The sequence below is a fragment of the Pseudomonas sp. 43mfcvi1.1 genome (assembly GCF_900115935.1).
GTDB lineage: Bacteria > Pseudomonadota > Gammaproteobacteria > Pseudomonadales > Pseudomonadaceae > Aquipseudomonas > Aquipseudomonas bijieensis.
This window is the reverse complement of record NZ_UETT01000018.1, coordinates 1-113,448: the sequence shown is the minus strand read 5'-3', so window position 1 is coordinate 113,448 and position 113,448 is coordinate 1. Positions and strand designations below refer to the sequence as shown.

The 113,448-nt window shown below is 62.6% G+C and carries 102 protein-coding genes and 3 pseudogenes (1 of these 105 only partly in view); 53 read left to right on the top strand and 52 right to left on the bottom strand.

Annotated features, from left to right (window positions below; all coding sequences use genetic code 11):
- The 15 genes from DTP52_RS27490 to DTP52_RS27420 all read right to left on the bottom strand — a co-directional run.
- Positions 1-742: the 5' portion of a dihydrodipicolinate synthase family protein gene (locus DTP52_RS27490; RefSeq protein WP_109756185.1), read on the bottom strand. Its footprint begins 176 nt before the window's first position; the window shows 742 of its 918 coding nt (coding positions 1-742); its start codon is at positions 740-742; the stop codon falls past the left edge of the window.
- Positions 743-938: 196 nt separating this feature from the next.
- Positions 939-1,967 (bottom strand): proline racemase family protein, encoded by a 1,029-nt coding sequence (locus tag DTP52_RS27485; protein ID WP_109756184.1) that lies wholly within the window; start codon positions 1,965-1,967, stop codon positions 939-941.
- 119 nt (positions 1,968-2,086) lie between these two features.
- Positions 2,087-2,809 carry an amino acid ABC transporter ATP-binding protein gene (locus tag DTP52_RS27480; protein ID WP_109756183.1) on the bottom strand — a complete coding sequence of 241 codons (723 nt, stop codon included), beginning with the start codon at positions 2,807-2,809 and terminating at the stop codon, positions 2,087-2,089.
- Positions 2,802-3,452, bottom strand: a complete 651-nt coding sequence (locus DTP52_RS27475) for an amino acid ABC transporter permease (RefSeq protein WP_109756182.1) — start codon at positions 3,450-3,452, stop codon at positions 2,802-2,804. The genes DTP52_RS27480 and DTP52_RS27475 overlap by 8 nt, the downstream gene beginning before the upstream one ends.
- A gap of 12 nt (positions 3,453-3,464) precedes the next feature.
- Positions 3,465-4,133: an amino acid ABC transporter permease gene (locus DTP52_RS27470; protein WP_109756181.1), complete on the bottom strand. Its 669-nt coding sequence runs from the start codon at positions 4,131-4,133 to the stop codon at positions 3,465-3,467.
- A complete protein-coding gene (locus DTP52_RS27465; RefSeq protein WP_109756180.1) occupies positions 4,126-5,904 on the bottom strand; it encodes an aconitase X in 1,779 nt (592 codons plus the stop codon). Before DTP52_RS27465 ends, DTP52_RS27470 begins: the two co-directional genes overlap by 8 nt.
- A gap of 10 nt (positions 5,905-5,914) precedes the next feature.
- Positions 5,915-6,733 (bottom strand): transporter substrate-binding domain-containing protein, encoded by an 819-nt coding sequence (locus DTP52_RS27460; protein ID WP_109756179.1) that lies wholly within the window; start codon positions 6,731-6,733, stop codon positions 5,915-5,917.
- 233 nt (positions 6,734-6,966) lie between these two features.
- Positions 6,967-7,716, bottom strand: coding sequence for an AraC family transcriptional regulator (locus DTP52_RS27455; protein ID WP_109756178.1), 750 nt, complete (start codon positions 7,714-7,716; stop codon positions 6,967-6,969).
- Between the two features lie 187 nt (positions 7,717-7,903).
- A complete protein-coding gene (locus DTP52_RS27450; protein WP_109756177.1) occupies positions 7,904-9,160 on the bottom strand; it encodes an FAD/NAD(P)-binding oxidoreductase in 1,257 nt (418 codons plus the stop codon).
- Positions 9,157-9,393, bottom strand: a complete 237-nt coding sequence (locus DTP52_RS27445; protein ID WP_109756176.1) for a 2Fe-2S iron-sulfur cluster-binding protein — start codon at positions 9,391-9,393, stop codon at positions 9,157-9,159. Before DTP52_RS27445 ends, DTP52_RS27450 begins: the two co-directional genes overlap by 4 nt.
- Entirely contained in the window at positions 9,386-10,501 is a 1,116-nt protein-coding gene (locus DTP52_RS27440; protein WP_109756175.1) for an FAD-binding oxidoreductase, read from the bottom strand. Before DTP52_RS27440 ends, DTP52_RS27445 begins: the two co-directional genes overlap by 8 nt.
- Positions 10,498-11,430 (bottom strand): 4-hydroxyproline epimerase, encoded by a 933-nt coding sequence (locus tag DTP52_RS27435; RefSeq protein WP_109756174.1) that lies wholly within the window; start codon positions 11,428-11,430, stop codon positions 10,498-10,500. Before DTP52_RS27435 ends, DTP52_RS27440 begins: the two co-directional genes overlap by 4 nt.
- Positions 11,431-11,556: 126 nt before the next feature.
- On the bottom strand, positions 11,557-12,477 hold the full coding sequence (locus tag DTP52_RS27430; RefSeq protein ID WP_109756173.1) for a hypothetical protein: 921 nt from the start codon (positions 12,475-12,477) through the stop codon (positions 11,557-11,559).
- Between the two features lie 133 nt (positions 12,478-12,610).
- Positions 12,611-13,282, bottom strand: coding sequence for a GntR family transcriptional regulator (locus DTP52_RS27425; protein ID WP_109756172.1), 672 nt, complete (start codon positions 13,280-13,282; stop codon positions 12,611-12,613).
- 238 nt (positions 13,283-13,520) lie between these two features.
- Positions 13,521-14,687 (bottom strand): MFS transporter, encoded by a 1,167-nt coding sequence (locus DTP52_RS27420; RefSeq protein WP_109756171.1) that lies wholly within the window; start codon positions 14,685-14,687, stop codon positions 13,521-13,523.
- A 137-nt stretch (positions 14,688-14,824) separates the two neighbouring features.
- On the opposite strand from DTP52_RS27420, the gene DTP52_RS27415 reads away from it, so the two are divergent.
- On the top strand, positions 14,825-16,216 hold the full coding sequence (locus tag DTP52_RS27415) for a PLP-dependent aminotransferase family protein (protein ID WP_109756170.1): 1,392 nt from the start codon (positions 14,825-14,827) through the stop codon (positions 16,214-16,216).
- A 258-nt stretch (positions 16,217-16,474) separates the two neighbouring features.
- Positions 16,475-18,622 (top strand): TonB-dependent siderophore receptor, encoded by a 2,148-nt coding sequence (locus DTP52_RS27410; RefSeq protein ID WP_109756169.1) that lies wholly within the window; start codon positions 16,475-16,477, stop codon positions 18,620-18,622.
- A 51-nt stretch (positions 18,623-18,673) separates the two neighbouring features.
- Here the strand turns inward: DTP52_RS27410 and DTP52_RS27405 are convergent, their stop codons facing one another.
- Both DTP52_RS27405 and DTP52_RS27400 read right to left on the bottom strand, forming a co-directional pair.
- Positions 18,674-19,408, bottom strand: coding sequence for an SDR family NAD(P)-dependent oxidoreductase (locus tag DTP52_RS27405; RefSeq protein WP_109756168.1), 735 nt, complete (start codon positions 19,406-19,408; stop codon positions 18,674-18,676).
- Positions 19,409-19,712: 304 nt separating this feature from the next.
- On the bottom strand, positions 19,713-19,919 hold the full coding sequence (locus DTP52_RS27400) for a 4-oxalocrotonate tautomerase family protein (RefSeq protein WP_025213530.1): 207 nt from the start codon (positions 19,917-19,919) through the stop codon (positions 19,713-19,715).
- A gap of 128 nt (positions 19,920-20,047) precedes the next feature.
- Between DTP52_RS27400 and DTP52_RS27395 the strand changes: the two genes are divergently transcribed.
- Positions 20,048-20,971: a LysR family transcriptional regulator gene (locus DTP52_RS27395; protein WP_109756167.1), complete on the top strand. Its 924-nt coding sequence runs from the start codon at positions 20,048-20,050 to the stop codon at positions 20,969-20,971.
- Positions 20,972-21,148: 177 nt separating this feature from the next.
- Here DTP52_RS27395 and DTP52_RS27390 read toward each other — a convergent pair whose 3' ends face one another.
- Both DTP52_RS27390 and DTP52_RS27385 read right to left on the bottom strand, forming a co-directional pair.
- On the bottom strand, positions 21,149-21,583 hold the full coding sequence (locus DTP52_RS27390) for a nuclear transport factor 2 family protein (protein ID WP_109756166.1): 435 nt from the start codon (positions 21,581-21,583) through the stop codon (positions 21,149-21,151).
- Positions 21,584-21,779: 196 nt separating this feature from the next.
- Positions 21,780-22,676 carry a LysR substrate-binding domain-containing protein gene (locus DTP52_RS27385; protein WP_109756165.1) on the bottom strand — a complete coding sequence of 299 codons (897 nt, stop codon included), beginning with the start codon at positions 22,674-22,676 and terminating at the stop codon, positions 21,780-21,782.
- 108 nt (positions 22,677-22,784) lie between these two features.
- On the opposite strand from DTP52_RS27385, the gene DTP52_RS27380 reads away from it, so the two are divergent.
- The 3 genes from DTP52_RS27380 (at position 22,785) to DTP52_RS27370 (ending at position 27,067) form a co-directional block, all read left to right on the top strand.
- Entirely contained in the window at positions 22,785-24,188 is a 1,404-nt protein-coding gene (locus tag DTP52_RS27380; RefSeq protein WP_109756164.1) for an MFS transporter, read from the top strand.
- Positions 24,185-25,459: a glucarate dehydratase family protein gene (locus tag DTP52_RS27375; RefSeq protein WP_109756163.1), complete on the top strand. Its 1,275-nt coding sequence runs from the start codon at positions 24,185-24,187 to the stop codon at positions 25,457-25,459. Before DTP52_RS27380 ends, DTP52_RS27375 begins: the two co-directional genes overlap by 4 nt.
- A 423-nt stretch (positions 25,460-25,882) precedes the next feature.
- Positions 25,883-27,067 carry a porin gene (locus tag DTP52_RS27370; protein ID WP_109756162.1) on the top strand — a complete coding sequence of 395 codons (1,185 nt, stop codon included), beginning with the start codon at positions 25,883-25,885 and terminating at the stop codon, positions 27,065-27,067.
- 145 nt (positions 27,068-27,212) lie between these two features.
- Here the strand turns inward: DTP52_RS27370 and DTP52_RS27365 are convergent, their stop codons facing one another.
- The 11 genes from DTP52_RS27365 to DTP52_RS27315 form a co-directional block, all read right to left on the bottom strand.
- Entirely contained in the window at positions 27,213-28,709 is a 1,497-nt protein-coding gene (locus DTP52_RS27365) for a nitrite reductase (RefSeq protein ID WP_109756161.1), read from the bottom strand.
- The gene (gene cobA / locus DTP52_RS27360) at positions 28,706-29,548 is read right to left on the bottom strand and encodes a uroporphyrinogen-III C-methyltransferase (RefSeq protein ID WP_109756160.1); all 843 of its coding nucleotides are present in this window, start codon (positions 29,546-29,548) and stop codon (positions 28,706-28,708) included. The genes DTP52_RS27365 and cobA overlap by 4 nt, the downstream gene beginning before the upstream one ends.
- Before the next feature lie 39 nt (positions 29,549-29,587).
- Positions 29,588-30,766, bottom strand: a complete 1,179-nt coding sequence (gene nirJ / locus DTP52_RS27355; RefSeq protein WP_109756159.1) for a heme d1 biosynthesis radical SAM protein NirJ — start codon at positions 30,764-30,766, stop codon at positions 29,588-29,590.
- A gap of 73 nt (positions 30,767-30,839) precedes the next feature.
- On the bottom strand, positions 30,840-31,409 hold the full coding sequence (locus DTP52_RS27350) for an Lrp/AsnC family transcriptional regulator (RefSeq protein ID WP_109756158.1): 570 nt from the start codon (positions 31,407-31,409) through the stop codon (positions 30,840-30,842).
- Positions 31,384-31,827, bottom strand: a complete 444-nt coding sequence (locus tag DTP52_RS27345) for an Lrp/AsnC family transcriptional regulator (protein ID WP_109756157.1) — start codon at positions 31,825-31,827, stop codon at positions 31,384-31,386. Before DTP52_RS27345 ends, DTP52_RS27350 begins: the two co-directional genes overlap by 26 nt.
- Positions 31,820-32,332, bottom strand: coding sequence for an Lrp/AsnC family transcriptional regulator (locus DTP52_RS27340; protein WP_109756156.1), 513 nt, complete (start codon positions 32,330-32,332; stop codon positions 31,820-31,822). The genes DTP52_RS27345 and DTP52_RS27340 overlap by 8 nt, the downstream gene beginning before the upstream one ends.
- Positions 32,329-32,787, bottom strand: coding sequence for an Lrp/AsnC family transcriptional regulator (locus tag DTP52_RS27335; protein ID WP_109756155.1), 459 nt, complete (start codon positions 32,785-32,787; stop codon positions 32,329-32,331). The genes DTP52_RS27340 and DTP52_RS27335 overlap by 4 nt, the downstream gene beginning before the upstream one ends.
- 2 nt (positions 32,788-32,789) lie before the next feature.
- Positions 32,790-33,968: a cytochrome D1 domain-containing protein gene (locus DTP52_RS27330; protein ID WP_109756154.1), complete on the bottom strand. Its 1,179-nt coding sequence runs from the start codon at positions 33,966-33,968 to the stop codon at positions 32,790-32,792.
- On the bottom strand, positions 33,965-34,267 hold the full coding sequence (locus DTP52_RS27325; protein WP_232200265.1) for a cytochrome c: 303 nt from the start codon (positions 34,265-34,267) through the stop codon (positions 33,965-33,967). The genes DTP52_RS27330 and DTP52_RS27325 overlap by 4 nt, the downstream gene beginning before the upstream one ends.
- A gap of 229 nt (positions 34,268-34,496) precedes the next feature.
- Positions 34,497-34,805 carry a c-type cytochrome gene (locus DTP52_RS27320; RefSeq protein ID WP_109756152.1) on the bottom strand — a complete coding sequence of 103 codons (309 nt, stop codon included), beginning with the start codon at positions 34,803-34,805 and terminating at the stop codon, positions 34,497-34,499.
- A 24-nt stretch (positions 34,806-34,829) separates the two neighbouring features.
- Positions 34,830-36,509 (bottom strand): cytochrome D1 domain-containing protein, encoded by a 1,680-nt coding sequence (locus tag DTP52_RS27315; protein WP_109756151.1) that lies wholly within the window; start codon positions 36,507-36,509, stop codon positions 34,830-34,832.
- A 267-nt stretch (positions 36,510-36,776) separates the two neighbouring features.
- On the opposite strand from DTP52_RS27315, the gene DTP52_RS27310 reads away from it, so the two are divergent.
- From DTP52_RS27310 to DTP52_RS27280, 6 genes are all read left to right on the top strand, one after another.
- Positions 36,777-37,511, top strand: a complete 735-nt coding sequence (locus DTP52_RS27310) for a CbbQ/NirQ/NorQ/GpvN family protein (protein ID WP_371925653.1) — start codon at positions 36,777-36,779, stop codon at positions 37,509-37,511.
- A complete protein-coding gene (locus tag DTP52_RS27305; RefSeq protein WP_109756149.1) occupies positions 37,495-38,079 on the top strand; it encodes a cytochrome c oxidase subunit 3 family protein in 585 nt (194 codons plus the stop codon). The genes DTP52_RS27310 and DTP52_RS27305 overlap by 17 nt, the downstream gene beginning before the upstream one ends.
- Before the next feature lie 12 nt (positions 38,080-38,091).
- Positions 38,092-38,337, top strand: a complete 246-nt coding sequence (locus DTP52_RS27300; RefSeq protein WP_109756148.1) for a cytochrome C oxidase subunit IV family protein — start codon at positions 38,092-38,094, stop codon at positions 38,335-38,337.
- Between the two features lie 278 nt (positions 38,338-38,615).
- A complete protein-coding gene (locus tag DTP52_RS27290) occupies positions 38,616-39,056 on the top strand; it encodes a cytochrome c (RefSeq protein ID WP_109756147.1) in 441 nt (146 codons plus the stop codon).
- 3 nt (positions 39,057-39,059) lie between these two features.
- The gene (locus DTP52_RS27285; protein WP_109756146.1) at positions 39,060-40,487 is read left to right on the top strand and encodes a cbb3-type cytochrome c oxidase subunit I; all 1,428 of its coding nucleotides are present in this window, start codon (positions 39,060-39,062) and stop codon (positions 40,485-40,487) included.
- A gap of 177 nt (positions 40,488-40,664) precedes the next feature.
- Positions 40,665-42,503 carry a nitric oxide reductase activation protein NorD gene (locus tag DTP52_RS27280; protein WP_109756145.1) on the top strand — a complete coding sequence of 613 codons (1,839 nt, stop codon included), beginning with the start codon at positions 40,665-40,667 and terminating at the stop codon, positions 42,501-42,503.
- A 4-nt stretch (positions 42,504-42,507) separates the two neighbouring features.
- Here the strand turns inward: DTP52_RS27280 and DTP52_RS27275 are convergent, their stop codons facing one another.
- Positions 42,508-42,708: a protein DnrP gene (locus DTP52_RS27275; protein WP_109756144.1), complete on the bottom strand. Its 201-nt coding sequence runs from the start codon at positions 42,706-42,708 to the stop codon at positions 42,508-42,510.
- The gene (locus DTP52_RS27270; RefSeq protein ID WP_109756143.1) at positions 42,705-43,388 is read right to left on the bottom strand and encodes a Crp/Fnr family transcriptional regulator; all 684 of its coding nucleotides are present in this window, start codon (positions 43,386-43,388) and stop codon (positions 42,705-42,707) included. Before DTP52_RS27270 ends, DTP52_RS27275 begins: the two co-directional genes overlap by 4 nt.
- A gap of 664 nt (positions 43,389-44,052) precedes the next feature.
- Here DTP52_RS27270 and DTP52_RS27265 point away from each other — a divergent pair.
- Both DTP52_RS27265 and DTP52_RS27260 read left to right on the top strand, forming a co-directional pair.
- A complete protein-coding gene (locus DTP52_RS27265) occupies positions 44,053-45,243 on the top strand; it encodes an NnrS family protein (RefSeq protein WP_109756142.1) in 1,191 nt (396 codons plus the stop codon).
- Between the two features lie 16 nt (positions 45,244-45,259).
- Positions 45,260-45,697, top strand: a complete 438-nt coding sequence (locus tag DTP52_RS27260; protein WP_370873809.1) for a hypothetical protein — start codon at positions 45,260-45,262, stop codon at positions 45,695-45,697.
- A 169-nt stretch (positions 45,698-45,866) separates the two neighbouring features.
- Here DTP52_RS27260 and ytfE read toward each other — a convergent pair whose 3' ends face one another.
- Positions 45,867-46,541 (bottom strand): iron-sulfur cluster repair protein YtfE, encoded by a 675-nt coding sequence (ytfE, locus tag DTP52_RS27255; protein ID WP_109756140.1) that lies wholly within the window; start codon positions 46,539-46,541, stop codon positions 45,867-45,869.
- 160 nt (positions 46,542-46,701) lie between these two features.
- Between ytfE and norR the strand changes: the two genes are divergently transcribed.
- From norR to DTP52_RS27220, 7 genes are all read left to right on the top strand, one after another.
- Positions 46,702-48,234: a nitric oxide reductase transcriptional regulator NorR gene (gene norR / locus DTP52_RS27250; RefSeq protein WP_109756139.1), complete on the top strand. Its 1,533-nt coding sequence runs from the start codon at positions 46,702-46,704 to the stop codon at positions 48,232-48,234.
- Between the two features lie 206 nt (positions 48,235-48,440).
- Entirely contained in the window at positions 48,441-49,088 is a 648-nt protein-coding gene (pdxH, locus tag DTP52_RS27245) for a pyridoxamine 5'-phosphate oxidase (protein ID WP_109756138.1), read from the top strand.
- A gap of 88 nt (positions 49,089-49,176) precedes the next feature.
- Positions 49,177-49,731 (top strand): molybdenum cofactor biosynthesis protein B, encoded by a 555-nt coding sequence (moaB, locus tag DTP52_RS27240; protein ID WP_109756137.1) that lies wholly within the window; start codon positions 49,177-49,179, stop codon positions 49,729-49,731.
- A complete protein-coding gene (glp, locus tag DTP52_RS27235; RefSeq protein WP_109756136.1) occupies positions 49,728-50,975 on the top strand; it encodes a gephyrin-like molybdotransferase Glp in 1,248 nt (415 codons plus the stop codon). The genes moaB and glp overlap by 4 nt, the downstream gene beginning before the upstream one ends.
- Before the next feature lie 81 nt (positions 50,976-51,056).
- On the top strand, positions 51,057-52,052 hold the full coding sequence (locus DTP52_RS27230; RefSeq protein WP_109756135.1) for a peptidase U32 family protein: 996 nt from the start codon (positions 51,057-51,059) through the stop codon (positions 52,050-52,052).
- Positions 52,053-52,063: 11 nt separating this feature from the next.
- Positions 52,064-52,954 (top strand): U32 family peptidase, encoded by an 891-nt coding sequence (locus DTP52_RS27225; protein WP_109756134.1) that lies wholly within the window; start codon positions 52,064-52,066, stop codon positions 52,952-52,954.
- On the top strand, positions 52,948-53,418 hold the full coding sequence (locus DTP52_RS27220; RefSeq protein ID WP_109756133.1) for an SCP2 domain-containing protein: 471 nt from the start codon (positions 52,948-52,950) through the stop codon (positions 53,416-53,418). Before DTP52_RS27225 ends, DTP52_RS27220 begins: the two co-directional genes overlap by 7 nt.
- 152 nt (positions 53,419-53,570) lie before the next feature.
- Here the strand turns inward: DTP52_RS27220 and DTP52_RS27215 are convergent, their stop codons facing one another.
- The 3 genes from DTP52_RS27215 to DTP52_RS27200 form a co-directional block, all read right to left on the bottom strand.
- Positions 53,571-54,248 (bottom strand): Crp/Fnr family transcriptional regulator, encoded by a 678-nt coding sequence (locus DTP52_RS27215; RefSeq protein WP_109756132.1) that lies wholly within the window; start codon positions 54,246-54,248, stop codon positions 53,571-53,573.
- Positions 54,249-54,511: 263 nt separating this feature from the next.
- On the bottom strand, positions 54,512-55,159 hold the full coding sequence (gene narL / locus DTP52_RS27205) for a two-component system response regulator NarL (RefSeq protein WP_109756131.1): 648 nt from the start codon (positions 55,157-55,159) through the stop codon (positions 54,512-54,514).
- Positions 55,156-56,955, bottom strand: a complete 1,800-nt coding sequence (locus DTP52_RS27200; RefSeq protein WP_109756130.1) for a HAMP domain-containing protein — start codon at positions 56,953-56,955, stop codon at positions 55,156-55,158. The genes narL and DTP52_RS27200 overlap by 4 nt, the downstream gene beginning before the upstream one ends.
- Positions 56,956-57,264: 309 nt before the next feature.
- Between DTP52_RS27200 and DTP52_RS27195 the strand changes: the two genes are divergently transcribed.
- From DTP52_RS27195 to DTP52_RS27135, 12 genes are all read left to right on the top strand, one after another.
- Positions 57,265-58,566 (top strand): nitrate/nitrite transporter, encoded by a 1,302-nt coding sequence (locus DTP52_RS27195; protein WP_371925652.1) that lies wholly within the window; start codon positions 57,265-57,267, stop codon positions 58,564-58,566.
- A complete protein-coding gene (locus tag DTP52_RS27190) occupies positions 58,544-59,941 on the top strand; it encodes a NarK family nitrate/nitrite MFS transporter (protein WP_109756128.1) in 1,398 nt (465 codons plus the stop codon). Before DTP52_RS27195 ends, DTP52_RS27190 begins: the two co-directional genes overlap by 23 nt.
- A 64-nt stretch (positions 59,942-60,005) precedes the next feature.
- Positions 60,006-63,779 (top strand): nitrate reductase subunit alpha, encoded by a 3,774-nt coding sequence (locus DTP52_RS27185; protein WP_109756127.1) that lies wholly within the window; start codon positions 60,006-60,008, stop codon positions 63,777-63,779.
- Between the two features lies 1 nt (position 63,780).
- A complete protein-coding gene (narH, locus tag DTP52_RS27180; protein WP_030137649.1) occupies positions 63,781-65,319 on the top strand; it encodes a nitrate reductase subunit beta in 1,539 nt (512 codons plus the stop codon).
- Between the two features lie 2 nt (positions 65,320-65,321).
- Positions 65,322-66,077 carry a nitrate reductase molybdenum cofactor assembly chaperone gene (gene narJ, locus DTP52_RS27175; protein ID WP_109756126.1) on the top strand — a complete coding sequence of 252 codons (756 nt, stop codon included), beginning with the start codon at positions 65,322-65,324 and terminating at the stop codon, positions 66,075-66,077.
- Positions 66,070-66,750, top strand: a complete 681-nt coding sequence (gene narI / locus DTP52_RS27170) for a respiratory nitrate reductase subunit gamma (protein ID WP_109756125.1) — start codon at positions 66,070-66,072, stop codon at positions 66,748-66,750. The genes narJ and narI overlap by 8 nt, the downstream gene beginning before the upstream one ends.
- Positions 66,751-66,760: 10 nt before the next feature.
- On the top strand, positions 66,761-67,729 hold the full coding sequence (locus tag DTP52_RS27165) for a peptidylprolyl isomerase (RefSeq protein WP_109756124.1): 969 nt from the start codon (positions 66,761-66,763) through the stop codon (positions 67,727-67,729).
- A 25-nt stretch (positions 67,730-67,754) separates the two neighbouring features.
- The gene (gene moaA, locus DTP52_RS27160; protein WP_109756123.1) at positions 67,755-68,747 is read left to right on the top strand and encodes a GTP 3',8-cyclase MoaA; all 993 of its coding nucleotides are present in this window, start codon (positions 67,755-67,757) and stop codon (positions 68,745-68,747) included.
- Between the two features lie 271 nt (positions 68,748-69,018).
- Positions 69,019-71,034, top strand: coding sequence for a ribonucleoside triphosphate reductase (locus DTP52_RS27150; RefSeq protein WP_109756122.1), 2,016 nt, complete (start codon positions 69,019-69,021; stop codon positions 71,032-71,034).
- Positions 71,035-71,065: 31 nt separating this feature from the next.
- Entirely contained in the window at positions 71,066-71,227 is a 162-nt protein-coding gene (gene nrdD / locus DTP52_RS27145) for an anaerobic ribonucleoside-triphosphate reductase (protein WP_109756121.1), read from the top strand.
- Positions 71,224-71,919: an anaerobic ribonucleoside-triphosphate reductase activating protein gene (locus tag DTP52_RS27140; protein ID WP_232199924.1), complete on the top strand. Its 696-nt coding sequence runs from the start codon at positions 71,224-71,226 to the stop codon at positions 71,917-71,919. Before nrdD ends, DTP52_RS27140 begins: the two co-directional genes overlap by 4 nt.
- A 112-nt stretch (positions 71,920-72,031) precedes the next feature.
- Positions 72,032-73,651, top strand: a complete 1,620-nt coding sequence (locus DTP52_RS27135) for a methyl-accepting chemotaxis protein (protein ID WP_109756119.1) — start codon at positions 72,032-72,034, stop codon at positions 73,649-73,651.
- Positions 73,652-73,816: 165 nt separating this feature from the next.
- Here DTP52_RS27135 and DTP52_RS27130 read toward each other — a convergent pair whose 3' ends face one another.
- The 4 genes from DTP52_RS27130 to DTP52_RS27115 are packed head-to-tail and all read right to left on the bottom strand — an operon-like array spanning position 73,817 to position 76,944.
- Positions 73,817-75,184 (bottom strand): 4Fe-4S binding protein, encoded by a 1,368-nt coding sequence (locus DTP52_RS27130; protein ID WP_109756118.1) that lies wholly within the window; start codon positions 75,182-75,184, stop codon positions 73,817-73,819.
- Positions 75,172-76,026: an FTR1 family protein gene (locus DTP52_RS27125; protein WP_109756117.1), complete on the bottom strand. Its 855-nt coding sequence runs from the start codon at positions 76,024-76,026 to the stop codon at positions 75,172-75,174. Before DTP52_RS27125 ends, DTP52_RS27130 begins: the two co-directional genes overlap by 13 nt.
- Before the next feature lie 22 nt (positions 76,027-76,048).
- The gene (locus DTP52_RS27120) at positions 76,049-76,411 is read right to left on the bottom strand and encodes a cupredoxin domain-containing protein (protein ID WP_109756116.1); all 363 of its coding nucleotides are present in this window, start codon (positions 76,409-76,411) and stop codon (positions 76,049-76,051) included.
- Positions 76,412-76,413: 2 nt separating this feature from the next.
- On the bottom strand, positions 76,414-76,944 hold the full coding sequence (locus DTP52_RS27115; RefSeq protein WP_109756115.1) for an iron transporter: 531 nt from the start codon (positions 76,942-76,944) through the stop codon (positions 76,414-76,416).
- A 203-nt stretch (positions 76,945-77,147) separates the two neighbouring features.
- On the opposite strand from DTP52_RS27115, the gene DTP52_RS27110 reads away from it, so the two are divergent.
- On the top strand, positions 77,148-77,375 hold the full coding sequence (locus tag DTP52_RS27110; RefSeq protein WP_028237016.1) for a DUF3079 domain-containing protein: 228 nt from the start codon (positions 77,148-77,150) through the stop codon (positions 77,373-77,375).
- 143 nt (positions 77,376-77,518) lie between these two features.
- On the opposite strand, the gene DTP52_RS27105 is transcribed toward DTP52_RS27110, so the two are convergent.
- The 3 genes from DTP52_RS27105 to DTP52_RS27090 form a co-directional block, all read right to left on the bottom strand.
- A complete protein-coding gene (locus tag DTP52_RS27105; RefSeq protein ID WP_109756114.1) occupies positions 77,519-79,258 on the bottom strand; it encodes a dipeptidase in 1,740 nt (579 codons plus the stop codon).
- A 354-nt stretch (positions 79,259-79,612) separates the two neighbouring features.
- Entirely contained in the window at positions 79,613-81,613 is a 2,001-nt protein-coding gene (locus tag DTP52_RS27095) for a U32 family peptidase (protein WP_109756112.1), read from the bottom strand.
- A gap of 118 nt (positions 81,614-81,731) precedes the next feature.
- Positions 81,732-83,300: a sensor domain-containing diguanylate cyclase gene (locus DTP52_RS27090; RefSeq protein ID WP_109756111.1), complete on the bottom strand. Its 1,569-nt coding sequence runs from the start codon at positions 83,298-83,300 to the stop codon at positions 81,732-81,734.
- 127 nt (positions 83,301-83,427) lie between these two features.
- On the opposite strand from DTP52_RS27090, the gene DTP52_RS27085 reads away from it, so the two are divergent.
- Positions 83,428-83,886, top strand: coding sequence for a metallophosphoesterase family protein (locus tag DTP52_RS27085; RefSeq protein WP_109756110.1), 459 nt, complete (start codon positions 83,428-83,430; stop codon positions 83,884-83,886).
- Positions 83,887-83,892: 6 nt separating this feature from the next.
- Here the strand turns inward: DTP52_RS27085 and DTP52_RS27080 are convergent, their stop codons facing one another.
- From DTP52_RS27080 to DTP52_RS27070, 3 genes are all read right to left on the bottom strand, one after another.
- Positions 83,893-84,795: a sugar phosphate isomerase/epimerase family protein gene (locus DTP52_RS27080; protein ID WP_109756109.1), complete on the bottom strand. Its 903-nt coding sequence runs from the start codon at positions 84,793-84,795 to the stop codon at positions 83,893-83,895.
- A 177-nt stretch (positions 84,796-84,972) separates the two neighbouring features.
- Positions 84,973-86,142, bottom strand: coding sequence for a Gfo/Idh/MocA family protein (locus DTP52_RS27075; protein ID WP_109756108.1), 1,170 nt, complete (start codon positions 86,140-86,142; stop codon positions 84,973-84,975).
- A gap of 20 nt (positions 86,143-86,162) precedes the next feature.
- Positions 86,163-87,086, bottom strand: a complete 924-nt coding sequence (locus DTP52_RS27070) for a TIM barrel protein (protein WP_109756107.1) — start codon at positions 87,084-87,086, stop codon at positions 86,163-86,165.
- 127 nt (positions 87,087-87,213) lie between these two features.
- On the opposite strand from DTP52_RS27070, the gene DTP52_RS27065 reads away from it, so the two are divergent.
- On the top strand, positions 87,214-88,269 hold the full coding sequence (locus tag DTP52_RS27065) for a LacI family DNA-binding transcriptional regulator (RefSeq protein ID WP_109756106.1): 1,056 nt from the start codon (positions 87,214-87,216) through the stop codon (positions 88,267-88,269).
- 237 nt (positions 88,270-88,506) lie between these two features.
- On the opposite strand, the gene DTP52_RS27060 is transcribed toward DTP52_RS27065, so the two are convergent.
- Together DTP52_RS27060 and DTP52_RS27055 are read right to left on the bottom strand one after the other, a co-directional pair.
- Positions 88,507-89,583 carry an alkene reductase gene (locus DTP52_RS27060; protein WP_109756105.1) on the bottom strand — a complete coding sequence of 359 codons (1,077 nt, stop codon included), beginning with the start codon at positions 89,581-89,583 and terminating at the stop codon, positions 88,507-88,509.
- Between the two features lie 50 nt (positions 89,584-89,633).
- The gene (locus DTP52_RS27055; RefSeq protein ID WP_109756104.1) at positions 89,634-90,473 is read right to left on the bottom strand and encodes a pirin family protein; all 840 of its coding nucleotides are present in this window, start codon (positions 90,471-90,473) and stop codon (positions 89,634-89,636) included.
- A gap of 120 nt (positions 90,474-90,593) precedes the next feature.
- On the opposite strand from DTP52_RS27055, the gene DTP52_RS27050 reads away from it, so the two are divergent.
- The 6 genes from DTP52_RS27050 to DTP52_RS27025 all read left to right on the top strand — a co-directional run bounded on the left by DTP52_RS27050 (position 90,594) and on the right by DTP52_RS27025 (position 96,600).
- Positions 90,594-91,508, top strand: coding sequence for a LysR family transcriptional regulator (locus DTP52_RS27050; protein ID WP_109756103.1), 915 nt, complete (start codon positions 90,594-90,596; stop codon positions 91,506-91,508).
- A gap of 289 nt (positions 91,509-91,797) precedes the next feature.
- Positions 91,798-93,123 carry an NAD(P)/FAD-dependent oxidoreductase gene (locus DTP52_RS27045; protein ID WP_109756102.1) on the top strand — a complete coding sequence of 442 codons (1,326 nt, stop codon included), beginning with the start codon at positions 91,798-91,800 and terminating at the stop codon, positions 93,121-93,123.
- A complete protein-coding gene (locus DTP52_RS27040) occupies positions 93,123-93,533 on the top strand; it encodes a RidA family protein (protein ID WP_003201555.1) in 411 nt (136 codons plus the stop codon). The genes DTP52_RS27045 and DTP52_RS27040 overlap by 1 nt, the downstream gene beginning before the upstream one ends.
- A gap of 11 nt (positions 93,534-93,544) precedes the next feature.
- Positions 93,545-94,219: a DUF1028 domain-containing protein gene (locus tag DTP52_RS27035; RefSeq protein WP_109756101.1), complete on the top strand. Its 675-nt coding sequence runs from the start codon at positions 93,545-93,547 to the stop codon at positions 94,217-94,219.
- Positions 94,212-95,381, top strand: coding sequence for an acetylornithine deacetylase (gene argE / locus DTP52_RS27030; protein WP_109756100.1), 1,170 nt, complete (start codon positions 94,212-94,214; stop codon positions 95,379-95,381). Before DTP52_RS27035 ends, argE begins: the two co-directional genes overlap by 8 nt.
- Positions 95,382-95,619: 238 nt before the next feature.
- Complete coding sequence (locus DTP52_RS27025) at positions 95,620-96,600, top strand: ABC transporter substrate-binding protein (protein WP_232200263.1); 981 nt, start codon at positions 95,620-95,622, stop codon at positions 96,598-96,600.
- A gap of 210 nt (positions 96,601-96,810) precedes the next feature.
- On the opposite strand, the gene DTP52_RS27020 is transcribed toward DTP52_RS27025, so the two are convergent.
- Positions 96,811-97,722, bottom strand: coding sequence for a LysR substrate-binding domain-containing protein (locus DTP52_RS27020; RefSeq protein ID WP_003201562.1), 912 nt, complete (start codon positions 97,720-97,722; stop codon positions 96,811-96,813).
- A 447-nt stretch (positions 97,723-98,169) separates the two neighbouring features.
- Here DTP52_RS27020 and DTP52_RS27015 point away from each other — a divergent pair, with 447 nt between their 5' ends.
- Positions 98,170-98,787 (top strand): hypothetical protein, encoded by a 618-nt coding sequence (locus DTP52_RS27015; protein WP_109756098.1) that lies wholly within the window; start codon positions 98,170-98,172, stop codon positions 98,785-98,787.
- Positions 98,788-98,988: 201 nt separating this feature from the next.
- Here DTP52_RS27015 and DTP52_RS27010 read toward each other — a convergent pair.
- A pseudogene (locus tag DTP52_RS27010) lies at positions 98,989-99,342 on the bottom strand (AraC family transcriptional regulator); the annotation flags it as partial.
- A 250-nt stretch (positions 99,343-99,592) separates the two neighbouring features.
- Between DTP52_RS27010 and DTP52_RS27005 the strand changes: the two are divergent.
- The 5 genes from DTP52_RS27005 (at position 99,593) to DTP52_RS26985 (ending at position 105,450) form a co-directional block, all read left to right on the top strand.
- Positions 99,593-100,600, top strand: a complete 1,008-nt coding sequence (locus DTP52_RS27005; protein ID WP_109756097.1) for an ABC transporter substrate-binding protein — start codon at positions 99,593-99,595, stop codon at positions 100,598-100,600.
- Positions 100,601-100,711: 111 nt separating this feature from the next.
- Complete coding sequence (locus DTP52_RS27000) at positions 100,712-101,704, top strand: helix-turn-helix domain-containing protein (protein WP_109756096.1); 993 nt, start codon at positions 100,712-100,714, stop codon at positions 101,702-101,704.
- 69 nt (positions 101,705-101,773) lie between these two features.
- Positions 101,774-102,706 (top strand): transporter, encoded by a 933-nt coding sequence (locus DTP52_RS26995; RefSeq protein ID WP_109756095.1) that lies wholly within the window; start codon positions 101,774-101,776, stop codon positions 102,704-102,706.
- A gap of 12 nt (positions 102,707-102,718) precedes the next feature.
- Positions 102,719-103,975: an MFS transporter gene (locus DTP52_RS26990; RefSeq protein WP_109756094.1), complete on the top strand. Its 1,257-nt coding sequence runs from the start codon at positions 102,719-102,721 to the stop codon at positions 103,973-103,975.
- A 17-nt stretch (positions 103,976-103,992) separates the two neighbouring features.
- On the top strand, positions 103,993-105,450 hold the full coding sequence (locus DTP52_RS26985; protein ID WP_109756093.1) for an amidase: 1,458 nt from the start codon (positions 103,993-103,995) through the stop codon (positions 105,448-105,450).
- A 147-nt stretch (positions 105,451-105,597) separates the two neighbouring features.
- Here the strand turns inward: DTP52_RS26985 and DTP52_RS26980 are convergent, their stop codons facing one another.
- Positions 105,598-107,085 (bottom strand): aldehyde dehydrogenase family protein, encoded by a 1,488-nt coding sequence (locus DTP52_RS26980; protein WP_109756092.1) that lies wholly within the window; start codon positions 107,083-107,085, stop codon positions 105,598-105,600.
- A gap of 208 nt (positions 107,086-107,293) precedes the next feature.
- On the opposite strand from DTP52_RS26980, the pseudogene DTP52_RS31510 reads away from it, so the two are divergent.
- Together DTP52_RS31510 and DTP52_RS31770 are read left to right on the top strand one after the other, a co-directional pair.
- Positions 107,294-108,004 (top strand): annotated as a pseudogene (locus tag DTP52_RS31510) (PAS domain-containing protein); the annotation flags it as partial.
- A pseudogene (locus DTP52_RS31770) lies at positions 107,993-108,262 on the top strand (methyl-accepting chemotaxis protein); the annotation flags it as partial. The pseudogenes DTP52_RS31510 and DTP52_RS31770, both read left to right, overlap by 12 nt.
- Positions 108,263-108,304: 42 nt before the next feature.
- On the opposite strand, the gene DTP52_RS26970 reads toward DTP52_RS31770, so the two are convergent.
- Positions 108,305-109,633, bottom strand: a complete 1,329-nt coding sequence (locus tag DTP52_RS26970) for an alginate export family protein (protein WP_109756219.1) — start codon at positions 109,631-109,633, stop codon at positions 108,305-108,307.
- Positions 109,634-109,926: 293 nt separating this feature from the next.
- On the opposite strand from DTP52_RS26970, the gene DTP52_RS26965 reads away from it, so the two are divergent.
- From DTP52_RS26965 to feaR, 3 genes are all read left to right on the top strand, one after another.
- A complete protein-coding gene (locus DTP52_RS26965) occupies positions 109,927-111,426 on the top strand; it encodes an APC family permease (protein ID WP_109756090.1) in 1,500 nt (499 codons plus the stop codon).
- Positions 111,371-111,991 (top strand): DUF3156 family protein, encoded by a 621-nt coding sequence (locus tag DTP52_RS26960; protein WP_162893824.1) that lies wholly within the window; start codon positions 111,371-111,373, stop codon positions 111,989-111,991. The genes DTP52_RS26965 and DTP52_RS26960 overlap by 56 nt, the downstream gene beginning before the upstream one ends.
- Positions 111,992-112,113: 122 nt before the next feature.
- Complete coding sequence (gene feaR / locus DTP52_RS26955; RefSeq protein WP_109756089.1) at positions 112,114-113,076, top strand: transcriptional regulator FeaR; 963 nt, start codon at positions 112,114-112,116, stop codon at positions 113,074-113,076.
- The last annotated feature ends 372 nt before the right edge of the window (positions 113,077-113,448 follow it).

Below are 113,448 nucleotides of genomic sequence, written 5' to 3'. Positions count from 1 at the left end.
CCAGGTGCAGGATCGGCATCAGCCATTCGTAGATCGGCATCGCTTCGGCAAAGCGCCCGGCGCGGGCCAGGCGGAAAATGGTCTCGCCTTCTTTCGGAAATACGTTGGACATGCCCGAGACCCAACCTTCGGCGCCCACGGCAAGGCTTTCCAGGACCACGTCGTCGAGACCTGCAAACAACACAAAACGGTCGCCGACTTCATTGCGTACGTCGATGAAGCGCCGGGTGTCGCCGGAGGAGTCCTTGAAACACACGACGTTGTCGCAATCAGCCAGGGAGATCAGGATGTCCGGGGTCACGTCGTTCTTATAGATCGGCGGGTTGTTGTAGACCATCAACGGCACGTCGGCATGCCGAGCGACGTAGCGGAAATGCTCGGCGGTCTCGAACGGCTTGGAGCCGTAGACCAGCGCCGGCATCAGCATCACTCCGTCGACCCCCACCTTGCGCACCGCGTTTGCGACCTTGGCCGCCTGCACGCTGGTGAACTCGGCCACGCCGCAGATCACCGGTACGCGGCCACGGGAGGCGTCCACCGCGACTTCGGTCACGGCGATCTTTTCCTCGGCGCTCAGGGAAGTGTTTTCCCCCACCGACCCGCAGACCACCAGGCCGGAAACGCCATCACGAATGACGTTGGAAATCACTTGGTGGGTTTTTTCCAGGTTGATGGAAAAATCATCGTTGAATTGGGTGGTGACGGCAGGGAAGACGCCGCTCCAGTTGATGCGTTTGCTCATGGTTGTCTCCGGTTGTTAATAGTGTTTTCTAGAGCCTGTAAACAAGTTCACTGCAACCCTGTGGCGAGGGGATTTATCCCCGCTGGGCTGCGAAGCAGCCCCCTGAGTCCCGATGGAACACCGAGTTGTCAGGTTTTAGGGCCGCTCCGCGCCCCAGCGGGGATAAATCCCCTCGCCACAGGGTTGTGTGTGAAAGTCATGCGCCAGGCCAGGTATCCGAAAGCCGATAGCCCTGCGGCCACGGATCGGCCGGGTCGAGCAACAGCTGATGGGTGCCGGTGATCCACGCGCGCCCGGCGATGCACGGATAAATCGCCGGGCGTCCGGCCACGTCGGTCAGCGAATCGATGCGGCAGTGGAATTCGGAGCCGATGATCGAGCGGCCGATAAAGCGTTCGCCGACTTGCATCAAACCTTTGGCGTGCAGTACCGCCATGCGCGCCGAGCAGCCGGTGCCGGTGGGGGAGCGGTCGATCTTGCCCGGCTGAATCACCACGGCATTGGCGCCAGTGGCGATGCCGTTTTCCTGGACGATGGGCGCGGCGATCTGGCAGAACGAGATGTGCGACCAGTCGGGGTTCAACGGATGGACAAAGCCCAGTTGTTCATTGGCGGCCCGGGTGATTTTCAAGCCCACGGCCACCAGCTCGGCGGCCTCGTCCGGGCGGATGGCGAAGCCCAGGCGCTGGGCGTCGACAATCACAAAACTGTCGCCGCCGTACGCCGTGTCCACCTGCAACGAGCCCAGGCCCTCGACTTCGATCCAGGCATCGAGGCGGTCGGCGAAGGAGGGCACATTCTTGATCTCGACCCGTTGCACCTTGCCGTCGCGGCAGTCGGCCACCGCTTCGATCAGGCCGCCCGGCGCTTCCAGCACCAAGCGGGTCTGGGGTTCGGTCATGGGCAGGATGCCGCTCTCCAGCAGCACGGTGGCGACGCACAACGAGTTGGAGCCGGACATCGGCGGGGTGTCGGCCGGCTCCATGATGATCCAGGCCATTTGCGCCCGTGGGTCCTTGGCCGGCACCAGCAGGTTGACGTGGCGGAATACGCCGCCACGGGGCTCGTTGAGGACGAAGTTGCGCAGGGTCTGGTCCTGGGCGATCCAGCGTGACTGCTCCCACACCGTGGCGCCGGGCGGTGGGGCAACGCCGCCGACGATCACGTCACCGACTTCGCCTTCGGCGTGGCAGCTCACTACATGGATGATTTTCGATGAGCGCATGAGTCAAATCCTTGTGTTGTCTGTTCGGGCCTCATCGCGGGCAAGCCTTGCTCCCACAGGGTTCTGTGGCGTACACAAAAACAGTGTGGGAGCGAGCCTGCTCGCGATGAGGCCATTCGCTATTTCACCGATTTAAGGAAAGCCGCCGTCTCCGGCTGCATCGGATTGCCAATCACCTGGTCCGGCGGCCCGATCTCATGGACCCGGCCGTTGCAGAAGAACGCCACGCGGTCGGACACGTCCCGGGCGAAGCGGATCTCGTGGGTCACCAGCACCATGGTCATGCCGTCTTCGGCGAGCATGCGCATGGTGTCCAGCACTTCGCCCACCAGCTGCGGATCCAGGGCCGAGGTGGCTTCGTCGAACAGCATGTAGTCCGGCGACATCGCCAGGGCCCGGGCGATGGCCATGCGTTGTTGCTGGCCGCCGGAAAGCTTGCCGGGGAAGGCCTTGAGCTTGTCCCCCAGGCCCACATGCTCAAGCTGCTTCACCGCCAGCGCCTCGGCGTCCTGTCGGCTCTTGCCCAGCACCTTGCGCGGCGCCAGCATCACGTTTTCCAGCACGGTCAGGTGGGGGAAGGCGTTCCATTGCTGGAACACGATGCCGATCTTCTGCCGCAGGCGATTGAGGTCGGTGGCGCGGTCATGGACCTCGATGCCGTCCACGCGGATGCTGCCTTTCTGGATCGGCTCCAGGCCGTTGATGCACATCAGCAGGGTCGACTTGCCCGAGCCGGAACCGCCGATGATCGACACCACTTCACCTTTGTCCACCGTCAGGCTCACACCCTTGACCACTTCCAGGTCACCGAAGGACTTGTGCACGTTTTCGATCTCAATCATTTTCCTGCCACCTTCTTTCCAGACGTGCGCCGAGGCGGGCGACCACCAGGCTCATGACGTAGTAAATGAGGCCCGCGATGCACAGCACCAGCAGGGGTTCCTGAATGCGCGTGACGATGGTTTGCGAAGCACGCAGCAATTCGACGATGCCGATCCACATCACCAGCGCGGTGTCTTTCATCACGCCCAGTACCAGGTTCAGCCAGCCGGGAAAGGCCACCCGCGTGGCAATCGGCAGGACGATGAAACGCAGGTCCTGCACATAGCTCAGGCCCAGTGACCGACTGGCCCGGCGGGTGCTCAACGGCACCGCCAGCACCCCACCGCGGACGATTTCGGTGAAGTACGCGGCGGCGTAGACCCCGAGGACGATGCAGCCCACCGCGAAGGCGCTGAGGTTCAGGCCGGCGATGCTCTTGAGGGAGTTGAACAGCACAAACTGGATCAGCAGCGGCACGCTGCGAAACGCGTCCAACACCCAGGCCAACGGCAGGCTGGCTCGCGGCAACAGGGCCCGCAACAGGCCGAACAGTAATCCGGCCAGGGTGCCCAGCAGGATCGACCAGGCGGTCAGTTGCAACGTGACCCAGGCCCCGTCCAGCAAGAACAACAGGTCGTTAACGGTGAGGCTTGTAGAGAACATGACCAACCCTCCTCAGTAACGAAACAGCCGCCAGGACAACAGCCGGGCCAGCCCGACGATCAGCTTGGCGATCAGGTAATACAGCACCGCCGCGAGGGCAAAGTATTCGAAGGTGCGGAAGGTCTTGACGTTGTATTCCTGGGTGACGCCAGTGAGGTCGTTGTTCAGGCCGACGACTACGCCCAGGGACGTCATCAGCACCGCCCAGACCATCTGGTTGGTCAACGGATAGAAGACGATGCGCAACAGTTGCGGGACGATGATCATCCGGTAGGCCTGGAAAGCGCTCATCCCCAGAGAGCGGGCGGCGCGCATTTGCGTACTCGGCACGGCCTTGAGGCCGCCACGGAAGTTTTCCGCCAGGTAACCGGCGTTGTTGAAGGTGATCCCGGCCAGCAGGGCCAGCCAGGAACTGACGTGCAGCCCGAGGGAGCCGAGGCCGAAGTAGAGGATGTAGATCTGGAACAGCGAGGGCGTGTTGCGAGCGATGGACACCCAGCCATTGCCCACGCCTCGCAGCAAGCGATTCGGGGCCTGGCGCATCACCGTCAGCACCAGGGCGATCAGCACGCCGAAGATCATCGACAGCGCAGCGGTCTCGAAGGTCACCCAGGCTCCGGCGAGCATGTCGGGTAGGGCGCGCAAGGCCGGACGCCATTGGAAGCTGTAGTCATCAAACATGGGTCGGGCTCCCCCTGCGGGCAGTGGGTTGCAGCCACATCGGCGGCTGGCCGGAGGTTGCGGCGGTGCAGGCGGCCTCGACGCATTCGGCAAGGGCGGCAAAGTGCACGCCGCGACCGACCAGGCCGGGTGCGTAGTGAGCGTATTTGCCGGAGTTGGTCATCAGCGTGGTGGCTTGGGGCGGGATCACCGGTTCGCCCAACATGCACCAGCAGGTGTCGGTCACCAGCACCGCGCCGAAGGCCTCGATGGCCGCCAGGTATCCGGCCTTGCGCGCCTGTTCCAATACCGTTCGCCCGCAGGTGATTGCCAGCACTACATACGGATGCTTGATCCGGCCCGCGCACAAGGTCGCGAGGGTGGCGAATTCGCTGAGGGAGAAATGCGGATTGCCCAGGGACACCACGTCCACCCAGTTGTCCCGGGCGCTGTTGAGCTCGCGCCAACTGGCGAGCAGGCCAGCGACATTGACGCTTTCCTGCGGCAAGGTGGCGTCGTTCTCCATGACATTGGCAAGGTCGAGGGCTTCCGGCGTCACCCCGGCGATGTGGAACAACGGCGCGGCGCTGGTGGTGGCGAATGCGGCGCCGAAGGCCTTGAGGTCGTCCAGGCTCGGGGCGGCATGTTCCAGGCCGCGTATCAGCGGGATGCGCCGGCCCGCCAAAGCGCCGATGTGATAACCCAGCAGCGGATAGAAACTGTCATCGACGTTGCCCAGCGCCGGCACGTCGATGATCAGCCCGGCCTTGCGCCGGTCGTCGAGATGACAGCCAGTCAACGGCGCCCGTCCGCACAGGGCAATGCAGATGTCGAGGAAGTCCGGGTACTTCTGCGTGCGCGCTCCCAGCACGCTGTTGGCATAGACCACCGCGTTGGATTCGGCCCAGACGATTTGTTCGCCGGCCTTGGGCGCGGTGTCCAGCAGGTAGGGCGCGCAGGTGAAACTCAGTTGCGCGCCCATCGCCATGTAGGCATCGCCCAGGGCACTGGCCGGCTCGCCCAGGGCCGGATCGACACCCAGTTCGCGCCAGCGACGCTGGTCCACGGAGATGGAATTGAGGGTGGTGGGCACGCGGACTTTCGCGCCCCACCGCACCAGTTGTTCGGCAAAGCGCAGGCTCGCCGGGCCGGTGTAGATGCAGCCGTCGATGTGGGCCTGGGTCACGTTTAGCAGTTGCGTGGCGCCCTGGATCTCGGCCATGCGCAACACAATCTGCATCGCCACTTGGGCCGCCTTGCCGTGAGTGCCGTCGAGCAACGCTTGGTCCTGTTCGGTCAGGTCCAGGGTCGAGGGAGTGGGCGGCTGCCGGCAGGCGTCCGAACCCTGCCAGCCGTCGTTGGGGCGGCGGCCAGACAGCGTCAGGACGTCGCCCTCGAGGCGGACAAAGCCCTGGCCGCGCAACCTGTTGAAAGCCTCGTGCCCCACGCACAATACCGGCAACGAGCGTTGGAAAATCACCTGGGCCACCAGCACGCCCAGGGTCAGGATTTCATCGGCTTCGGCCAGCACCAGGGCCGCAGGTGCATGGCCGTTGCTGATCAGTTCCATCAAGACGCTGCTGCCGGTGCATGAGCCGCGTCCGCTGGGAATCGCCAATACGCGCCCGGTCAGGCGTTCACCGCTCAACGGGTGATGCCGATCGATGACCTCGCCACTGGCCGGATCGACTCCGCCCCAGAAACTCAGGCCGACTTCGGCGAACAGCAGGGCGCCCTCGGCGGCGCCCCCCACCAGGCTGCGGCCTTTCACACGGACAGGCGTGCTTGGCATGCGCCGATCCTCAGTAGTAGACCTGGGGAACGGTCAGGTTGGCCGGCGGGATGTCGGTGCCGACCCATTTGACGAACAACTCCTTGTACCGCCCAGTGCGCACTTGCTGATTGACGAACAGGTTGAGGTAGTTGAGCAGGCCGTACTCGTTGCGCTTGGCGCCCAGGGACACGTAGTCGATGACATAGGGCGCATCGCCGGCGATCTTCAGGCCCTTGTACTTGCCCGACTTGATGGTCGCGGCGGCCACGGTGTTGGTCACCACGGTCGCGTCAATGTGCCCTTGGGCGACCGCCAGCAGGGTGTCGTTCTGCGACTGATAGGCGCGGAAACTGCCGCTGCCCCAGCTCTTCTGGTCCTTCTCCAGGGCGATGGCTTCGTAGGTACTGCTGGTGTTGCCCAGGTTCTTGCCCTTGAGGTCGGCGTAGCTGTTGATGCCGGTGTTGTCGCGGGTCAGCACGACCATTTGGAAAGCGAAGTAGGGCACGGTCAGGCCGACGGTCTTGGCCCGTTCCAAGGTGTCAGATGTGGAGGCGACGATCACATCGGCGCGGCCAGACAGCAGCGCGGGGATTCGGTCGGAGAACGGGGTTTCCACCACTTCGGCGTCCACACCGAGGACTTTCGCCAGATCGTGGCAATAGTCCACGTCGAATCCCGCCGGCTTATTGCTTTCATCGCGAAAGCCCATGGGTGGGAAGTCCAGGGTCACGGCGCAACGCAGCTTGCCCGAGCCGATGATGTCGTCGAGTTTGTCGGCGTGGGCGGGGGCAATGAGAAGCGGGGTGAGGACAACGCTGAGGGCTACGGCCAATGCAGGGTTTTTCATAAATGCCTCGCTGTCGAATAAATGCGGTGAGATATCGTATTGAGGATTTCGTATACGATATTAGATAAGCAATCGGCATGCCTGTTTGCGGTCGAGTCGCGGTAATGCCACTGGAAGGCTGATCTAGAGGCTTTCAGGCCGCGCGGTACCACGTCGGGCAGGGGGCCGCGCTGGGGCTGTGTGTTACAGATGGGAGCAGCCATGGGGGGCGACGCCCCATCGGGGAACAGGCGTCAGTGCTGACTCTCGCGATACTGGCTGGGCGACAGGCTGGTCAGGGCACGGAACTGGCGGCTGAAGGCGCTGTGGTCGGTGTAGCCGCAGCGCAGGGCGATTTCGGTGATCGGCAGGTCTTTGTCGAGTAACAGCCGCGAGGCTTCTTCCAGGCGTGCCTTGTGAATCATCTGCCGCGGTGTGAGTTGGAAGATGCGTTTGCAGTGCCGCTCCAGTTGCGCCACCGACAATTGGGCAATGGCGGTCAGTTCGGCCAGGCTGATGGGGCGGGCGAAGTGGCTTTTGATATGAGCATCCACCGCCGCCAGTTTCTGGAAGGCTGGGTGGCTCGACTGGGGCAATTGCAGGTCACGGGAAATGCCGGCCAGGCCGACGACCTGGCCGTTTGGGTCATGCAGGGCGAGCTTGTGGGTCAGGCACCACACGGGTTGGTTGCCGTAATACAGATGCAGTTCGAGCTGGTCGGCCAACTCCCGGCCGCTGGCCAACACCCGGCGATCCTGTTCGGTGTACAGCGGGCCGAAGCGTTCGGGGAACACCTGTTCGGCGGTGAGGCCGAGCAAGTCCGCGCTGTGCTTGAAACCGCAGCGCCGGGCCAGGGTCTGGTTGACGAAGGCGTAGCGGGCTTGTTTGTCCTTGATGAAAAACACCACGTCCGCGAGGGTGTCCAGCAGCGGGGCGATGGGTTGCAGGCTGCGCAGCAGGGTGTCCAGGTCACAGGGCGCGAGGGAAGTGAGCGAGGGATACATGGCCGGCGTCGTCTTTTTTGTGGAAGCGATGGCGCAGTGTCAATCGAAAATGCGCTGCCTGTCACGCCGCTATCGCGAGCAGGCTCGCTCCCACATGGGGTCCTGCGGTGCCGCAAAGTTGAAGTTCACCTCAAATCCCTGTGGGAGTTTGTGGTGAGTACAGGTCTGAGTGGGATGTGTGTCGGGTTCAGGTGGGTGGGGTTTTTTCCAGGGCCAGCAAGGTCTCGATACGCGCCGGGCTGAAGGGCGGGCGGGGTGTGGGCGGTGTCCAGCCGAACAGGTGTTCCAAGGCGGCGCCGCACACTCGGCCCTGGCACGCGCCCATGCCGCAGCGGCTGGCCAGTTTCGCTTCGCGCCAGTTTTCATGGTCGACCAGTTCGCCATAGGGCACGTCTTCGCAGCGGCAAACCAAGGTGTCAGCCGTGGCCAGGGTCTTGAGCTGTGGATCGAGGGTGAAGGCTTTGTTCAATGCCTGGGCGAAACCCTGCCAGCGTGTGCGTTGGGGCCACAGACGCTGGGCCGCCGCAGTATTGCCGACGGCGGCGTGGCCGGCGATGGCACCTTCCACCAACGCCAGTTCGCTGCCGCCAAAACCGGTGCATTCTCCGGCGGCGTAATGTTCGACGCGGGTGGTGGCTTGCCAGGCGTCAACGGCCAGGGCCTGGTGTTCAACCGCGCAGCCCAGGGCCTGGCCGAACTGGGTGTTGGGAATCAGCCCGAAGCCACAGGCCAGCCGATCGCAAGCCAGTTCGATCGTCTTGCCTTGTTGCAGCAGGCGCACGCCCTCGAGTCGCTCCCGCCCGAGTGCTTCCACCACATAAGTACCGGTGCGGTAGTGTCGGTCGAACAAACCGAACGACTGGAAAAACTTGCCCGGCCAGCGGGGCAATTGTGCAGCGAAACCGGCGACGGCGGTGCGACTGGCTTGCTCGGCGATGCGCACCAGCTGCGCACCTTGATGTTTCGCCGTGGCGGCGCTGGCCAGTAGCAAGGGGCCGCTGCCAGCGATCACCAGCCGTTCGCCGCGCACCGGCAGGCCACCCTTGATCAGTGCCTGCAAGCCGCCAGCTCCGGTCACTCCGGGCAACGTCCAGCCGGGGAAGGGCAGCAGCAATTCCCTGGCGCCAGTGCAGAGGATCAAGCGCTCGTAAGTGATCTGCCAGCCGCGCTCGGCATCCTCCACCAACAGGGTTTTGTCTCCTGCACAGGCGATTACCCGCGCGCCAGCGTGACAGCGGACGTTAGTGCAGGCATGCAACCGGTCTCGCAGACGGCGTGCCTGGGTCGGCAGGTTGGCCTGGGGACCGTCGCGCCAGATCTGCCCGCCCGGTAGCGGATTGTCGTCCAGCAGCACAATGCGCGCGCCGCTGTTTGCCGCGGCGAGGGCGGCGGCCATGCCGGCGGGGCCGGCACCGATGATCAGCAGGTCGGTGGTTTCGTTCATGGTCGGGTCTGCACGTGCATGCCGTCGTGGCAAAGGGTTTGGCAGGCCAGGCGTCGACGGCCGTCGATCAGCACCCGGCATTCCTGGCAGATGCCCATGCCGCACAAAGGCACCCGGCGCTGGCCGCTGACCGAGGTACGACTACAGCCGTCCGCCCCCAAGGCCAATGCCGCCGCGACGCTGGTGCCATCAGCGACTGACAGGGGGCGACCGTCCAGGAATAAGTCAGGCATGGGCCGGTTCTCCGAGAAAGCGCTGTGGCAGGTAAGCTTGAGGGGCAAGCGGCGAGGTTTCGTTGAACAGTTGGGCGACCAGCAAATCGGCCGTTGCGGGCGCCGTCGTGACGCCCAGGCCTTCGTGGCCCACCGCCAGCCACAGGCCCGGGCGCTGCGGATGCTGGCCCACCAGGGGCAAGCCGTCGGGGCTGGCCGCGCGAAAGCCGGTCCAGGCGCGAATGCCGTTGAGCTGCGCCAGCCCCGGCAGGTATTCGACGGCGCGCTTGAGCATCTTCGCCAGCATCCAACCTTCCACCTGCGGGTCGACGGTGCCGAACTGCCGCGAGGCGCCGATGAACAATTGCCCGGTCGGACGCGGCTGGATATTGCACGCCACCGACGGCCCGCTGGCGTTGTGGGCACTGGTGACATAGCCCAGTTCCACCAACGTGTGGGTGACGGTGGCGGGGTAGCGATCAGTGATCAGCAGGTGACCTTTTTTCGCTTCGATAGGCAGCTCCGGGCACAGCTCGGTGGCCTGGATGCCATTGGCCAGGACCACCGCGTCGGCGCTCAGCCAGCGACCATCGTCAAGGCGCACGCGCTGGCCGTCGACTTCGCTGACGCGGGCGCGCTGCTGGCGAATGTTGGGCGCGTCGAGCATCCAGCGCGCGGCAGCCGGGGCGTAGAGAATGCCGTCACCCTTGATCAGCAGCCCGCCTTCCAAACCTTCGCGCAATTGGGGTTCACGCTGATGCAGGGCGGCGCGGCCAATCAGTTCGCAGGCTTCGCCATGGGCCAGCAGGTTCAGGTATTTACTGTGGGCCACCGCCATTTCCTCGGCATTGGCCGCCAGCCACAGGGTGCCGTTGTTGCGCCAGGCGCAGGCCTCGGGCAGGGCCGGGGCCAGTTCGCGCCAGCGTTGCAGGGAATATTGACTGAGGGCCAGTTCCGCCGGGTTGTCATCCAGCACCAGCAGGTGGCCCATGCCGGCCGCCGTCGCGCCGTGCCAACCAGCGTCGAGCACCAGGACTTTCAAGCCGCGTTGGGCCAATGTTCGAGCGCAGGCAGCGCCGATGATGCCGGCACCGATGATGATCACGTCGGCGACCTGGCCCTCGCTCACGGACGAATGCCCCAGGCGAACGGGTCATCCGCTTCGATGACCAGCGTGGTCTCGGCACTGATGTAGGCACGGCCGCGAATGGTCGGCACGATGCGTTCGCCCGAGCGTTCATAGGAACCCTCGAACTCGCTGCCAATGACACTGGCCTGGCGCCAGATCTGGCCGGGTTGCAGTTTTCCATCGGCGGCCAGGCACGCCAGTTTGGCGCTGGTGCCGGTGCCGCACGGGGAGCGGTCATAGGCCTTGCCCGGGCAGAGCACGAAGTTGCGGCTGTCGGCTTGCGGGTCGTCGGCGAACAGTTCGATGTGGTCGATCAGGCCGCCGTCCTCTCCGCGAAAACCCTGCTGCTCCAAGGCTTGCTGCACGGCGTAGGTATAGGCGGTCAACACGTCGAGATTATCGCCGGCCACGCGCTGGCCATGCTCGGCGATCAGGAAAAACCAGTTGCCACCCCAGGCCACATCGCCCACCACCGGGCCGATGCCGGGCACCTCCAGGGCCAGTGCCTTGCGGTAACGGTAGGCCGGCACGTTGCGCACGCTGACCGAACGGTCCTCATGCAAGGTTGCTTGCACCGTGCCCACCGGGGTTTCGATGCTGTGCACACCGGGGCCGATCCTGCCCAGATGGGCCAGTGACGCCACCAGGCCGATGGTGCCGTGGCCGCACATGCCCAGATAGCTGCTGTTGTTGAAGAAGATCACTCCGGCACAGGCGCTCGGGTCCACCGGCTCGCAGAGCAGCGCCCCCACCAGCACATCACTGCCTCGCGGTTCCAGCACGCAGGCGGTGCGCCAGGCATCGTGCTGCTCGGCCAGACGCTGCCTGCGCTCGGCCATGCTGCCCTGGCCCAGGTCAGGAAAACCGTCGGTGACCAGTCGGGTCGGTTCGCCGCCGGTATGGGAATCGATCACGGTGATGCGTTTCATGGGGGGCCACGTCCGTTCAGATGAGTGAACGCAAGCGTGGCCCGCGCCGGGGGGCGACGGCTTGATGGATTTATCTGCCGCTGATGACGAAATCGGCACAGTACGGCAGCAGCCAGGTGAGCCTGATCAGGCGTTCCTGTCTTGCCATCGCCATTCAATATGCTCGGTATTGATCCCCAAGGCCTCGAACTTCTCGGCCACATACCGCAGGCAGGCGCCGCCGTCGGGCCTGTAATGCCCGGAAGCATCGTTGACCATGGCGATCACATGGTCCATACGATGTTCGGTGACCTTGAGCTCCCCGGCACACATGACCGGCCTGCCACTGCCAAGCTGGCTATGCCTGACGTAGTTGGCCCGGTCGCTATGCTCCCAGCGCTTATAGATAATGGCGTGTTCGGGTGTATAGACCCATGTGTAACTATTGGACTGGTCGTTGGGGGCGAGCAATTCACTGGTGTGTGTCTTCAGTTGATTGCCGATCAACTGACCGTCCCACATTCCGATCAACTGACCCACGCCGTCTATTTTCGATGGGTCATAACAGCGCCAATGCATCAGGTCGCCGATAAAGGGCATCCACCTGATCGGATAGGTCTGGGCGCTGAGATCGATGGATCTATGGTCGGAATTCTTCCAGTCGGAGAAGTGAACATGACCTGACCATACGAATTGCAAGTGCGCGGATGAGTTTCTGAGCCATGTGTCGATCCGTTTGAATGAGGTATTGGCATAGATGTCATTGGCTTTGATCAGCACCGATTCCAGCGCCCAGTCATCAGAAGCGATCGGGTGTGCGACGGGCACCTGGTAGAGGGCCAGTCCGTCAATTTCCCCGAGCGATATACGTGCTCGACCGAACATCCGGGCAATGTCGATATCCACGTGGATGACTTGCCCCACTCTGGGGGCTTCACAGAACAATTGCATCTGGCCCAGGGGGCCCATCGAGATATAGATGCTGTCGTCCGTGCCCGCCCAGTTTTGATTCTTTATGGAAGCTGTAACAGAAAGGCTGTCGATGAAGGTGTCGAATGGAGGTGTCATGGTTGAAAGCAAGTGTCTGTTTCAGATAACGAAGGCACCTGATTCTAGGGCGGCGTCGGACAGTCGCTGCGGTACATATGTATAGGTCCTCAAGAATACCGGGTCGATCATCGACTCGGTATTTCGGGCGGGCTCAATGGTTGGAAGGCAGGAACTCGAACAGCGTCTTGCAGACCCCGGCGATGTGTTCGTCCAACAGCTTCACCGCCCGTTCGACATCACCGGCACGGCAGGCGTCGAGGATTTCCCGGTGCTCGTGGTCGGCGCGCTCCTTGCCGGCGGAGAGGCTCATTTGCATGCGCAGATAGCGCTCCAACTTGTCGTGGACCGAACGGATCAAGCTCACCAGGAAGGGCCGTTGGGCCGGTTCGTAGAGACAGGCATGCAGCTGCCAGTTCAGTTCGGCCCAACGACCCACGTCGTCTTCACCGATGAATTCACGGCAGATGCTCTCGGCCCGGGCGAAGGTCTCTTCGGTCATATTGGGAATCGCCAGGCGCAACGCCTTGTCCTCCAGCAGCATCCGCACCTCGAACATCTGCGCCAGCTCCGCCTCGGAAATGCGCGTCACCATCGCTCCGCGATTACGCTGGAACATCACCAGGCCCTCGGCCTCCAGACGCTTGAGGGCTTCGCGTACGGGGATCTTGCTGACGTTGAACTGGCGGGCGATGTCGTCCTGGCGAATCGGCTCGTCCTCGGCAAAGTGCCCAGCCACGATGGCATCGCGCAGGTGGCGGGTAATGATTTCCGAAGTGGAGGGGGTGTTGCCCAGGTCGGGCAGGTTGAATTTGGATAAAGTCACGGCGGAGAGTCGTTCGGCTTGGATGGGGATATGGTATACGACTTTGCCGGGGTGGTCCTTGAAGCAGGCGATGAAGCAGCCAAGGGTACGAAACTGTGGCGAGGGGATTTATCCCCGCTGGGCTGCGCAGCAGCCCTAAAACCTGACATTGCGGTGTGTCAGGCAGATAGGAACCGCTCATCTTGGGGCTGCTGCGCAGCCCAACGGGGATAAATCCCCTCGCCACAAGGTTTTGTGTTCAGCAGTGGGACAGGCGAGTCACATAAGCTTCTGTCCGGACGATACGCCATCCAGTGACAGACGCCCCAGCCAGCAGCGCCAGGCCGAACACGATCAACGCCACGTCAGCGCCAAAAGCGTCAGCCAGCAGCCCGGTCACCACCACCGGGATGCTGAACCCGACATAGGCGAACAGGAAGAATCCGGCGCTGACCCGGGCCTTTTCCACGCCGGCCATGGCGGTGACGGCTGACAGCCCGCCCAGGTACAGGAAGCCATAGCACGCACTGCTGGCACCCAGCGCACCAAGCAATACGGCGGCCAAGGAACCGACACTTGCACCCCAGGCCAGCAACGCGTAGCTCAACGGCAGGATCAACAATCCCAAGCCCGTAGCCCTGGCCGGTTGCATGCGCCGAACCCAGGGCTGGAACAGCAAGCCGCAACTGATGACCGTGAAGGTCGACAAGCCAGACCAACGCTGCAAATCGTGAGTCGCCAGCACCGAGGGCAATATGGCGATGACCAGGCCCGAGGTCGCCCAGGCCAACAGCATGGAAAAGCTGTAGGGCAGGCTGCCGGCGGGAAACAACGGCAGGCGCAGCAGCGGTGCGTCTTTGATTTTCCGCGCCGGGTCCGGTAGCCGCCAGACCACGCCGATCGCCATGGCCGCCAACATCAGTTGCAACCAGAAGCTGCCGGGCGTGGCGCTGTGATGGACGAACAGGAAAAGACTGGTCAACGCCGCGCCCAGGCCAAACCCCAGGGAAGTGCTGGCGGTGACCCGGTTGGCCGGCGAGCGGGGGTCGCCGGTTGCCATGAGCTCGGCCATATAGGCGGTCGATGTGGCCGAAGCCAGCCCTGTGCCGATTCCCATCATCAGGCGTGCCACGCCCAGGGCCTCCAGGCTTGGCCAGAGCAGTGTCACCAGCGTCGCCAGCATCGACAATCCGAGCGCGACCAGGATCAACGGCTTGCGCCCCACCCGGTCGGCGAGCCCGCCGAATGCCAGCAAGACGGGCAGGACGCCCAGCACATAACCGGAAAACGCCACCGCCGTGGCGCCGGCCCCATAGCCGGACAACTGCGCATAGGTGGTGTACAGCGGCGCCTGCAAGTTGACCGCGAGGGTGATCAGGCAAAGGCCGAAAGCCAGTCCCCAGGAGTGTCGATGCTGTGGGTTCAAGGGTATTCCTTAAAGGGTGTGCATGAGGTCCCGGGGACTATCACTGCCGGGCACACCGCAAACAAGGAACAGACGCCGGCCATTTGTGTTTAACTGTTTTCTGAAAAATCGAGAACACTTAGTCAAGAGTGCCCGCCGTGGATCTGAAGATTGATCGCAACGTTGCCGAGCCCGTGATCCGGCAGCTCGTGACGCACCTCATGGGCTGGATCAATGCCCATGGCATTCGTCCTGGCACACGGATGCCGTCCATTCGCCAACTGGCCCGGGAAAATGGCCTGAGCCTGTCGAGCGTGATCAAGGCCTATGATCAACTGGTCGCCAGCGGGGTGCTGGAGTCCCGGCATGGCGCGGGTTTTTTTGTCGCGCAGCGGTTGGCCCGGCCGGTAGCGCCGGCACCTGAAGCGGATAACGCACCGTGGCGGTTGTTCGACAATGAATCGACGCAGCTCAAGCTGGGGTGTGGCTGGCTGCCCGACGCCTGGCGCGACGACACCGACCTGGGCCAGGCGATCCGCCAGGTGGTGCGCAGCGACAACCACGCGTTGTTCAACTACAGCACCCCGTTAGGCTCGCCGCATCTGCGCCTGCACATTCAAAAGCGCCTGGGTCTGATCGACATTCACGTCGACCCGGCGCAGATCATCACCACCCAAGGCGCCAGCCAAGGCCTCGACCTGCTGGTGCGAACCCTGCTCAAGCCCGGTGACCTGGTGCTGGTGGAAAGCCCCGGCTACTACAACCTGTTCAATCTGCTGAAGCTGCATGGGGTCAAGACCCTGGCGGTGCCAAGAACCGCGCAAGGCCCGGACATCGTTCGCCTGGAACAGCTTCTCGGCGAGCATAAGCCCTCGTACTTCTTCATCAACAGCATGTACCAGAACCCCACCGGAACCAGCCTGGCGCCGAGCGTGGCCTATCGTTTGCTGCAACTGGCAACGGCCCATGACTTTCGCCTCATCGAGGACGACATTTACGCCGATTTCCAGAATGGCCCGACGTCACGCCTGGCCTCCCTGGATGCCCTGGACCGGGTGATCTACCTGGCGAGCTTTTCCAAGACGCTGTCCAGTTCGCTGCGCATCGGCTACGTGGTCGCCCATCCCGACATCATCCAGCGCCTGGCCGAAGTCAAGATGATTACCGGCATCGGTTGTTCGTTGCTGGCGGAAAACGTGGTGGCGACGTTGCTCGCCAACGGCGCCTATCGCAAGTTGATCCAGCGCTTGCGCCAGCGCCTGAACAAGCAGATGGCAAGTACGCTGCGCCAACTGGACCCGGCCCACTGGGAGGTATTTGCCGAGCCGATGGGGGGCATGTTCGTCTGGGCCAGGCCGCGGGGCCTGGCGGCACAACGGGTGCAGCAGATCGCCCGGGAATTGCAAATCCAATTGTCCCAGGGCTCGACGTTCCTGCCTCAGGGTGAGGACTGCGACTGGTTGCGGTTGAATGTGGCTTATACCCAGGATCATCGTGCGCAGGTGTTCTTCCAGCGGGTGGAGCAGGAGTCGATTGCGGCGGGCCAATAGGGTATGGGGGGATTGTTCTGGCGCTATCGCGAGCAAGCTTTGCTCCCACAGGGGCGAGCAGGGGCAATCACAAGACTTGTACCGCTGTAGATCCCTGTGGGAGCAAAGCTTGCTCGCGATGGCGGACTGGTCAGTCACAAAAAATACCAGTGTTAATGGGAATAGATATCAAACGACAATGAGTTACTGTATCTTTCGCGACACATTTTTGTCAGCCTCCCGATGTGGGTGGCTTGTTTCCATTAGGATTGTGCATCGATGCGTCGGATTCTCGTTTCACTGTGTGTGCTCCAGGCTTATTCCGTTTCCACCTGGGCTGAAGAGCCAACCCCTGCCAACCCCGCGACCCTCGAGCTGCAAGCCACGGACATCGTCGGCGCTGCAGACTATGAGTCAGCACAGGGCCCGGTGAAGGGCTATCACGCCACCCGCTCAGCCAGTGCCACCCGTACCGACACGGCGATCCATGAAACCCCGCAATCCATTTCCGTCGTGTCCCGCGATGTGGTCGAAGACCTCAGTGCCACGCGCCTGCAAGACGCCCTCGATTACGCCGGCGGGGTAGGCCGGGCCAACAACTTCGGTGGCCAGGGCCTGACCACCTTCACCGTACGCGGTTTCACTACCGGGGAGTTCTACCGTAACGGCTTCCCGATCAACCGTGGCTACCCGAACATGCCGGACGCCAATACCATCGAGCGGTTGGAGGTCCTGCGCGGCCCAGCCACCATGCTCTATGGCCGTGGCGACCCGGGTGGTACCTTCAACGTGGTGTCCAAACAACCGTTGGCCGAGCGCAAGGTGACCCTGGGCAGCCAGGTCAGCGACCAGGGGATGCGTCGCGGTACGCTCGATGCGTCCGGTCCATTGGACGAAGAAGGGCGCCTGGCTTATCGCCTGAACGTGATCGGCGAGGGCGGTGATACGTTCCGTGATCACGTCGAGACCGAGCGCTACGGTGTTGCGCCAGTGGTGACCTGGCAGGTCAACGACACCACGCGCCTGACCTTCGAAGGCGATTTCATGCGTAACAATGCGCCGTTGGACCGTGGCTTGACTCATTACGCCGGCCAGCGCGGCACCGCGTCGCGCGATACGTTCTTCGGCGAAAAAGACGCCGGCAAGCTGCACAACGACAACAACATGTTGCAGGTGCGTTTCGAGCACATGCTCAACGACGACTGGACCCTGGCCGGCGGTACCCAATGGCTCGACGGCACCTTGCAGGGTAATGCCGTGGAAGGCAACGGCATTGCCGCCGATGGGCGTACCCTGGGTCGCAACTTCAACTACCGCAAGCTGGAATGGACCGACCGCGACACCCAACTCAACCTCACCGGGCATTTCTCCACCGGCGGGTTCGAGCACACGCTGTTGACGGGCATCGAGTATGAAGACTACGACTACCAGTCCATCATCCAGCGCTCCGCCGCGGGCACCGGTGCCTACCCGATCGATATCTTCGACCCGGTGTATGGCCAGCCGCGTCCGGCACTGACGCGTACGCCCACCGATGACCAGGAAAATCTCAAGACGTTTGGCGTATTCGTGCAGGATCAGGTGGCACTGACTGAGCGGTTGAAATTGTTGGCCGGGGCGCGGTTTGAGCGATTCGAGCATGAGTACGAATCCTTCGTCCCTCAGGCTCGGCCCGGTAGCCGTAACTGGGACAAGACTGAAAATGCTGTCACCCCACGCCTGGGGGTGATCTACGATCTGACCGATACCGTTGCGCTCTACGCCAACACCGCGCGCTCGTTCAAACCCAACACCGGAGCCAGTCGCCAGGGGCAGGGTGAGGGGTTTAAGCCGGAAGAGGGCAAGTCCTACGAAATGGGCGTCAAGTGGGAAGCGCTGGATCGTCAGTTGAGCGTTGATGCGGCGATCTACCAGATTGAAAAGCGCAACGTACTCACGCCCGATCCGCTGGATTCCACCTTCAACGTGGCTGCCGGGGAAGTGCGCAGCCGTGGTTTCGATTTGAATGTGGCGGGCAATTTAACGCCAGAATGGCGCGTGATCGGTGGCTACGCGTATGTAGATGCCGAAGTGACCAAGGACATCAATATCCCAACCGGCACCCGCTTGCTCAACGTGCCCAAGAACTCCTTCAGCCTGTTGAACGTCTACGAGTTCCAGGACGGTGGCCTCAAGGGGCTCGGCCTGGGCCTGGGCGCCAAGTACGTCGATGAGCGGGCCGGCAATACGGCGGCCAGCACCTTTACCATGGACAGCTACACCGTCGTCGACCTGCTCGGCTACTACAAGGTCAACGAGCGGATCCGCCTCAACCTGGACCTGAAGAACCTGTTCGACGCCGACTACGAAGAGGGTGCATTCGGTGGCGTCTATGCCTACCCAGGCGCACCGCGGACCGTGCAGGCCGGCATTTCCTACACGCTCTGAATCCAGTGCGTCATGAAAACCCCGAAGGTCCTGCCTCCGGGGTTTTTCTTTTTACCACTTGCCGCTGCTCATGCCGCCGTCCACCGGCAGTATCGCGCCGGTCGTGAAATCAGCGCCCGCCAGGTACAACACGGCTTCGGCAATCTCCTCGATGGTGCCTACGCGACCGGCCGGGGCCAGGTTGTCGAGGAAGTCGCGGTGCGCCGGGTCGTGCATGGGCGTGTCGATGATGCCGGGGGCGACCGCGTTGACCTTGATGTTGTGGGGCGACAGTTCCAGGGCCAGGGCGCGGGTCATCTGGTTGACGCCGCCCTTGATCAACACCGGCAGGGCTGCCGGTACCTGGATGTTCGGTTGCAAGGCCACGGCAGCCGAAATGTTGATGATGAAGCCTTGCCGGCGCCCGATCATGTGTGCGGCAGCGGCCTGGCTGGCATAGACGAGCCCCTTGAGGTTGGTGTCCAGCAGCGCGTCCAGGTCCTGGGGGCTGTATTCGACGAAGGGTTTTGGCAGGAAGAACCCGGCGTTGTTCACCAGCCCGTCAACGGCACCAAACGCCTCGACGGCTTGGGCGATGAGGGCGGCTGAAGTGGCCGGGTCAGCGATGTCGCCGGCCACGCCGATGAAACCGGCCGGGTGACCGAGCTGGGCAGCGGCAGCGTCCAGGCCGGACGGGGAGCGGGCATTGCCCACCACGTTATACCCCTGGGCCAGGAACGCCTTGACCAAACCCAGGCCGATCCCGCTGGAAGCGCCGGTGATGATGACGGTTTTGTTGAGGCTCATGATTGACTCCTGATCACATTGAGTTGAACCGGTGCGCCTGTATGGCGGTGGTTGAGCTCAGGGTATTGATGCCTCAGAGTTTGATAAATAAGGCTTCTGGTACTTGAGTTGATACGTCATGTAATCAATGACTGGATCAACACAAGCCACTGTGGGAGCGAGCCTGCTCGCGATAGCGGTATATCAGCCGACTCAAATGTTGACTGACGCACCGCTATCGCGAGCAGGCTCGCTCCCACAGAGTTATTGGGGTGATAGACATAGAAAGCCCGGTCAATCGGACCGGGCTCGGAAGGACAGAGCGTTATTCCTTCGGAAGACTTCGATACTCCGTCGTGGTCATCCCCGCATATCCCCAGTTATCCGTGTCCACTTCCTCTATCACGATATGAGTCAAGTGTGGGTCCTTGCCCAGCACGCGCTGGAGGGTTTCGGTGATTTCGGAAATCACCTGGGCTTTCTGTTCCCGGGTCACGCCGTCACGGGTAATTCGCACGTTTACGAAAGGCATGTTGCACTCCTGCTGCTGAGAAAATGCGCAGGAGTATTCCCGCGCCATTGAAGGACCACTGTATTTATACGCCGCAGGCTGATAAACAGGCTTTTGGCAACTTCAGTTGATACGCGGTGTAATCAATCATGAAACGTCATTTCGAAGATCTGCAGTTGGGCAGCATAGAACTGTTCTGCCTGGCGGCGGAGGCGGGCAGTTTCACGGCGGCGGCGCAGTTGGCGGGGGTGACTCCGGCGGCGGTGAGCCGCTCGATCTTTCGCTTGGAAGAGCGCCTGGGGTCACGACTTTTTGTGCGCACCACCCGCAGCATCCGCTTGACCGAAGCCGGCAGGACCTATTTCGAGCAATGCCGCCAGGCGTTGACGCAACTGGTGGAGGCGCAACAGGAAATGATGGGGGCGCAATCGGTGCCGTCCGGGCAACTGCGTATCAGCCTGCCCACCACGTACGGTCATCACCGCATCCTGCCGTTGCTGCCGGCCTTTCGGGCGCTGTACCCACAAGTGACTGTGGACCTGCACCTGAGCAATCGAAACATCGATTTCGTCGCCGAGGGGTATGACCTCGCCATTCGGGTACGGGCCCAACCCGACTCGTCGATGATCGCCCGACTGCTGGAAGACGCGAAACTGGTGGTGGTCGCGTCCCCGGATTATCTGCGCAAGGCCGGCACGCCCCAGGCCCTTGAAGACCTGGACGATCACGAGTGCATCCAGTTCGAATTGCCCAGTAGCGGGCGACGGATTTCCTGGTTGTTCAATGTCGAGGGCAAGGAAAAGGAAGTGTTCGGCGAAGGGGGCTATTGCTGTTCGGATGATGTGCTCGGTGGGGTGACGCTGGCCAAGCATGGCGCCGGCTTGTTCCAGACCTACAAATTCATCGTGGAACAGGAGCTGGCCAACGGGCAACTGGTGGAGGTGCTTGCGCCTTTCGCAGGGCGCTCACGGCCGTTCACCTTGCTGTATCCCCATGGCCGGTACGTGCCGCAACGGGTGCGTGCTTTTGTGGATTTTCTGCTGCAGTACCGGGAGCAGTGGGCCGCGATATGAGGGGAAAACACAACGGGCGAGAAGAGCAAACCGTGGCGAGGGAGCTTGCTCCCGCTGGGCTGCGTAGCGGCCCCAGGATTTTGCGGTTGCTGCGCAACCGAGCGGGAGCAAGCTCCCTCGCCACAATGGATCACCATAAACTCAAATAATGCACTAATTACCCGGCCTAGCTCGTTATCAGAACCGAAACGCCTGACGCCCGATCAGCAGCCATTTGCCATCCTTCTGCTTCTGCCAGATCTGGAAGTTCTCGATTTCCGTCGGCACCACCTCTGTGCCCTTGAGCGCCTGCGCCGAGAAGTGATTGCGCACCAGCGCCACGTCACCTGACAAGGTGATTTTCTGGTTCTGCATCTCCAGGGTCTTGAACGCGCTCTTGCCGGTTTCGATATCGGCGATGAAGGCTTTCTTGTCCTGGATGTTACCGCTGGAGTGCCCGTAGGTGAGGTTTTCGGCGGCCAGGGCCTGAAGTTGTGGGATGTCTTTGTGCAGCATGGCTTGGGTCAAATGATCGACCGCCTGAGCTACTTCTTGCTCGGGCGATGTAGCGGCTGTTGCTGCATAGCCGCTGAACAGGCACAGCAAGCTGATGACCAATGTGGCTTTTTTCATGGGGATTTCCTTATTTTTGTAGGTATCGGGAACGCGAGCGATTCGACGCTCGTCGGTCATCGTACAACTTGTCGAGAAGAACTGGAATAGGGCGCTGGCAAACCCATCAGACACATGGCTCAAGGGCGCTGGTCATATGGCGAGGGAGCAAGCTCCCTCGCCACGGGTTTCACATGCCACAGTTTTTGTGTATCGCTTAAAGTCCCTCCCGAACCGCCCCCCGAATCCCCTCCAGCAACATGGTGAACGCCGGGTTGTCGTTGTCCTCGCGCCACACCAGGTGCAACTCGCTTTGCACTCCTTCGCCCAGGTCGATCTCGCGAAACACCACCTGCTTGAACACCACGCTGGTGGCGCAACGCGGTACCAGGGCCAGGCCCATGCCGGCGTTGACCAGCGCCAGGATCGTCAGCGACGACCCCAGCCATTGCACGAATTGCGGCGCGACCCGGGCCGAGCGCAGCATGCCGGTAAGCAGTTCGTTGAAGGGCGGGTAGGCGGTGTGGGAGTACATCAGGAACGACTGTCCATCCAGGTCCTGGACGCTGACGGATTCGGCGCTGGCCAGCGGATGCCCGGCAGGCACCGCCAGCACGAAGGGCTCACGCACCAGGCATTCGGTGGCGTAGCCGGTTTCCAGCAGCGGCGAGCGGACGATGCCCAGGTCGATGCGCCGGGCGCGCAAGGCTTCGTGTTGTTGGTAGGTGTTCATTTCCGCCAGGACGATCTTCACTTGGGGCTGTTTCAGCCGCGCCTCGGCAATCACCTTGGGTAAAAACTCATACACCGCACTGCCGACGAAGCTGATGGTCACCGAGCCAATGTCGCCTTGGGCAAAACGTTTGGCGGCTACGGCAGCTTGTTGCGCCTGTTCCAACAGGTTTTGCGCCTCGATGAAAAACGCCCGGCCGGCGGCGGTAAGCGCCACGCTGCGGGTACTGCGGGTGAACAGCTCGACGCCCAGGTGATGTTCCAGCAATTGGATCTGCCGGCTCAGCGGTGGCTGGGTCATGTTCAGGCGTTCGGCGGCGCGACGGAAGTTGAGTTCGGTCGCCACGGTGGTGAAGCAGCGCAACTGGGCCAGTTCAAACATTGATTCAATCCAGGTATCAATCAAGTGCCAAGTTAGATTAGACGGGAACAATCCACCGCGTCCATCATCGTCCCGTTCCCCACAAAAACAATGATCGGGAGGCACCCCTTGAATAACGTAACGGACTCCACCCATGACAGCACCCTGGCGCTCGCGGCGGCCAAGGTCAAACGTCATGTCCTGCCGCTGGTGGTGGTGATGTTCATCGTCAACTACATCGACCGGGTCAACATCGGCTTCGTGCGCAGTCACCTGGAAACCGACCTGGGCATCGGTGCCGCGGCCTACGGGCTCGGCGCCGGGCTGTTCTTCATCGGCTACGCGCTGTTCGAAGTGCCGTCCAACATGCTGCTGCAACGCTACGGCGCGCGGGCCTGGCTGACGCGCATCATGTTCACCTGGGGCGCGGCGGCCATGGCCATGGCCTTTGTGCGCGGCGAGACCAGTTTTTATGTGCTGCGCTTTATCCTCGGCGCGGCGGAGGCGGGGTTCTTTCCCGGCATCATCTACTACTTCACCCAATGGCTACCCGCCAATGAGCGCGGCAAGGCGATGGCGATCTTCCTGAGCGGCTCGGCCATCGCCTCGGTGATTTCCGGCCCGGTGTCCGGCGCCTTGCTGCACATCAGCGGGATGGGCCTGCATGGCTGGCAGTGGATGTTCCTGATCGAAGGTTTCGCCTCCATTGTGCTGTGCGGGTTCGTCTGGTTCTGGCTGCAATCGCACCCGAGCCAGGCCAAATGGCTGACGACTGAAGAAAAAACCGTATTGATCGCCGCCATCGCCGAAGAGCAACGGGCCCGGGAAGCGGCGCAAGTGATCAAGCCGTCGATGTTCAAGTTGCTGGCCGACCGACAGATCGCGCTGTTCTGTTTCATCTACTTTTCCATCGCCCTGACCATCTACGGCGCCACGTTCTGGCTGCCGAGCATGATCAAGAAAATGGGCAACCTGGGGGACTTCCAGGTCGGTTTGCTCAACTCTATCCCGTGGATCATTTCCATCGTTGCCATGTACGGCTTTGCCGCCCTGGCCGGCAAATGGAAGTTCCAGCAGGCCTGGGTTGCGGTGACGCTGGTGGTGGCTGCGTTCGGCATGTTCATGTCCACCACGGGTGGGCCGATCTTTGCCTTCGTGGCGATCTGTTTTGCGGCGATCGGTTTCAAGGCCGCGTCGGCGTTGTTCTGGCCGATTCCCCAGGGCTACCTGGATGCGCGCATCGCGGCGGCGGTGATCGCCCTGATCAACTCCATCGGCAACCTCGGCGGCTTCGTGGCGCCGACGGCCTTCGGTTTCCTGGAGCAAACCACCGGGTCCATCGAAGGTGGGCTGTATGGGCTGGCAATCACCTCCCTGGTTGCCGCCGTGGTGATTTTCTTTGCCCGCACCAAGCCGGGCCGCGATACGCCGAATTCATTGTCCGGCCGACCTGAAACCGTTGCCGATACCGTTGCCGGTCAACCGGAAAAACCCCAAGCCTTGAACCCTGGCCCATCGGGAGCCGCTGTATGAAGATCAAACGCGTCACTGTCACCCCCATCGCCTTTCGCGACCCACCTTTGCTCAACGCCAGCGGCATCCATGAGCCGTTCGCGCTGCGCTCAATCATCGAGATCGAGAGCGACAACGGTTACATCGGCCTGGGGGAGAGCTACGGCGATGCGCCGGCCCTGGCGATCCAGCAGCAGTTGCAGAGCCAGTTGATCGGCCTGGATCCGTTCAATCTGAACCAGTTGCGGGCCATCGTCCAGGCGACCGTCGCCGCGCAGAAACCGCCGAGCCTGGCCGGTGCCGAACTGGCGCCGGGTTCCCATGCGAGCAAGGCAGTGAGCAATGCCTATTCGGCGTTCGAAGTGGCCTGCCTGGACCTGCAGGCCCACTACCTGAACGTGCCGCTGGTGGACCTGTTGGGTGGTGCGATTCGCGACGAGATTCCGTTCAGCGCCTATCTGTTTTTCAAGTATGCCGAGCACATCGATTCGCCGTATCCGCCAGACAGTTGGGGCGAGGCGCTCGACGAGCAGCAGATCGTTGCCCAGGCCCGGCGGATGATCCAGGACTATGGCTTCAAGAGCATCAAGCTCAAGGCCGGCGCCCTCGATCCAGAGCATGAAGTCGCCTGCATCAAGGCGTTGAAGCAAGCGTTTCCCGGCTATCCGCTGCGCATCGATCCCAATGCCAACTGGTCGCTGGAAACCTCGATTCGCATGGCCGAGCTGCTGGGTGATGACTTGCAGTACTACGAAGACCCGACGCCGGGGCTGGAAGGCATGGCCGAGCTGCACAAGCGCACGGGGCTGGCGCTGGCGACCAATATGGTGGTCACCGATTTCGACGAGTTTCGCCGTAGCGTAGCGTTGAACAGCGTGCAGATCGTATTGGCTGACCACCATTACTGGGGCGGCCTGCGGGACACCCAGGCCTTGGCGAAAATGTGCAGCACCTTCGGCCTGGGCGTGTCGATGCATTCGAACTCGCACCTGGGCATCAGCCTCATGGCCATGGCCCACGTCGCGGCGGCGGTGCCGAACCTGGACTATGCCTGCGACACCCATTACCCGTGGCAGGAACCGGATGAGGAAGTGGTCAAGGGCGGCAAGCTGCCGATTGTCGACGGCTGCGTGAAGATCAGCCGGGCGCCTGGCCTTGGTCTGGAGTTGGACCGGGATCAACTGGGCAAGCTGCATGACCAGTTCCTCAGTTGCGGCATCCGCCAGCGTGACGATGTGCGGCAGATGCAGCGCTATCGACCGGACTGGAAAACCGTCAAGCCGCGGTTCTGAGGCGAAGGTGAGGGGCCTGCTGCGCAGGCCAGCGGGGGCAAGCTCCTGTGGCGAGGGGATTTATCTGTGGGAGCAAGGCTTGCCCGCGATAACCGCGCCGCGGTCGAACAGTTGAAGCGCGTTATCGTTCATCGCGGGCAAGCCTTGCTCCCACAGATCCCCCTCGCCACAGGTCGGTGGTATTGATCCCCCCTACATTCCCCGGCCATCCTGCGGCCCCCACCCAAAGTACCGCACCCGCCTGCATCGGGGTCTTACACCCAAACTGCCGCACCCGCCAGCCTCGCCGTCTTACGTCCAAACTGCCGCGCCAGGCCGGCGCTTCCAAAGCATTCGCCAATTGCCTCCAAGGCAGCGTATGACGCGCCCCGGCGCCTTTCGATAATCGCCTCCGACATCCCGTCCCCTGTTGCGGAGCGCGCCATGCACAACAATAAAAATACCCGCCAACGTTTTTTGCCTGCAGTCCTCGCCGGTGTTTCGAGCCTGGGCCTGATGCCTTGGGCCAACGCCGAAATCATGCTGTACGACAAGGACCAGACCACCTTTTCCACCGACGGCTACATCAACGCCTTTTACGTCAACAGCGACGTGGACCGCGCCGGTGAGCAGTACGACCGTCGGCAGGCACGGGTCAAGATGGGCTTCTTGCCCAACTACCTGGGCTTCAACATGGGCAAGCAGGTCGATGACCTCAAGCTCGGTGCCCGGGCCTCGTTCTGGGTGACCATCAACGACAGCGAAACCAACGGCACCGACACCGCCATCGACGTGCGCCAGTTCTACGGCACCGTGGCCAACCCGGAGTGGGGCGAGGTGCTGATCGGCAAAGACTTCGGTCTGTTTGCCCGCTCCAACATCCTGCTGGACGAACTGCTGGCCGGTTACGGTCAGGTCAGCGACACCCTGGGGCTGGTAGACGGCGGTGGCGTCTCGTTCGGCAACATCGGCAGTGGTTATCCGTACCCGTTCCCGACCTCGCAGATCACCTACCGCACGCCGGTGATGGATGGCTTGCGAGTGGCGGTCGGAATCATGGACCCGGTGGACACCAACGACAACAGCGCCACCGGCAAGGCCTACCAGGAGAACCCGCGTACCGAGAGCGAGATCACCTACCAGTTCGACCTCGGCGGGGCGAAGATCTACAGCTGGCTCAACGGCAGCTACCAGACCTCGGACAATACCGACTCCACCGTCGAATCGGTCACTTCCAAGGGCCTGGGGTATGGCGTGCAGGCCAAGATGGGCGGGTTGTCGCTCACCGGTTCGGGGTTCCAGGCCAAGGGCATCAACCCGTTCTTCACCAACAACGCCGGTGAAGCCACCCTGCGCAATGTCGACAGCAAGGGCTACCTGTTGCAGGGCTCCTACAAGCTGGGCAAGAACCGCCTGGCGCTGTCCTACGGCAAGACCGATGACGACGGCAATGGCGTGGTGGGCAGTGGCGCCGATTACGAAACCCGTGGCGTCGCGTTGTTCCACGACATCAACGACAACCTCAAGCTCGTGGCCGAGTACAACCAGTTCGAAATCAACGGCCACGATACCAGCGCCCAGAACGAAGACACCGATACCTTTGCGGTGGGAGCGGTGCTTACCTGGTAAGGGGGACGACGCTGTCTGTGGGAGCAAGGCTTGCCCGCGATAGCCACGCCGCGGTCAAACAGTGGAACCGCGTTATCGTTCATCGCGGGCAAGCCTTGCTCCCACAGGCCTTTGCTATTGGGGCTGCGCATCAGCCCCCTTTTTTTCAATGAGACGTCCCCTCGGCGAACTCGATCTTGTTGCCGACGTTGTACTTGCCCGAAGGTTTGTTCATGGGCAGGCGCTTGATCTCCTTGAGGGTGTTGCTGTCGTAGACGATCAGCGCGCCATCGGTATCCCAGATGCTCACTAGCAGGTAACGGCCATCGCGGGTGAACTCGACGTGGGCGGCGGTTTTGCCGGGCACGGGTCGCAGGGTGTGGGCGATTTCCAGGGTCTGTTTGTCGATCAGGTGGATGGCATCGTTGTCGGGGCCGAAGAACACATCGGTCCAGGCGTAGCGCGAGTTGGCGTGGCTGCGCAGGAAGAAGCCCGGCCCCAGCGTGGGGATCTGCTTGATGACTTTCCAGGTGTCGAAGTCGATCACCGAAATCAGCCCCTTGCTGATGTTGGGCGTGGCGAACACCCAATGCCCATCGCGCTTCCAATAGGTCCCCGAGCCCAGGTGCGGCATGCCCGGCAAGGCGATGTCAGTGACGACCCGGCCGGTGTCGAGATCGATCACCTGTCCGCCCTGAGCCTTGCGCGAGGTGGCGAGCAATTGCCGGTAATCGGGCGAGAAGGAAAAATCGTCCAGGTAATCCTCGGCCTCGATACGCCTGGGCACAAAGTCCGGGTTCGGTCCGGTGGACAGTTCCCAGACCTCTTTGACGTCTTTCAAGGCCACGATGAAGCTGTTGCGCGGCGGCGCGGTATAGACCGCACTGACCCGCGACGCCTGGCCGTCCAGCCCCACCGTTGCAAGGGTCTTGACCAGTGACAGATCGCGGGCATCCAACACCACCAGATTGCCGGGCAGGGTATTGCCCACCAGCACCCAGCGACCGTCCTTGCTCACCGCCAGGTTGCGGGTATTGAGCCCGGCCCGTACCTCGGCGATGAGCTTGAGGTTATGCAGGTCATACAGGCTGATCCAGCCGTCCCGGGAGGCGAAATAGACGAAGCGCCCGTCGGGGGAAAATTTGGGGCCGCCATGCACCGCAAAATGTGAGGCGAAGCGCGCCAGGACTTCGAAGCGATCGCCGTCGACGATATTGACGTGATGATCGCCAGCCTCCACCACCACGAACAGGTTCAGCGGGGCGGCGTGGTGCTGGGGTTTATCGGGCAGGGTAGCGACATCCGCCAGCAGGCGATGACTGCGACGAGTGTCGTCCTCGCTCCAGGTCGGTTCGACGGCGGGCGGACGCTGGAGATAGTGGGTCAGGCCATCGATCTGCGCAGGCTCCAGCACCGCACCGAACGCCGCCATCTGGCTGGCCGGGCGTCCATTTTCGATCACCTGGCGGATCTCGTCGGGCTTGATCCGGCTCAGGCTCTGGGGCAACAGCGCCGGCCCGGCAGCGCCGATGCGATTCACCCCGTGGCACTGCTGGCAATGTTGCTGGTAGGTCTGTTCGGCCAAGGCCAGGTCCGGTTCAGCCGCCGTGGCGCCCGGGACGACACCGATCCACAACAGCGGGGCAAGCCAGCCGATTCTCATGATGCCACCCTCGCGATACCAGGCTGGAGCGGTATGGCCGGGTGCAGGCGGGCCGGATGCTCCAATAGCTGATGGGCGAACAAACCGACCACCTTGCCGATCACCGTCAAGGTCGGCAGGCCTTCGGCGCATGCCTGCGCCATCTCCGGCAATTGCTGGAGGGTGCCGCGCAGGACCTGCTGGTCGGGCCGCGTGCCGTTGCTGATCAACGCCGCCGGGGTATCGGCCGTCAGGCCTGCCGCGATCAGCCGCGCGGCGATGGTGCCCAGGTTCGACAAGCCCATGTAGAACACCAGGGTCTGGCTGTCATCCGCCAGGCTTTGCCAAGGCAGGTTCAAATCGCCTTCGCGTTGCAGGTGGCCGGTGATGAATCGGCAGGAATTGACCAGGTCGCGATGGGTCAGGGGAATGCCGGCATAGGTACTGCAACCGGCTGCGGCGGTGATGCCCGGCACGACTTGGCAATCGATACCCCGGGCCAACAGATATTCCAGTTCCTCGGCGCCGCGACCGAAGATGAACGGATCGCCGCCCTTGAGTCGCACCACCCGTTGTCCCTGGTCGGCCAGGTCAGCCAGCAGTTCGTTGATCTGCGGCTGGGGCAGGCTGTGGCAACCGGCGGCCTTGCCGACGTAATGCCGGGCGCAGGTCAGAGGGATCAGGCTGAGCAATTGCGGGCTGATCAAACGGTCGTAGACCACCGCGTCGGCCTGCATCAACAGACTCCAGGCGCGCAGAGTCAGCAGGCCCGGGTCACCGGGACCGGCGCCGACCAGGGCGACTTCACCCGGTCTGAAGGGCGATTGCAGGGCAGCGGGCAAAACGATGGAGGCAGGCATGGGACTTCCTTGGTTCGATATCAGGTTCGCCGTCGGTCATCAGGCGCAGGGCGTCGCAACGCTGGGGATCGCGTGCAAGCCGATTTCTTCGTCGCTGAGGTGGCAGCCGGGGTCCTGGCCCCAGAGGTCGCCGTCGGCCCAGGCGCGGGTGCGGGTATTGCCGTTGCAGATCGCCAGCCAGCGGCATTGCCCACAGCGGCCACCCACGGCCCGCGGGTGTTCGCGCAGCTTGAGCAGCAGGGCATCGGGGCGCTCTGACCAGAGTCTCTTGAATGGGGTCTGGCGGACATTGCCCACCGAGTGCTGCCACCAGTACGTGTCGGGGTGGACCTCGCCGGTATTGTCGATGTTGGCGATGCCGCTACCCGACGCGTTGCCGCCCCAGGCCCGCAGCATCCGTTCCAGTGCGGTGTAGTGTTGCGGTAGTCGGCGGGATACCCATTGCAGCAACAGGATCGCATCGGCGTCGTTGTTGCCGCTGACGAAGTCACTGTCGCGGCCCTGTTCAATGTCGTGCCAGGCCCGCTCGAAGATCAAGGCCATGGCCTCGCGGCTCATCTGCTGGTGGGCATCGAGCTTGCGACTGCGCTTGCCCCGGCCGCTGTAGTTGAGGTGCGACAGGTAGAATTTCTGCACGTCGTATTCATTCATCAGGTCCAGCAAGCGCGGCAACTGGGCATGGTTTTGCTGGGTGAGGGTGGTGCGCAACCCGACCCGGATTCCTTGCTCGCGGCAGAGCCGGATGGCCGCCATGGAGCTGGCGAAACTGCCCTTGAGCTGGCGGAATTCATCGTGGGTCGCTTCCAGGCCGTCGATGCTGATGCCGACGTAATCGAAGTGTGCCTCGCTGATGTGCTGGATATTGCTCGCGTCGATCAGCGTGCCGTTGGTGGACAGGGCGAGGAAAAAGCCCTTGTCGCGGGCATAGGCACTGAGCTGGAACAGATCGTCGCGCAGCAGGGGTTCGCCGCCGGACAGGATCAGCACGCGCACCCCGGCATCATGCAGGTCATCGATGACCTGAAGCGCCGCCGCGGTGTCCAGTTCATCGCGAAACACGCTGTCGGCCGAGGTCGCATAGCAGTGCTTGCAGGTCAGGTTGCAGCGCCTGAGCAGGTTCCAGATCACCACCGGCGGGCGCTGGCTGCCCGGTGGCGCGACCCGTGGAGGGGGGCATTGCCCGGCCAGGGCTCGCAGGTAGTGGCTGATCCTCAACATAAAGCGTTCCTTCATTGTGGGAGCAAGGCTTGGTGGGAGCAAGGCTTGCCCGCGATGAAGCCGATGCGGTCCTTCATAAAACCGACGCACCTGTTTCGCGAGCAAGCTTTGCTCCCACAGGCGACAGGCGCAGGCCGGTTTTTTTCAGGATGCGGCTGCTCACCAGCATGTCGTCGGCGGCACGGGCGTCCCCCAGCAGGTAGCGCAGGTGTTCGCGGTAGCTGTCGATTTCTTCGCGGCTACGGCCATGGACCATGGCGAACAGGTTGTAGCGCCAGCCGGGCCGGCGCGGGCGCCGGTAGCAGTGGCTGACGAAGGGCTGCGCGCCCAGCAGCGCGCCGAGGCGTGAGATGTCGGTGTCGGCCACGTCCCAGACCGTCATGCCGTTGTGGCGATAGCCCAGGCGATAGTGATTAGGCACGGCCGCGATGCGGCGGATCGCGCCTTCGGCCTGCAAGCGCTTGAGCAGGTCGAGGGTGGATTCCACACTCAGGCCCAGTTGCTCGGCCAGCCAGGCCCAGGGGTCTTCGAGCAAGGGCAGGCCGGCCTGGGTCAGTTCCACCAGCCGCAGGGCCAGGGGCGTTTCATCCAGCCGTGGTGGCGCTTGCCACAAAGACTCAGACGGGGAAATACAGGCCGACATGGTAGGTCTCCTCTTTGGGCAGGTTCAGCGGCACCAGGCCGGTCAGATGTTCGATGCGCAGCAGGCTGTCGTTGATCGCCTGTTCGCTGGGGCAGGCGAGCACGAACCACATGTTCCAGGCGTGCTCGCGGCGGTAGTTGTGAGCGACCTCGGGCATGTCCGCGAGCAGCTCGGCGATGGCCTCGAAGCGCGGCTCGGGCACCGCCAGCGCCGCCAGGGTGAACGCACCGCCCAGGCGATCGATGTCGAACATCGGGCCGAAGCGGGTGAGCACGCCGTCGTTGAGCAGCTCATGCAAGCGGTCGAGCAATTCGCTAGCGCTGCTGTCCAGTTCATGGGCCAGGGCCTGCCAAGGATGACGGACCAGCGGCAGTCCCAGTTGCAGGCGATTGATCAGGCGGCGGTCGAGGTCATCCATCGATACGGGCTCCGGCCGGCGCGGCGAAACGTCCGCCGCATTGCTTGAACAGGTGCGTGCTGAACAGCAACTGGTGGGGCAGGTCGTCCAGCAGATGCTCTTCCAGCAGCGCCTGGACCTGGGCTTCGACACGGTCACGCTGGCGACCGTGGATCATGCAGAACAGGTTGTATTGCCACTGGGGCAGACGTCGGGGGCGTTGGTAGCAAAGGCTGATGCCCGGCGCCTGGCCGAGGCGACGGCCGACTTCATCGACCAAGGCGTCGGGCACGTCCAGCACCAGCATGGCGTTGGCGGCAAATCCCAAGGCGCGATGGTTGACCACCAGGCCTACGCGCCGGAACAGACCCTGTCCATGCCAGCGCTGCATCTGCTCGAGCACTTGTTGCTCGCTGGCCTCGATCTGCTCGGCCAGGGCCTGGAAGGGCCGCGATGTCAGGGGCAGGCCGGTCTCCAGCAGACGGCGCAGTTCCAGTGACTGTTGCTCACTCAGGGCGTTTTTCATGGGGTGGCCTCCAGGGCAAAGCCCAGGTCGATGCGATAGGCGGTCAGCATGGGCAGGTCCAGCGGGGTGAGACCAGTGTCGTGTTCCAGTTCCTGGAGGATGTTTTCCAGGTGGGCACGGGTGGGGCCGGTCAGTACGAACCACAGGTTGTAGCGATGTTCCCGGGCATAGTTGTGATTGACTTCCGGGTATTGGCTGATGCGTGCCGCCACCTGGTGCAAGCGGTCTTCGGGCACAGCCAGGGCGGCCAGGGTGCTGGCGCCGGCCCGGGTGTGTTCGAACACCGGGCCGACCCGCGACAAGGTCCCGGCCACTTGCAGGTGTTGCAGGCAGTCGATGACCTGGGCTTCGCTGCAGCCCAAGGTCTCGGCCATGGCTCGATAGGGCTCGGCGCACAACGGCAGGCCATGCTGGAATTGATCGATCAGGCGCCGGGCCAGTGAGCTGGATGTCATGGTCAATACCCCGGCTTGTGCGCGCGGCTGCTGAAGAAAATACCGCTGGGGCTCAGGGCCGGCAGGCTGCCCAGGCGTTCGAGCCGATACGGGTTCCAGACCTGTACCTCGCCACCGTCCCGGGCGGACAGCCACAGCTGGTCACCTCGTGCGGTGAACTCCATGTGCAACACGGCCGGTCCCGGTCGCAGGTCTGCGACGACGGCGTGAGTCTGGGTGTCGATGACCTGGACGCGGTCGTTGTCCGGGTAGGCGAAGTTGACCCACAGTTGCCGGCCGTCCGGTCGCGCGGTGACGAACACCGGTTGGCCGGCCACGGCGATGGCATCGGTCTGCTGCCAGTCCCGGGCATTCATCACCAGTACCTGGTGATGCCCGACGGCAGGCACGAAGGCTTGCTGGTCGGCCAGGGCCCAGCCTTCCAGATGCGGCATCTTGTACACCGGGAGCCGATCCTGGCCGCGCCCGTAATGCCCCAGCACCCGTTTTACGCCGTGTTCCGGATGCCACAGGTCGAGTTGGGCCATGCCGTCTTCACCGAACAGCCCGGCCATGTAGTAACGCCCATCCGGGGTGATCAGTGCGTCGTAGGGTTGTTGGCCGATGGCGGTGAAACGCTCGATGCTCGGGGTGAGACCCTGGCTGAAGTCGGCGGTCCAGATCTCGCCGGTGTCGAACAGGCTGAACACGAAGCGTTGTCCCGGGGCGTCCACCAGACCCACCACTCGCGAACGTTTCTTGCCGTCAGGCAAGGGTGTGGCCGGAATGTCGGCGACCTGTTCCAGGGTCTGGGCATCGAACACCTTGACCCCGCCGGGTTCGTAGTTGGAGACGGCGATCAGCTTGCCGTCCTGGCTGATCGCGCCGCCGATGCTGTTGCCGCCCTGGATGATCCGGCGGTCGATGCGCGCGCTCAGCAGGTCGACTTTGCTCAGGCCACCATCGCGGCCGAACACATAGGCGTAGCGCTGGTCGCGGGAGAACACCACCGAGGCGTGGGAGAGGTCGCCCAGGCCTTCAACGCGGGCGAGGGCGGTGCGGGTATCGCTTTCGATGATTTGCAGGCTGCCGTTGGCACGCTCCACCACTACGCCCAGATCGCCGGTGCCGCGCAGCGGTGTCTGGGTGCAACCGCAGAGCAGCAGGGCGATGGCCGTGAAGGACAGGAAAGAACGGATCATGAGGCGGGTTTTCCTTGAAGGAGCCGGTCCACCAGCCAGCGAATGTCGTCGGGCGCAAGCAGCGGTGCCCAACCGGGCATGGCGCTGCCGGGCCGTCCGAGGGTGACGGTGGCGATGAGGCTGTCGCGGGATTTTCCGGCCAGGGCTTCGAGGGTCAGGGGTGGGCCGAGGCCGCCGGTCATGTACAGGCCGTGGCAGGCGCCACAATCCTGGTCCAGCAGGTGTTGCAGTTGGGCCTGGCGCTGGCTGTCGGGAGCGGCCAGCACGCAGGAGGAAAAAATAAAGAGGAGGGTGGTCATCGAGGTGGTAAAGCGGTGTCGTTCCATGACGTCCTCCGATATTGAGTTGCATCGCTTTTGTGGCGAGGGAGCTTGCTCCCGCTGGCTGCGCAGCAGCCCCTTGGGTTTACCTGACACACTGAGTCGCCAGGTTGCTATTGGGGCTGCTGCGCAGCCCAGCGGGAGCAAGCTCCCTCGCCACGGGTTTTGTGTCAGGCAGGTCCTGCCTACAAGGCCTTTTCTGCCTGTGTTATTTAAGGGTCAAGACCCACGCAGCGAGGATCTTGGCTTCTTCTTCCGTCACGGGGTTGGCCGGCATCGGCATCGGTCCCCAGTTGCCTTGCGTACCCTCCTTGATGTGTTTGGCGAGCACGTCTTGCGCCCCCGGGACACTGGCGTTTTTTGCCGCGACCTCCTTGAGCGCCGGGCCCACCACCTTGGTGTCGATGGAGTGGCAGGCTGCACAGGGCTTGCTCTTGAACAGCGTCGGGCCGTCTTGTGCCAGCGTCGGTAGGCTATAGGCGGCGGTCAGGGCCAAGGCAATCAGAATAGGCTTCATGGTTTTTCCTCTTATTGATGGGGCTCAATAGATGTCGTGTTGGGTGTTGTAGACGTTGAATTTCCCGGTAGGGGTGATCAGGCGCTTGTCCTTGATCACGTTCTTGACCTTGAGGGTCTTGTCGTCGATCACCACCAGCGCCGACTCGTCTTCCTGGCCACTCCAGACCGAGAACCAGACCTCGTCGCCGGCCTTGTTGTACTCCGGCTGCACCACGCGTAACGCGCCTTTCTTGATACCGGCGTACTCGGCAATCGGCAGCACGGTGTAGCCGGCGTCGAGCTTGTTGATGTCGAATACCGCCACCGACTGGCTGAGCTTGGCGTCGGGGCTGAGGGTGGTGTCGACATACAGATGGTTGGACGCGGGGTGAGTCTTGATGAACAGCGAGCCGCCACCCTGGCCCTGCAACGAGCCGACCTGTTTCCAGGCGTATTGCGGGTGTTTGATCGGGTCGGTGCCGATCAGCGAAACCCCGGCGTCGCCCAGGTGGCTGGTGGCCCAGACCGGTCCGTAGAGTGGGTGGTTGAAGTTCGCGCCGCGTCCCGGGTGCGGGGTCTTGCCCACGTCCACCAGGGCGGTGAGCTTGCGTTCCTTGGAGTCGATCACCGCGACTTTGTTGGAGTTGTTGGCGGCCGTCATGAAATAGCGATGGCTGCTGTCCCAACCGCCGTCATGCAGGAACGGCGCGGCGTCGATGCTGGTGATGGTGAGGTTCTTGATGTCCTGGTAGTTGACCAGCATCACCTTGCCGGTTTCCTTGACGTTGACGATGAACTCCGGCCATTCGTGGGAGGCGATGATGGCCGCGACCCGAGGTTCCGGGTGGTACTGCTGGGTGTCGACGGTCATGCCGCGGGTCGAGACGATCTGCTTGGGCTCCAGGGTCTCGCCGTCCATGATGGTGAACTGTGGCGGCCAGTACGAACCGGCGATGGTGTATTTGTCTTCGTAGCCTTTGAACTTGGAGGTTTCCACCGAGCGGGCTTCGATGCCCACCTTGATTTCCGCGACCTTGGTCGGCTCTTTCGGCCACAGGTCGATCATGTCGATCTTGGCGTCCCGGCCAATCACCAGCAGGTAGCGACCCGACGCCGAGATGCGCGAGATGTGCACCGCATAACCGGTGTCGATCAGCTTGACGATCTTCTTGCTGTCGCCGTCGATCAAGGCGATCTTGCCGTCGTCGCGCAGGGTCACCGAGAACAGGTTCTGCAGGTTGAGCGTGCTCAGTTGCCTGGTCGGCCGGTCCTCGGGCTTGACCAGCACTTTCCAGGTCTTGCGGGTTTCGGCCATGCCCCATTCCGGCGGTGTCGGCGGGGTGTGCTGGATGAACTTGGCCATCACCGTGATCTGGTCTTTGGTCAGGGCGTTGGAGGTGCCCCAGTTCGGCATGCCGGCGGCCGAGCCGTAGGTGATCAGAGCCTCCAGGTAGGCCTGGCCGCGTGACTGGGTGATATCGGGTGTCAATGGTTTGCCGGTGGCGCCTTTGCGAAGGACCCCGTGGCAACCGGCGCAGCGCTGGAAGTAGATTTCCTTGGCCGAGTCGAAGTCGGCCTGGCTCAGGTCTGGCGCGCCTTCGGTCTTGACCACGCGGGGTTGCTCCGGCGCAGTGGTTTGGTCGGCGAAGGCGTGGGGGGCGGCCAGCGCTGTACACAGCGCCGTGACCCGCAGGGCCCACGTTTTTTTGTGGCTGATCAGCATTCCATTTCTCCTCAGGCGTGACCCGCGCTGCGCAGTAATTGACGTTCGGCGCGCAGGTTCTTGGTGCGATGCAAGGCTATGCCCAGGCTGGTGGTTGGCCGCTTGACGGCGATCAAGTTTGCCGGCCGCAACCCTTGCCAGGTTGTCGCAGGGCACCGTAGCGTGGCCTGCAATCGTGTTGTCTGATCAGGCCTTGCCATGAACGCTATCCACACTTTGCAGCACCCCGACGAACCCTTTTATCAACCCCAGGACAACGAGCAGGCGATGTTCGAGCAGGCCTGGCATCACGGCATGCCGGTGCTGATCAAGGGCCCTACCGGCTGCGGCAAGACCCGTTTCGTCCAGCACATGGCCCACCGCCTGAAACTGCCGCTGTACACCGTGGCCTGCCACGATGACTTGAGCGCGGCCGACCTGGTGGGCCGTCACTTGATCGGCGCCCAGGGCACTTGGTGGCAGGACGGTCCCTTGACCCGGGCGGTGCGCGAGGGCGGCATCTGTTATCTGGATGAGGTGGTCGAAGCGCGCCAGGACACGGCCGTGGTGTTGCATCCGCTGGCCGATGATCGTCGGCAGTTGTACCTGGAGCGCACGGGCGAAGTACTGCAGGCACCGCCGTCCTTCATGCTGGTGGTGTCCTATAACCCGGGTTACCAGAACCTGCTCAAAGGCATGAAGCCAAGCACTCGCCAGCGCTTCGTGGCGATGCGTTTTGGTTATCCGGCGGTGGCCGATGAAGAGCGCATCGTCGCCCGTGAGGCGAACGTGGACATGGCCTTGGCGGCCCAGGTGGTGCGCCTGGGACAGGCGCTGCGTCGGCTCGACCAGCATGACCTGGAGGAAGTCGCCTCGACGCGCCTGCTGATCTTCGCCGCGCGCATGATCGGCTCCGGCATGGGCCCGCGCCAAGCCTGCCTGGCCTGCCTGGCCGAGCCATTGAGCGACGACCCGCAGACCGTTGCCGCGTTGATGGATGTGGTCGATGTCCACTTCGGCTGAAACCATCGCCTTGCCCCGGCGCTTGCCCGGGGACCTGGCGATGTGGTTTTTCATCCTCGCCGAGCTGTCGGTGTTCGCGCTGTTGATCCTGGCGTTCACCGTCGCCCAGGCGTTGTACCCGCAGGTCTTCAGCGAAGGCCGGCAGTTGCTGGACCGCTCCACGGGCCTGGCGATGACCCTCAGCCTGCTGACCGCCGGCCTGTTCGCCGCCCTGGCCCAGGAGCAGGTCAGGCAGGCCCGGCCGCGTCGAGGTGCGTTGTTGTTGTGTGTGGCGTTGTTGCTCGCCTGCGGCTATGTGGGGATCAAGCTCGGCGAATATGCCCACCTGCTGGCAAACGGCTTGGGGATGGAGCACGACACGTTCTTCACCTTGTACTGGGTCCTCACCGCGTTTCATTTTCTCCATGTGCTGTTGGGCATGGTGATCCTCGCCTGGCTGGCCGAAGGTTGCCGACGTCGGCGCTACGGTGCGCAGGAACATAGCGGGTTGGAGTCCGGCGTGCTGTATTGGCACATGGTCGATCTGGTCTGGGTGCTGCTGTTCCCGGTGGTCTACATCCTTGATTGAGCGGAGGTGCTCATGTCGGCTTCCCATGTCTTGATCGCCTGCTGGACGGCGCTGGCTGTGCTGAGCACCGGCACCGTCGCCCTGGGCCAGGCCGCTGCCAGCGGGTTGGTGTCCATCGCCATCCTGGCGGTCGCGGTGACCAAGGCCTGGTTGATCGCCGACGGCTTCATGGAGCTGCGCCATGCGCCGCAGTTGTGGCGGCGGTTGGTGTTGAGCTGGGCGGTGGTGCTTGCGATTGCAATCTCATTCACGCTCTGATTCCCGATGCAATCCCCTGTGGCGAGGGAGCTTGCTCCCGCTGGGCTGCGAAGCAGCCCCAACAGCAACAACTCAATCCATCTGGCACACCCCGTCAGCAGGTTTTAGGGTCGCTTCGCAACCCAGCGGGAGCAAGCTCCCTCGCCACAACAGCTCACCTGCCTTTCGGGCGGTGTTGGAACAACCCACCAAAACCATCGGAGATTCTTGATCGCCATCAAGCGGTTTCTGACCCCGCGCTTCCTAGAATGAACACGCCAAGCAATGAGGAAGTGACCATGTCAGATACCTTCACCAAAGGCATGGCCAGGAATATTTACTTCGGGGGAAGCGTGTTCTTCTTCCTGATATTCCTGGCCCTGACCTACCACACGGAACAGACCTTTCCCGAACGCAGCAACCAGGCGCAATTGAGCGAATCGGTGATACGCGGCAAGGGCGTCTGGGAGCGCAACAACTGCATCGGCTGCCATACCCTGCTGGGCGAGGGTGCGTACTTTGCGCCGGAGCTGGGCAACGTGGTCAACCGGCGCGGTGGCGAGGAAGCCTTCAAGCCGTTCCTGCAGGCCTGGATGAAAATGCAGCCGCTGAACGTTCCGGGTCGTCGGGCCATGCCGCAGTTCAACCTGAGCGAGCAGGAGGTCGACGACATCGCCGAGTTCCTCAAGTGGAGCTCGAAAATCAATACCAATGGCTGGCCGCCAAACAAGGAGGGCTGAGAGATGAGCATGGCTAATCCGCATCTGAAATTCGCCTCGCAGGCCGTCGCCAAACCCTACTTCGTGTTTGCCCTGATGCTGTTCCTGGGGCAGGTGCTGTTCGGTTTGATCATGGGCCTGCAATACGTGGTCGGCGACTTCCTGTTCCCGCTAATTCCCTTCAACGTGGCCCGCATGGTCCACACCAACCTGCTGATCGTCTGGCTGCTGTTCGGCTTCATGGGCGCGGCGTATTACCTGATACCGGAGGAGGCCGATCGCGAACTGCACAGCCCGAAACTGGCACTGGTGCTGTTCTGGGTATTCGCCGCCGCTGGCGTGGCGACGATCCTGGGCTACCTCTCGGTGCCTTATGCGACGCTGGCCAAGTTCACCGGCAACGACTTGCTGCCCACCATGGGACGCGAGTTCCTGGAGCAGCCGACCATCACCAAGATGGGTATCGTGGTGGTGTGCCTGGGGTTCCTCTACAACATCGGCATGACCTTGCTCAAAGGTCGCAAGACCACCGTCAGCATGGTGATGATGACCGGTCTGATCGGCCTGGCGGTGTTCTTCCTGTTCTCCTTCTACAACCCGGAAAACCTCGCTCGCGACAAGTTCTACTGGTGGTGGGTGGTGCATCTTTGGGTGGAAGGCGTCTGGGAGCTGATCATGGGTTCGATGCTCGCTTTCGTCCTGATCAAGATCACCGGCGTGGACCGCGAAGTGGTGGAAAAATGGCTCTACGTGATTATCGCCATGGCGCTGATCACCGGGATCATCGGTACCGGTCACCACTTCTTCTGGATCGGTGCGCCCGAGGTCTGGTTATGGGTGGGTTCGATCTTCTCGGCGATGGAACCGCTGCCGTTCCTGGCGATGGTGGTCTTCGCCTTCAGCATGGTGAAGAACCGTCGTCGGCACCACCCGAACCGCGCGGCCACGTTGTGGGCCAAGGGCACCACGGTCACCGCGTTCTTCGGTGCGGGTGTCTGGGGTTTCCTGCACACCCTGGCACCGGTCAACTACTACACCCACGGTTCGCAACTGACCGCAGCCCATGGTCACCTGGCCTTCTACGGTGCCTACGCAATGATCGTGATGACGCTGATCAGCTACGCCATGCCGCGCTTGCGGGGCTTGGGTGAAGCGGCGGACGAACGCTCGCAGCGCCTGGAGATCTGGGGCTTCTGGTTGATGACCCTGTCGATGGTGATGATCACCTTGTTCCTCACCGCGGCCGGTGTCGTCCAGGTCTGGTTGCAGCGCTGGATGGCCGATGGCAGTGCCTTGCCGTTCATGGCCACGATGGATCATTTGAAGCCGCTGTTCTGGGCGCGACTGGTCAGCGGTATCGGCTTCCTGGCCGGGTTGCTCTGCTACCTGTTCAGCTTCCGTCAACGTGGTCGTGCGGCCCTGCGTGCACCGGCGGCGGTGGTGCCTTCTTGAGAGGCCACCACTGAATCCGTGGCGAGAGCGCCTTTGTGGCGAGGGAGCTTGCTCCCGCTTGAGCGCGAAGCGCTCACAAAATGGGTCTGCTGCGCAGCCCAGCGGGAGCAAGCTCCCTCGCCACAAAAGCAGTGCGAGCCAGTCCCTTCACTGCAGCGGGTCGATAGGAGAGTAACCATGGCATTCACCCTAGAGCTGGAAGAATGGGTCGGCAGTGTCTGGCACCGTTTCATCACTCGCCGCGCCAGCGTGGATTTTCCCGAAGCGCGGGTGGAGCTGATCCCCCGGCAACGCGCACTCCAGGTGCTGTTGCGGGCCACCGGCGGTGCGTCTCACCTGGGGGTTGAAGCGGTCAGCGAGCGCGACCTGCTGCTGCGCCGCAACCTGTTGCAGCAGATCGCCGGCACCTGCAAGCAAGTGCCCCTGGCCTGGTGCGATGACGACAACCTGCGCCTGCCGGCGAGCCTGGCGGCGTTCCCCGATGTCGGGCTCAACGAGGAATTGTATCGCTGGCTGGCCTTGCTGGCCGCACAGGCGGGACCGGTGACGCACTGGGGGCGGGACAATCAGCGCTGGACCCTGGCGGTGTTGCAGCGCTACCCGGCACTGCGGCCTCGCTACCGGCGCTTGGTGGACGCACACCTGTCCCTGCGCCCCGATCCGGCCACGCTCAACCCGGCCGAAGCCGCCCTGGAGCATGCGTTGTGCCAAGCCCTGCGCGAACCGGGCAGTGTCGAACATTTTCCACGCAGCGAGCGGGCGGCCTGGCCGTTGCCGCTGTGGCTGTACCCACCCCAACACCTGGGCAATCCCCAGGCCGCCGACCTCGAGGAGTCCGAGCAATACCTGGCGACACCACCCGGCGAACAGCAGGGCGGTCGCAAGCGCGCCGAGCGAATCGACGACACCAGCCGTGACGGTGGGCTGCTGATCGTGCGCCTGGAGAACCTGTTCAGTTGGACCGAACATGTGGACCTGGATCGCTGGGCGGATGACAGCGAAGACCCGGACGCCGCTCGCGTCGCCGAGGACCTGGACCAATTGACCTTGTCGCGCACCCGCTTGCGCAAGGGCGGCGGCTTGAAACTGCACCTGGACCTGCCCCCGGCCGATGTGGACGACCTCCCGTTGGGCGCAGGCATCCTCTTGCCGGAATGGGATTACCGCAAGCAACGACTGCAGGACGACTTCGTCAGCCTGCAAACCTTCACCCCTCGCGATTGCCAGCCCCAGCCGTTGCCCGCACGCCTGCGAAGCTCGGCCCAGCGCCTGCGTCGCCAGTTCGAACACTTGCGCAATGATCGTCAATGGTTGCGCCAGCAAACCCAAGGCTCGGAACTGGACCTGCAAGCCTGGCTGGACTTTCATGTCGAGCGCCAGCACGGGCAGTGCAGCGAGCGCGGGTTGTTCATGGACCAGCGCCAGACTCGCCGTGACCTGGCCTGCCTGCTGCTGGCCGATCTGTCGATGTCCACCGATGCCCACCTCAATGACGAGCACCGGGTGATCGATGTGATTCGTGACAGCCTGTTGCTGTTCGGCGAAACCCTGTCGGTGCTGGGGGACGATTTTGCCTTGTACGGGTTCTCTTCCCTGCGTCGCCAGCAGGTGCGCCTGCATGAGCTCAAGGCTTTCAACCAGCGTTACGACGATCACACCCGGGGACGGATCCAGGGGCTGAAACCGGGTTACTACACTCGCATGGGCGCGGCGATTCGCCAGGCCACGCAACAACTGGCGCTCTGCAAGCGCCGGCGCAAACTGTTGTTGCTGCTCAGTGACGGCAAGCCCAATGACCTGGATCTTTACGAAGGCCGCTACGGCGTGGAAGACACCCGCCAGGCGGTGCTCGAGGCGCGGCGCCAAGGGTTGACGCCGTTCTGCATCACCATCGATCGCGAAGCGGGGGATTACCTGCCCTACATGTTCGGGGCCAACGGCTACACCCTGATTCGCCAGCCCGAGCAACTGCCGCTGCGTTTACCGCAGTTGTACCGGCAGTTGACTCAGGATTGAGGGTTCAGGCGATGCTGCGAGGCAGCCAGAAGAACATGACGATGCAGAAGATCGTCAAGCCGACACAAAACCAGGTGAAGCGCCGCAGCCGGCGCTCGCCGGCCAGCGCTGCTTCAGCCGGCAGGGGCATGCCGCACTGGCGGCACTCGGTTTCATCGACGGGGTTGGCCTGCTGGCAATACAGGCAAGTGGGCTGTGCGCTCATTCGAATTGTTCCAGGCGAAGGCGATCGAGAATGGCGATCTGGCGACCGTCCTGAGTGATGATCTTTTCGTCGATCAGGCGGCGGATGATTCGTGAAAAGGTTTCCGGCTGGATCGACAAGTGCCCGGCGATCAACTGCTTGGCCATCGGCAGTTCGAACTGGCTGTCCACGGTTTGCAGGCGTACCAGTTGTGTCAGCAGGTAGCGAACCACGCGGTGAGTGGCGTTCTTCAGCGACAGGGTTTCAATCTCGTTGACCCGTTGGTGCAGGCGCACGCAGAGCTTGCCGAGCAGGGCGAAGGTCAGCCGGCTGTTGCTTTGCAGCAAACGCATGTAGGTGGCGTTGGACAGCCGGTACACCTGGGTCGGGCCCACGGCTTCGGCGGACGCGACGTAGTTGGGTGTGTCCATCAGCATCATGGCTTCGGCGAAGGTCTGGCGCTCACCGATCACCTCGAAGACTTTTTCCTGGCCGTCCGGGGTCAGCCGGTAGATTTTCACGGCGCCGGAAATCACGAAGTAAAACGCCTGCGCCGGTTCTCCCTGGCGGAACAGCGGGTCGCCCTTGTCGATGTTCAGCAGTTGGCTGTTACTCATCAGTTCGTCGAGCTGTTCTTCGTTCAACGGCTCGAACAGGTGATGGCTGCGCAGAATCTGGTGATGGACACGGTGGAGCACCATGGCATGGATCCTTGTTGTGGCAAATGATGGGGTCGGGGTCAGACCAGGCTCAGGGACAGGCCGCTGGCAAGCGCCACGACGCAGGAGAGCACGAAGAACCAGGTAAGCGGCAGAACGACAGATTTCATGGAGAGCCCCGGCAACGAAGGTAATGCCAGGCCTGAGCAAGAGCCGGGCCAGACCTGAGGACATTGATTGGCGGGGCGTTGGGGTTGGGGAGGGTAGAAATAACCCTGGTGCAACAGGGTTAAAACAACCATGAAAGGGTCATAAATACCCCCGTTCGCCTACAGTCCCTGTGGGAGCACAATGCTGTACACAAAAAAAGTGATGGACCTGTGGCGAGGGAGCTTGCTCCCGCTCGGCTGCGAAGCAGTCGTAAACCGGCGGGTGCGGAGTGTCTGATGCTCCGCATTTGGCGGGTGTAGGGGCCGCTTCGCGGCCCAGCGGGAGCAAGCTCCCTCGCCACGGGGTTATCGAATGCCTTAAGTGAGCTCCCACAATGACCCTGTTCGGCAAGCCCCTTGCTAGTGCCTGTTCGAGGCGGGAGGTTGCCGATGAGCTGGCTTGATCTGAGACAAGGTCTGCCGGTGTCGATAGCCGATCATTCGAACCCTGGTTTGTCGTCCCTCGCTGACGGTTCAGCGAGGCAAAGGAGTGGTGTATGCAAGTGCTTGACCGTCGCAAGGCCATGGCCATCGCGCCGCTGTGGCGCCTGGCGTTTCGGCCGTTTTTTTTGGCCGGTTGTGTGTTGGCGCTGCTGGCCATTCCCTTTTGGCTCGCGGCGTTTACCGGGCGCTTGTCGGCCTGGCAACCGGCCGGAGGTTGGTTGGCCTGGCACCGGCATGAACTGTTGTTCGGTTTCGGCCTGGCGATCATCGCTGGGTTCCTGCTGACGGCGGTGCAGACCTGGACCGGAACCCCGGGGCTCAGCGGCAAGCGCTTGGCAACGCTGGCGTTGTTGTGGCTGGGCGCGCGGCTGGCCTGGCTGATCGATGCGCCCTGGCCGTTGCTGGCGCTGCTGGAGCTGGGTTTTGCCCTGGCGGTCGCCGTGTTGATGGGCGTGACGTTGTGGCGTGTGCGGCAGAAGCGCAATTACCCGATCGTGCTGGTATTGCTGCTGTTGGCCGCCGCCGATGGCTTGTCCGTGTATGGCCTGCTCCAGCACAACGAGGGCTTGCAGCGCCAGAGCGTGCTCACCGGCCTGTGGCTGGTGGCGGCGATGATGGGGTTGATCGGCGGACGGGTGATTCCGTTCTTTACCCAGCGAGGCCTCGGGCGGGTCGAGGGCGTCGCGCCATGGCCGTGGCTCGATCGCCTGTTGTTGGCCGGTTCGGCACTGGTGGCGTTGTTGTATGCCTTCGGCCCGGCGCTGGCGGCCAGTACCTGGGTCGGCCTGTTGTTCGCGGCGTTGGCGGCGGGGCACGGGATTCGACTGGTGCGCTGGCATGACCGGGACTTGTGGCGGGTACCGCTGCTGTGGTCGTTGCACCTGGCTTACGCTTGGCTGGCGGTGGCCTGCCTGGGCATGGCGCTGTGGCACTTCGGCGTGCCGGTGAACCCGAGCCTGGCGGTGCACAGCCTGACCATCGGTGCCATGGCCGGGTTGATCCTGGCGATGATTGCCCGGGTCAGCCTGGGCCATACCGGGCGTCCCCTTGAGCCGCCGATGGGCATGACCCTGGCCTTCATCCTGCTGAACCTGGCGTGCCTGAGCCGCGTGCTGCTGGTGCTGCTGTTGCCGTTGGCCGGGTTGTGGCTGGCGGGGGTGTGCTGGACGTTGGCGTTCGGTTTATACGCCTGGCGTTATGGGCCGATGCTGTTGAAGGCCCGGGTGGATGGGCATCCGGGATGAGTCGAGGGGATCGATGATGTATGGGGTTTTGCTAATCACTCATCTATTGGCGGCTATTGCTTTTATAGGCACGTTGTTTTTCGAGGTTTTTATCTGGCATGCCGCCCGCCGGCCCCTGGCCCAAGGCGTCAAAGACGCCGCCGACCAGGCCATCGCCAAGCGCTCGCGGCACGTCCTGCACGGCGTTGTGCTGGTGTTGTACGGTGCTGGCCTGGCCCTGGCCTGGCAGCATCGCGGCGCATTGAGCCAGCCATTGAGCAGCAGCTTCGGCCTGCTGCTGAGCCTGAAGATCCTGCTGGCGCTGAGTATCATCGGTCACTATTTGTGGCTGGCGTACTGGCTCAAGAGCGGTCGCCTGACACCCAGCCGAGCCTGCTGGCTGCGCCGCAGTATCCTGGGGCACATGCTGCTGATCGTGGTGTTGGCCAAGGCGATGTTCTATTGGCAGTTTTGAGCGGGAGAGTGAAAGAAAATTTTGAGGTCATTGCAAATAGGGTGAGCAACATCAATCCCTGTGGGAGCGAGCCTGCTCGCGATGGCGGTGTGTGAGGCACCTCGTACCGACTGATCCGACGCCATCGCGAGCAGGCTCGCTCCCACAAGGGGTATGCAATGCTTGAGAGTCAGCGGGCAGGCTTCATCGCATTGACGAACAACACATTGTTTTCCAGGTGAATGTGCTGCATCAGATCATCACGAAACTCCACCAGCCCGCGATACAGGGCGCGCCAGGTGTTGCAGGCGTTGGCGGGTGGGGTGATCTGGTCGGTCAGGGCGAGCATGGTTTCCAAGGCTTCACCGTGCTGGTCATGTTCGTAGCGCAGGACCTGGATCGGCGCCGAGGCTCGTTCGCCGAGGCCCTGTTGCAGCATCGGGAACAGGACCTGTTCTTCCTTGAGCATGTGGCCTTCGAGCTCCTGATATATGTCCTGCAGGTGATCGGCCAGGCCGTTCGGGCAGTTGGGGCGCGCACCGTGGACCTGCTCGACGCGCCGGGCCAGGCGGATCAGTTCCGGCAGTTGTTCGCGATGGCGCGCATGGTAGCGCTCCAGGATGTGGGCGATCAGCAGGGCCTGGGGCTCGTCGCGCCAGTCATGGCCGAGTTCGCCGGCGGCTTGCAGCGTGCGCAAGGCATCGGCGATGAGCAACGGGTTCAGGCCCTTGCCCAGCGCGGCTTCGCGCAAGGACTTTTGCCCGCCGCAGCAGAAGTCGAGGTTGTAATGATGGAAAGTGCGCGTGGCACCGGGAATGTCGCAGGCCAGTTGGCCAAGGCTTTGTTCCAGCAGATCGAGGCTCATCATGTTTCCTTGGGTGGAATCCCGGGGAGGGACAGATGAGCGGACTTTGCAGTCGGTATGCCAGATTCAACCGATTGAAAATAAAGCATTAAATTTTTTGCAGGGTGATTGTCACCCTGATTGTGAAGGGTCAAACGAACCCTGGAGGGTCATCACTACCATGCTGCGTGAAAGCCTGGCCGCCGACCTGATCGTCGAGCTGCCCAATGCGGTGCGATTGCAGCGCCTGGTGCAGACCCTGCGCGAATACTTCAACAGTGGCGCCGTGGGGCTGCTGCGCCTGGACGATGACAGCCTCAGGCCCGTGGCCACCGTGGGGCTGGTCCACGAAGCGTTGGGTCGGCGCTTCGTGATTGCCCAGCACCCGCGCCTGGCGGCGATCATGGCGTCGCGCGAACCCACCTGGTTCGAGCCGGACAGTCGCTTGCCGGATCCTTATGACGGTTTGCTCGACAACCACGTCGGCGAGCCGCTGCCGGTGCATGACTGCATGGGCGTGAGCCTGTACGTGGAAGGCCGGCTCTGGGGCGCGATCACCCTGGATGCGTTGCACGCCGGCACCTTCGACAGCCGCGCCCGGGAGGAACTCAAGCGCTGTACGTTGCAGATCGAGGCGGCGGTACGGGTCACTCGGCTGGAACAGGAAAACCGTAGCTTGCGAGCCTCGCGCAGCGACCAGACGGACCTGCGCCTGCCGGCCGAAGAGGGCGAGATCCTCGGGCGCAGCGAGGGCTTGCAGCAGTTGCTCAATGAGCTGGACGTGCTGGCCGACTCCGAACTGCCGGTGCTGTTGCTGGGGGAGACCGGCGTGGGCAAGGAGTTGTTCGCCCGCCGCCTGCATCGCCTGTCCCGGCGCGGCCACAAGCCGTTGGTCCAGGTCAATTGCGCAGCGTTGCCCGAGTCCCTGGCTGAAAGCGAGTTGTTCGGCCACGTCAAAGGTGCGTTCTCCGGGGCGACTACCGACCGCGCCGGGCGTTTCGACGCGGCCAATGGCGGTACGTTGTTTCTCGATGAGGTCGGCGAATTGCCGTTGAGTGTGCAGGCCAAGTTGCTGCGCACCCTGCAAAACGGCGAGATCCAGCGCCTGGGGGCGGACAAGCCGCTGCACGTCGATGTGCGGATCATCGCCGCCACCAACCGGCATTTGCCCGACAGTATTCGCGACGGGCTGTTTCGCGCCGATCTGTATCACCGGCTTTCGGTCTACCCGGTGCCGATCCCACCGCTGCGCGAGCGCGGTCATGATGTGTTGATGCTGGCCGGGCACTTTCTCGAACTGAACCGCACGCGACTGGGTTTGCGCGGCTTGCGCCTGTCGCCGGCGGCCGAACAGGCACTGCTGGCGTACTCCTGGCCGGGGAACGTGCGGGAGCTGGAACACGTGATCAGTCGCGCCGCGTTGAAGCAACTGAGCCACGGCGCCAATCGCAGCTTGATCATGACCTTGGAACCGCAGGTGCTGGATCTGGACGTCAATGCCAGCGCAGCCTCGGCCCAGGCGCTGCCTGAACAAGCCCTGGAGGCTCTGGATGCACCAATGCAACCCTTGAGCGAAGCCGTCGATGGTTGTCAGCGCCAGGCGATTCTCAAGGCCCTGGAGCGTTGCGGGCAGAACTGGGCCGGGGCGGCGCGGCTGTTGGAGGTTGACCCGAGCAATCTGCATAAGCTGGCGCGGCGGTTGGGGCTCAAATAGTGGTTTGCCTGTTACACCGAGGCGTCTTCATCGCGAGCAGGCTCGCTCCCACAGGGTGCTTGTGAACACAGTCGATCCACTGTGGGGGCGGGCTTGCTCGCAAAGAGGCCGGCACATTCACCACAAGAGCCGGCATTGACAACGATCAAGGCCCGCCAACGCCGCAGAATCCACACTGGCCAAAACCCATAGTGGAGATCACCGCCATGCCCCTTTCCCTGGCCAAAATGCGCCGCCAGTACACCCTCGATGGCCTGGATGAAGCCCAGGCGCCGGACGACCCGATGGTTTTGTTCGGGTTGTGGATGCAGCAGGCCCGCGACACCGAAAGCCCGCCGGTGGAAGCCAACAGCATGGCCCTGGCGACGGTGGACGAGCAGGGCCAGCCTCATTGCCGGGTGCTGTTGCTCAAGGGGTTCGGTCCGGACGGCTTTGTGTTTTTCGGCAACTACGACAGCCTCAAGGGCCAGGACCTGGCGGTCAATCCCAGGGCCGCGATGACGTTTTTCTGGCCGGGGCTGGAACGGCAAGTGCGCATCGAAGGGCCGGTCCACAAACTCGCCCCGGCGTTGTCGGATGCCTATTTCGAGTCCCGCTCCGTGACCAGTCGCCTGGGGGCCTGGGCGTCGCCACAAAGCCAACCATTGGCGGATCGGGCCGTGCTGGAAACCTTGCTCACGCAGACCGAACAACGCTTCGCCGGCCAATCGGTGCCGCGTCCGGCGCATTGGGGCGGTTATTGCCTGCGACCGGAACGACTGGAGTTCTGGCAGGGCCGTGCCGACCGTTTGCATGATCGTCTCGACTATCGCCTGCAAGACGGCGCCTGGCAGCGCACGCGTCTGGCGCCCTGACGCCGAGGGAGGTACCTCCAAGGAGGAATAGGCCCGGCAACGATTGCGGTTCAGGCTGGGCCATCTTTTTCCGATAGGACGGCTGATCATGGCCCATCTGACGCAACGTCTCTTTCAACCGTTGAACATCGCGGTCCTCACCATCAGTGACACCCGCACCTTCGACACCGACACCTCGGGGCAGACCCTGGCGGACCTGCTGCAAACGGCCGGGCATGTGCTCATCGACCGTGGCCTGGTGAAGGACGATATCTACCAGATCCGTGCCCAGGTCTCACAGTGGATCGCCGACCCCAAGGTGCAGGTGGTGTTGATGACCGGCGGCACCGGTTTCACCCCGCGCGACAACACGCCCCAAGCGGTGGCACCGTTGCTGGACAAACAGGTCGACGGTTTCGGCGAGCTGTTCCGCCAGGTGTCGCTGGCCGAGATCGGCATGTCCACCCTGCAATCGCGAGCGTTGGCGGGCATGAGCAACGGTGTGCTGGTGTGCTGCTTGCCGGGTTCGCCGGGAGCTTGTCGGACCGGTTGGGAGCAGATCCTGGCCGGGCAACTGGACAGCCGCACCGGCCCGTGCAATTTCACCCCCCACCTCAAGCCGCAGCCAGGCATTGCCCTGCAACCTTGTGAGGCACGTTCATGAGCCGCGGCGGGTGTGGCAGCGTCTGTGACAGTGGTGCGCTGATGCCGGTGGATGAAGCCATCCGCTATTTGCTGGATCAGGCGCCGCTGCCGCCTCCGGTGCAGCGGGTGGCGCTGGACCAGGCCTTGGGTCGCGTGCTGGCGACCGATGTTCGCTGTCCCATGAACCTGCCGCCGTGGGACAACAGCGCCATGGACGGTTATGCCCTGCGGGCCGCCGACCTGCCGGTCGATGGCGGTTATCTGACCTTGGCCGGGCGCATTGCCGCCGGGGAGGCACCGGGTCAACCATTACAGGCCGGGCAGGTGGTGCGCATTTTTACCGGCGCGCCGCTGCCGCCGGGGGCTGACACGGTGGTGCCCCAGGAAAGTTGCCGGGTGGAAGGTGAGCGGGTCTGGCTGCCACCAGTCAAGGGCGCAGAGCATGTGCGCAGGGAAGGTGAGGAAATGCAGCGCGGGGACCGTTTGCTCCAGGCCGGAAAACGCTTGCGCGCCCAGGAACTGGGGTTGCTGGCCGGTGCCGGGATTGCCCGGGTAGAGGTCTATCGCCCCTTGCAGGTGGGCCTGCTCAGCAGTGGCGATGAACTGCGCGAACCCGGCCAAACGCTGGCGCCAGGGCAGATCTACAACAGCAATCGCCACAGTCTCATGGCGCTGCTGCGCGGCTGGGGCCTTGAGGTACATGACTACGGCGTCATGCCTGACAAGCTGCTTGCCAGTCGTCAGGCCTTGAGCCTGGCGGCAACCGAATGCGACTTGCTGCTGACCTCCGGCGGCGTGTCGGTGGGTGAGGAAGATCATCTCAAGCAAACGATCGAAGCCCTGGGTAGCGTTGACCTGTGGCGCCTGGCGATCCAGCCGGGCAAACCCCTGGCCTTTGGCGAGGTGGCCGGCAAACCCTGGATCGGGCTGCCGGGCAACCCTTCGGCGGCACTGATTACCGCGTTGATCGTCGTGCGGCCGTTCCTGTTCCGGGCCCAGGGCATGGATGAGGTGTTGCCCACGGCGTTGCAGTTACCGGCCGGGTTCGACTGGTTGAAACCCAACCGGCGACGGCAGTACCTGCGGGCGAAATTGACCCCGGCCGCCGATGGCTCGCTGTGTGTCGAGCTGCATCCCCAGCAGAGTTCGGCCATGTTGGCGGCCGCCTGCTGGGCTGATGGCCTGGCCGTGGTGGAGTGCCAGGCGCAAGTGCATAAGCACGACAAAGTGATGTATCTGCCGTTCGCGAGCCTGATGCATTGACGGCAATTGATTGCCGTCAAGGTGGCCGGCCGAGGGCTGGCTAGACTGGCGGCGCCCTTAGTTTTCTCACGAGGATGCCCCATGCAACTGGTTTGCCCGGCAGGGAATCTGCCTGCCCTCAAAGCGGCGGTGCGCCAAGGCGCCGATGCCGTCTATGTCGGCTTTCGCGATGACACCAATGCCCGGCACTTCGCCGGGCTGAACATGGACGACAAGCAGTTCGACGCCGCTGTCGCGCACATCCGTCAACACCAACGCAAACTGTACGTGGCGGTCAACACCTACCCGCAACCCAAGGGCTGGGAGCGCTGGCAACGGGCGGTGGACCGCGCCGCCGATTTTGGCGTGGATGCGTTGATCGCTGCCGACCCCGGTGTGCTCGGTTACGCCCGCCAGCGCCATCCACAGTTGGCGCTGCACCTGTCGGTACAAGGCTCGGCGACACACGCGGCGGCACTGGCTTTTTACGCCGAGCGCTATGACATCCGCCGCGCCGTGCTGCCACGGGTACTGTCCCTGGCCCAGGTGCGGCAGGTGGCGGCGGCCAGTCCGGTGCCGATCGAGGTCTTTGGTTTCGGCAGCTTGTGCATCATGGCCGAAGGCCGTTGTCACTTGTCTTCCTACATCACCGGCGAGTCGCCGAACCTGTGTGGAGTCTGTTCGCCGGCCAAGGCGGTGCGCTGGAGCGAGGACGCCCAAGGCCTCAGCGCACGCCTGAGCGAGGTGCTGATCGACCGCTACACCCCCGAAGAACCGGCCGGTTATCCGACCTTGTGCAAAGGCCGCTTCCTGGTAGGCGGCAAGCGCTTCCATGCGTTGGAAGAACCCACCAGCCTCGACACCCTCGACCTGCTGCCGGAACTGGCGGCCATCGGTGTCGAAGCAGTGAAGATCGAGGGGCGCCAACGCAGCCCGGCCTACGTTGAACAAGTGACCCGGGTCTGGCGCGCCGCACTGGACGCCCACCAGGTCGCGCCGCAACGGTTCCGGGTGCAGGAAGAATGGCGCCAGGTTCTGGCGGGTTTGTCCGAAGGCAGCCAGACCACCCTGGGTGCCTACCATCGATCATGGCAATGAGGGGAGGCCAGATGAAACTCAGCCTGGGACCGGTCCTGTTTTACTGGGACAAAGCGCAACTGGGGAATTTCTATGCCGAGATGTCGGCATTGCCGCTGGACGTGATTTACCTGGGGGAAACCGTGTGTTCGAAACGCCGGGCGTTCTCCCTGGATCAATGGCTGGGCCTGGGGCGCGAGCTGCAAACCTGCAGCCAGGCACAGATTGTGTTATCGAGCCTGACGCTGATCGAAGCGGCCTCGGAGCTTTCTTCGCTGCGCCGCCTGTGTGACAACGGTCAATTGCTGGTGGAAGCCAACGACATGGGGGCGGTGCAGTTCATGGCCGAACGCAAGCTGCCCTTTGTCGCAGGTCCGGCGCTGAACCTGTACAACGGCCACGCCCTGGCGCAATTGCAAGACAGCGGCATGATCCGCTGGGTGCCGCCCGTGGAGTGCTCGGCGGCGCTGATCGGCGATGTGCTGGAGCAGGTGCGGGACATGGACCGCGACGTGCCCGAAGTAGAGATCTTCGCCTACGGCCATCTGCCCTTGGCGTACTCGGCGCGCTGCTTTACCGCCCGGGCCGAAAACCGGCCCAAGGACGACTGCCAGTTCTGTTGCATCAACTACCCCGACGGGCTGGCGTTGAGCAGTCAGGAAGGTCAGCAGTTGTTCACCCTCAACGGCATCCAGACAATGTCCGGCGAGGTGACGAACCTGCTGGCCGATTACAACGCGCTGATGGCCTGCGGTGCCGACGTGCTGCGCCTGAGCCCGCGCGCCCAGGGCATGGCCGAGGTGGTCACGGCCTTCGACAAGGTGCGCCAGGGCGAGGCACCACCGCTGTTCGTGGACGGTTGCAATGGCTATTGGCATGGTCACGCCGGCATGTTGAAGGTAGAGGAGGCAGGGCTGTGTTGAGTCCGAAGAAGTGGCTGCTCAAAGGTGCCGACCGCTTGCTGCCGCTGGTGGGCAAGGTGCCGTTCGTGGTGCAGCGGCTGACGTTGCAGCAGGCGCTCAACCGTTGCCTGACCGAGCCGCTGCGTGATGGCGGGTTCGATGTGCTGCGCGGGCGTTGGTTGTGCCTGCGCGTGCCCGACCTGAAACTGTGCTGGTACCTGACCCTGGCGCGGGACGGACTGCGCATCGCCGAACGGGCCGAGGCCCAGGTCACCATCAGCGGCAACTGGCGTGAGTTTCTGCTGCTGGCCAGTCGTCAGGAAGACCCGGACACGTTGTTCTTTCGTCGCCGGTTGGTGATCGAGGGGGATACCGAGCTGGGGTTGGCGTTGAAGAACTTGATCGACAGTCTTGATCCGGAGGTGTTGCCGCCGTGGCTGTGGCGCAATCTGGAGCGGGCGGGCAAGGGGTTGGCGGCAAGTTAAGGCAGATTGCATTGGCTCTTGTGGCGAGGGGATTTATCCCCGCTGGGTCGCGAAGCGGCCCCATTCAATGTGCCCGATACATGGCCTTGGGACTGCTTCGCAGTCCAGCGGGGATAAATCCCCTCGCCACAAGGGAACTGGGTCTGGGCCGACTATTGCTGGTAAGCCTCCAGCTCATCCTCGGCCAGGATGCGAATATTGCGCCGCTCCATGGCAATCAACCCCCCATCCACCAACCGATGAAGAATCCGCGAAAACGTCTCCGGCTGGATCCCCAGCTTGGAAGCCACCAGACGCTTGGACACCTGCAACACCACCTGACCATCCCGCGGATCGCGTTCCTGCAACAGGAAATTGATCACCCGCCGACTGGCACTGGCCAAGGTCAGGTTGTCGATATCCTTCAGGCGCTGGTGCAGATGGATGCTCATGCTCGCCAGGATCGCCAGGCAGACCTTCGGTTGGTCCTCCAGGGCGTTCCGGTAATGGTTGCCTTCGACACTCACTAGCACGCTGTCCTTGATTGCCGACGCGCTGACCGGGTAGCAACGGGCCTGGCTGAACAACAGGGCCTCGGCGAAGGTCTGGCCGGGCTGGATGATTTCCACCAGGTTTTCCTGGCCTTCGCCGGTCACCCGATACAACTTGATCTGCCCACTGACCAGCAGGAAAAACCGCTTGGCCGGGTCGCCCTGGTGCATGAGCGTGCTGTTGCAGGGCAGGCGCTTGAGGACGGCGAGGTTGCACACGTCCTCGAAAATCCGCTCCGGCAATTGGCTGAACAGGTGGTGACGACGCAACAGTAAAACGATGGAAGGGTGAGTCAGCATGGCGTACCTCCGCGTGCCGTCATGGTAGGGCCCAAGTCGCCGTCGGCCTATGCCTCGGCAGGCCTACCTCGGAAGAGGGATGGGAAGCGGCCGTGCCAGTCTGTCAGTCAAATCAATGCCTGCAGAACACAGATATTGTGGCGAGGGAGCTTGCTCCCGCTGGGCTGCGCAGCAGCCCCAAAAAAACAGGGCCGCTGCGCGCCCCAGCGGGAGCAAGCTCCCTCGCCACAGGTTGTGTGTTTATTCATGGATCCCAACCAGAGCTAGCCCACCCCGCGCAAATGCTCCATCGCCCACACTGCGGCTTCGACCCGTGAACGCAAGCCGAGCTTGTGCAGCAGGTTCTTCACATGGACCTTGACCGTACCTTCGGTGATGCCCAGTTTGTGTCCGATGACTTTGTTGCTGTAGCCACCGGCGATGGTCTTGAGTACCTGGCGTTCGCGCTCGGTCAGTTCCACATCGGCCTGGCGCGGCGGGGAGCGCAGGGCCTGGGCCATGACGCGGGTCAGGCCGGGGCTGATCACCAGGGCGCCGTTGAGGGCGTCGCGGATGTACTGGATCAGCAACTCGGGCTCCATGTCCTTGAGCAGGTAACCATTGGCGTCCAGGCGCAGGGCGTCGCGGATGTCGTCCTCGGCGTCGGATACGGTGAACAGCAGCACCTTGCCGGTGTAATTCATGGCACGCAGCCGACGCAGGGTCTCGATGCCGTTCATCTGCGGCATGTTGTTGTCCAGCAATACCAGGTCGGGCTTGAGCGGCTCGATCAGGGCCAGGGCTTCTTCGCCGTGGTTGGCTTCACCGACAATCTGCAAATCGTCTTCAAGCTCAAGCATCTGGCGGATGCCGCGACGCATCATCGGATGATCGTCGACCAGTAGCAGGGTGTGGCGCAGGGGGGCGTTCATGTTGCGAGGCCTTCGGTGTGTTGGCCCAGGAATTCCGGTTGGAAATGCACCTGGATACGGGTGCCCTGGGGTGTTCGGGAGAGAATCTGCAATTGGCCACGCAGGCTGCGGGCCCGCTCGTTCATGATGTTCAGGCCATGGTGCTCGCGCTGGTCGACTTCGCCACTGAAGCCGCGGCCATCGTCTTCGATCGACAGTCGTACGGTCTCGCCTTCCTGGCGCAGTTCGAGCCAGGCGTTTTCGGCATGGGCGTGGCGCAGGCAGTTGGACAGCGCCTCGCGGGTGATCTGCAGGATGTGGATCTGCTCGCTGGCCGACAGCTCGAAAGCCAGGCTGTCGACGAACAGGTGCACCTTGAAATCGCCTCGATTGGAGAACTCTTCGGCGGTGTCCTTGAGCTCCTCCACCAGGCCGTCGTCGTGGATCTGCAAGCGGAAGGTAGTCAGCAGTTCGCGCAATTGGCGATAGGCATTGTTCAGCCCTTCGCGCAGCTCACCGGTGACGGTTTCCAGGGTCTGCACCGGCTCGCCTCGACGCATCAGGGTCTGCATGCGGCTGACTTGCAGCTTCATGTATGACAAGGCCTGGGCCAGGGAGTCGTGGAGTTCGCGGGCGATGATCGTGCGTTCGTCGAGCAGCAGCAGGCGATGGTCCTGTTCGCGCTGACGTTTGAGGGACAGCGACGTGCCGATCAGGTTGGCCAGGGCTTGGATCAATGCGGTTTCCCACGGCTGCGCCGTGTGGCCGTCGACAAAATGCGCCTTGAGCTCACCCAGTTCATTGCCCTGGTTACTGATGCTGAAGGCCTGTGGGCGCGCAGCGTTGTGTTTATGGCAACTGGCGCAATCGCTGCTGGCGCAGACCTGACGGCTGGCGGCGCCGTGCAGGGCCAGTAGATGCCTGGCCGGGGCCTGCAATTGCCCTTGCAGGCACAGCGTCAGGCGCAGGCCCGGCAGGCGCTCTTGGAAGCGCCGGATCAACTCGTCCAACCCTTCGGCATTGGCCTGTCGCGTCGCCAGGCTGCGACTGCTCTGGTACAGCAGCTCCAGGGCGGCGTTGGCGTGTTGCAGGTTCAGGGTCTTTTGCTGGACCTGGTTTTCCAGGGTGCGGTGGGATTGTTCGATGGTCTCGGCCATGGTGTTGAAACTGGTCGCCAACTGGCCCAGCTCATCCTCGGACTGATGATTGACCCGCACCTGGAACTCGCCCCGGCGAAAGCGCTGGGTGGCGTCGACCAGTTCCTGCAAGGGCGTGACCACACCGTACTGCAATTCATACAGGCCGATCAGCAGGATGATCATGGTGCTGAACAGCGCCATGCCCTGGATCGTCTGCTGCCAGCCTTGTTTGTGCTCGCTCTGGCGTTGCAGCAGGGTGACGAACTGATCCAACTGCTCAACGAAAGAGTTGGCGCTGTTCTGGAAAAACGCCGAATCGCCGCGCTCGATGGCCGGGCGCAGGGTCTGGTTCCAGCGTTGCACCAGGTTCTGGTAGCTCTGGTGCAGGGAAGTCGTCGGCCCGTCTTCCAGCACGGCGCGCAGGGCCGGGCTGTCGAGGCGTTGTTGCAGGCTGGCGATGATCGCCGGGATGTCGTCGTTGGCTCCCGCCGCCAGTTTCCAGCTCAGGTGGTAGGTCTCCATGCGCACGGAACCGGCGGTGTTGATGGCGGCGGCGTCGCCCTGGCTGAACCAGGCGATCAACCCGGCGCTCAAGGAACTGGCCAGGGCCAGGATGGCGATCAGGATCACCGCCAGCCCGGCGCGAGCGGGCAGGGAACTGCGCAGCCAACGCATCATTGACGCGGGCCTGTGGGGCAAAACTGTGAACCGAGCATAGGAGGCGCCCTGGACCTGGGGGGTGTAGCAGCCAATCCTGGGCGCACTACCTCTAAAGAGTTGTCGGCCGCTCCGTTTCCATAAAAGCTTCGGCAGACTTGTTCAAGATATTGATAAATAAAGGGTTTTATCGATATCGGAATCTACCTCCTTGGAGGTAGACGGGCCAAGCATAGGCCTGTACCGCCCCGGGGCACGTTGACCCAAGTCAAGTTTTTGCGGGGTTCGTATCACTAGGCTGCGCTCATCGAACTGACGGAGTGCATCGTGATGCGAGCGCAAGTGCAACAAGGGCTGGTACTGGGGATGAGTACCCTGGCCTTCACCGTGTGCTTCATGGTCTGGATGATGTTTGCCGTGCTCGGCGTTCCGATCAAGGAAATGCTGGCCCTCAACGAAACCCAATTCGGCCTGCTGGCCGCCACCCCGGTGTTGACCGGTTCGCTGGTGCGTTTGCCCCTGGGGCTTCTGACCGACCGCTTTGGCGGACGGATCGTGTTCTTCCTGCTGATGCTGTCCTGCGTGTTGCCGCTGTACCTGATCACCCTCGCCACGGCCTTCTGGCAGTTCCTGGTGCTGGGCCTGTTCGTCGGCCTGGCCGGTGGCTCGTTCTCGGTGGGCATCGCCTACGTCGCCAAGTGGTTCGACAAGCAGAACCAGGGGTTTGCCATGGGCGTCTTCGGTGCCGGCAATGCGGGGGCGGCGGTGACCAAGTTCCTCGCCCCGGCGTTGATCGCCTTCGGCTCCTGGCACCTGGTGCCAAAAGTGTTCAGCGCGATCCTGTTCATCACCGCACTGTTGTTCTGGTTCCTCACCAGCGAGAAAAAGGAACACAGCGGCACCGGCGGCGCGACGTTGCGCGAGCAATTGAAAACCCTGAAAGAGCCGGCCGTGTGGCGCTACTGCCAGTACTACTCGATCGTGTTCGGCGGCTACGTGGCCCTGGCCCTGTGGATGACCAAATACTACGTGCAGGAATACGGTTTCAGCCTGCAAAGCGCAGCGTTGCTGGCGGCGTGTTTCTCCCTGCCCGGTGGCGTGCTGCGAGCCGTCGGTGGCTGGATGTCCGACCGCTGGGGCGCCCAGAGCGTGACCTGGTGGGTGTTGTGGGTCAGCTGGATCTGCCTGTTCCTGCTGTCCTATCCCCAGACTCAACTGCAAGTGAAGACCGTCAACGGCATCGTCGATTTTCACATCGGCCTCAACGCCACGCTGTTCACCGTACTGCTGTTCGTGATGGGCATCGCTTTCGCGTTCGGCAAGGCCTCGGTTTTCAAGTACATCGCTAACGACTACCCGAAAAACATGGGCGCAGTGTCCGGCATCGTCGGCCTGGCCGGCGGCTTGGGCGGGTTCGTGCTGCCGATCATGTTCGGCGCCCTGGTGGACCTCACCGGCGTGCGCTCGTCCTGCTTCATGTTGATGTACGGCGTGGTCTGGGTCTCCCTGACCTGGATGTACTTCAGCGAAATGCGCAAGCGCCCGCTGCTGGGTAAACAGTCGTCGGCCAGCCAATCCCCGTTTTCCAGCATTGCCCAAGGAGAAGAACATGTCCGTTCTGCAAACGCCTGAAAAAGGCCCGGTCATTCATGATTGGCGCCCGGAAGACCCCGCATTCTGGGGCCGCAGCGGCAAACTGACCGCCCGGCGCAACCTGTGGATTTCCATCCCGGCGCTGCTGTTGGCTTTCGCGGTGTGGATGGTCTGGAGCACGGTGATCGTGCGCCTGAACGCCATCGGCTTCAGCTTCAGCACCGACCAGTTGTTCTGGCTGGCGGCATTGCCGGGGCTGTCGGGTGCGACCTTGCGCATCTTCTATTCGTTCATGGTGCCGATTTTCGGTGGCCGGCGCTGGACCGCCCTGAGCACCGCTTCGCTGTTGGCACCTGCACTGTGGATGGGCTTCGCCGTGCAGGATCCGACCACCCCCTACAGCGTGTTCGTGCTGATCGCGCTGCTCTGCGGTTTTGGTGGCGGCAACTTCGCCTCGAGCATGTCCAACATCAGCTTCTTCTACCCCAAGTCCCAGCAGGGCACGGCCCTGGGCCTGAACGCCGGGCTGGGTAACCTGGGCGTGTCGGTGATGCAGTTCTGTGTACCGCTGGTGATTTCCTTCGGTGTGTTCGGCTTCATGGGCGGCCAGCCGCAGGTGTTGGCTGACGGCAGTTCGCTGTGGCTGCAGAACGCCGGTTTCATCTGGGTGCCGTTCATCCTTGCCGTGACCCTGATCGCCTGGTTCGGCATGAACGATTTGTCCAGCGCCCGTGCTTCGTTCAGCGAGCAGGCGGTGATCTTCAAGCGCAAGCACAACTGGCTGATGTGCTGGTTGTACCTGGCAACCTTCGGTTCGTTCATCGGCTTCTCCGCCGCCTTTCCACTGCTGATCAAGACCTCGTTCCCGGACGTCATTGCCTTGAAATTCGCCTTCCTCGGGCCACTGGTGGGTGCGCTGGTACGGCCGTTGGGCGGTTGGCTCGCGGACAAGCTCGGCGGCGCGAAAGTCACTTTGTGGAACTTCGTCCTGATGATCGCCATGGTGTTCGGGGTCCTGCACTTCCTGCCTCAAGGCGGCCAGGGCGGCAACTTCTACGGCTTCCTGGGCATGTTCATGTTGCTGTTCATCACCACTGGCGTGGGCAACGGTTCGACCTTCCGCATGATCCCGGTGATCTTCCGCACCCTGCATGAAAAAGCCGCCCTGGGGAAAAAGCCCGAGGTGCGCGAGCAAGCGATCAAGAACGCCGGCAAGGAATCGGCCGCGGTGCTGGGTTTCAGCTCGGCCATGGGTGCCTTCGGTGCGTTCTTCATTCCTAAATCATTCGGCTCTTCGATGGCCCTGACCGGCGGCCCGGAGATGGCCTTCTACATGTTCGTCGGCTTCTACCTGAGCTGCATCGTGGTGACCTGGTGGTGGTACGCCCGCAAGGGCGCCGCAACACCTTGCTAAGCCGAACCTAAACCTGCGTGGGCGGGGCGCAGACCCCGCGGAGCAAGCCTGAGAGGAACACACTGTGAGTCATTTATTGGATCAACTGCGGTTTTTCAACCGCAAGCAAGGCGAGTTTTCCGATGGTCACGGCGAGACCCGCAAGGAGTCCCGGGACTGGGAGAACGTCTACCGCTCCCGCTGGCAGTACGACAAGATCGTGCGTTCCACCCACGGGGTGAACTGCACCGGCTCGTGCTCGTGGAAGATCTACGTCAAGAACGGCCTGATCACTTGGGAAACCCAGCAGACCGACTACCCGCGCACTCGTAACGACCTGCCCAACCACGAGCCACGCGGTTGCCCTCGCGGCGCGAGCTACAGCTGGTACATCTACAGCGCCAACCGGCTCAAGTACCCGAAGATCCGCAAGCCACTGCTCAAGTTGTGGCGCGAAGCCCGGCAGACCCTGGCGCCAGTGGAAGCCTGGGCCAGCATCGTCGAGAACAAAGCCAAGGCCGACTCGTACAAGAGCAAGCGCGGCATGGGTGGCTTCATCCGTTCCAACTGGGAAGAAGTCAACGAGATCATCGCCGCCGCCAACGTCTACACCGTCAAGGAGCACGGCCCGGACCGGGTTGTGGGCTTCTCGCCGATCCCGGCCATGTCGATGGTCAGCTATGCCGCCGGCTCGCGTTACCTGTCGCTGATCGGTGGCGTGTGCCTGAGCTTCTATGACTGGTATTGCGACTTGCCACCAGCCTCGCCCATGGTCTGGGGCGAGCAGACCGACGTGCCGGAATCGGCCGACTGGTACAACTCCAACTACATCATTGCCTGGGGCTCCAACGTCCCGCAAACCCGTACCCCTGACGCTCACTTCTTCACCGAGGTGCGCTACAAGGGCACCAAGACCGTGGCGATCACCCCGGACTATTCGGAAGTCGCCAAGCTCACCGACCTGTGGCTCAACCCCAAGCAGGGCACCGACGCCGCCCTGGCCCAGGCCTTCAACCATGTGATCTTCAAAGAATTCCACCTGGACAAGCCGAGCGCCTATTTCACCGAATACGCCAAGCGCTACACCGACCTGCCGGTGCTGGTGATGCTCAAGCCGATGCTCGGCGTGGCGCCCGGTGCCGGTTACCAGCCGGACCGTTTCCTGCGGGCCAGCGACCTGACCGACAACCTCGGCCAGGAAAACAACCCGGAATGGAAAACCATCGCCCTGGATGCCGCCGGCGAACTGGTTTCGCCCCAAGGCTCCATCGGCTATCGCTGGGGTGAGAAGGGCAAGTGGAACATCCTGCCCCGTGAAGGTGGCGAGGGGCGTGAGATCGACCTCAAGCTGAGCCTGATCGGCGGCGACGTCGCCGAGGTGGCGTTCCCATACTTCGCCGGTGAAGCCCAGGAGCACTTCCAGCATGTGGCCGGTGAAGCGGTGCAGTTCCGTCGGGTGCCGGTGCACAGCGTGGTGCTGGCCGATGGCAGCGTGGCGAAAGTCGCCACCGTATTCGACCTCTCGGCGGCCAACCTGGCCATCGACCGTGGCCTGGGCGGCGCCAACGTTGCCAAGGACTATAACGACGCCTCGGTGCCCGGCACCCCGGCCTGGCAGGAGCAGATCACCGGCGTGAGCCGCGAGAAGGCGATCCAGATCGCCCGCGAGTTCGCCGACAACGCCGACAAGACCCGTGGACGCTCGATGATCATCGTCGGTGCGGCGATGAACCACTGGTACCACATGGACATGAACTATCGCGGGCTGATCAACATGCTCATGCTCTGCGGTTGCGTTGGCCAGACCGGCGGCGGCTGGGCCCACTATGTCGGCCAGGAAAAACTCCGTCCGCAATGCGGCTGGCTGCCCCTGGCCTTCGGCCTGGACTGGAACCGTCCGTCACGGCAGATGAACGGCACCAGCTTCTTCTATGGTCACAGTTCGCAATGGCGCCACGAGAAGATGAGCATGCACGATGTGCTCTCGCCCCTGGCCGACAAGTCGCAGTTCCCTGAGCACGCCCTGGACTACAACATCCGCGCCGAACGCGCCGGCTGGTTGCCCAGTGCGCCGCAGCTCAACACCAACCCGCTGCACATCTGCCGGGATGCCGCCGCCGCGGGCCTGGAGCCCAAGGACTACGTGGTCAAGTCGCTGCAGGACGGTTCCCTGCGCTTTGCCTGCGAGCAACCGGACAGTCCGGTGAACTTCCCGCGCAACATGTTCATCTGGCGTTCGAACCTGCTGGGTTCCTCGGGCAAAGGCCACGAGTACATGCTCAAGTACCTGTTGGGCACCAAGAACGGCGTGATGAACGAAGACATCGGCCAGGTCGGCGACTGCAAGCCTGCTGAAGCCGAATGGGTCGACGAGGGCGCCATTGGCAAGCTCGATTTGGTAACCACCCTGGACTTCCGCATGTCCTCGACCTGCGTGTATTCCGACATCGTCTTGCCGACCGCCACCTGGTACGAAAAAGACGACATGAACACCTCGGACATGCACCCGTTCATTCACCCACTCTCGGCCGCCATCGATCCGGCCTGGGAATCGCGTTCGGACTGGGAAATCTACAAGGGCATCGCCAAGGCGTTTTCCGCCATGTCGGTCGGCCATCTGGGTGTGGAAAAAGACTTGGTTACCGTGCCGTTGATGCACGACAGCGTCGGCGAACTGGCCCAGCCGTTTGGTGGCACTGACTGGAAAAGCGCCGGTGTGGCGCCGGTACCGGGCAAGAACGCACCGAACCTGCAGGTGGTGGAGCGCGACTACCCGAACATCTACAAGCAGTTCACTTCCCTGGGCCCGATGCTGGAAAAACTCGGCAACGGCGGCAAGGGCATCAACTGGAACACCGACACCGAAGTGAAGTTCCTCGGTGAGCTGAACCATAAGGAAGTCGAAGCGGGCATCAGCCAAGGGCGGCCAAAAATCGACAGTGCCATCGACGCTGCCGAAGTCATCCTGTCCCTGGCCCCGGAAACCAACGGCCATGTCGCGGTGAAAGCCTGGGCGGCGCTGTCGGAATTCACCGGCATCGACCACAGCCACCTGGCGGTGTCCAAGGAGCACGAGGCGATTCGCTTCCGTGACATCCAGGCCCAGCCACGCAAGATCATTTCCAGCCCGACCTGGTCCGGCCTGGAAGACGACCACGTGAGCTACAACGCCGGCTACACCAACGTCCATGAATCGATCCCATGGCGGACTATCACCGGTCGCCAGCAGTTCTACCAGGATCACCCGTGGATGCAGGCGTTCGGCGAGCAGCTGATGAGTTATCGGCCGCCGGTCAACACCCGCACCATCGCTGGCGTGAAAGGCAAGCGCAGCAATGGCCAGACCGAGATCGTCCTGAACTGGATCACTCCGCACCAGAAGTGGGGTATCCACAGTACCTACAGCGACAACCTGCTGATGCTCACCCTCAGCCGTGGCGGCCCGATTGTCTGGCTCTCGGAAATCGACGCCAAGCGCGCCGGCATCGAGGACAACGACTGGATCGAGTGCTTCAACGTCAACGGCGCATTGACCGCCCGGGCGGTGGTCAGCCAGCGGGTCAAGGAAGGCATGGTGATGATGTATCACGCCCAGGAACGCATCGTGAACGTGCCGGGGTCGGAAACCACCAAGACCCGTGGCGGCCACCACAACTCGGTGACCCGCGTGGTGCTCAAGCCCACCCACATGATTGGCGGCTACGCCCAACAGGCCTACGGCTTCAACTATTACGGCACGGTCGGTTGCAACCGCGACGAATTCGTCGTGGTGCGCAAGATGGCCAAGGTCGATTGGCTCGACGGTTCCAGTGGCGATGATCTGCCGCGTCCACTGCCGACTGATATCGAGGAGAACTGAGATGAAGATTCGCTCACAAATCGGCATGGTCCTGAACCTGGACAAATGCATCGGCTGCCACACTTGCTCGATTACCTGCAAGAACGTCTGGACCAGTCGCGAAGGCATGGAATACGCCTGGTTCAACAACGTCGAATCCAAGCCGGGCATCGGCTATCCCAAGGAGTGGGAAAACCAGGACAAGTGGAAGGGCGGCTGGATCCGTAACGCGGACGGTTCGATCAACCCGCGCATCGGCGGCAAGTTCCGCGTGCTGGCGAACATCTTCGCCAACCCGGACCTGCCGAGCCTGGACGACTACTACGAACCGTTCGACTTCGACTACCAGCACCTGCACACCGCACCGCTGGGCGAGCACCAGCCTACCGCGCGACCACGTTCGGTAGTGTCCGGCAAGCGCATGGAGAAGATCGAGTGGGGTCCGAACTGGGAGGAAATCCTCGGCACCGAATTCGCCAAGCGGCGCAAGGACAAGAACTTCGACAAGATCCAGGCGGACATCTACGGCGAGTACGAAAACACCTTCATGATGTACCTGCCGCGCCTGTGCGAGCACTGCCTGAACCCGGCGTGCGCGGCGTCCTGCCCAAGCGGGGCGATCTACAAGCGCGAGGAGGACGGCATCGTCCTGATCGACCAGGAAAAATGCCGCGGCTGGCGCATGTGCATCAGCGGCTGCCCGTACAAGAAGATCTACTTCAACTGGAAGAGCGGCAAGTCGGAAAAATGCATCTTCTGCTACCCGCGCATTGAAGCGGGTATGCCGACCGTCTGCGCTGAAACCTGCGTTGGCCGCATCCGTTACCTCGGCGTGCTGCTGTATGACGCCGATCGCATCAGTGAAGTGGCGAGCACTGCCAATGAGCAGGACTTGTACGAGAAACAACTGGAGATCTTCCTCGACCCGAACGACCCGGCGGTGATTCGCCAGGCCCTGGCCGATGGCGTGCCGCAGTCGGTCATCGATTCGGCGCAACGCTCGCCGGTCTACAAAATGGCCGTGGACTGGAAACTCGCACTGCCGCTGCACCCGGAATACCGCACCTTGCCAATGGTCTGGTACGTGCCGCCACTTTCGCCAATCCAGAACGCCGCTGCGGCTGGCACCGTGGGCATGAACGGGGTGATCCCGGATGTCGACAGCCTGCGCATTCCGCTGCGTTACCTGGCGAACATGCTCACCGCCGGTGATGAGAAACCGGTCAAGCATGCCCTCAAGCGCCTGCTGGCGATGCGTGCCTACAAGCGTTCCGAGCAGGTCGACGGCGTGCAGGATCTGCAAGTGCTGGCCGACGTTGGCTTGAGCGTGAACCAGGTGGAAGAGATGTACCGCTACCTGGCGATTGCCAACTACGAAGACCGTTTCGTCGTGCCAAGCGCTCACCGCGAAGACGCCATGAGCGATGCGTTCGCCGAGCGCTCCGGCTGCGGTTTCAGCTTTGGCAGCGGTTGCAGCGGCAGCTCCGACACCAACATGTTCGGTGGCAAGAAGGCCAACCGCCGCGACGTGATCAAAACCGTGCAGTTGTGGGAGGAATGAGCATGCGCATTCTCAAGGTGATTTCGTTGCTGCTCGATTACCCGACCGAGACCCTGGTGGCCGGTCGGGATGAGCTGGAACAAGCGATTCTCCAGGCACGGGAAATCAGTCCCAACCAGCGCGCCGGGTTGTTCGAATTGCTCGAGGTGATCTGCGGCAAGGACCTGATGGACGGCCAGGAGCACTACGGTGCGCTGTTCGGCCGCGGCCGTTCGCTCTCGCTGCTGCTGTTCGAACACGTGCACGGCGAGTCCCGCGACCGCGGCCAGGCCATGGTCGACATGATGGCCCAGTACGAAGAAGCCGGTTTCGCCATCGGCGTCAAGGAACTGCCCGACTACATCCCGCTGTACCTGGAGTATCTCTCCACCCGCGAAGACATTGAGGCCCGCGAGGGCCTGGCCGATGTAGCACACCTGCTGGCCTTGCTCGCGGCGCGCCTGGAAGAGCGTGAAAGCGCCTACGCCAGTTGCTTCCGGGCCTTGTTGCAGATCTCCGGGGCCGAACCCCAGGGCGCGGTCGCCGAACTGCGTGAGCAGGTCAAGGCCGAGCCACGGGACGACTCCCTCGAAGCCCTGGACAGGGTCTGGGAAGAAGAGGCAGTGGATTTCATGAAGGCCGAGCAGCAAGACCGTTGCAGCTCGATGCCAAGCGCGCCGGGCAAGGCGCGGGACGAAAGTGCGGTACCGCTGCACTGGGTGGATTTTCAGCATGAAGGGCTGGCCGCAGCGCCAGCCGGGGAGGTGGGCAATGTCTAAATGGGATCTGTTGTTGTTCGGGGTCTACCCCTATATCGCCCTGGCGATTTGCCTGATCGGTAGCTGGGCGCGGTTCGACCTGTCCCAGTACACCTGGAAGGCCGGTTCGAGCCAGATGCTCAACAAGCGCGGCATGCGCGTAGCCAGCAACCTGTTCCACATCGGTGTGCTGTTCGTGCTGGCCGGGCACTTTGTCGGGCTGCTGACGCCATCGGCGATTTACCACCATGTGCTGAGCACCGAGAACAAGCAGTTGTTGGCGATGGTCTCCGGCGGTTTCTTCGGCGTGCTGGGCCTGATCGGCCTGGTGATGCTGCTCAACCGTCGCCTGACCGACCCACGGGTGCGTGCCACGTCCAATGCCTCGGACATCCTGGTGTTGGTGGTGTTGCTGGTGCAACTGGTGCTGGGGCTGATGACCATCGTCGCCTCGACCGCGCACATGGACGGTTCGGTGATGGTGATGCTGGCCGACTGGGCTCAGAACACTGTGCTGTTGCGTCCGGTTGAAGCCGCTACCTCGATCGCACCGGTGAGCCTGATCTACAAGCTCCATGTGGTGCTGGGCCTGACCCTGTTCGTGTTGTTCCCGTTCACCCGTCTGGTCCATATCGTCAGCGCGCCGGTCTGGTACCTGGGACGTCGTTATCAAATCGTTCGGCAGAAGTTTTGAGGAGAAGATCATGGCGAGTGGATGCGGATGTGGCGGTGGTGGCGGCGGTAGTGGTGGTTGCGGTTCCTCGGCAAAAGCGGCAGCGGTGATCGCGCCGGTTGTCGATACCGAACCGGCGGGGACGGTGCAGTTCGAGCCGGCCCAGGTTGGGCCGGTGGCGGAGGATGACGCGCCGCAGTTGATTGCCAGCAGTGAGCAGGAGTGGCCGATCATCAGCGTCAATGGGGTGTCGATCACCCCGCAGGCGATGGCCCAGGAGCTGCAATATCACCCGGCTGACAGTCGCGAAGAGGCGGTCTACCAGGCGGCACGGGCCCTGGTGATCCGCGAATTGCTCCAGCAACGTATCGCCGAACTGGGCCTGGCGTTGCAGGTCGGTGCCGGTGAAAACGAAGAAGAGGCAGCCACGCGGTTGTTGCTCGAGCGTGAGGTGCAGGTGCCGCAGTGCGACGAGGCCACCTGCCTGCGTTATTACGAAAGCAACCGGGCGCGGTTTCACAGCGCACCGCTGCTGGCGGTGCGGCACATCCTGCTCGAATGTGCCCCGGACGATGCCGAGGCCCGCAGCCTGGCCCATGTACAGGCCGAGCTGCTGCTGGAACGGCTGGACCAGTTCCCCGGCAGTTTCGCCGAGCTGGCGCTGAAGTATTCGGCCTGTCCGTCCAAGAAGCAGGGTGGCTCGCTGGGGCAGATCAGCAAGGGCCAGACCGTGCCTGAGCTGGAGCGGCAGTTGTTCACCCTGCCGGCGGGCCTGGCCAGCAAACCGCTGGAAAGTCGCTACGGCTGGCACGTGATCAGCATCGACCAGCGCATCGATGGCCAGCCGTTGCCCTATGAGGCGGTGGCGACGGCGATTCGTACCCAGTTGCAGCAGGGCGTTTGGCAAAGGGCGCTGGTGCAGTATCTGCAAACCCTGATCGGTGCGGCGGATATTCGCGGCATTCACCTTCAGGGCGCCGACTCGCCGCTGGTGCAGTGAGCACTGGCTCAATCGGGAGATCTTCATGAACGCGGTGTTGCAGGACGGGTTTGGGCGCCAGATCGATTATTTGCGGATGTCGGTGACCGATCGTTGTGATTTTCGTTGTGTGTATTGCATGGCGAAAAACATGACCTTCCTGCCGCGTCAGCAAGTGTTGACCCTGGAGGAGTTGCAGCGCCTGGCGCGGCTGTTCGTCGGCCTGGGGGTGAAGAAAATCCGCCTGACCGGTGGCGAGCCGCTGATCCGTCCAGGCATCGTCGGGCTGTGTCGCGATATTGCGGCATTGCCCGGCCTGCGGGAACTGGTGATGACCAGCAACGGCTCGCAGCTGGGGCGATTGGCCCAGCCGCTGGTCGAGGCTGGGGTCAAGCGCATGAACATCAGCCTAGACAGCCTGGACGGTGAACGCTTTCGGGCGATCACCCGCAACGGCAACCTGGACCAGGTGCTGGCTGGCATTGAAGCGGCGAAGGTGGCCGGGTTCGAACGGATCAAACTCAACTGCGTGGTGATGAAAGGGCGCAACTTCGATGAAATCCCGGCGCTGGTGCAGTACGCCATCGATCAACGCATCGACATCAGCTTCATCGAGGAAATGCCCTTGGGAGAGGTCGGGCGTTCCCGGGGCGAGTCGTTCTGTTCCAGCGATGAGGTCCGGGCCGAGATTGCCCGGCATCATCGCCTGCTCGACAGCGCCGAGAGCAGTGGCGGACCGGCGCGCTATGTGCGCCTGGAGCGTCATCCGGATACTCGGATCGGGTTCATTTCACCCAACACCCATAACTTCTGTGCCAGTTGCAACCGTGTCCGCATGACTGTCGAAGGGCGCTTGCTGTTGTGCCTGGGACAAGAGGATTCCCTCGACCTGCGCGGCTTGCTGCGGCGTTATCCGCTGGAAGACCAACCGGTGATCCAGGCAGTGCAGCAGGCGCTGCGCGGCAAGCCACTGCGCCATGACTTCAATCCGGGTGGGGAAGTGCAGATCGTGCGGTTCATGAACATGAGTGGGGGCTGAGCCTCGCCGCAACTGTGAATGTACCGCCGCCATCGCGAGCAGGCTCGCTCCCACATTGGTTTTCAGGCGACTGCAATTTCTGCGTACCCCGAAAATCCCCTGTGGGAGCGAGCCTGCTCGCGATGGCGGCAGCAGGGGCGGCAGCACTTCCTGCGGACCCACCCTCGATTCTTGACATCGATCAATTGCAACCCAGGCTTTTGGCCGTACTCTCCACTGCATGTTGTGTCTATAGAATTCAAAAAGCCTATATGTAGTGTCTGGAGCCAAAATGCAGAGCACGTTGATCACAGTAGGATGTAACCGCTTGCACAAGCGCGATGGCAGTGTGGTTGCCTTTGACGCGGACAAGATCCGCCAGGCGCTGATCGCTGCGGGCAAGGCCACGGGCGAGTACGCCGAAGCCGAAGCCGAGGGGTTGCTCAAGGCGGTGTTGGCGCGGTTGGAAGGGCAGGCGCGGTTGAACGTCGAGCAGATCCAGGACCGGGTCGAGCGAGTGCTGATGGACGCCGGTTACTTTCTCTCCATGCGGGCCTACATCGTCTATCGCGAGCAACACGGACGCCTGCGTCGGGATCGCCGTACGTTGGTGGAAGTCGCCACGTCGATGAACGAATACCTGGATCGCGAAGACTGGCGCGTTCAGGCCAACGCCAACCAGGGCTATTCCCTCGGCGGGCTGATCCTCAACGTATCGGGCAAGGTCACCGCCAACTACTGGCTCGACGAAGTTTATAGCCAAGCCATCGGTGAGGCGCATCGCGAGGCTGACCTGCATATCCACGACCTGGACATGCTCGCCGGCTACTGTGCCGGCTGGTCCTTGCGCACCCTGTTGCACGAAGGCCTCAACGGCGTGCCAGGGCGGGTCGAGGCCGGGCCGCCCAAGCATCTGAGCAGTGCCCTGGGGCAGATGGTGAATTTCCTCGGCACCCTGCAAAACGAATGGGCCGGCGCCCAGGCGTTCAGCTCATTCGACACCTACCTGGCGCCCTATGTGCGCAAGGACCAACTCAGCTACGACGAGGTCCGCCAATCGCTGCAGGAGTTCATCTACAACCTCAACGTGCCGTCGCGCTGGGGCACGCAAACCCCGTTCACCAACCTGACGTTCGACTGGGTCTGCCCACAGGACCTGCGCGAACAGATCCCGGTGATTGGCGGCGAAGAAATGCCGTTCGCCTACGGTGACTTGCAAGCGGAAATGGAGCTGATCAACCGCGCCTACATCGAAGTGATGCAGGCCGGCGATGCGAAAGGCCGGGTGTTCACTTTCCCGATCCCGACCTACAACATCACCCATGACTTCCCCTGGGACAGCGAGAACGCCGACCGCCTGTTCGAAATGACCGCCCGCTACGGCCTGCCGTATTTCCAGAACTTCCTCAACTCGGACATGCAACCCAACCAGGTGCGCTCGATGTGCTGTCGCTTGCAACTGGACGTGCGCGAGCTGCTCAAGCGCGGCGGTGGCCTGTTCGGCTCGGCGGAACAGACCGGTTCCCTGGGCGTGGTGACGATCAACTGTGCCCGTCTGGGCTACCTGTACAAAGGCAATACCAGCGCATTGCTGCAACGCATCGATGCCCTGATGGAATTGGCGAAAGAGAGCCTGGAGGTCAAGCGCAAGGTTATCCAGCATCACATGGATGCCGGTTTGTACCCCTACACCAAGCGTTACCTGGGCACGTTGCGCAATCACTTCTCCACCATCGGTGTGAATGGCCTGCACGAAATGCTGCGCAATTTCACCGATGACCAGCAAGGCCTGCACACCGAACAAGGCCGGGAATTCGCCCTGAAGCTGCTGGATCACGTACGGGCCACGCTGCTGCGTTTCCAGGAAGAAACCGGCCACCTCTACAACCTGGAAGCCACGCCTGCCGAGGGCACCACGTACCGCTTCGCCAAGGAAGACCTCAAGCGCTACCCCGACATCCTGCAGGCCGGCAGCCCGCTCGCACCGTACTACACCAACTCATCGCAACTGCCGGTGGGCTTCACCGAGGATCCGTTCGAAGCCCTGGAGCTGCAGGACGAACTGCAATGCAAATACACCGGCGGCACCGTGTTGCACCTGTACATGGCCGAGCAGATTTCCTCCACGCAGGCCTGCAAGCAATTGGTGCGCAAGGCCCTGGGGCGCTTCCGCCTGCCGTACCTGACCATCACGCCGACCTTTTCTATCTGCCCGGTGCACGGCTACCTGGCCGGCGAACACGAGTTTTGCCCCAAATGCGACGAGGCCTTGCTGCTGCAACAACAGCGCCAGGGCAGCGTTCACTGACCCGATCCATCGACCGCAAGGAGCTTCATCCATGAGCGCATCACAATCTCTTCCGCAGGCACAGCGTCAACGTTGCGAAGTCTGGACCCGAGTGATGGGTTATCACCGCCCGGTGGCGGCCTTCAACCCGGGCAAGCAATCCGAGCACCGCGAGCGGGTGCACTTCACCGAACGCGCGGCCGGGCGTCCATGAGTCGAGTGCTACGGGTCGGGGGCATGGTGCCCCTGACCACCCTCGATTATCCGGGCCAACTGGCGTGCGTCCTGTTTTGCCAGGGCTGTGCCTGGCGTTGTCGTTACTGCCATAACCCGCAACTGATCCCGCCGCGCGGCAGCGAGGAGGTGGATTGGTGCCGGGTGCTGGCGTTCCTGCAACGCCGTCAGGATCTGCTCGACGCCGTGGTGTTCAGCGGTGGCGAGCCGACCTTGCAGGACGGCTTGGCGCCAGCCATGGAGGAAGTGCGGCAGATGGGCTTTCGCATCGGCCTGCACAGCGCCGGCATCAAGCCGGCGGCCTTCGCCAAAGTGGTCGGGCAAGCCGATTGGGTGGGGTTCGACATCAAGGCCTTGCCCGAAGATGCCCTGGACGTGACCCGGGTCGAAGGCAGCGGCGCCGCCAACTGGCGCAGCCTTGACCATCTGCTGGCCAGCGGCGTGGATTACGAATGTCGCACCACCGTGCACTGGCACCTGTTCGACCCCGAGCGCCTGTTGACCCTCGCCCGGCGCTTGAGCGAACGGGGCGTCACACGGTTTGCCGTGCAGCTGGTACGTACCGCGCGGATGCTCGATCCGCATCTTTCCAGCGTCTCGGCACACCGCTTGCAGCCTGAACTGTGGGCCGCGCTGCGCGAGATGTTTCCTTCGTTCGTGTTACGCAGTTGACCGAGCGCGGGAATGAGCGACCGACAGCGGCCCGGGATGACCGGGCCCTTCTTTTTTCAAGGTTTTCAAATGCGCTGCCAGCCGGCAGGTAGTTGAACAGGGAGCATTTGACATGACCAGACTCACCACCGCCCGACGTATCGTGCTCGGTTTCGCCATCGCACCGCTGGCCTTGATCGCCTTGACGTTCTACGCCTTGAGCGACCTGGCGATGTTGCGCGACCAGGCCGAGCAGGTCGTCAGGCGGGATTGGCCGAAGATCGATCCGATCATGGTGATCGCCACGGGCGTGCGCGATAACGCCAGGAATACCCGGGACTTGCTGATCGACAAGAACAATGCGCAGGTCCAGCAATCCATCGACGCCACCCGGCAACGGATTACCCAGGCCTTCGCCACGCTGGAGCCGCTGTTCGATCAGCCCGAAGGCAAGGCCGCGTATGCCGAACTGAAGAAACGTCGCGAGGCCTATGTGGCGGCGTTCGTCCAGGTGCAGGCGTTGATCCGCCAGGGCGCGACGGAGGAGGCGATGACGCAGCTCAAGCAAGGAGTGATCCCGGCGGAGCGCGAGGTGTACAAGAGTCTCGAAGGGATCATGGCGATGCAGGGCAAGCTCTTCGTCGAGCGTGAGCACCAGGCACAGGCGCGCTACAACGATGCGCGACGCAACATGCTGGCGATGGTGCTGGCTTGCCTGGCCCTGGTGAGTACTGTCGCGATCCTGGTGACCCGCAGCGTGACCCGTCCCCTGGGCGGTGAGCCCGATGACGCGGCGCGGGTGCTCAGCCATATCGCCCAGGGTGACCTGACGATCCGCGTACCCGTGGGTGTCGGCGCCAATGACAGCGTGATGAGCAACATGCACGACATGCAGCAGAGTCTCAACAGCATGGTCCGGCATATCGCGGCCTCGGTGGATCGAGTGGCCAGTTCCTCCGAGGAGCTGAGCGCCGTGAGCAGCCAGACCAGCAGCACCTTGCAGTTGCAAGGCCAGGAAATCGAACAGGCTGCCGCGGCCGTGAACCAGATGACCGCGGCGGTGGATGAAGTGGCGCGCAATGCCGTGAGCACCAGTGAAGCTTCGCGAGTATCCGAGCAAACTGCCCAGCGCGGTCGTGAACAGGTCCAGGAAACGGTCGTTTCCATTACCGCGCTGGCCGAAGGTGTCACGGACAGTTCCGGGCGAATCCAGCAACTGGCCGGACGGGTCCAGGACATCAGTTCGGTGCTGGATGTGATCCGCAGCATCGCCGAGCAGACCAATCTTCTGGCCCTGAATGCCGCCATCGAAGCGGCCCGTGCCGGCGATGCCGGGCGTGGCTTTGCGGTGGTGGCCGATGAAGTCCGCGCGTTGGCTCATCGGACCCAGGATTCGACTCGGGAAATCGAGGGCATGATCGGCAACATCCGCCTGGACAGCGGGCACGCGGTGAGCTCCATGCAAAGCAACAGCGAGCTGGTGCAGGTCACGCTGCAAGTCGCCCAGCGTTCCGGCGATGCCCTGGACGAAATCGCCCGCTCGATCTCGCAGATCAACGAGCGCAACCTGATGATCGCCAGTGCCACCGAACAGCAGGCCCTGGTGGCGCGAGAGGTGGATCGTAACCTGATGGGTATTCGCAACCTGTCCGAGCAGGTCATGCTGGGCGCCCGGCATACCGATACGGCGGGCCAGGACTTGGCGCAGATGGCCGGGTCACTGCATGAGACGGTGGCGCGGTTCAAGGTGTAGGTGACCATCGCGGGGCAGGTGTGCGCGGCAATCGCGTACACCTGATATCCCCTGTGGGAACGAGCCTGCTCGCGATGGCGTTGGGTCAGCTTGTGGTGATGTTGGATGTGCCGGCATCATCGCGAGCAGGCTCGCTCCACAGAAATCCAGATGTTGGAGCCGTGATCACCATCCCCAGAATTGCAGCCACCAGCCATAGCCCACCAGGCCGCTGGCCGATACCAGGCAGGCCATGGCGAGCAGTCGCCGGACGGGTGATGCGGTTGTTTGTTCCAGACGCCTATAGCCCAGCCACAAACTCCAGGCTATGGCCGCTACCAGCAACCCGGCCCGTGCCGGTTGTACCCACTCCAGCAGCAGTCCTTCATAGCGCAGGAGTTTGACCGTGGTGGCCGACAAGCCGAGGAACAACCCTGCACCGCCGAGGGGCGTCAGGGTGATGGCCAAGGGCCAATATTGTGCGCTGTCACCCGTGAGTCGCGCCGCCAGACGCATCAGCAGCATCAGCGAAGTGCCTATCAGCAGCGCACTCGTGCCCAGGTACGCAACAATGCAAAAACCATCGAGCCAGCTGAAGCTGTCATTGAGCTGCGGATAGTGCGTCAGCAGCCACCAAGGTGCGTTGTCCTGGAGTGCCCACAGCCAATCGTGACTGACCAGCCACTGGGCCAGGCTCTGCTTGAAGTCAATGAACCAAGGGCTGACGGTCCACTGGAAGGCGCCCATGGCCAGGCCGATCACACCGAACAGCAGCAAGCGAGCATCCCAGGCTGAAAGCGTGTTAGCCGTCGAATGAAGGATTTCCTCGCTGCTGGAGCGGGCAATCAGCCGCACCGCGTCGCGCTGGCCGCTGCAGCGACCACAGGCGTGGCAATCGGCGGCGCCGCGCAGGCGACGGATGTCCAGCAGCGGTGCGCAATTGGGAGGAGGGCGACGCGGCGGCGGGTTCTCCAGCCAGCGTTGTTCGTCCACCTGGAAGTGCACCGGCGCCAAGCGAGCCAGCAGGGAAAAGACACCGCTGACCGGGCACAAGTAACGGCACCACACCCGCTTGCCCCGGGCGAACAACAGGCCGACGATCACCGCGGCAACGGTCGAGCCACCCAGGATCAGCAGCGCCGCCTGGGCATAGTCGTACACGCTGATCAACTGGCCGTAGACCGTGGTCAGGCAGAACGCCAGGGTCGGCCAGCCGGCCCAGCGTAACCCGCGCGGCACCCCGAGGCCCTTGCCGTAATGGCTGGCCCATTCGCTCAGGGCGCCTTCCGGGCACAGCACGCCGCACCAGAGGCGACCGAACAGCACGATCGACAGCAACACGAACGGCCACCACAGGCCCCAGAACAGAAACTGTGCCAGCAACGTCAGGTTGTCGAACAGGCGCGCCTGGCTACTGGGCAGTGGCAGCAGGGCCGGTATCATCAGCAGCACCGCGTAGAACAGCACCACCGCCCATTGCACGACACGAATGGTTGCACCGTGGCGCCGCATGCCGTCGCCCAGGCGCTGGAGCCAGGGGTTCAGGTCGGGCATGGCAGGTTTTCCGCCTTGCGTGGGCGCAGCCAGCCCGCGACTAAGCCCCAATAGCCCAGCCACACCAGCAGTGTCATCGCGCTCGGGCTGGCTCGATAGCCGGTGAAATCCGCCAGGAACCCACCGAAACCATGACCGTCGTCGAGTATCGCGCTGCTGTCCCACAATGCGTCGCCAATGCCGCGATACACCGCCTCGGGCCAATCCATCGCAAGCAGTTGCCCGCCGACCCGCTCGATACCACTGACCAGCAACGCCGCGCCCAACAGCAGCAGGATCGCTTCGCTGATGGCAAAGAACCGCGGCCATGAGATGAACCGGCGACTGCTGTGCAACAAGGAGACGGTCAGCAACGACAGTACCAGCCCGGCCAGCGCACCGACGGCGAACAGGCCCAGTTGCGGCCCTTGCAGGCGCGCGCCGGCACCGTACAGGAAAACCACGGTTTCACTGCCTTCGCGGCTCACGGCGAGTAACGCCAGCAGCAACAGCCCGAGGCCGCCCTGGCGGCTCAGGCGCTGGTCGGCGTGGCGCGTCAAGTCATGCTTGAGCGTCCGCGCGTTCCGGTGCATCCAGCCTACCATCTGCACGATCAGCAGGCTGGCGACCAGGGCCAACGACGCCTGGAACCATTCATTGGCGGTACCGCTCATGGCTTCGCCGGCCAGCAGGATCAGCCCGGCCAGCACGCCGGAAAGCAGCAAGCCCAGCGCCGCGCCGGTCCATACATAGCGCAGCAGTTGGCTGGCTTGTTGCTGCCGGCTGACCCAGGTCTGGAGAATCCCGATCACCAACAACGCCTCGACGCTTTCGCGCCAGACAATAAACATCGATTGAGTCATGCAAATGCCTCTTGCTGGCCGATTACCGGGCGAGAATCCCGCCCTCGGGCAGTTGCGGATTGAATTCATCGAAAAACGGATAGTGCCCCGGGCGCAGCGGGTGGATCACCACGAAGGTGGTGACGCCGGGCGAGAGCACTTTCTCTACGCGCAATGGCGTGCTTTCGAACTCCGCCGGGCCCTGGCCGACGTTCTTCAGCACGATCTTGAAGCGTTGCCCGGCTGGCACTTCCAGTTGCGGCGGCGTGAAATGCCCGTCGCGGATGCTCAACTCGTAGGTCGGCAGTTCGGCATGGGCGATCGAGGGCAGCATCAAGCCGGCCAGCGTCAACCAGGCCAGGCGTCGATGAGCCGCGATGTGCCGGGGGCAGGAGGAGCGGCCCATGCTCAGTACCCGCCTTTTTTACCGATCCCGGCGTAGACGAATTCGTAATGCAGTTCGCAGCGGTCGAACCAGGGTGCCACGCCGGTTTCCTTGTCGGTATGACGACCGAGGGAGCCGTGGCCGCCAGGTGGCAGGACGGTGAAGGTCAGTTGATATTTGCCAGGGCCGAGCAGTTTGACGTTGTCGCCATAGTGCGGCCCGTCGTTGGCGACCATGGCGTGGAAGTCACCCTTGAGCTCGGTGTCGTTGCCTTGTTTCTTCAGTTGGAACGACACATTGAGATAGGGCACGAAACTGCCTTCCTGGAAGCCCTGCTTGTTGTCCGCCGTGGCGCGGATGTCGGCTTCCAGGTGGACGTCGGAATCGGCCGTGGCCCGCATCATCCCGGCCGGTGCCATTTCAATCGGCTGCAGATACACCGCACCGACCTCCAGCCCCGGGCACATTTGCGGTTCGCCGATGGGGTATTCCTTGGCCTGGGCCAGCGGTGCGAGAAACAGCAGGGCGAGAGACAGCGGAGCAAGGGTACGCATGGTGACTTCCTGGACGACGTTAGAGATGGCCGAGTCTAGGAAGCTTTGCTGCGAATAATAATGATTCTTGTCAATTTTCAGCGCGAATTTTTGATCGGCGAACGTCGGTTCGCTGCCGTGCGGCTGTTCTTGATCGGGATCAAGGGAGGCAGGGCCCCGACGCGCTAGGGTGCGGGTACACCCATCGGTCAAAAGGGGTCGTCATGGCAAAGCCTTTTCCCATCAGTCCCAAACATCCCGAGCGCATTTGCTGGGGCTGTGATCGTTACTGTCCGACCAGTGCGCTGGCCTGTGGCAACGGTGCCGATCGCACGATGCACCCGGCCGAGATGATCGGGGAGGACTGGTACCTGCATGGGGATTGGGGGCTGGAGCTGGTGGACATTACCGCCAAGGTCATTGACCCAAGCGCAACCCACCTAAAGGAATGAAATAAAGCTGTGGCGAGGGGACTTTCCCGCTCGGTTGCGCAGCGACCGCAACATTCTGGGGCTGCTGCGCAGCCCAACGGGGATAAATCCCCTCGCCACAATGAAAACCAACAGACCTTGATAACGGTCCCGTGCTGGGCCGATCAGAGCTTCGGCAACTGCCCGATCCGTCCCATCATCTCAGTCACGATCTGCAAGTCCAACAGGAACTGCTCGACCGTCTTGAACTCGTTGTCGTTGTGGCCGGTGTACTTGACGTCGGGCATCGCCAGGCCGAACTGCACGCCGTTGGGCAAGTCGTGGACCGATGTGGCGCCAGCGGAGGTGCCGTATTTGTGTTCCATGCCGAGATTCTCAGTGGCGACGGCCAACAGGGCCTTGACCCATTCACCCTCGGGGTTGCGGTACATCGGCGCGTCAACGGAACAGTCGAAGGCCACCGCAACGTGGGACTTCTTGCTCCAGGCGGCCAGCTTGTCGGCAATTTCAGTCTTGAGGGCCTCGGGGGTCTTGCCGACTGGCACTCGCAGGTTGACCGCCAGCTTGAAGGTTTTTTCATCCATGCCAACGTAGGTCAGGGACGCGGTCAGCGGGCCCATGAAGGCATCGGAAAAGCCAATCCCCAGTTTGCTACCCAGGTAGTCCAGGCCCCAGTTGTCGGCGGCGTAGCGAGCGGCGTCGGTGATGTGGTTGTGCTTGAGTGCGACCTTGCCGTCGAGGCTGTTGATGAAGTCCAGCATCCTCGCCACCGGGTTGACGCCGGATTCGGGTTCGGAGGAGTGCGCGGAAACGCCGGTGAAGGTCAGCTTGACGTCCTTGCCGACGACCTGGGTGCTCACTTCGAAGTTGCCACCGTTACGCTTGGCATAGTCGGTCGCGGCTTTGAGCAGGCTGGCGGCCAGTTCGGCGGGCTTGTCGCTGGCGAAGGTGGCAACGGAGGTCGACGGAATCTGATTGGTCGCCAGACCGCCCGTCAGCGCGGTAATTTCTGCTCCCTTGCCCTGTGCGGCACGCCGGGTGAAGTTCGCCATGACGGTACCGTAGCCTTTCTCGGCAATGATCACGGGGTAGCCGCCATCCAGCGCCAGGTTGTAGCTGGGCGTCGGGTTGCGTTCGAAGTAATAGGGGATCGCGTCACCAGTGGTTTCCTCGGTGGTGTCGACCAGCAGCTTGAAATTGCGCGCCAGCGGCAGTTGCTCTTCCTTGATGATTTTCATGGCGTAGAGCGCCACGACGATACCGTTCTTGTCATCCTCGGTGCCGCGGCCATACATGCGGTCGCCCACCAGGGTGACCTTGAACGGATCGAGACGGGTGCCGTCCTTGAGCACCCAGTTTTCCGGCGTCACCGGCACCACATCGGCATGGGCGTGGATGCCCACGACTTCGTCGCCGCTGCCGTCGAGGGAAATCTCATAGACGCGGTTGTCGATGTTGCGGAAGTTCAGGTTGAAAGACTCGGCCAGGCTTTTGATCTTGGCGGCGATCTTGAGGAACTCCGGGTTCTCGTGCTGGGCTACGCCGTCCTTGCGAAAGGTCGGGATGGCGACCAGTTCCTTCAGCGTCTCGGTGGCTGCGTTGCCGTACTTCACTCGGGCATAGAGGCCCAGCAGGCGATGGATTTCGTTCTGCTGTTCCGCCGAAAGGGTTTTGTTAGCGACGAAGGCATCGATGGCCGGGCCGAGGTTGGCGGTCTTGGCCAGGTCGCTCTTGGCCACGCTTGCCAGGAACTGCCGGAAATCCGTGACTGAGGTGTCAGAGAAGGTTTTGACGATGGCCGCGCTTTGTTGGGCGGTGATGTTGGCGAAGGCCGGCGTGGTCATCGATGCGAGGCTGGACAGCATCAGGGTGGCCATGGCCAGGTGTTTGAGCGAGAAGTCCATTGCTGGGCATTCCTTTGCAGGCTGTAGGGGTTAAGTGTCTGATTTGTGACACAAACATTTACAACCTAACAGGCGAGTGCGGGGTAGGGGAGTCTTGCGGGGGAATCTGTCGCACAGTGAGGCAAAAACGGCGCAGAAATGAAAAACAGTGTGGGAGAGCTGGCACCTATCTGGTCTGAGTTGAATGTTGGACCTGTGGGAGCGAGCCTGCTCGCGATGACGGTGGTCCGGTCAGTCTCTCTACAAGCTGGCCCACCGCTATCGCGAGCAGGCTCGCTCCCACAAGGGATCTGTTCATAAGTGTAGTGAACACCCTCAGCCCAATGTGGGAGCAAGCTCCCACATTGCTCATGCTTAATGCGGTGCGCGGGGGATCGTCTTGAGCAGGTCTTCAGGGCTGATGTAGCCGACCACGGGCTGCGCCGTGCTACCGGGCAATGGCAGGTCAAGGATGTGCCCCTTGATCTTGCCGACCACGTGCATCTCGCAGGGTTTGCAGTCGAATTTCAGCGTCAGTACTTCATCACCGTGGATCAGTTGCATCGGCGCGACCTTGGTGCGCACGCCGGTGACGCCCTTGGCCTGCTTGGGGCAGAGGTTGAACGAGAAGCGCAGGCAGTGCTTGGTGATCATCACCGGCACTTCGCCGGTTTCCTCGTGGGCCTCGAACGCGGCGTCGATCAACTTGACCCCGTGGCGGTGATAGAAATCCCGGGCCTTCTGGTTGTAGACGTTGGCCAGGAACGACAGGTGCGACTCCGGGTACACCGGCGGCGGGCTGGTCTCGGCCTTGCGGCCACCGCGTGGGTGGGCCTCGATGCGGGCGGCGGTGAGGGCTTCGATGGCTTCACGGCGCAACGCCTTGAGCTGCGAGTTGGGGATGAAGAACGCCTGGGGCGCATCCAGCTCGATTGCGGTGGCGTGGTACTCGGTGGTGCCCAGCTGACCAAGCAGGTCATGCAATTGTTCCAGGGCTTGTTCCGGCTTGTTGGCCAGGCCGAACGGCCCGTCCAGGGTGACGCTGGCGCTGATGCCTTCTTCGCTGGTGGCGGTCAGTTCCAGGCGCGCTTCACTCAGGCGCGCAACCCAGGCCAGGCCGACCCGGCGCTCGGAGGAGGTCTTGAGCAAGGCTTGCTGCCAGTTGTGATCCAGGTTGCGGCTCAACGGGTGGTTGGGGCGCAACTGGTACATGCCCGCCGGCATCTCGTTGGGTTCGACGCGGTAGCGGTAACGCTTCTGGCCGTCCTCTTCGAATTCACCCTTGGGCTCGGCGATGTTGGCGCGGAAACCGACGACTTCGCGCTTGACCAGCACGTTGAGCCCATCGCCGTTGGACAGCGGATCGAAGGTCACCACTTGCAGATCGCGCTTGCCGACTTTCTCCACCACGCCCACTGGCACGCCGGTGAAGGTCGGGGAGTCGAAGGCGCCGATGTCGATCTTGCGTTCGCTGACGAAATAGTCGGTGCTGCCGCGATGGAACGTCTTGTCCGGATCCGGCACGAAGAAGTGCGCGGTACGGCCGCTGGACGCGCGGGCCAGGTCCGGGCGGTCTTCGAGGACATTGTCCAGGCGCTGGCGGTAATAGGCGGTGATGTTCTTCACATAGCCCATGTCCTTGTAGCGCCCTTCGATCTTGAATGAGCGCACGCCGGCTTCGACCAGATCGCGGATGTTGGCGCTCTGGTTGTTGTCTTTCATCGACAGCAGGTGTTTTTCATAGGCGACGACCCGGCCCTGGTCGTCCTTCAAGGTGTAGGGCAGGCGACAGGCCTGGGAGCAGTCGCCACGGTTGGCGCTGCGGCCGTTCTGGGCATGGGAGATGTTGCACTGGCCGGAAAAGGCCACGCACAGCGCGCCGTGGATGAAGAACTCGATGGCCGCTTCGGTTTCGTCGGCGATGGCACGGATTTCCTGCAGGTTCAGCTCACGGGCCAGGACCAGTTGCGAGAAACCGGCCTGGTCGAGGAACTTGGCCCGCGCCAGGGTGCGGATGTCGGTCTGGGTGCTGGCGTGCAGCTCGATGGGCGGGATATCCAGCTCCATCACCCCCAGGTCCTGGACGATCAGTGCGTCGACGCCGGCGTCGTACAGTTGGTGGATCAGCTGGCGGGCCGGCTCCAGTTCATTGTCGTGCAGGATGGTATTGATCGTGGTGAACACCCGGGCGTGGTAGCGATGGGCGAACTCCACCAGCCGGGCGATATCGCCCACCTCGTTGCAGGCGTTATGACGCGCGCCAAAACTCGGGCCACCGATGTACACGGCGTCGGCGCCATGCAGGATGGCCTCGCGGGCGATGGTCACGTCGCGGGCGGGGCTGAGCAATTCCAGATGATGTTTGGGCAAGGACATGTATTTTTTATCAGGCTGGTCACGGACGAAGCGAGCATTGTAGCCGCCAGGCGCCTGGTCGGCACCTGTGGCCTTGGGTTTGCACGATCCTGACCGATGCGCGGCGCTCCCGCGGGGCTCACTCCGGCGTCGAGCCGGCGCTGCACCAGCGGTTTCGCCCGGTGTTCTTGGCCAGGTACAAGAAGGCGTCGGCAGCCTTGATCAGCATGGCCGGGGTGACGTCCTCGCCGCTCGGCTGGCTGGTGGTGACGCCCGCGCTGACAGTCACCAGGCCCAACGGATGATCGCCGTGTTCAATGTTCAAGGCCCTGACGGCTTCGAGGATTTGCTGGGCGACCTTGGCGGCACCGGCGCTGTCGGTGTTTGGCAGCAACACGGTGAACTCTTCACCGCCATAGCGGACCGCCAGGTCGGCCGGCCTTTTGATGGTCTGCCCGATCGCGGCGGCAATCGCCCGCAGGCAATCATCGCCGGCGGCATGGCCGTACCGGTCGTTGAAACGTTTGAAGTAATCGACGTCGAGCATGATCAGGGCCAGGGACGAACCCTGGCGCCTGGCCAGGCGTAGTTCATCGGCCAGGGCGATGTCCAGTCGCCTGCGGTTGCCCAGCCCGGTCAGGCTGTCGGTCAGCGCCATGTCGCGCATGGCCTGGTGGGCGCTGCGAATCTGCTTCTCCATGGTCATGCGGTAGCGCAGTTGGCTCAATACGATGAGCCCGAAGCCCACCAGTACCGCGATCAGGAAAATCAGCACCAGACCGGTCTTGAGCAAGTCGCGGCGCCAGGGCGCGATGATCGATTCGCGGGACAAGCCGGCTTCCACCACCAGCGGATAGGTGGTCAAGGCGCGATAGCCATACAGCCGCTCGGTATCGTCGACGACGGCCCTGGCCTCCGCGACGCCCTGATTCGACGTGGGCAAGTAGTTCCTGAAGATCACGCTATTGACCAGGCTCTTGCCAATCACCGAGGCGACGAAAGGACGGCGCACCAGAATCGTTCCGCTGCGTGTCGCCAGGACCAGCGCCCCTTTGTCATCGATCTTGAAGTCACCGTAGTAATCGACGAAATAGCTGACCTTGACCGTTCCGAGCAGCACACCGGCGAATGAGCCGTCGGGATTGTTCAAGCGCCGGGAGACAGGGATGATCAGGTCGTTGGTGGATCGGCTCTTGATCACTGTGCCGATGCGCACGCTTCGGTCCTCGTGAGTACGGTGATACTGGAAGTAGTCGCGGTCGGCGTTGTTCGCCGGCTCCGGAATGTTTTCCTTGTCCGTTACCAGCCACTGACCGTCCGGGCCATAGATAAACAACCCGTGCAGTTGCGGCATGATCGCGGCCTGCTGCACCAATAGCTTATGGATGCGCGGCACGTCCAGGTTCTGCAGGCCGTCGCCCTCCACGCGTTCGGCGAGGGCAGCGGTGACCACATCCACTTGTCGAATGGTATCTTCGGCGTGCTGGGCCGTCGCCCGTGCCAGGTTCGTCACCGAATCCCGGGCAGACGCAAAAGCGGCGCGGTAGTCGCGCCAGGTCCGCCAGCCTTCGACGGCCAGGAAGGCGATGATGACTACCAGCATGAAGCTCACGGTCAGGCGCAATGCCGCTCCGGCCCGGACTGCTTGGGGGGAAAAGGCTTCATCAGAGCTTTCGATCTTTGGCTCTGGCCGTTTGCGTCCGAGCATCAACATTTCCTTTTACGACGGGTCTGCGCACTATTGATGCGAAGCCTATCTTATTCGATTTCAGCACGTTAGCTAGCTGCGACGAGGCAGGTATAACCGGCGACACACGATTGGGGAGAAAGGTTTCATGAAAGTTGGCGTCATTTCCGATACCCACGGCCTGCTGCGCCCCGAAGCGCTTGCCGCGCTGCAAGGCTGTGAGCGGATCATTCATGCCGGCGATATCGGCAGCCCGGAAATCCTCGACGCCCTGGCTGCCATCGGCGAGCTGCACGTGGTGCGCGGAAACAACGACCTGGAGGCCGAGTGGGCAGGGCACCTTGCCGATTGCCTGCAATTCGACCTGGGGGGGTGGCAGGTCCTATTGGTCCATGACCTCGCGGATGTGCCGGCAGCACTCGACCCGGGCGTGAGGCTGGTGATCACCGGCCATTCCCATAAACCGCTGATCGAATGGCGTGGCGAGCGGCTTTATCTCAACCCTGGCAGCGCCGGCCGGCGGCGGTTCAAGTTACCGGTGACGCTGGCGCTGCTTGAGGTGAGTGAACAGGCGATCGAGCCGCGGCTGGTCGGGTTGTTGGAATGAACCCGTCTACCTGAAGTACTTGTCGATGTAGGCCTGGATTTCCTTGCGCATGAAGCGCCCGGAGTCATCCGCCCGTTCTTCCCAGCCGAACACGCAGGCGGTGACGATGCCGTCGAAGCCGGTCTTGGCCAGTTCGCTGAAGAACAGGTCCCAGTCGATCTCGCCCTGGTGCATGTCCATGTGTTGGTGGACGGTGACTTTGGCGCCAGGTGGGTTGACGATGTAGCGCAGGCCGGAGGAGGCCTTGTGGTTGTAGGTATCGGCGATGTGGACATGGGCGATCATCGACCCGGCCTCGGCGATCATGGCCTTCATGTCATCGCCGAAGTAGAAGGTGTGCGGCGTGCAGTAAAGGAACTTGATGTTGTCCGAGCCGATGGTCTTGAGCATGTCGAGGGCCGGGTGCAGGGTTTCGCACCAGTCTTCCGGATGCGGTTCGACGTTCAGCGTGACGCCCTCGCTTTCCAGGATCGGCACCAGTTCCTCCATCGAGCGCCACCAGGCCGCTTCGCTGGACTCATGGCTGTGCACGCCACCGCAGCAGCTGACTTTATGCCCGCGATCCGGTGAAGGCCCGCGACCGAACTCTGAATTCATGGTCGTGCAGCCCATCTCCACGGCGACCTGGATGGCTTCCTTCCAGTAATTCACCGCTGCCCGGCGTTCGTCTTCATGGGGGCTGGCCCAACGATACATCGGTAACAGCGAGGCCAGTTGCAGGTTATGGTCGCGCAGGGCTTTCTTGAACTCGGCGATGCGCTCCTTGTGGGCGCGGGGGCGTACCCACCAGGGCAGGAAGTCTTCCCGTGGTGACAGCTCCAGGTATTCGTAGCCGAGCTCGGCGGTCTTGCGGCACAGGTCCGGCAGGCTCAGGTGGCGGTGCATGTAGGGGTCGAGGGCGATTTTCATTGTTGTTCTCCTTAGGAAACGCTCATTACCGTGGCGAGGGAGCTTGCTGTGGCGAGGGGATTTATCCCCGCTGGACCGCGAAACGGTCCCAAATGGATCTGCTACTGCGGTGTATCAGAATGGAATGTCGGGGGCCGCTTCGCGCCCCAGCGGGGATAAATCCCCTCGCCACAGGGGTCAATAGGCGACCCAGGTTGAATCCCGGTTGGCTGATTCAACGCAGCGTTCGACCCAGCGTACGCCTTCCACGCCGGCGTTGATGTCGGGGTAGCGCAGGGCAGCCAGCGTCGCGCTGTCGCCACGGTTGGCCGCATCCATGGCCAAGGCGAAGCGGCGATAGAGATTGGACCAGGCTTCGAACAACCCTTCGGGATGGCCGCCACCGATGCGGTCGTCCTGCAGCGCGTCGGGGTGCAGGTAGCCCATGCCGCGTTCCAGGATCTGCACGGGTTGGCCCTGGATCTCGAAGCTCAGTTGGTTGGGCCGTTCGTCCCACCATTCAAGGCTGGCACGGGAGCCGATCACGCGGATTTTCTGCCCATGCATGGAACCGGCATTCACCGCGCTGGACCAGACCATGCCCATGGCGCCGCCTTCGTATTCCATCAAGGTGTAGGCGTTGTCCTCCAACGGGGCGCGGCTGGCGACGAAGCTTTGCCGGCTGCACATCAAGCGTTTGATCTTGAGGTCGGGCAGCATCACTTTGGCCAGGTACAACGGGTGGGTGCCGACATCCCCCAGCACGTAGCTGGGCCCGGCCTGGCGCGGGTCGACGCGCCACTGGGTGGCCTGGTTCTGCGCCTCCACCGGCGCACTGTGAAAACCATGGGCAAACTGCATGTGCACCATGCGGATCTCGCCCAATGCCTGCGCCGCGATCATCTTCCGGGCCTGTTCGATCAACTGGTGCCCGGCGTAGCCGTAGGTCAAGCCAACGATGCGCCCCTTGGATTGCGCCAGGGTGCGCAGTGCCTCGGCCTGTTCGAGGGTAAAGCACAGCGGCTTTTCGCAGACCACATGCAGCCCGGCTTCCAGAGCGGCGCGGGTGATGGCGTAGTGGGTGCCGTTGGGCGTGGCGATCGACACCGCCTCGATCCCATCGGGACGTTGTGCCTCCAGCTCGAACAGGCTGAGGTAGTCCGGATAGCAGCGCGCAGGGTCGATACCCAGTTGCTCGCCAAAGGCCTGGCCGCGGGCGGGATCGATATCCAGCGCCGCGGCGAGCAATTCGAAGTTCCGGTCGCGCAGGGCGGCCGAGCGGTGGATGTAGCCGATCTGGCTGTGTTCACCGCCACCGACCATGGCCCAGCGGATGGGACGCGTAAGGGTTTTGCTGCCGTTGATCATGGGGTTTGTCCTTGTGCTGATCAGAAACCGATTCGGGCCAGGTAGGCGCGGCTGGCCGCTACGTCGTCCAGGCTGGTCCCGGCGTTGCGCGGGTCGCGTTCCTGTTCGACGGTGATGCAGCCCTGGTAACCCAGTTCATGCACGAGGCTGTGCAACCCCGGGTAATCGATGACGCCACGCCCGATGGGGCACATCACGCCCCGGGCGCAAGCGGCGAAGAAACGGATGTGTTCGTTCAGCACCTGGTCGAAAACCACCGGGTCGATGTCCTTGAAGTGCAGGTAGTCCAGGCGATGGGCGTAGGTGCGCAACGAGGCGACCGGGTCCATGCCGGCGTAGTAGAGGTGCCCGGTGTCCAGGCACAGCCCGGCGACTTCATCGGGAATCTCGTCCATCAGGCGCGCCAATTCATCGGCGAACTCGATGTAGCCACCGGCGTGAGGATGGATGACGGCGCGGATGCCGTAGGTGTGCCAGGCGAGGTCGGCGATGGCGCGGATGTGCGTCATCATGGTGTTCCAGCGTGCATCGTCCAGGCGCGGGGCGCGGTCGGAGTGGCCGGCTGCGTAGTCACGTTCCTCGTGGCCCCAGTCGATGATCACCAGATAGGGCCCGGCATGACGCTGCCCGGCTTGCCGTTCCATGGGCGGCAGTTGTTTGAGCAGCGTGCAGATGTCGTGGGTCTGGCGCAGCAGTTCAGGCAGGTTGGCGGGGCTTACCAGGTCGTCGAAGATCGTCCCGGCGACCACATGCAGATCAAGTTCGGACAAGGCTGGGCTGACGGTTCCGACGTCTAACGGCAGGTAACCGTACGGCCCCAGCTCGATGCCGCGGTAGCCGGCCTCGGCCGCTTCGCCAAGCACTCGGCGCCACGGAGGCAGGAAAGGGTTCTTGACGTCGTCGACGCCCCAGCAGCAAGGCGCGGTGCAAATGTGGATCGTCATGGGGCACTCCGGCTGTGTTTGTTTTTATGTGCTTGGCCTGATGCTATTGGGTTGCCGCAGAGGGGGCCATGGGGTGATGGCTTAATCTGTCAAAACCCCTCATGATGCCTCGAAGAGGTGTCAAGACATGTCAGAAAAACCACGTCGTAAACTGCGTCCCACGATGGCCGATGTCGCTCGAGAAGCCGGAGTCAGCCTGTCCACCGTCGACCGGGTGCTGAACCTGCGTGCCGACGTGCGCGCCGACACCGCCCAGCGCATCGCTGCGGCGGCCGCGCGGTTGGGGTTCCATGCCAAGGGCGTTATCGAGCAGCGGGTGCTCAACGACCGCCCGACCTTGCGGCTTGGCTTCCTGTTGCAGAAAAGCGGCGTGCCTTTTTACCAAGGGCTCGCCCACGCGTTGTCGAACGCCGCCGCGACCTGCACCCGCGCGCGGATTCGCGTGGTCATCGGTTATCTGGACGATCTCGACCCGGTCGTCGTGGCGCAACGCATCCTGGCCTTGCGCGACCAAGTGGACGGCCTGGGCGTGGTGGCGGTGGATCATCCCCGGGTCCGGGAGGCGGTTGCGCAATTGCGCGAGACCGGTGTTGCGGTGGTGGCGCTGCTGTCGGAGCTGTCCAGCGCCGCCGGTACCGGTTACGCAGGCCTGGACAATCGCCTGACCGGGCGCACGGCGGGCTGGTTCGTCAGCCGCCTTGCCGGCCAACCCGGGCCGGTGGCCGTCATGCTCAGCAGCCAGCGTTTCCAGTGCCAGGAGTTGTGTGAGCTGAGCTTTCGCAGTTATCTGGCGGATCACTCCAGTGAATGGGAACTGCTCGCCTCGCGCCTGACGCTGGAGGACGATGAATTCGCCTATGGCAACACGTTGGACTTGCTCACGGCGGAACCTGATCTTGTCGGGCTTTACGTGGCCGGAGGCGGCATTGCGGGGGTGTTGCGGGCATTGCGGGGCTTCAAGGAGCAACAGCTTCGCTTGCCCATCGTGGTGTGTCATGACCTGACGCCTCTGACGCGTGACGCGTTGAAGGCGGGGCTGGTTCAGGCCGTGCTGTCGCATCCGGTCGTGGCGCTGGCGGAGCAGGCCGTCGACGCCCTGGTCGAGGCCGCGACAGCCTCGCCACCCGGACCGGCGCCGAAGCGGGTGGTGCCGCTGCAGATCGATGTGCCTGAGAGCATCTGACCCCGCTAGGGGGTGCCCATGCAAAAACGTGTGGGAGCGAGCCTGCTCGCGATGGCGGCCTGACAGCCGGCCTGGCTCTTGCGGGGGTACACCCATCAGATTTGTTTGAGCAGGAGCTGTGGGAGCAAGGCTTGCTCGCGATGGCGCGGGGGCAGTCGGTATGGAGGGTGACTGACACATCGCTTTCGCGAGCAGGCTCGCTCCCACAGGTCTCGGGCGTTAAGCCTGCTGGCCTGCTTAGGCTTTAGTCAGGGTTGGATAATCGGTATAACCACGTTCGTCGCCCTGGTAGAACGTCGACGCGTCAGGGGTGTTCAGCGCTTGGCCCCGTTTGAAACGTTCCACCAGGTCCGGGTTCGCCAGAAACGGCGTGCCGAACGCTACCAGGTCTGCTTCACCACGGCTGATGGCCGCGGCTGCACGTTCGGCGCTGTAGCCGCCGTTGGCAATGTAGGGCCCGCCGAAGCGGCGCTTGAGTTCCAGGAAGTCGAACGGGCCTTCGCCCAGTTCCACGATGTGCAGGTAAGCCAGGCCATAGCGGCTGAGCATCCGGGCCGTGTAGTCGAAAGTCGCCTGCGGGTTGCTGTCGCTCATCGAGAAGTAACTGAAGATCGGCGACAGGCGAACGCCGACTCGGCTGGCACCGAAGACTTCGATCACCGACTCGACTACTTCCTTGAGCAAACGCGCGCGGTTTTCGATCGAGCCGCCGTAGGCATCGGTACGTTGGTTGGTGCCGTCGCGCAGGAACTGGTCGATCAGGTAGCCATTGGCGCCATGAATCTCCACGCCGTCGAACCCGGCCAGTTTCGCGTTGGCCGCAGCCTGGCGAAAGTCGGCGACCACGCCTGGCATTTCATCGAGCTCCAATGCCCGTGGCAGTTCGTAGGGCTTGAGGCCTTCGGGCGTGTAGATCTCGCCATCGGCCTTGATCGCCGAAGGGGCCACGGGCTGGGCGCCGTTGACCTGCACCAGCGGATGAGAAAGACGGCCTACGTGCCAGAGCTGCAGGAAGATCTGACCGCCCTGGGCATGCACTGCGTCGGTCACTTGTTTCCAGCCGGCGATTTGTTCGCGGGTAAAGATCCCTGGCGTACGCAGGTAACCCTTGCCCTGGGCCGACACCTGGGAGCCTTCGCTGATGATCAGGCCGGCGCTGGCGCGTTGGCTGTAGTACTCGGCCATCAGGGGCGTGGCTGCATCGCCTGCTCCTGCGCGGCTGCGGGTCATCGGCGCCATGACCATGCGGTTTTTCAGGGACAGCTTGCCGACTTGAGTACGGGACAACAGAAGATCGAGACCGATGTCAGTCATGATTCACCTCTAAGGGAGCGGGTATGAACAGGGATTGAGTCGAGGGGCGGTCAGGCCAACCGACCCTCTTGTTGCAACTGGGCGCCGATGCGCTGGATTTCTTTCTCACCCTTTTCCAGGGCGGCCTGGCTGGTGTGCACGGAGTAATAGCCCATCACCAGGTCGTGGGGATGCTTGACTGCCGAGCCCAGCACGAAGGACGTCGCGCCCCGGGCAACGATGTCGATGGCCGCAGCGGACTCTTCGAATACCACCATTTCTCCGGTATTGACGTTGCCGCCAGCGTCGAGGCTGCCGCCGTTGACCGCCAGCCAGGCGACGGTGTGCCCGGCCGGTGGCGTGTAGCGCCAGCGCTCGTTGTCCTGCAACTGCACGGCGAGGTAATTCATGTCCGCCGGGGAGGAGACGCGGCTGCGGGCTGCGCCGTAGTGGCCGAGCAATACCCGCGCCGGTCCTTCCCGGGGGATCTCGGCGGGCGCCAGGTAGAGGCTGTGGGCCGGGGCATTTTCTTCTGCCGCCGGCAGCGCCACCCAGAGTTGGAAACCTTGGATCGGCGTGCCATCGACCGGCCGGGCGGTGTGCCATACGCCGTTGCCGGCTTGCATCCACTCCATGCCGCCGCTAGGCAGCGTGCCGGACTGGCCCGTGGTGTCTTCGTAGATCACCTGGCCTTCGATCATGTAGGTCAGCGTGGCGATCCCGGAATGAGGGTGCATGCCGAACCCCCTCTGCATGGCGTCGGCCTTGAACCCGAAGAGATCGAGAAATACGAAGGGCTTGCAGAGCTGGCCCAGGTCGCCGGGGCTCATGAGCCGGGTGATCGGCCCGTGGCTGCTGCCGGTGGTGCGATGGACGATGGCGCGCGGTGGTGCGGCGACGATGCTGTTCATGGGGGCCTCCAAGTCATGGGCGTTGAGCCTCGATGGGAGAAGGATAAGTGCCTGGCAATGGATTGATTAGTCGATACAATCGGATTGAACTCATCCATTAAACGAAGGAATGTCGACGCCATGCTCGATCTCAACGATGTCGCACTGTTTGTCCAAGTGGTCCGCAGTGGCAGCTTCGCCGAGGCGGCCAGGCGCTTGGGCATGCCTGCCAACACCGTCAGTCGCCGGGTCCAACAGTTGGAGGCGCAGCTGGAGTCGCGACTTCTGCAGCGCTCGACCCGCAAACTCACGTTGACCCAGGTGGGCCAGGGGTTTTATGAGCGCTGCGTGGAGGCGGTGGATGGTCTGATGGAGGCAGGGCAGGAACTGATGATGGGCAGCGAAGAGCCCAGCGGCCTGGTGCGCATCGCGGCGCCGGCGGATTTTTTCGATTTTTTCCCGATGGAATGGGTGGCCGACTTTTTAGCCGCGCACCCGCGTGTGCAACTCGATTTCGTGCTCAGCGATGCCCGTGTCGACCTGATTGCCGACCGCATCGACGTGGCCTTTCGCGGCGGTCCGTTGCAGGACTCGGGGTATGTCGGTCGCCAACTGCTCCAGAACGACGGTGACGGCATGGTTGCCAGCCCCGCGTACATTGCCGCACGCGGTGCACCGCTTGCGCTGCAGGACCTGGCTCACCACGACGGCGTGAGTTTCGCCCACCCCAGCGGCTTGACCGACTGGCGACTCGTCGGCCCGGACGGCATCGAGGAGCACGTGCAGATCGCCAGCCGCTTCCACGCCAACACCGCCCAAGCGTTGCGCAGGGCGACCGTCGCCGGTCTGGGCATCGCCGTGCTGCCGGGGGCACTGAGCGCCCTCGACCTGGAAGCCGGCAGGTTGGTGCGCGTGTTGCCGCAGTACCAACGCAGCGGCTTCGGCCTGAATGTGCTGTATCCGAGCCGACGGCAGTTGCCGCTGGCGGTTTCGGCGTTCATCGGGTTGGTGATGCAGAAGCTGGAACTCAAGGCGTTTCCGGCACTGATGCAGTGAATTGGCCAATGCGATCTGCGCAGCCCAGCGGGAGCAAGCTCCCTCGCCACGGGAGCGATGTGCTCCAAGTCTAATAAGATGTGCTTTGTTGCCGTGATCATCACGCTCGGGCAATAGCCCATTTTTTTCCTTCCTAGCAACGACAAAAACCCTCGTTTCGCAAATCCGCGCCTGCCAACACAATCGCCTCGACACCTCATTTCGATAGTCGCAATCGCAGAACAAAAAATCAGAACCCGAGGCGGCGCCATGCCGGCCTGAACCAACCCTCTGCCGGAAGTGCACAGACATGCCCGTTGAAACCCTACGCATCGATACGCTTGTTATAGGCGCCGGCCAGGCCGGCGTGGCCATGAGTGAACACTTGAGCAGACAAGGTGTGCCTCACCTGGTCGTGGAGCGCAATCGGATTGCCGAGGCCTGGCGCACGGCGCGTTGGGATTCGCTGGTGGCCAACGGCCCGGCCTGGCATGACCGTTTTCCTGGCTTGGAATTCGAGGGACTCGACCCTGATGCCTTCGCCGCCAAGGATCAAGTGGCCGATTACTTCGAGGCCTATGCGCGCAAGTTCAATGCGCCGATCCGTACCGGCGTGGAGGTCAGGAAAGTCGAGCGCAATGTCGGCCGCCCGGGGTTCACCATTGAAACGTCCGAGGGCCTGATCGAGGCCATCCATGTGGTCGTTGCCACCGGGCCATTCCAGCGACCGGTGATTCCGCCCATCGCACCTGAGATGGCGACGGTCACCCAGATTCACTCTGCGCAGTATCGCAATCCGCAGCAGTTGCCCGAGGGGGCGGTGCTGGTGGTGGGTGCCGGGTCGTCGGGGGTGCAGATCGCCGATGAACTGCAGCGCGCCGGCAGGCAGGTCTATCTTTCGGTGGGTGCCCATGATCGCCCGCCACGGGCCTATCGCAACCGCGATTTCTGCTGGTGGCTGGGGGTGCTGGGCGAGTGGGACGCCGAGGCGGTCCAGCCAGGCAAGGAACACGTCACCATCGCGGTGAGCGGTGCCCGTGGCGGCCATACCGTGGATTTCCGCCGCTTGGCCCACGAGGGCATCACCCTGGTGGGGCTGACGAAATCGTTCAACGGCAGTGTGGTGACCTTTGAATCGAATCTTGCCGAAAACATTGCCCGCGGCGACGAAAACTACCTGGCGCTGCTGGATGCTGCCGATGCCTACATTGCCCGCAATGGCCTGGATCTGCCCCTTGAACCTGAAGCCCGCAACCTGCCGCCCGACCCGCAGTGCCTGACCCAGCCGATCCTGGCGCTGGACCTGGTCGCCGCCGGTGTGACCAGCGTTATCTGGGCCACCGGCTACTCGGTGGATTACAGCTGGTTGAAGGTCGACGCCCTCGGCGCCAATGGCAAGCCTCGGCATCAGCGCGGTGTGTCCAGCGAGCCGGGCCTGTACTTCGTCGGCTTGCCGTGGTTGTCACGTCGGGGCTCGGCGTTCATCTGGGGCGTCTGGCATGACGCCCGGCATATTGCCGACCACATCGTGAAGCAACGCATTTACCTCGCTTATCAAGATGCTGCCCAGCGCCAGGCTTCGGCGCTCGACAGCGATTCACACCGTTCGAAAACCAGTCTCTCGGGAGTCCGCTGATGCCTACTCACACACGTATTCGCATGTTCAACACCAAGGACACCTACCCGAACCAGACGCTGGACAACGATCTGTGCCAGGCCGTGCGTGCTGGCAACACCGTCTACGTGCGCGGCCAGGTCGGCACCGATTTCAACGGCCAACTGGTGGGCCTTGGCGATCCTCGCGCCCAGGCCGAGCAGGCCATGCGCAACGTCAAGCAATTGCTGGAAGAGGCCGGCAGCGACCTGAGCCACATCGTCAAGACCACGACGTACCTGATCGACCCGCGCTATCGCGAGCCGGTGTACCAGGAGGTCGGCAAGTGGCTCAAGGGCGTGTTTCCGATCTCCACCGGGTTGGTGGTCAGTGCCCTCGGCCAGCCGCAGTGGCTGATGGAAATCGACGTGATCGCGGTGATCCCTGAATAAAGGAACGGAACATGACCTTTTCCATCGTTGGGCGCTGTGCCGAAACCGGCCAGCTGGGCATCGCCATCAGTTCCTCGAGCATTGCCGTCGGCGCCCGTTGTCCCTGGTTACGGGCGGGTGTCGGCGCGGTGTCGAGCCAGAACATCACCCTGCCGGCCCTGGGACCGCAGATTCTCGATGAACTGGCCGGCGGCCTGGTGGCGCAAGCGGCGCTGGAGCGGACCCTGGCGCGCAATGGCTACAGTCAATACCGGCAGGTGGCGGTGATCGATGCCGAGGGGCGCACGGCGATGTTCAGCGGCGAACACACCCTGGGCACCCACAACGCAGTGGCCGGAGAGCAATGCGTGGCGGCCGGCAATCTGCTGGCCAATGGTGGGGTGATCGAGGCCATGGTCGGGGCCTTCGAGCGCAGCGGTGGTTGTCTTGCCGCACGCTTGATGAATGCGTTGCAGGCCGGGCAGGCGGCGGGCGGTGAAGCCGGGCCGGTGCATTCGGCGGCGCTGTCGGTGGTCGATGACCTGACCTGGCCCATCGTCGATCTGCGGGTGGATTGGGCCGAGGAAAATCCCATCGGCGAACTGGAAAGACTCTGGCTCGCCTATCAGCCGCAACTGCAGGATTACCTGATCCGCGCACTCGATCCGACCCAGGCGCCGAGTTATGGAGTGCCGGGCGATGAGTGAGCTGCGCAGCCGCGCGTTGCTCGAACGGTTGGTGGGTTTTGCCACGGTCAGCCGCGAGTCGAACCTGGCCTTGATCGAGTTCGTGCGCGACTACTTGCAAGGGCTGGGTGTGGACAGCGAGCTGATCTACAACGCCGAGCGCACCAAAGCCAACCTGCTGGCGAGCATCGGCCCCGCGGCGCCCGGTGGCGTGGTGTTGTCCGGACACACCGATGTAGTGCCGGTGGACGGACAAGCCTGGACGGTCGAGCCGTTCTGCCTGAGCGAGATGGACGGCAAATGGTTCGGGCGGGGTACGGCGGACATGAAGGGGTATCTGGCTTCGGTTCTGGCAGCGGTGCCAATGTTTCTCGCCAGCGCGCTTCGGCGACCGGTGCATCTGGCGTTCTCCTATGACGAAGAGGTGGGTTGCCTGGGCGTTCACAGCCTGTTGGACGTGTTGGTTCGGCGAGTTCCCCCACCAGCCTTGTGCCTGATTGGCGAACCCACCCAACTTCAACCGGTACTGGGGCATAAAGGCAAGTTGGCGATGCGTTGCCACATCAAGGGGGCGGCCTGTCATTCGGCCTACGCACCTTACGGCGTAAATGCCATCGAGCAGGCGGCGCGCCTGATCGGCCGGTTGGGGGAGATCGGCGCAGCGCTGGCCGATCCCTCGTTGCATGACGCGCGCTTCGATCCGGCTTATTCGACGGTGCAGGTCGGCGTGATCCAGGGCGGTACGGCGTTGAACATCGTCCCGGCCGATTGCCGTTTCGATTTCGAAGTGCGCGCCTTGCCGGGTTTCGATCCGCAGGTGGTGGCCGAGCAATTGCAGGGGTATGCCGAACAAACCCTGCTGCCGGCGATGCAGGCGGTAGCGAGCGACACGGCGATCCGTTTTGAAGCGCTGTCCGCCTACCCGGGCCTGGCGACCGCGCCTGACAGCGCCGCCGCCCAACTGGTCGCGCGACTATGCGGCAGCGAGGCTTTCGGCACCGTCGCTTTCGGCACCGAAGGCGGCCTGTTTCACCAGGCCGGCGTGCCAACGGTGGTCTGTGGCCCCGGCAGCATGGACCAGGGGCACAAGCCCGACGAATACGTGAGCATTGAGCAAATGGCCGCCTGCGATCGCTTGATGGATCGGCTGGCGAGCTATCTCTGTGAACCCATTGATTGCTGACCGCCAGGGTGCCTGAGGAGAACGATTTCAATGGACGGAGATTCCTGGTGGTCAGCCAGGCGACAACGAACAGGCCGACAAGAGCCTTTGCTGTAGACCATACCGCCCGTGTTTACGGTCACCTTTGAGTCCCGTCACCGGCTCGTGCGGGCGAGCCGGCATTTCGAGGAACCGCTTCATGTCCAGATCCTTGCGTTGCAATATTGCGTGTGCACTGGCGTTGTTGAGTACCAGCGTCATGGCCGCGCCCCAGAGCTTGACCGTGATTTCCTTTGGCGGCGCCACCAAGCAGGCCCAGGACAAGGCCTACTTCCAACCCTTCAACGCCAGCGGTGCGGGAAGCATCGTGGCCGGCGAATACAACGGCGAACTGTCGAAGATCAAGGCCATGGTCGCGGCCGGCCACACCAGTTGGGATGTGGTCGAAGTGGAAAGCCCCGAGTTGCTGCGTGGTTGTGAGGAGGGCTTGTTTGAAAAGCTCGACCAGACGGCCCTGGGCGACCCGGCGAATTTTGTCCCGGGGGCACTCACCGAATGTGGCGTGGCCACCTATGTCTGGTCGATGGTCCTGGCTTATGACCAGAGCAAGCTCGCCAAGGCGCCGAAATCCTGGGCGGACTTCTGGAATGTGGCCGATTACCCGGGCAAACGCGGTTTGCGCAAAGGGGCCAAGTACACCCTGGAAATCGCCTTGCTGGCCGATGGGGTCAAGGCCCAGGACTTGTACAAGGTGTTGAACACACCGGAAGGCGTGTCCCGGGCCTTCGCCAAGCTGGACCAGATCAAGCCGAACATCCAATGGTGGGAAGCCGGCGCCCAACCGGCGCAATGGCTGGTGGCGGGGGATGTGGCGATGAGTGCGGCCTATAACGGGCGCATCGCGTCGGCACAAAAGGAAGGCATGAAGCTGAGTATTGTCTGGCCACAGAGCCTGTACGACCCGGAGTACTGGGCCGTGGTCAAGGGCACGCCGAACAAGGCCTTGGCCGAGCAGTTCATTGCCTTTGCCAGCCAGCCGCAGACCCAGAAGGTGTTCTCGGAAAACATCCCTTATGGGCCGGTGCATCGCAAGACACTCGCGTTGTTGCCGGCGGCGGTACAGGAACAGTTGCCCACTGCCGAGGCCAACCTGGCTGAAGCCCGGGCCGTGGATGCCGAGTTCTGGGTCGACCATGGCGAGGAACTGGAACAACGCTTCAACGCCTGGGCGGCTCGCTAGACACCGAACGTCCCATCAATTGTAAATACGGACCTGTGGTGAGGGGATTTATCCCCGCTGGGGCGCGAAGCGGCCCCAAAATACCGACAAACTTAGCGTGTCAGGCAGATAGAGCTGACTGGTTTGGGGGCTGCTGCGCAGCCCAGCGGCGATAAATCCCCTCGCCACAAGAGTGAGTGTTTAGCAGGGCGATGGTGTGGGCTGGTTGGCTCAGGCCAACCATTGCCTGAACTGTTCCTTGCAGTAGTCGACGAACAACTGGGCCGGCTTGGTGAGGTGAGTGCGTTTGAGCCAGCCTGCCACCAACGCTGAACCGGTCACGTCCTCGGCGATGTCGACGCACACCAGGTGTTGCCCATCGTAGGTGCAGGTGGAGTGCGGACGGGTCACCAGCACGGCAAAACCGAAGGACTGGCCGACCATGCCACGCACCATCTCGATGGACGGCGAGCTGAAGACGATGTTGGGCGTCAGGCCCAGCTCCTCGAAGATACTCACGAAATAGGTGCGACTGGGTTGTACGTCCAGCAGGATCATCGGTTCGAGGGCCAGGTCGCGCAGCGACACCTGGGCCTGATCGGCGAAGCGATGGCCCGCCGGCAAAAGCGCATAGGGGCGTTGCGGTGCCGTGAGTGCTTCGGTCTCGATGGTACTGTCGAGGTCGTGTTCATAGAAAATCGCCAAATCGAAACGACCACCGGTGAGACCTTGTACCAACTCCTGTTGCTCGCCATCCTGCACGCGGATTTCCACCCCGGGAAAGCGCTGGCGAAAGCCGGCGATCAGTCGTGGCAGGTAGAGCGGGGCGACGGTTTCGAAGCAGCCGATGTCGATCTGCCCGCTGACCACATCATTGTCGGCCAGCGCGTTCTGCTCGAACTCCCGGGCCATGCGCAACAGCTCCTGGGCCTTGCGATAGAAGCGCGCGCCACCGGGCGTCAACGATACCCCCTGGGCGTGATGACGAATGAGCAATTGCACACCGAAACTGTCTTCCAATCCCTTGATGGCGGTGGCGATCGACGGTTGGGCGATGTACAGCTTGCGGGACGCTTCAGCGACGCTGCCACATTCGACGGTGGTGACGAAGTACTTCAGCTGACGCAAGGAATAGGACGCCACGGGCACACCTCGATACGGATGATTACTGCCTACCTTACCTTGTGCACAAGGAGTAAGGGGCGGGCATTGATACGGATTTTTCTGGGCAGTGACGATATTCAGGCTGGCTTGGGGATGAGCGCCTGAAAAAACGCCTGCCCACGTATCGTTGGCGGGCGTCTGGGAAAGACCCGCGCAGACAGGACGGACTGGCCGGATACGAGGCTCAGTCCACCGGAATCGGCGGGGAGGTCGCGCGATCAGCCACCAGGCGGATAGATACATATGGAGATGGTGTGGGAGCTCCAGGCGTTTGCGGTGCGGATGGGGTAGATGAGCCGTGGCGCTCCATTTTGCATTTTTTATCTCGGCGACTAGTCTCAGTTGGCGTGCTCTGGAGGGGCCTTGAAATTCTGGACGAGTTCAACAGCGGCCCGATGTCAACCCGATCAAGATAGGGATAATCTTATGCCGGTTGTTTTGCATCAGTTCACTGTGGCCGTCGGCGGCGTCATGAATCCAGGTTATCTCGAGGCGTTGGAACTGGCCCGACAGTGCGCGACCCATGCCCATACCCAGGCCCTACCGGGTGCTGGTATTGCCCACGGCTCTTGTTGGGCCGCATTGGCAACCGTGCCCAATCCGGGCGCAGGTTTTCCCTTGGGGAATGCCGTAGCGGGCGGGGCGGCCTTGCCGTATGGCGTGGTCTTTGGAAATTCACGCTTTTCAATCGTTGGCGCCTTGGCTGTAGTGCCCGGCGCGCCTGCGGTCGGGTTTTCCGGTCATGCGGAGCGTAACGCCTTGGTGGTGGCGGGCGGCAATGGCTTGGTGCCCTATGGCCTTGTCGCGCCGAATGCCGGTGATTGGGTGATGTATGTGCAATTGCATCCCTGCGTGTATTGCTTGCCATGGCTGCAAGGCGTCGGAGGTGGGGGGCTTCTTAATCCTTTTGCGGGGTTGATCGCCGGGGCCCAGAACCTTCATGTCTGGTATCGCTGGGCACATAATCCGGTCGGTTGTGCTGCCAAGGACACCTGGAACGGTTTGCCGTTGGCGACCAAGCTCGCACAGATCAATACCTGGTAAACAGACCCGGCGATCGAAGAAACACTTGTGGGGGAGAGCCTGCTCGCGATGACAGCGGACCAGCCACATCAATGTTGACTGACATACAGTTATCGCCAGTAGCGTTGCTCCCATCGGTTTTGTTCTGGTTTTCATAAAAGAACGCCTGCCCAAGCATCATTGGCAGGCGTCTGGGAAAGACCGGCGCAGAAAGGAGGGACTGGCCTGGACCGAGGCCCTGCGTAGCCACTGCACCAGGTCGACACAGTCGATCATCGCCTGTTGTATGTCCGGGGCGCCGGGAACGATCAGTGTGTCGATGAGCGTTCCGTCGAGCTCATGCAGGGCACAGGTATCTACCACCAAACCTTCGGCAGTTCGCATCAACCCACCTTCCAGGCTCGCGGTGTGCATTGCATAGCCGGGCAGGCCACGTTCGGTCATGGCTTTGGTGGCGGCTCAGAAAACGGTCTGGGCACCGGTGAGGTCCAACAGGCCCATCTGCGGGTAAGCCAGGAACACCAGTGTGCGCGGCTGGGAAATGGACTCGGCGGCGATCCCCACATCCAGGGTCATCTCGTTCATGATTGCTTCGCGCTTGGTATTCGTCGGGGACGATTGGGGGAGCAGGCACCGCTACTGTATCGCTTTGATGCAGGTCTCCAAAGATTATCAAGCGATCGCGCCGGTGAGCGCGAGACTCATGGGCTCTGGTGCGAACATTTAGGTGCTATTGTTATGCTATCTAGGTATTTAAATTAATTTTCTTATAGCTTTAAAGTCGTGGCCTTCAGTCTTTTCAACTTACTGTGAGGTTCACCAGACCATGGCTTTCAAGCGTTCTGCGCTCACCTTGTTGGTTTCCCTGGCGGCCACTGCGCTGCTCAATCCCTTGGCCCACGCCGAAGGCAAGATCAGCATCGCCCAGCAATTCGGTATCGGCTACCTGATCCTCGATGTGGTGCGCGACCAGCAGCTCATCGAGAAGCATGGCAAGGCCCAGGGCCTGGATATCAAGGTGGATTGGAACAGTATTTCCGGTGCTACGGCGATGAACGAGGCCTTGCTGACCGGTGCCTTGGATGTGGTGTCGGCGGGAGTTCCGCCGATGCTGACAATCTGGGATCGGACTCGCGGCAAGCAGAATGTGAAGGCCATCGCCTCGCTGGGGTCGATGCCCAATTATCTGCTGACCAACAACCCGAACGTGAAGAGCCTCAAGGATTTCACCGACAAGGACCGGATCGCCGTTCCGGCGGCGGGTGTCGGCTTCCAGTCGCGCACGTTGCAGATCGAAACCGCCAAGGTGTTCGGGAACGACCACTTCAAGAAGTTCGACGACATCTCGGTCAGCCTCCCGCACCCGGATGCGACGGCGGCGCTGATTGCCGGCCAGTCGGAAATCAATTCGCACTTCTCCAGTCCACCGTTCCAGTATCAGGCACTGCAAAGCCCCAACGTGCACAAGGTGCTCAGTTCCTATGATGTGCTGGGTGGGCCGGCGACGTTCAACGTGCTCTACACTACGGAAAAATTCCACGACGAAAACCCCAAGACCTACAAGGCGTTCTACGACGCCCTGGTGGAGGCACAAGGCATTATCCAGGCCGACAAGCCGGCGGCTGCCCAGACCTACATTCGTGTGGAACAGTCCAAGTTGCCGCTGTCGCTGGTGGAAAAAATCGTCACCGACCCTGAAATCGACTTCACCGTCGTTCCGCAACGTACCTACATTTATGCCGAGAAACTGCACGAACTGGGCGTGTTGAAAAACAAGGCCGACAGCTGGAAAGATTATTTCTTTGAAGAGGCCCATGCCGGCGCGGGCAGCTGAACCCTGGCCGGTTATCCGTTTTCGGCACAATTGAACGACCGGTCCACGGGGCGGAATGGAACTTGCCTGAGCTTTGACCCGTAAGCCCTGGAATCATCAAAGGTCGGGTCAATGAACAACTCCAACATGGCGCTGCCAGCGGTTTCGTCGGACCTGTTGCCGACGCTGCCGATCAATCGGTTCCGCACCACAGACATCGACGAGCACGCCCGGAACATGGGAGGCTGGCAGGTCTGCTATGACCAATTGACCCCCGGACGCTTCGACGGTGAGTTGATCGAGTTCCGCTCGGACTGGATGCAACTGGTGCGCGACCGCTCTAATCAAGCCCTGACCAAGCGGGGCATGGCCTGGGAAGGCGCCATCACTTTCAGCGTGCCGCTGAGTGCGGACGGGCCGCTCTTTTGCTCCGGGCACCCGATTATCGAGCCCAGCCTGTTGGTCGCTCGCGGCCATAACCTGCCCGAGCTGCGCACGCCCCAGCATCTGGATCTGCTCGGTGTCACCGTCGACGAGCAGGCGTTGGAGCATGTGCTGGCGTGTCAAGGCAGTCACTTTCGAATTACCGATCTTCCCAAGTGTTACCGTCTTGGCAACTCGACGCTGCCGGCCGAGCTCGCGGCGTTGTTCGATGAGCTTGAAGGGGGCGAGCAGGGGCGAGACTCATTGCTGGGGTACGAGTCGATTCGCCGTGGCCTGCGTGACACGGTGATGTTGCACATACTGGAACTGGTGGCACCGGACGAGGCACCGCCGCTCAACCCCACGGCGCGCAAGCGCATGGTCGACCGTGCCCGGGAGTACGCCTTGGCCCATGTCGATGAGCCACTGTCGATCCTCGACCTGTGCAATCACATCGGTGCCAGCCGGCGCAAATTGCAGTATTGCTTCCAGGAAACCCTGGGTATCAATCCGGTGGCCTATTTGCGGGCGTTGCGCCTCAATGCCGTGCGCCGCGAACTGCGCAGCGGCCGCCACGCCCAGGGTGTACAGGAGGTGGCGGCACGCTGGGGGTTCTGGCACTTGAGCCGGTTTTCCAGCGACTATCGGGTGCTGTTCGGCGAGACACCTTCCCAAACCCTGCGCCGCACGCATCTGTGCTGAAAACGGATAACGGCTGACCGGCCGCCTCCCTAGGATGACCCCGACACCACATGGTTGGAGGGGCATTCGATGTACCAAAATAAAAAAACAAACGTCTGGCACTGTACGTGGTTAACCCTGGGGCTGATCGGTGCATGCGGTGCTGCCCATGGCACCGAAAACGGCGCGCCGACCACGGCGGTCGGGGTCTACGATTTCGGCGCGGGCATGATGCCGCCGGCCACGCCCTTTGGCACCGTCGGCCTGCGCACCGCGTTCTATTCGGCCAACGTGCAGAAGGATCGCCACGGCAAGTCCGTGGACAACAATTTCTCCCTGGATGTCTTGTCCATCGGCGTCGCCTACATGCGCATGACCGATTACACCGTGCTGGGCGCCAAGTATGGCTTCGGCGCCGTCGTGCCGTTCTTCCAGATGGACGCTTCGCTACAGGTGCAGACGCCTGTCGGCCCACTGAACCTGGAGGCCGATCCGTTTCGCATGGCCGACATGCAGGTGCTGCCGGTGATCCTGCAGTGGACACTGTCGCCGAACCTGTTCGTCAACGCCCAGTTCCAGATCCAGGCTCCCACAGGCGACTACGACAAGAATCGCTTGATCTCGCCGGGTCTGAACCACTGGACCTTCTCGCCGATCCTCAACGCCACTTATATCTCCGACAGCGGCTTCGAAGTGTCCTCAAGCTTTGAGGCCGACATCAACACGCGCAACCACGCCACCGACTACAAGAACGGTGTCGAGTACCGCCACGAGTTCGCCGTGGGCCAGCACGTCGGCCCATGGACCGTGGGCATGGGTGGCTATTACTACCGGCAATTCAACGACGACGATGCCCCGGGCCTGGAAACAGGCAATCGCGCCCGAGTGCTGGCTGTCGGGCCGGCGGTGAGCTACTTCAAGCCAGGTATGCCCCCAGTGTGGCTGCATGTCTACAAGGAGCTCGACGCGCGAAACCGCGCCGAGGGTTACACCACGGCGCTGCGTATTTCTCACAGTTTCTAAAAGGGGCTCGCCATGAACCAATCAAGTTCCGTTTCAACGGCGACCATCCTGTCTCGCCAGGCCAGTTGGCGTGAAGGACTGGTGCTGATGCTAGGCAGCAGTCTGACAATCATGGGTTCGGTGATGGTCGCGCCCGTCTTGCCCAGGTTGGGCGCAGAATTCGGGCCCCTGGAGCCACGCGCCGATCTGTTGGTGCCGTTGGCGGTCACCGGGCCGGCCCTGGCGATTGCCCTGTGCGCGCCATTGGCCGGCTGGCTGGCCGACAGGGTCGGGCGCAAGGCCTTGCTGGTGCTTGCGACGATTCTCTACGCCTTGCTCGGCGCGTTGCCGGCCATGCTCGATAGCCTGCCCTCGATTGTCGGTGTGCGGCTGTTGTTCGGTTGTACGGAGGCGGCGGTGATGACCTGTTGCGCGACGCTGATAGCGGACTATTGGCACGGTGAGGAGCGACTGCGCTACGTCAACCGGCAAGTGGTGACCATCGGCCTGGTGGGAGCGCTGTTTTTCGTAGTGGGAGGTGCGCTTGGAGAACACTCGTGGCGTGCGCCGTTCCTCCTGTACTTGCTGCCATTGTTGCTGGTGCCGGCAATGATGAAGGTGCTTTGGGAACCGCCGGTTTTGAAGCCGCAGGGGGGCGAGCCGCACGTCGAGGCGTCGGGGCCGGCCAAGGTCGCCTTGCCTCAACTGCTGGTCGGCTACCTGATGATCCTCGGTGGCATGGTCCTGACGTTCATCATGCCGATCCAGGCGCCGACGCTGTTGGTCAGCCTCGGCATCACCTCCAGCACGATGATCGGCCTGGCGGCGGGGCTGAGCCTGTTGGCGACCTTGGTCGGTTCGCTGACGTGGCCGTTGCTGCGCCGTCGCTTCGGCATCGCCGGTTGCAATGCGTTGTTGCTTGGCCTGATGGGCCTGGGGCTGTGGCTGTTGATGCGCGGGCAAAGCTATAACGAAGTGCTGGTGGCGGTGTTCATCCAAGGCCTGGGGGCCGGGCTGTTGGTGCCCAACGTGATGGCGCCGGTGATGAATGCGTTGACCGCCAGCACCCGCGGCCGGGGCCTGGGTGGGTTTACCTCGTGCCTGTATATCGGCCAGTTCGTCAGTCCGCTGGTGGTGGCCTTGGTGATTGTGTTCGCCGGTGACCTGCGTCACGCCATCCAGTGGCTGGCCCTGACCAGTTTTGCCTTGGCGCTGCTCTGGGTCGTTGCCGGCCTGCGCACACGCGGCCAAGGGCAAGCGACCACCGTCGGATCACATCAATCGTCGTGACATAAGGAACCTGAAACATGGGTACGCAAGACATTCACCACTTGATGGACAGTGAAGATGCCACGGCGCTGGCCGAATGGGTCAGGCGTGGCGAGGTCCGGCCAGGCGAACTGCTGGAGACTGCCATCGAGCGTCTGGAGCGAGTCGAGCCGCAGCTCAATGCGGTGGCCGAGCGCTTGTACGATTCGGCCCGGCAGACGGCGCGCACGCCACAGGTCGGTCAAGGCCTGCTGGCCGGTGTGCCGACCTTGATCAAAGACCTGTTTTCACCAGTTCATGGTGCGGCGATGACCAACGGTTCTCGCGCACTGGGCGACTTTCGTGCGGATTTCGAATCGGAAATCGTGACGCGTTTGCGGCGTGCCGGATGTCTGGTGATGGGCACCAGTACTTCGCCTGAGTTTGGCACTTCATACTCCACCGAGTCTGCGCGTTTTGGTGCCACACGCAACCCTTGGAGCACCGACCACAGCGCCGGTGGTTCCAGCGGTGGCGCGGCGGCACTGGTGGCGGCCCGGGTGGTGCCGTTCGCCCACGGCAACGACGGTGGCGGTTCATTGCGCGTGCCGGCGTCCTGCTGCGGTGTGTTCGGGTTCAAGCCCAGCCGTGGCTTGCTGCCGTCAGGACCAATAGTGGGCGAGGGCTGGGCGGGGATGGGCACACCTCATGCCATCACCCTGTCGGTGCGCGACAGTGCGGCGTTGCTGGATGCCACTGCTGGGATGGACCTGGGCGCGCCTTACGCCGCGCCGATCCAGGCGTTGCCGTATGCGATGGCAGTGCAGGCCGATCCCAAGCCGCTACGCATAGCCCTGGTCGAGCAGCTCGGTCCTTGGCCTACGTCACCACAGAGCCTTCAGGCGGTGGGCGAGGCCGCGCGGTTGTGCGAGTCGTTGGGGCATCGCGTCGAATCGGTGAGCCTGCCGGTGGGGCTGCTGGAATTTCTCGATCACGTGTTCACCATCATCGGCGCCAGCTCTCGTCACTATGTTGACCTGCTGGGCCAGATGCGTGGGTTTGCCGTGCAAGCCGAAGAGCTGGAGGTACGCACGCGGATTATCTTGCGGGACAAGGGCAACGTCAGCGGCGCCCAGTATGCCGCGGCGGTGGAGTGGATTCATGCCCTCGGCCGGCAGTTGGCGGTGTTCATGCAGGATTACGACGTGATCCTGACCCCGGTCCTGACTCGTGAGCCGGTGCCAATTGGCGAGCTGGATCTGCAGGACGTGTGCATGAGCCTGGATCAACTGATCGAGCGCTACCACAGTTATTCGCCGTTCACCGCGCTGTTCAATGCCAGCGGCCAGCCGGCGATGTCAGTGCCGTTGTCCTGGAGCGCCAATGGCCTGCCGATGGGCGCGCATTTTGCCGGTCGTTTCGGCGAGGAACACACGCTGCTGGCGCTGGCCGCGCAACTGGAGCGCGCCCAACCATGGCGCGGCCGAATCCCAACGGTCAACGCCTGCCGGCGGTAAAAGTGTGGGAGCGAGCCTGCTCGCGATGGCGTTGTGTCAGTCGGCATTAACATTGACTGATGCTCCGCTATCGCGAGCAGGCTCGCTCCCACAGAGGGATTTGGGATGGGTAGGGCCCTGGGGTATGGCTCCAGGGCCCTTTGTTGTTCAGTAGCGGATCATCACCGATTTCAGCTCGGTGTAGTCGTCGATGAATGCGCTGCCGAATTCACGGCCTATCCCGGAAGACTTGTTGCCGCCAAAAGGCACGGCTGGGTCGAGCAGGGTGTGCATGTTCACCCACACCGTGCCGGCTTCGATGGCGGGGACCATGCGCAGGGCCTTGCCCAGGTCGTTGGTCCAGAGGCTGGCGCTCAGGCCGTAGGGCGTGTCGTTCATCAGCTCCAGCAACTCCTCCTCTGTGTCGTAAGGGAAGAACGTGGCGATCGGGCCGAAGGTTTCTTCGTGGAGCAGGCTGTCGTCGCGGCGATTGGCGAGGATGATGGTTGGCTCGACGTAGCAACCCGGCCCATCGATCAGCTTGCCGCCGTGGACGATGGTGTTGTTCTGCGCGCGGGCCTTGGCGAAGAATTCCTCGAGCTTGCGTTGGTGCTGACGGTTGGTCACCGGGCCGAATTCGGTGCGTTCGTCCAGGGGTGAGCCGATAGTGAGTTTGCCCAGGCGCTGGGCTAGTTTGTCCATGATCGACTCGATCTGCGAGCGATGGACAAAGAACCGTTCCGCCGCCGCGCAGATCTGTCCCGAATGCAGAAATCCCGCCTCGATGATGCCGTTGACCGCGACCTCGGGGTCGATATCAGGCAGGAACCCCGCTGCATTCTTCCCACCCAGTTCCAGGGTCGTACGGGTCAACCCGGCGCCCATGGCCGCCTGGCCCACCGCCAGGCCGGTGGGTATGGAGCCGGTGAATGAAACCTTGTTGGTGCCCGGATGCTCGATCAGCCCCTTGCCCACCTGGCCGCCGCCGGTCAGCACATTCAGGGCACCGGCCGGCAGGCCAGCCTCGATGGCCAGTTCCGCGATGCGCAGGATGGTCAGCGGGGTGAACTCGCTGGGCTTGATGATGACACTGCAACCGGTCACCAGGGCTGAAGCCAGTTTCCAGATGGCGATCATGGTGGAGAAATTCCACGGCACGATACCGACCACCACCCCGACTGGTTCGCGCAAGGTGAACGCGGTGTAGCGTTCGCCTGTGAAGGAGGGCAACGATGGGGTGATCGTCTCGCCGTTGATCTTGGTCGCCCATCCAGCGTAATAGCGCAGGAAGTGGGCGGCCTGGTCGACTTCGAAGGCACGGGAGATGTGGATGATCTTCCCCGACTGGCAGGTTTCGATCTGCGCCAGCTCTTCGCGGTTGCGCTCCAACAGGTCCGCCAGCTTGAGCAGCACATGGCCGCGGACCGCCGGCGCGGTTTGAGACCACTGCTCGAAGCCGCGGCGGGACGATTGCACCGCCACATCGATATCGCCGGCAGTGGCGTCGCTGACCTGGGCGATGACCTGGCCGGTGGCAGGGTTGACGACGTTCAGTGTCTGGCTGCCCTGGCTTTCGACGTAGCCACCGTCGATGAACAGGGCGTGATGTCTATCGAGGAAGGCTTGAACCTGAGGCAGCAGGGCAATATCGCTCATGAGGGTTTCCTGATCGCGAACAAGGGAAAGCCCCGAGAGTAATACCGGCAGGGCTGTCCAGCTTGACTGTGCCTGCCGCGTCGTATGTCTGTGGCTGCCAGTCTGCGCGTTGGCAGCCAGGAGCAAGGCCCTGTGCAGGCAGGGACAAGCCAGCCTGGCCGGTTTGCGATCAGATCCAGGTTTCGACTTGATGGCATAGGGGCAGGCGATGTTTCTCCAGACCAACAAACAGAAACTGGCGTTGACCGTACAGGTGCAGCGCGTGCTGGCCGGCGAAATGGAAGGCACGCCGATGCTCGATGCATATCCGCAACTGCGGAACCTCCTTGAGCAGCACGCGCGGCAGATGGAGAACGTCGCTGCGCACCTGCGTCAGGCCGAAGCGCAGGTGGAGGCGCAAACCCTGCGATGGCAGCAAAGTGAGCACGAACTGCACTTAGTGCGCCAGCAGCTGGAGCAAGCCTGCGAGCGCGAGCAGGCGCTTGAAATTCGCTTGGACGAACTCGGCCAGCAGGTGCAGCGACAACGCCAGGACGCGCAGATCTGGGAGTTGCTGCAATCGACCCTGACTGAAGGCTGCTGGGATATCACGGTCGTCAACGGTGATCTCCAGCACCCGGCCAGTGGCATGCGTTTTTCCAGTCAGTTCCGTTCACTGCTGGGTTACGGGCCTGACGATTTGCACGACGGCTGGGATGCCCAGGTTGGCATCACCCACCCGGACGACCTGCCGAAGATCATGGCTGTCTTCGACCGGGAAATCCTCGGTCCCCAGGGCAGCGGCGAATACGTTTTCGAATACCGCATGCGCCACAAGAGCCGCGATTACATCTGGTGCCGTGAGCGGGGTCGGGCGGTACGCGACCCACACGGGCAACTGGTCCGGGTCATTGGTGCGGTACGTGATATCAGTGACGAGCGCTCGGCCCAGTCCACCCATCAGCGCATGCTCGAACAGAACCAGGTGACCTACGCCCAGATTGCCACGGTCGTGGGGGTAATCAAGGGCATCGCCGACCAGACCAATCTGCTCGCCTTGAATGCCGCGATTGAAGCCGCCAGGGCCGGTGAAGTCGGGCGCGGTTTTTCGGTGGTGGCCGATGAGGTGCGCAAGCTGGCGCAAAGTACCCGGCAGGCAACCCATCAGATCCAGACCATGTTGCATCAGCACAGACAGTAGACCGACCGGGAACTGCCGCTGGGGCAGTTCCCGACACGTTCAGAACGGAACCGCCACCACCAACTGGCTGTAGACGTTGGTGCCGTTGCCGCCTACCTGATTGCCACCGCTGCCCTCATCCTTTTCAGGCTTGTACAGGCCCAGCAGCGGCGTGACGATCAGGTGTTCATTCACCGCCCATTCCACGTACAGGTCCAGCTCCTGCGCGTCGAGGTTCAGCGCTTGGCGGGTGTGCAGGGTCTGGTAGTCGAAGAACAGCGCGCCAATGGTCACGGTTTCTGCTGGCTTGAGTTTGAGGCCGATGTGCTGGATGGCAGTGTTGCTGTTGAACGGGCCAGCATAGTTGCCCGCCACTTCACCCTGGAACCAGGTGCCATAGCCACGGTTCTGCCCGTTGAACATCGAGTCCCAGTCCTTGGAGTAGCGGCTGTAGCGATAAGTCAGGTCCGGCGTCCAGGGCAGGTCGGCGAAGGTGTAGCCGGCTTCGGCATACCAGGCTTTTTCCGGGCCCGCATCCTTGTCCTGCCAGGCGTACTCGAAGGAGAAGTGGGCATTTTCGATGCCGGCATTCCCGGCGCCGCGCAGGCTGTAGATGTCCATGCCTTCGCGCTGTTTCTGGAAGTCGCTGGCATAACGGTCATCGACATCGATGCCATGGATATAGGTCAGCCCCAGGGTGCCAGGCGCGGCGGTGTATTCCAGGGTGCTGGCGGTCATCTCGGTATTGGCCTGGGCAGGGTTGTCGGACTTGATCCACATCAGGCTGCCATGCACGCCGTCCTTGCCACCCAGGCGTACGACAGCGGTCTTGTCGAAGGCATGACGGGCTGCCAGGTAGTAGGCGCCGCCGCGGTTGAGCTCGCCATCGGCCACACCTTTGCCCAGGTTCAGGCCATCGTCGTTGATGATGAAACCGTCGCCCAGGGTGATCACTTGGCGACCGTAGGACAGGTCCATACCGTCCTTGCCCAATGCCGGGAACAGATCCCCCGAACGCCAGCCGGCAAAGGCTTCATCGAACTTGGTGGTGCGCTCGGAGCCGTCGCTCAGGCCGGCCGCATCGCCATCGCCCCAAGTGCCGGAGCTGACCAGATTGGCCGTGCCATAGACGCTACCCAGGTCGCCGAGTGTCTGGTCGATACTCAGGCCATACTTGATGAAGCCTTCGCGCCAGCTCGAACCGCCGGCGGTGCCGTCATAGTTCTTGCGGCTGTTGAACAGCCCGTAGACCGCCAGGAAGTTACCGGTGACGGTGGTGTCTTCGTCGGTGTAAAGCTCATAGGCCTGGGCCGATGAATCAGCGACCAGCAGGGCGATGCCCAGGCCGATGGCGTTGCGCAGCAAAGGCGGACGACGTGTGTGCTCCATGATGGATTCCCCAGTGTGATAGGACAGCAGAGAGGGCATTAAGGGGAGTGACACCTGGGGAAGTCTTTCACCTGCCTGCCAGGGAATTGACCCAGGCCGCCAGCGTGGCGGTGTTGGCAGGCAGCAACAAAACCGGCGGCAGACATGGGCAAGACGCCCAGGGCGGGGGGGGCGCAGAGTAATGCTGCACGCAACGCCGTTTCGATCAGGGACCGGTTGGGGAAGGCATGATCGCCGGTTCCTGGACGGCTGTGGCATCCATACTAAAAATCCGCTTTCGAGGATCTTGCACCATGTCGATCAATGACAGGCTCTCCGAGCACTTGAACCGGGGTTCGGTGGGTTTTCCCACTGCGTTGGCCAGCACCATTGGCCTGATCATGGCGAGCCCCGTGATTCTCACCGCGACCATGGGCTTTGGCATCGGCGGCAGCGCCTTTGCCGTGGCGATGCTGATCGCCGTGATAATGATGCTGGCCCAGGCGACGACGTTTGCCGAGGCGGCGTCGATTCTGCCCACCACCGGCTCGGTCTATGACTACATCAACTGTGGCATGGGACGCTTCTTCGCGATTACCGGTACCTTGTCGGCCTATCTGATTGTCCATGTGTTCGCCGGCACCGCCGAGACCATCCTGGCCGGTGTCATGGCCCTGGTGAATTTCGAACACCTCAACACCCTGGCCGAATCGGCAGGCGGCTCCTGGTTGCTGGGCGTGGGGTTCGTGGTGGTCTTTGGCGTGCTCAATGCGTTTGGCGTCAGCGCCTTTGGCCGGGCCGAAATCATCCTGACGTTCGGCATGTGGACCACCCTGATGGTGTTCGGCGTGTTGGGCCTGATCGCCGCACCAGCGGTGGAGCTGGAGGGCTGGTTCGGTGCATCCGTGGTGGGCACCGATCTGGTCACGGTGTTGTCGTTGGTGGGCATGGCCATGTTCATGTTCGTCGGCTGTGAATTCGTCACGCCGCTGGCCCCGGACCTGCGTCACTCCGCCCGGACCATGCCCCGGGCCATGATGCTGGGCTTGTTCAGCGTCGCCACCTGCATGTTCATCTACGGTGCGGCGATGAAGCGCCAGGTGGAAAACGTGCTGCTCGATGCCACCAGCGGTGTGCATCTGCTGGACACCCCCATGGCGATTCCACGGTTCGCCGAACAGGTCATGGGCGATATCGGCCCGATGTGGCTGGGGATCGGCTTTCTGTTTGCCGGTGCGGCGACCATCAACACCCTGATGGCTGGCGTGCCGCGGATTCTCTATGGCATGGCGGTGGATGGCGCCTTGCCGAAGGTTTTCACGTATCTGCACCCGCGCTTCAAGACGCCGCTGCTGTGCATCCTGATGGCGATGCTGATTCCCTGCCTGCATGCGTTGTGGCTGGGTGGCAATACCGACAACATCATGCACCTGGTGCTGGCTGCGGTGTGTGCCTGGAGCTTTGCCTACCTGCTGGTGACCGTGTCGGTGGTCAGCCTGCGCATTCGTCGCCCTGATCTGCCGAGGGCCTATCGCTCGCCGTGGTTCCCGTTGCCACAAATCGTGTCCAGTGTCGGCATTGTCCTGGGCATGTGGTTCATCACACCGCCTGGCATGAACCCGGCGGACATCTACATTCCATTCGCGGTGATGCTCGGCGGCACCGCAGCGTATGCCTTGTTCTGGACCCTGGTGGTGCAGAAGGTCAATCCATTCAAGCCAGCGTCGGTGGAAGACGTACTGGCCAAGGAGTTTTCCCATGAGCCAGGGCAACCTGCGGACGAGTTTATCGAGCCTGCTGCAAAAACTGTCTGAGTTGTTCAGCCCCCAGCGCCCCCCGGCCGGTTATCGGCCCGGGGTAACCCTGGAGCACCTGCGACGCAACATCGCACTGGCGCGATTCGAAGTCACCGGCCCGGCGATGGCGACGGCTGTCAGCGACGATGGCAACCTGCAACTGGAGGTTGTCGAACGCACCGAATCGCAGTTGCTGATGCACCTGGTGATGACCGAGTTCGTGCTGCGCGTGCCTGCTTCCCGAGAGGGCACGGCACGCCTGGAATTGCACCACGGCGGGGCTGTCCGGCGCAGTGGTATTCGTTGTCGGCAGCGGGACGGGCACAGTGACCTGGCGACCAGAGTGCAGACGGCTGTGGAGAAGGACCCTGTGCTGTATCAAGCCCTTATGCCGCTGGATTTCAAACGGCTGCGCATTGACCTGCAGGGACACCAGTGGTGCGTGCGCCTGGAACACATGGGCGGTAGCGAAGTGGTCAATCGCATGCCGGCCTTTCGTCGCTATATCCCGTTGAGCCGCGAGCAGCGCAGCGTCTTGCTGGCGACCTTGAGCGGCCTGCAACGAGTGCTGGCAACGCTCTGATTCGATTCTCTGCCCTGGCATCATTCCTGCTACTGCTCTGGCGATCAGGTACTTGTTGCGTGCATATAGATAACATGTTAACTATTGCCGTACAAAAACAATAAGCCACTGCGGAGAACGCCATGAGCATGCAACAGGTTGGGCAAGACGGTCTGGACGCCTGGAACCGGGATCTGCGGGCGACTTGCGGCCACTTCGATACCGAGCTGGCCTTCAATCGTGCGTTGTTCATTGGTGAAGTATCGAATGTCCATCGCGGTGGCCTTGCCCTCGCGAACCTGCGGACCAATGCCGGTAGCATCAAACGTCACTCATCCAACGCCGATCACGATGATGACCAGGATTGCCTCCTGGTCAGCCAGCGCAGCGGCTACTGCCGCATTACTCAGAATGGCCGGAGTATTCAATTGGCGCCCGGTGAATTGTTGTTGATGGATTCCGTAGGGGCGCTTGAGATCAGCCCGTTCGGCCTGATCGAGCACGCGGTGCTGTCCTTGTCTCGCCAGAAAGTGTCGCGGCAACTGGGCGGGGAAACCAAGACCTTCGGCAAGGTGTCGTCCAGCAAGGCGTGCGGGCGGATGCTGCATGTGTTGATGGACCAGTTGTGCAAGGACACACCGGACGGTGATGGCGCGGCGGGCGAGGGTGAAGCCTTGCAGAGTGCCTTCGTTTCGCTGTTGGGCTCGGCCCTGGAACAGGGCAGCGATGCCCGTGACGAGGGCGTTGCGTTACAGGGCAGCCACTTGCGCAGCTATGTGCAGAAGGTCATCGACGAATCACTCAGCCAGCCCGGCCTCACCCCGGTGGGCCTGGCCAATCGGCTGAATATTTCGGTGCGGCATCTGTATCGTTTGTTCGAAGAGCAGGATGACAGCGTTTGCCGCTACATCCAGCGGGCCCGGCTCAAGCGCAGTGCCGATGACCTGACCAACCCGTTCCTGCGGGACGAGTCCATTACCTCGATCGCCTACAAGTGGGGCTTCACCGATTCGGCGCATTTCAGCCGTTCATTCAAGAAGCAGTTCGAGCTGTCGCCCAAGGAGTTTCGCTCCAGCCGTTTGCAGGTGGGGCAGGGGGCGGCTTGAGCGAGGTGGACGATCGCTATCGCGAGCCAGCTCGCTTGTATGTTTAGACTTGAAGGGGTGGGCGGGACTAAAAGCTCGATTCCGACTCTAGCCAGTACGGACCGTGGGAGACTTCTCGTTCCGCCCTTTCTACCTAAAGCGCCGATAAGGAATTCATCGGTAAAACCGACGATAGAGGCAAGCCAGCGCAAAGGTAGACCCCGACAAGCACCTAAACCCTAGCTCCGAGGATTCGTCATGACAATCCTTAACTCACCAACGGTTATTGGTATCGATGTAGCGAAGGCCGAAATCGTCGTTTACCGCGAAGACCTGAAAATCACTCAAGCCATCGCCAACCACCGCGAAGCTCTTGGCCGGTGGCTCAAAACG

Excerpts from the sequence above, each read along its gene's own strand:
- DTP52_RS27215 (WP_109756132.1), bottom strand. The coding sequence starts at position 54,248 with ATGCTGACTCACCCTTCCATCGTTTTACTGTTGCGTCGTCACCACCTG.
- DTP52_RS27460 (WP_109756179.1), bottom strand. The coding sequence starts at position 6,733 with ATGAAAAACCCTGCATTGGCCGTAGCCCTCAGCGTTGTCCTCACCCCG.
- DTP52_RS27110 (WP_028237016.1), top strand. The coding sequence starts at position 77,148 with ATGGCAAAGCCTTTTCCCATCAGTCCCAAACATCCCGAGCGCATTTGC.
- DTP52_RS27150 (WP_109756122.1), top strand. The coding sequence starts at position 69,019 with ATGCAGAGCACGTTGATCACAGTAGGATGTAACCGCTTGCACAAGCGC.
- DTP52_RS27230 (WP_109756135.1), top strand. The coding sequence starts at position 51,057 with ATGCAACTGGTTTGCCCGGCAGGGAATCTGCCTGCCCTCAAAGCGGCG.
- narL (WP_109756131.1), bottom strand. The coding sequence starts at position 55,159 with ATGAACGCCCCCCTGCGCCACACCCTGCTACTGGTCGACGATCATCCG.
- DTP52_RS27305 (WP_109756149.1), top strand. The coding sequence starts at position 37,495 with ATGTCCACTTCGGCTGAAACCATCGCCTTGCCCCGGCGCTTGCCCGGG.
- DTP52_RS27005 (WP_109756097.1), top strand. The coding sequence starts at position 99,593 with ATGGCTTTCAAGCGTTCTGCGCTCACCTTGTTGGTTTCCCTGGCGGCC.
- moaA (WP_109756123.1), top strand. The coding sequence starts at position 67,755 with ATGAACGCGGTGTTGCAGGACGGGTTTGGGCGCCAGATCGATTATTTG.
- DTP52_RS27475 (WP_109756182.1), bottom strand. The coding sequence starts at position 3,452 with ATGTTCTCTACAAGCCTCACCGTTAACGACCTGTTGTTCTTGCTGGAC.
- DTP52_RS27135 (WP_109756119.1), top strand. The coding sequence starts at position 72,032 with ATGACCAGACTCACCACCGCCCGACGTATCGTGCTCGGTTTCGCCATC.
- pdxH (WP_109756138.1), top strand. The coding sequence starts at position 48,441 with ATGCCCCTTTCCCTGGCCAAAATGCGCCGCCAGTACACCCTCGATGGC.
- DTP52_RS27410 (WP_109756169.1), top strand. The coding sequence starts at position 16,475 with ATGCGTCGGATTCTCGTTTCACTGTGTGTGCTCCAGGCTTATTCCGTT.
- DTP52_RS27395 (WP_109756167.1), top strand. The coding sequence starts at position 20,048 with ATGAAACGTCATTTCGAAGATCTGCAGTTGGGCAGCATAGAACTGTTC.
- DTP52_RS26965 (WP_109756090.1), top strand. The coding sequence starts at position 109,927 with ATGTCGATCAATGACAGGCTCTCCGAGCACTTGAACCGGGGTTCGGTG.
- DTP52_RS27165 (WP_109756124.1), top strand. The coding sequence starts at position 66,761 with ATGGCGAGTGGATGCGGATGTGGCGGTGGTGGCGGCGGTAGTGGTGGT.
- cobA (WP_109756160.1), bottom strand. The coding sequence starts at position 29,548 with ATGCCTGCCTCCATCGTTTTGCCCGCTGCCCTGCAATCGCCCTTCAGA.
- DTP52_RS27055 (WP_109756104.1), bottom strand. The coding sequence starts at position 90,473 with ATGAACAGCATCGTCGCCGCACCACCGCGCGCCATCGTCCATCGCACC.
- DTP52_RS27480 (WP_109756183.1), bottom strand. The coding sequence starts at position 2,809 with ATGATTGAGATCGAAAACGTGCACAAGTCCTTCGGTGACCTGGAAGTG.
- DTP52_RS27050 (WP_109756103.1), top strand. The coding sequence starts at position 90,594 with ATGCTCGATCTCAACGATGTCGCACTGTTTGTCCAAGTGGTCCGCAGT.
- DTP52_RS27315 (WP_109756151.1), bottom strand. The coding sequence starts at position 36,509 with ATGCTGATCAGCCACAAAAAAACGTGGGCCCTGCGGGTCACGGCGCTG.
- norR (WP_109756139.1), top strand. The coding sequence starts at position 46,702 with ATGCTGCGTGAAAGCCTGGCCGCCGACCTGATCGTCGAGCTGCCCAAT.
- DTP52_RS27375 (WP_109756163.1), top strand. The coding sequence starts at position 24,185 with ATGAAGATCAAACGCGTCACTGTCACCCCCATCGCCTTTCGCGACCCA.
- DTP52_RS27325 (WP_232200265.1), bottom strand. The coding sequence starts at position 34,267 with ATGACCACCCTCCTCTTTATTTTTTCCTCCTGCGTGCTGGCCGCTCCC.
- DTP52_RS27000 (WP_109756096.1), top strand. The coding sequence starts at position 100,712 with ATGAACAACTCCAACATGGCGCTGCCAGCGGTTTCGTCGGACCTGTTG.
- DTP52_RS27300 (WP_109756148.1), top strand. The coding sequence starts at position 38,092 with ATGTCGGCTTCCCATGTCTTGATCGCCTGCTGGACGGCGCTGGCTGTG.
- DTP52_RS27040 (WP_003201555.1), top strand. The coding sequence starts at position 93,123 with ATGCCTACTCACACACGTATTCGCATGTTCAACACCAAGGACACCTAC.
- DTP52_RS27350 (WP_109756158.1), bottom strand. The coding sequence starts at position 31,409 with ATGTCGGCCTGTATTTCCCCGTCTGAGTCTTTGTGGCAAGCGCCACCA.
- DTP52_RS27330 (WP_109756154.1), bottom strand. The coding sequence starts at position 33,968 with ATGATCCGTTCTTTCCTGTCCTTCACGGCCATCGCCCTGCTGCTCTGC.
- DTP52_RS27065 (WP_109756106.1), top strand. The coding sequence starts at position 87,214 with ATGTCAGAAAAACCACGTCGTAAACTGCGTCCCACGATGGCCGATGTC.
- DTP52_RS27120 (WP_109756116.1), bottom strand. The coding sequence starts at position 76,411 with ATGGGCCGCTCCTCCTGCCCCCGGCACATCGCGGCTCATCGACGCCTG.
- DTP52_RS27450 (WP_109756177.1), bottom strand. The coding sequence starts at position 9,160 with ATGAACGAAACCACCGACCTGCTGATCATCGGTGCCGGCCCCGCCGGC.
- DTP52_RS27455 (WP_109756178.1), bottom strand. The coding sequence starts at position 7,716 with ATGTATCCCTCGCTCACTTCCCTCGCGCCCTGTGACCTGGACACCCTG.
- narJ (WP_109756126.1), top strand. The coding sequence starts at position 65,322 with ATGCGCATTCTCAAGGTGATTTCGTTGCTGCTCGATTACCCGACCGAG.
- DTP52_RS26990 (WP_109756094.1), top strand. The coding sequence starts at position 102,719 with ATGAACCAATCAAGTTCCGTTTCAACGGCGACCATCCTGTCTCGCCAG.
- DTP52_RS27400 (WP_025213530.1), bottom strand. The coding sequence starts at position 19,919 with ATGCCTTTCGTAAACGTGCGAATTACCCGTGACGGCGTGACCCGGGAA.
- DTP52_RS27080 (WP_109756109.1), bottom strand. The coding sequence starts at position 84,795 with ATGAAAATCGCCCTCGACCCCTACATGCACCGCCACCTGAGCCTGCCG.
- DTP52_RS27085 (WP_109756110.1), top strand. The coding sequence starts at position 83,428 with ATGAAAGTTGGCGTCATTTCCGATACCCACGGCCTGCTGCGCCCCGAA.
- DTP52_RS27385 (WP_109756165.1), bottom strand. The coding sequence starts at position 22,676 with ATGTTTGAACTGGCCCAGTTGCGCTGCTTCACCACCGTGGCGACCGAA.
- DTP52_RS26970 (WP_109756219.1), bottom strand. The coding sequence starts at position 109,633 with ATGGAGCACACACGTCGTCCGCCTTTGCTGCGCAACGCCATCGGCCTG.
- argE (WP_109756100.1), top strand. The coding sequence starts at position 94,212 with ATGAGTGAGCTGCGCAGCCGCGCGTTGCTCGAACGGTTGGTGGGTTTT.
- narI (WP_109756125.1), top strand. The coding sequence starts at position 66,070 with ATGTCTAAATGGGATCTGTTGTTGTTCGGGGTCTACCCCTATATCGCC.
- DTP52_RS27060 (WP_109756105.1), bottom strand. The coding sequence starts at position 89,583 with ATGACTGACATCGGTCTCGATCTTCTGTTGTCCCGTACTCAAGTCGGC.
- nrdD (WP_109756121.1), top strand. The coding sequence starts at position 71,066 with ATGAGCGCATCACAATCTCTTCCGCAGGCACAGCGTCAACGTTGCGAA.
- DTP52_RS27335 (WP_109756155.1), bottom strand. The coding sequence starts at position 32,787 with ATGACATCCAGCTCACTGGCCCGGCGCCTGATCGATCAATTCCAGCAT.
- DTP52_RS26980 (WP_109756092.1), bottom strand. The coding sequence starts at position 107,085 with ATGAGCGATATTGCCCTGCTGCCTCAGGTTCAAGCCTTCCTCGATAGA.
- DTP52_RS27365 (WP_109756161.1), bottom strand. The coding sequence starts at position 28,709 with ATGAGAATCGGCTGGCTTGCCCCGCTGTTGTGGATCGGTGTCGTCCCG.
- DTP52_RS26960 (WP_162893824.1), top strand. The coding sequence starts at position 111,371 with ATGAGCCAGGGCAACCTGCGGACGAGTTTATCGAGCCTGCTGCAAAAA.
- DTP52_RS27485 (WP_109756184.1), bottom strand. The coding sequence starts at position 1,967 with ATGCGCTCATCGAAAATCATCCATGTAGTGAGCTGCCACGCCGAAGGC.
- feaR (WP_109756089.1), top strand. The coding sequence starts at position 112,114 with ATGAGCATGCAACAGGTTGGGCAAGACGGTCTGGACGCCTGGAACCGG.
- DTP52_RS26985 (WP_109756093.1), top strand. The coding sequence starts at position 103,993 with ATGGGTACGCAAGACATTCACCACTTGATGGACAGTGAAGATGCCACG.
- DTP52_RS27370 (WP_109756162.1), top strand. The coding sequence starts at position 25,883 with ATGCACAACAATAAAAATACCCGCCAACGTTTTTTGCCTGCAGTCCTC.
- DTP52_RS27280 (WP_109756145.1), top strand. The coding sequence starts at position 40,665 with ATGGCATTCACCCTAGAGCTGGAAGAATGGGTCGGCAGTGTCTGGCAC.
- DTP52_RS27310 (WP_371925653.1), top strand. The coding sequence starts at position 36,777 with ATGTTCGAGCAGGCCTGGCATCACGGCATGCCGGTGCTGATCAAGGGC.
- DTP52_RS27035 (WP_109756101.1), top strand. The coding sequence starts at position 93,545 with ATGACCTTTTCCATCGTTGGGCGCTGTGCCGAAACCGGCCAGCTGGGC.
- DTP52_RS27290 (WP_109756147.1), top strand. The coding sequence starts at position 38,616 with ATGTCAGATACCTTCACCAAAGGCATGGCCAGGAATATTTACTTCGGG.
- DTP52_RS27225 (WP_109756134.1), top strand. The coding sequence starts at position 52,064 with ATGAAACTCAGCCTGGGACCGGTCCTGTTTTACTGGGACAAAGCGCAA.
- DTP52_RS27025 (WP_232200263.1), top strand. The coding sequence starts at position 95,620 with ATGGCCGCGCCCCAGAGCTTGACCGTGATTTCCTTTGGCGGCGCCACC.
- nirJ (WP_109756159.1), bottom strand. The coding sequence starts at position 30,766 with ATGTTGAGGATCAGCCACTACCTGCGAGCCCTGGCCGGGCAATGCCCC.
- ytfE (WP_109756140.1), bottom strand. The coding sequence starts at position 46,541 with ATGAGCCTCGATCTGCTGGAACAAAGCCTTGGCCAACTGGCCTGCGAC.
- DTP52_RS27125 (WP_109756117.1), bottom strand. The coding sequence starts at position 76,026 with ATGACTCAATCGATGTTTATTGTCTGGCGCGAAAGCGTCGAGGCGTTG.
- DTP52_RS27275 (WP_109756144.1), bottom strand. The coding sequence starts at position 42,708 with ATGAGCGCACAGCCCACTTGCCTGTATTGCCAGCAGGCCAACCCCGTC.
- DTP52_RS27435 (WP_109756174.1), bottom strand. The coding sequence starts at position 11,430 with ATGAAACGCATCACCGTGATCGATTCCCATACCGGCGGCGAACCGACC.
- DTP52_RS27105 (WP_109756114.1), bottom strand. The coding sequence starts at position 79,258 with ATGGACTTCTCGCTCAAACACCTGGCCATGGCCACCCTGATGCTGTCC.
- DTP52_RS27470 (WP_109756181.1), bottom strand. The coding sequence starts at position 4,133 with ATGTTTGATGACTACAGCTTCCAATGGCGTCCGGCCTTGCGCGCCCTA.
- DTP52_RS27270 (WP_109756143.1), bottom strand. The coding sequence starts at position 43,388 with ATGGTGCTCCACCGTGTCCATCACCAGATTCTGCGCAGCCATCACCTG.
- glp (WP_109756136.1), top strand. The coding sequence starts at position 49,728 with ATGAGCCGCGGCGGGTGTGGCAGCGTCTGTGACAGTGGTGCGCTGATG.
- moaB (WP_109756137.1), top strand. The coding sequence starts at position 49,177 with ATGGCCCATCTGACGCAACGTCTCTTTCAACCGTTGAACATCGCGGTC.
- DTP52_RS27095 (WP_109756112.1), bottom strand. The coding sequence starts at position 81,613 with ATGTCCTTGCCCAAACATCATCTGGAATTGCTCAGCCCCGCCCGCGAC.
- DTP52_RS27465 (WP_109756180.1), bottom strand. The coding sequence starts at position 5,904 with ATGCCAAGCACGCCTGTCCGTGTGAAAGGCCGCAGCCTGGTGGGGGGC.
- DTP52_RS27090 (WP_109756111.1), bottom strand. The coding sequence starts at position 83,300 with ATGCTCGGACGCAAACGGCCAGAGCCAAAGATCGAAAGCTCTGATGAA.
- DTP52_RS27115 (WP_109756115.1), bottom strand. The coding sequence starts at position 76,944 with ATGCGTACCCTTGCTCCGCTGTCTCTCGCCCTGCTGTTTCTCGCACCG.
- DTP52_RS27345 (WP_109756157.1), bottom strand. The coding sequence starts at position 31,827 with ATGGATGACCTCGACCGCCGCCTGATCAATCGCCTGCAACTGGGACTG.
- DTP52_RS27195 (WP_371925652.1), top strand. The coding sequence starts at position 57,265 with ATGCGAGCGCAAGTGCAACAAGGGCTGGTACTGGGGATGAGTACCCTG.
- DTP52_RS26995 (WP_109756095.1), top strand. The coding sequence starts at position 101,774 with ATGTACCAAAATAAAAAAACAAACGTCTGGCACTGTACGTGGTTAACC.
- DTP52_RS27015 (WP_109756098.1), top strand. The coding sequence starts at position 98,170 with ATGCCGGTTGTTTTGCATCAGTTCACTGTGGCCGTCGGCGGCGTCATG.
- DTP52_RS27200 (WP_109756130.1), bottom strand. The coding sequence starts at position 56,955 with ATGATGCGTTGGCTGCGCAGTTCCCTGCCCGCTCGCGCCGGGCTGGCG.
- DTP52_RS27320 (WP_109756152.1), bottom strand. The coding sequence starts at position 34,805 with ATGAAGCCTATTCTGATTGCCTTGGCCCTGACCGCCGCCTATAGCCTA.
- DTP52_RS27430 (WP_109756173.1), bottom strand. The coding sequence starts at position 12,477 with ATGACACCTCCATTCGACACCTTCATCGACAGCCTTTCTGTTACAGCT.
- narH (WP_030137649.1), top strand. The coding sequence starts at position 63,781 with ATGAAGATTCGCTCACAAATCGGCATGGTCCTGAACCTGGACAAATGC.
- DTP52_RS27260 (WP_370873809.1), top strand. The coding sequence starts at position 45,260 with ATGTATGGGGTTTTGCTAATCACTCATCTATTGGCGGCTATTGCTTTT.
- DTP52_RS27140 (WP_232199924.1), top strand. The coding sequence starts at position 71,224 with ATGAGTCGAGTGCTACGGGTCGGGGGCATGGTGCCCCTGACCACCCTC.
- DTP52_RS27190 (WP_109756128.1), top strand. The coding sequence starts at position 58,544 with ATGTCCGTTCTGCAAACGCCTGAAAAAGGCCCGGTCATTCATGATTGG.
- DTP52_RS27405 (WP_109756168.1), bottom strand. The coding sequence starts at position 19,408 with ATGAGCCTCAACAAAACCGTCATCATCACCGGCGCTTCCAGCGGGATC.
- DTP52_RS27130 (WP_109756118.1), bottom strand. The coding sequence starts at position 75,184 with ATGCCCGACCTGAACCCCTGGCTCCAGCGCCTGGGCGACGGCATGCGG.
- DTP52_RS27445 (WP_109756176.1), bottom strand. The coding sequence starts at position 9,393 with ATGCCTGACTTATTCCTGGACGGTCGCCCCCTGTCAGTCGCTGATGGC.
- DTP52_RS27265 (WP_109756142.1), top strand. The coding sequence starts at position 44,053 with ATGCAAGTGCTTGACCGTCGCAAGGCCATGGCCATCGCGCCGCTGTGG.
- DTP52_RS27285 (WP_109756146.1), top strand. The coding sequence starts at position 39,060 with ATGAGCATGGCTAATCCGCATCTGAAATTCGCCTCGCAGGCCGTCGCC.
- DTP52_RS27340 (WP_109756156.1), bottom strand. The coding sequence starts at position 32,332 with ATGAAAAACGCCCTGAGTGAGCAACAGTCACTGGAACTGCGCCGTCTG.
- DTP52_RS27070 (WP_109756107.1), bottom strand. The coding sequence starts at position 87,086 with ATGACGATCCACATTTGCACCGCGCCTTGCTGCTGGGGCGTCGACGAC.
- DTP52_RS27390 (WP_109756166.1), bottom strand. The coding sequence starts at position 21,583 with ATGAAAAAAGCCACATTGGTCATCAGCTTGCTGTGCCTGTTCAGCGGC.
- DTP52_RS27045 (WP_109756102.1), top strand. The coding sequence starts at position 91,798 with ATGCCCGTTGAAACCCTACGCATCGATACGCTTGTTATAGGCGCCGGC.
- DTP52_RS27075 (WP_109756108.1), bottom strand. The coding sequence starts at position 86,142 with ATGATCAACGGCAGCAAAACCCTTACGCGTCCCATCCGCTGGGCCATG.